The sequence below is a fragment of the Chelatococcus albus genome (assembly GCF_030067675.1).
GTDB lineage: Bacteria > Pseudomonadota > Alphaproteobacteria > Rhizobiales > Beijerinckiaceae > Chelatococcus_A > Chelatococcus_A albus.
Map to the genome: position 1 here is coordinate 595,510 of NZ_JASJEV010000001.1, position 110,208 is coordinate 705,717.

Annotated in this window: 108 protein-coding genes, 1 tRNA gene and 1 pseudogene (2 of these 110 cut by a window edge); 47 read left to right on the forward strand and 63 right to left on the reverse strand. The window is 68.8% G+C overall.

The genetic code is table 11. The features are described 5' to 3' along the window. Positions 1-1,751, reverse strand: the 5' portion of a protein-coding gene (gene argS / locus QNA08_RS02660; protein WP_283739114.1) for an arginine--tRNA ligase. Its footprint begins 10 nt before the window's first position; only the first 1,751 of its 1,761 coding nucleotides appear in the window; the start codon lies at positions 1,749-1,751; its stop codon lies beyond the left edge, outside the window. 78 nt (positions 1,752-1,829) lie between these two features. Next, on the reverse strand, positions 1,830-3,038 hold the full coding sequence (locus QNA08_RS02665; RefSeq protein WP_283739115.1) for a deoxyguanosinetriphosphate triphosphohydrolase: 1,209 nt from the start codon (positions 3,036-3,038) through the stop codon (positions 1,830-1,832). Between the two features lie 95 nt (positions 3,039-3,133). Between QNA08_RS02665 and erpA the strand changes: the two genes are divergently transcribed. Further along, positions 3,134-3,460 carry an iron-sulfur cluster insertion protein ErpA gene (gene erpA, locus QNA08_RS02670; RefSeq protein ID WP_283739313.1) on the forward strand — a complete coding sequence of 109 codons (327 nt, stop codon included), beginning with the start codon at positions 3,134-3,136 and terminating at the stop codon, positions 3,458-3,460. A gap of 111 nt (positions 3,461-3,571) precedes the next feature. After that, on the forward strand, positions 3,572-5,596 hold the full coding sequence (locus QNA08_RS02675; RefSeq protein ID WP_283739116.1) for a hypothetical protein: 2,025 nt from the start codon (positions 3,572-3,574) through the stop codon (positions 5,594-5,596). A 106-nt stretch (positions 5,597-5,702) separates the two neighbouring features. Here the strand turns inward: QNA08_RS02675 and QNA08_RS02680 are convergent, their stop codons facing one another. The 3 genes from QNA08_RS02680 to QNA08_RS02690 all read right to left on the reverse strand — a co-directional run bounded on the left by QNA08_RS02680 (position 5,703) and on the right by QNA08_RS02690 (position 9,828). Next, positions 5,703-7,988: an NADP-dependent malic enzyme gene (locus tag QNA08_RS02680; protein ID WP_283739117.1), complete on the reverse strand. Its 2,286-nt coding sequence runs from the start codon at positions 7,986-7,988 to the stop codon at positions 5,703-5,705. 118 nt (positions 7,989-8,106) lie between these two features. Continuing rightward, positions 8,107-8,751 (reverse strand): class I SAM-dependent methyltransferase, encoded by a 645-nt coding sequence (locus tag QNA08_RS02685; RefSeq protein WP_283739118.1) that lies wholly within the window; start codon positions 8,749-8,751, stop codon positions 8,107-8,109. 165 nt (positions 8,752-8,916) lie between these two features. Further along, positions 8,917-9,828, reverse strand: coding sequence for a glycosyltransferase family 2 protein (locus QNA08_RS02690; RefSeq protein WP_283739119.1), 912 nt, complete (start codon positions 9,826-9,828; stop codon positions 8,917-8,919). A gap of 601 nt (positions 9,829-10,429) precedes the next feature. Here QNA08_RS02690 and QNA08_RS02695 point away from each other — a divergent pair. Further along, on the forward strand, positions 10,430-11,050 hold the full coding sequence (locus QNA08_RS02695; protein WP_283739120.1) for a TetR/AcrR family transcriptional regulator: 621 nt from the start codon (positions 10,430-10,432) through the stop codon (positions 11,048-11,050). Positions 11,051-11,240: 190 nt separating this feature from the next. Here QNA08_RS02695 and aspS read toward each other — a convergent pair whose 3' ends face one another. After that, positions 11,241-13,055, reverse strand: coding sequence for an aspartate--tRNA ligase (gene aspS / locus QNA08_RS02700; protein ID WP_283739121.1), 1,815 nt, complete (start codon positions 13,053-13,055; stop codon positions 11,241-11,243). A gap of 251 nt (positions 13,056-13,306) precedes the next feature. Between aspS and rnd the strand changes: the two genes are divergently transcribed. After that, positions 13,307-14,452 carry a ribonuclease D gene (gene rnd, locus QNA08_RS02705; RefSeq protein ID WP_283739122.1) on the forward strand — a complete coding sequence of 382 codons (1,146 nt, stop codon included), beginning with the start codon at positions 13,307-13,309 and terminating at the stop codon, positions 14,450-14,452. A gap of 20 nt (positions 14,453-14,472) precedes the next feature. Here rnd and QNA08_RS02710 read toward each other — a convergent pair whose 3' ends face one another. The 6 genes from QNA08_RS02710 to QNA08_RS02735 all read right to left on the reverse strand — a co-directional run bounded on the left by QNA08_RS02710 (position 14,473) and on the right by QNA08_RS02735 (position 22,847). Further along, positions 14,473-16,473 (reverse strand): methyl-accepting chemotaxis protein, encoded by a 2,001-nt coding sequence (locus QNA08_RS02710; protein WP_283739123.1) that lies wholly within the window; start codon positions 16,471-16,473, stop codon positions 14,473-14,475. Between the two features lie 116 nt (positions 16,474-16,589). After that, positions 16,590-18,050 carry an exopolyphosphatase gene (gene ppx / locus QNA08_RS02715; protein WP_283739314.1) on the reverse strand — a complete coding sequence of 487 codons (1,461 nt, stop codon included), beginning with the start codon at positions 18,048-18,050 and terminating at the stop codon, positions 16,590-16,592. A 64-nt stretch (positions 18,051-18,114) separates the two neighbouring features. Continuing rightward, on the reverse strand, positions 18,115-20,304 hold the full coding sequence (locus QNA08_RS02720) for an RNA degradosome polyphosphate kinase (RefSeq protein WP_422679848.1): 2,190 nt from the start codon (positions 20,302-20,304) through the stop codon (positions 18,115-18,117). Between the two features lie 124 nt (positions 20,305-20,428). Further along, positions 20,429-21,118: a P-loop NTPase family protein gene (locus QNA08_RS02725; protein WP_283739124.1), complete on the reverse strand. Its 690-nt coding sequence runs from the start codon at positions 21,116-21,118 to the stop codon at positions 20,429-20,431. A 54-nt stretch (positions 21,119-21,172) separates the two neighbouring features. Continuing rightward, complete coding sequence (locus QNA08_RS02730) at positions 21,173-22,267, reverse strand: AI-2E family transporter (RefSeq protein ID WP_283739125.1); 1,095 nt, start codon at positions 22,265-22,267, stop codon at positions 21,173-21,175. Positions 22,268-22,316: 49 nt separating this feature from the next. Further along, positions 22,317-22,847, reverse strand: coding sequence for a CDP-alcohol phosphatidyltransferase family protein (locus tag QNA08_RS02735; protein WP_283739126.1), 531 nt, complete (start codon positions 22,845-22,847; stop codon positions 22,317-22,319). Positions 22,848-23,023: 176 nt separating this feature from the next. Here QNA08_RS02735 and purM point away from each other — a divergent pair, with 176 nt between their 5' ends. Both purM and purN read left to right on the forward strand, forming a co-directional pair. After that, the gene (gene purM / locus QNA08_RS02740; RefSeq protein ID WP_283739127.1) at positions 23,024-24,109 is read left to right on the forward strand and encodes a phosphoribosylformylglycinamidine cyclo-ligase; all 1,086 of its coding nucleotides are present in this window, start codon (positions 23,024-23,026) and stop codon (positions 24,107-24,109) included. Further along, positions 24,106-24,771, forward strand: coding sequence for a phosphoribosylglycinamide formyltransferase (gene purN, locus QNA08_RS02745; protein ID WP_283739128.1), 666 nt, complete (start codon positions 24,106-24,108; stop codon positions 24,769-24,771). Before purM ends, purN begins: the two co-directional genes overlap by 4 nt. Before the next feature lie 297 nt (positions 24,772-25,068). Here purN and QNA08_RS02750 read toward each other — a convergent pair whose 3' ends face one another. Beyond that, positions 25,069-25,788: a helix-turn-helix transcriptional regulator gene (locus QNA08_RS02750; RefSeq protein WP_283739129.1), complete on the reverse strand. Its 720-nt coding sequence runs from the start codon at positions 25,786-25,788 to the stop codon at positions 25,069-25,071. Positions 25,789-26,022: 234 nt separating this feature from the next. Here QNA08_RS02750 and QNA08_RS02755 point away from each other — a divergent pair, with 234 nt between their 5' ends. Beyond that, entirely contained in the window at positions 26,023-26,742 is a 720-nt protein-coding gene (locus tag QNA08_RS02755) for a glutathione S-transferase family protein (protein ID WP_283739130.1), read from the forward strand. A gap of 7 nt (positions 26,743-26,749) precedes the next feature. On the opposite strand, the gene QNA08_RS02760 is transcribed toward QNA08_RS02755, so the two are convergent. From QNA08_RS02760 to ndk, 4 genes are all read right to left on the reverse strand, one after another. Beyond that, entirely contained in the window at positions 26,750-27,121 is a 372-nt protein-coding gene (locus QNA08_RS02760) for a hypothetical protein (protein ID WP_283739131.1), read from the reverse strand. Between the two features lie 203 nt (positions 27,122-27,324). Next, positions 27,325-27,669 carry a hypothetical protein gene (locus QNA08_RS02765; protein WP_283739132.1) on the reverse strand — a complete coding sequence of 115 codons (345 nt, stop codon included), beginning with the start codon at positions 27,667-27,669 and terminating at the stop codon, positions 27,325-27,327. 44 nt (positions 27,670-27,713) lie between these two features. Further along, on the reverse strand, positions 27,714-29,804 hold the full coding sequence (locus QNA08_RS02770; RefSeq protein WP_283739133.1) for a molybdopterin-containing oxidoreductase family protein: 2,091 nt from the start codon (positions 29,802-29,804) through the stop codon (positions 27,714-27,716). 127 nt (positions 29,805-29,931) lie between these two features. Continuing rightward, on the reverse strand, positions 29,932-30,354 hold the full coding sequence (ndk, locus tag QNA08_RS02775) for a nucleoside-diphosphate kinase (RefSeq protein WP_283739134.1): 423 nt from the start codon (positions 30,352-30,354) through the stop codon (positions 29,932-29,934). A gap of 202 nt (positions 30,355-30,556) precedes the next feature. Between ndk and QNA08_RS02780 the strand changes: the two genes are divergently transcribed. Continuing rightward, the gene (locus QNA08_RS02780; protein WP_283739135.1) at positions 30,557-31,048 is read left to right on the forward strand and encodes a DUF2147 domain-containing protein; all 492 of its coding nucleotides are present in this window, start codon (positions 30,557-30,559) and stop codon (positions 31,046-31,048) included. A 74-nt stretch (positions 31,049-31,122) separates the two neighbouring features. Here the strand turns inward: QNA08_RS02780 and QNA08_RS02785 are convergent, their stop codons facing one another. Next, positions 31,123-31,833: a glutathione S-transferase N-terminal domain-containing protein gene (locus tag QNA08_RS02785; RefSeq protein WP_283739136.1), complete on the reverse strand. Its 711-nt coding sequence runs from the start codon at positions 31,831-31,833 to the stop codon at positions 31,123-31,125. Positions 31,834-32,224: 391 nt separating this feature from the next. On the opposite strand from QNA08_RS02785, the gene pobA reads away from it, so the two are divergent. Continuing rightward, complete coding sequence (gene pobA, locus QNA08_RS02790) at positions 32,225-33,403, forward strand: 4-hydroxybenzoate 3-monooxygenase (RefSeq protein ID WP_283739137.1); 1,179 nt, start codon at positions 32,225-32,227, stop codon at positions 33,401-33,403. Between the two features lie 234 nt (positions 33,404-33,637). Further along, entirely contained in the window at positions 33,638-33,949 is a 312-nt protein-coding gene (locus QNA08_RS02795) for a hypothetical protein (RefSeq protein WP_283739138.1), read from the forward strand. A gap of 217 nt (positions 33,950-34,166) precedes the next feature. Here the strand turns inward: QNA08_RS02795 and QNA08_RS02800 are convergent, their stop codons facing one another. Next, positions 34,167-34,844 carry a GNAT family N-acetyltransferase gene (locus QNA08_RS02800; protein WP_283739139.1) on the reverse strand — a complete coding sequence of 226 codons (678 nt, stop codon included), beginning with the start codon at positions 34,842-34,844 and terminating at the stop codon, positions 34,167-34,169. An 80-nt stretch (positions 34,845-34,924) separates the two neighbouring features. Between QNA08_RS02800 and QNA08_RS02805 the strand changes: the two genes are divergently transcribed. Continuing rightward, positions 34,925-35,170 (forward strand): hypothetical protein, encoded by a 246-nt coding sequence (locus QNA08_RS02805; RefSeq protein WP_283739140.1) that lies wholly within the window; start codon positions 34,925-34,927, stop codon positions 35,168-35,170. On the opposite strand, the gene QNA08_RS02810 is transcribed toward QNA08_RS02805, so the two are convergent. From QNA08_RS02810 to QNA08_RS02835, 6 genes are all read right to left on the reverse strand, one after another. Beyond that, positions 35,167-36,147, reverse strand: a complete 981-nt coding sequence (locus tag QNA08_RS02810) for a branched-chain amino acid ABC transporter permease (protein ID WP_283739141.1) — start codon at positions 36,145-36,147, stop codon at positions 35,167-35,169. The two genes, QNA08_RS02805 and QNA08_RS02810, sit on opposite strands and share 4 nt — an antisense overlap. After that, positions 36,147-37,034 (reverse strand): branched-chain amino acid ABC transporter permease, encoded by an 888-nt coding sequence (locus QNA08_RS02815; RefSeq protein WP_283739142.1) that lies wholly within the window; start codon positions 37,032-37,034, stop codon positions 36,147-36,149. Before QNA08_RS02815 ends, QNA08_RS02810 begins: the two co-directional genes overlap by 1 nt. 98 nt (positions 37,035-37,132) lie before the next feature. Continuing rightward, complete coding sequence (locus QNA08_RS02820) at positions 37,133-38,335, reverse strand: ABC transporter substrate-binding protein (protein ID WP_283739143.1); 1,203 nt, start codon at positions 38,333-38,335, stop codon at positions 37,133-37,135. Positions 38,336-38,501: 166 nt separating this feature from the next. Then, on the reverse strand, positions 38,502-39,248 hold the full coding sequence (locus tag QNA08_RS02825; RefSeq protein ID WP_283739144.1) for an ABC transporter ATP-binding protein: 747 nt from the start codon (positions 39,246-39,248) through the stop codon (positions 38,502-38,504). Further along, positions 39,241-39,996: an ABC transporter ATP-binding protein gene (locus QNA08_RS02830; RefSeq protein WP_283739316.1), complete on the reverse strand. Its 756-nt coding sequence runs from the start codon at positions 39,994-39,996 to the stop codon at positions 39,241-39,243. Before QNA08_RS02830 ends, QNA08_RS02825 begins: the two co-directional genes overlap by 8 nt. Positions 39,997-40,181: 185 nt before the next feature. Next, positions 40,182-40,667, reverse strand: coding sequence for a GNAT family N-acetyltransferase (locus tag QNA08_RS02835; protein ID WP_283739145.1), 486 nt, complete (start codon positions 40,665-40,667; stop codon positions 40,182-40,184). A gap of 257 nt (positions 40,668-40,924) precedes the next feature. Between QNA08_RS02835 and QNA08_RS02840 the strand changes: the two genes are divergently transcribed. Beyond that, the gene (locus tag QNA08_RS02840; RefSeq protein WP_283739146.1) at positions 40,925-41,272 is read left to right on the forward strand and encodes an Mpo1-like protein; all 348 of its coding nucleotides are present in this window, start codon (positions 40,925-40,927) and stop codon (positions 41,270-41,272) included. A 34-nt stretch (positions 41,273-41,306) separates the two neighbouring features. On the opposite strand, the gene QNA08_RS02845 is transcribed toward QNA08_RS02840, so the two are convergent. Both QNA08_RS02845 and gatB read right to left on the reverse strand, forming a co-directional pair. After that, positions 41,307-41,804, reverse strand: coding sequence for a GNAT family N-acetyltransferase (locus tag QNA08_RS02845; protein ID WP_283739147.1), 498 nt, complete (start codon positions 41,802-41,804; stop codon positions 41,307-41,309). A 63-nt stretch (positions 41,805-41,867) separates the two neighbouring features. Beyond that, the gene (gene gatB / locus QNA08_RS02850) at positions 41,868-43,340 is read right to left on the reverse strand and encodes an Asp-tRNA(Asn)/Glu-tRNA(Gln) amidotransferase subunit GatB (RefSeq protein ID WP_283739148.1); all 1,473 of its coding nucleotides are present in this window, start codon (positions 43,338-43,340) and stop codon (positions 41,868-41,870) included. Between the two features lie 279 nt (positions 43,341-43,619). Between gatB and QNA08_RS02855 the strand changes: the two genes are divergently transcribed. Beyond that, entirely contained in the window at positions 43,620-43,877 is a 258-nt protein-coding gene (locus QNA08_RS02855) for a YjhX family toxin (RefSeq protein ID WP_283739149.1), read from the forward strand. A 73-nt stretch (positions 43,878-43,950) separates the two neighbouring features. Here QNA08_RS02855 and QNA08_RS02860 read toward each other — a convergent pair whose 3' ends face one another. From QNA08_RS02860 to QNA08_RS02880, 5 genes are all read right to left on the reverse strand, one after another. Next, positions 43,951-44,259: a chorismate mutase gene (locus tag QNA08_RS02860; protein WP_283739150.1), complete on the reverse strand. Its 309-nt coding sequence runs from the start codon at positions 44,257-44,259 to the stop codon at positions 43,951-43,953. After that, positions 44,256-45,737 carry an Asp-tRNA(Asn)/Glu-tRNA(Gln) amidotransferase subunit GatA gene (gene gatA / locus QNA08_RS02865; RefSeq protein WP_283739151.1) on the reverse strand — a complete coding sequence of 494 codons (1,482 nt, stop codon included), beginning with the start codon at positions 45,735-45,737 and terminating at the stop codon, positions 44,256-44,258. Before gatA ends, QNA08_RS02860 begins: the two co-directional genes overlap by 4 nt. Positions 45,738-45,850: 113 nt before the next feature. Next, the gene (gene gatC, locus QNA08_RS02870) at positions 45,851-46,138 is read right to left on the reverse strand and encodes an Asp-tRNA(Asn)/Glu-tRNA(Gln) amidotransferase subunit GatC (protein ID WP_283739152.1); all 288 of its coding nucleotides are present in this window, start codon (positions 46,136-46,138) and stop codon (positions 45,851-45,853) included. A gap of 91 nt (positions 46,139-46,229) precedes the next feature. Continuing rightward, a complete protein-coding gene (locus tag QNA08_RS02875) occupies positions 46,230-46,661 on the reverse strand; it encodes a hypothetical protein (RefSeq protein WP_283739153.1) in 432 nt (143 codons plus the stop codon). A 325-nt stretch (positions 46,662-46,986) separates the two neighbouring features. Next, on the reverse strand, positions 46,987-47,673 hold the full coding sequence (locus tag QNA08_RS02880; protein ID WP_283739154.1) for a metal-dependent hydrolase: 687 nt from the start codon (positions 47,671-47,673) through the stop codon (positions 46,987-46,989). Between the two features lie 107 nt (positions 47,674-47,780). Between QNA08_RS02880 and ruvX the strand changes: the two genes are divergently transcribed. Continuing rightward, a complete protein-coding gene (ruvX, locus tag QNA08_RS02885; protein WP_283739155.1) occupies positions 47,781-48,281 on the forward strand; it encodes a Holliday junction resolvase RuvX in 501 nt (166 codons plus the stop codon). Positions 48,282-48,311: 30 nt separating this feature from the next. Here the strand turns inward: ruvX and QNA08_RS02890 are convergent, their stop codons facing one another. Beyond that, positions 48,312-48,746 carry a hypothetical protein gene (locus tag QNA08_RS02890; protein ID WP_283739156.1) on the reverse strand — a complete coding sequence of 145 codons (435 nt, stop codon included), beginning with the start codon at positions 48,744-48,746 and terminating at the stop codon, positions 48,312-48,314. Between the two features lie 271 nt (positions 48,747-49,017). On the opposite strand from QNA08_RS02890, the gene QNA08_RS02895 reads away from it, so the two are divergent. Together QNA08_RS02895 and QNA08_RS02900 are read left to right on the forward strand one after the other, a co-directional pair. Continuing rightward, positions 49,018-49,944, forward strand: a complete 927-nt coding sequence (locus QNA08_RS02895; protein WP_283739157.1) for an AEC family transporter — start codon at positions 49,018-49,020, stop codon at positions 49,942-49,944. 252 nt (positions 49,945-50,196) lie between these two features. Continuing rightward, positions 50,197-50,397: a hypothetical protein gene (locus tag QNA08_RS02900; protein ID WP_283739158.1), complete on the forward strand. Its 201-nt coding sequence runs from the start codon at positions 50,197-50,199 to the stop codon at positions 50,395-50,397. A 28-nt stretch (positions 50,398-50,425) separates the two neighbouring features. Here QNA08_RS02900 and dprA read toward each other — a convergent pair whose 3' ends face one another. Both dprA and plsY read right to left on the reverse strand, forming a co-directional pair. Next, positions 50,426-51,667 carry a DNA-processing protein DprA gene (gene dprA / locus QNA08_RS02905; RefSeq protein WP_283739317.1) on the reverse strand — a complete coding sequence of 414 codons (1,242 nt, stop codon included), beginning with the start codon at positions 51,665-51,667 and terminating at the stop codon, positions 50,426-50,428. A gap of 16 nt (positions 51,668-51,683) precedes the next feature. Beyond that, a complete protein-coding gene (plsY, locus tag QNA08_RS02910; RefSeq protein WP_422679836.1) occupies positions 51,684-52,298 on the reverse strand; it encodes a glycerol-3-phosphate 1-O-acyltransferase PlsY in 615 nt (204 codons plus the stop codon). 182 nt (positions 52,299-52,480) lie between these two features. On the opposite strand from plsY, the gene QNA08_RS02915 reads away from it, so the two are divergent. After that, complete coding sequence (locus QNA08_RS02915) at positions 52,481-53,626, forward strand: acyltransferase family protein (protein ID WP_283739159.1); 1,146 nt, start codon at positions 52,481-52,483, stop codon at positions 53,624-53,626. On the opposite strand, the gene QNA08_RS02920 is transcribed toward QNA08_RS02915, so the two are convergent. The 3 genes from QNA08_RS02920 to QNA08_RS02930 all read right to left on the reverse strand — a co-directional run bounded on the left by QNA08_RS02920 (position 53,599) and on the right by QNA08_RS02930 (position 56,360). Then, entirely contained in the window at positions 53,599-54,900 is a 1,302-nt protein-coding gene (locus tag QNA08_RS02920) for a dihydroorotase (protein WP_283739160.1), read from the reverse strand. The genes QNA08_RS02915 and QNA08_RS02920 overlap by 28 nt on opposite strands. Positions 54,901-54,917: 17 nt before the next feature. Then, a complete protein-coding gene (locus tag QNA08_RS02925; RefSeq protein WP_283739161.1) occupies positions 54,918-55,868 on the reverse strand; it encodes an aspartate carbamoyltransferase catalytic subunit in 951 nt (316 codons plus the stop codon). Positions 55,869-56,084: 216 nt separating this feature from the next. Continuing rightward, positions 56,085-56,360, reverse strand: coding sequence for a hypothetical protein (locus QNA08_RS02930; protein WP_283739162.1), 276 nt, complete (start codon positions 56,358-56,360; stop codon positions 56,085-56,087). A 267-nt stretch (positions 56,361-56,627) separates the two neighbouring features. Between QNA08_RS02930 and QNA08_RS02935 the strand changes: the two genes are divergently transcribed. After that, a complete protein-coding gene (locus tag QNA08_RS02935) occupies positions 56,628-58,322 on the forward strand; it encodes an isovaleryl-CoA dehydrogenase (protein ID WP_283739163.1) in 1,695 nt (564 codons plus the stop codon). Positions 58,323-58,491: 169 nt separating this feature from the next. After that, on the forward strand, positions 58,492-61,176 hold the full coding sequence (gene topA / locus QNA08_RS02940) for a type I DNA topoisomerase (protein ID WP_283739164.1): 2,685 nt from the start codon (positions 58,492-58,494) through the stop codon (positions 61,174-61,176). Between the two features lie 22 nt (positions 61,177-61,198). Here the strand turns inward: topA and pip are convergent, their stop codons facing one another. Next, complete coding sequence (gene pip, locus QNA08_RS02945) at positions 61,199-62,179, reverse strand: prolyl aminopeptidase (RefSeq protein ID WP_283739165.1); 981 nt, start codon at positions 62,177-62,179, stop codon at positions 61,199-61,201. Positions 62,180-62,548: 369 nt separating this feature from the next. On the opposite strand from pip, the gene rnr reads away from it, so the two are divergent. The 4 genes from rnr (at position 62,549) to rpmG (ending at position 66,302) form a co-directional block, all read left to right on the forward strand. Next, entirely contained in the window at positions 62,549-64,825 is a 2,277-nt protein-coding gene (gene rnr, locus QNA08_RS02950; protein ID WP_283739319.1) for a ribonuclease R, read from the forward strand. Beyond that, positions 64,804-65,265: a DUF983 domain-containing protein gene (locus QNA08_RS02955; RefSeq protein WP_283739166.1), complete on the forward strand. Its 462-nt coding sequence runs from the start codon at positions 64,804-64,806 to the stop codon at positions 65,263-65,265. Before rnr ends, QNA08_RS02955 begins: the two co-directional genes overlap by 22 nt. Continuing rightward, a complete protein-coding gene (locus tag QNA08_RS02960; RefSeq protein WP_283739167.1) occupies positions 65,262-66,014 on the forward strand; it encodes an NUDIX hydrolase in 753 nt (250 codons plus the stop codon). Before QNA08_RS02955 ends, QNA08_RS02960 begins: the two co-directional genes overlap by 4 nt. Before the next feature lie 120 nt (positions 66,015-66,134). Beyond that, the gene (rpmG, locus tag QNA08_RS02965) at positions 66,135-66,302 is read left to right on the forward strand and encodes a 50S ribosomal protein L33 (protein ID WP_283739168.1); all 168 of its coding nucleotides are present in this window, start codon (positions 66,135-66,137) and stop codon (positions 66,300-66,302) included. A gap of 367 nt (positions 66,303-66,669) precedes the next feature. Here rpmG and QNA08_RS02970 read toward each other — a convergent pair whose 3' ends face one another. Together QNA08_RS02970 and QNA08_RS02975 are read right to left on the reverse strand one after the other, a co-directional pair. Continuing rightward, positions 66,670-68,043, reverse strand: a complete 1,374-nt coding sequence (locus QNA08_RS02970; protein ID WP_283739169.1) for a PleD family two-component system response regulator — start codon at positions 68,041-68,043, stop codon at positions 66,670-66,672. A gap of 17 nt (positions 68,044-68,060) precedes the next feature. Further along, complete coding sequence (locus tag QNA08_RS02975; protein WP_283739170.1) at positions 68,061-68,432, reverse strand: response regulator; 372 nt, start codon at positions 68,430-68,432, stop codon at positions 68,061-68,063. Positions 68,433-68,552: 120 nt separating this feature from the next. On the opposite strand from QNA08_RS02975, the gene QNA08_RS02980 reads away from it, so the two are divergent. The 3 genes from QNA08_RS02980 (at position 68,553) to QNA08_RS02990 (ending at position 71,344) form a co-directional block, all read left to right on the forward strand. Next, the gene (locus QNA08_RS02980) at positions 68,553-68,843 is read left to right on the forward strand and encodes a DUF3572 domain-containing protein (protein ID WP_283739171.1); all 291 of its coding nucleotides are present in this window, start codon (positions 68,553-68,555) and stop codon (positions 68,841-68,843) included. Positions 68,844-68,850: 7 nt separating this feature from the next. Then, positions 68,851-70,140, forward strand: a complete 1,290-nt coding sequence (locus tag QNA08_RS02985; protein WP_283739172.1) for a DNA polymerase IV — start codon at positions 68,851-68,853, stop codon at positions 70,138-70,140. A 160-nt stretch (positions 70,141-70,300) separates the two neighbouring features. Beyond that, positions 70,301-71,344: a DUF535 family protein gene (locus tag QNA08_RS02990; RefSeq protein WP_283739173.1), complete on the forward strand. Its 1,044-nt coding sequence runs from the start codon at positions 70,301-70,303 to the stop codon at positions 71,342-71,344. A gap of 79 nt (positions 71,345-71,423) precedes the next feature. Here QNA08_RS02990 and QNA08_RS02995 read toward each other — a convergent pair whose 3' ends face one another. Then, positions 71,424-72,254: a cell envelope integrity EipB family protein gene (locus tag QNA08_RS02995; protein WP_283739174.1), complete on the reverse strand. Its 831-nt coding sequence runs from the start codon at positions 72,252-72,254 to the stop codon at positions 71,424-71,426. Between the two features lie 137 nt (positions 72,255-72,391). Between QNA08_RS02995 and QNA08_RS03000 the strand changes: the two genes are divergently transcribed. From QNA08_RS03000 to QNA08_RS03020, 5 genes are all read left to right on the forward strand, one after another. Continuing rightward, the gene (locus tag QNA08_RS03000; protein ID WP_283739320.1) at positions 72,392-72,862 is read left to right on the forward strand and encodes a RidA family protein; all 471 of its coding nucleotides are present in this window, start codon (positions 72,392-72,394) and stop codon (positions 72,860-72,862) included. Between the two features lie 13 nt (positions 72,863-72,875). Then, a complete protein-coding gene (locus QNA08_RS03005) occupies positions 72,876-73,619 on the forward strand; it encodes a glycerophosphodiester phosphodiesterase family protein (protein WP_283739175.1) in 744 nt (247 codons plus the stop codon). An 85-nt stretch (positions 73,620-73,704) separates the two neighbouring features. Beyond that, the gene (locus QNA08_RS03010; protein WP_283739176.1) at positions 73,705-75,048 is read left to right on the forward strand and encodes a GNAT family N-acetyltransferase; all 1,344 of its coding nucleotides are present in this window, start codon (positions 73,705-73,707) and stop codon (positions 75,046-75,048) included. A gap of 112 nt (positions 75,049-75,160) precedes the next feature. Continuing rightward, on the forward strand, positions 75,161-77,161 hold the full coding sequence (locus tag QNA08_RS03015; protein ID WP_283739177.1) for a methyl-accepting chemotaxis protein: 2,001 nt from the start codon (positions 75,161-75,163) through the stop codon (positions 77,159-77,161). A 301-nt stretch (positions 77,162-77,462) separates the two neighbouring features. After that, positions 77,463-77,906, forward strand: a complete 444-nt coding sequence (locus tag QNA08_RS03020; protein ID WP_422679849.1) for an HIT family protein — start codon at positions 77,463-77,465, stop codon at positions 77,904-77,906. Positions 77,907-77,973: 67 nt separating this feature from the next. On the opposite strand, the gene QNA08_RS03025 is transcribed toward QNA08_RS03020, so the two are convergent. The 6 genes from QNA08_RS03025 to QNA08_RS03050 form a co-directional block, all read right to left on the reverse strand. Continuing rightward, entirely contained in the window at positions 77,974-78,336 is a 363-nt protein-coding gene (locus QNA08_RS03025; RefSeq protein ID WP_283739179.1) for an AzlD domain-containing protein, read from the reverse strand. Further along, positions 78,333-79,097, reverse strand: a complete 765-nt coding sequence (locus tag QNA08_RS03030; RefSeq protein WP_283739180.1) for an AzlC family ABC transporter permease — start codon at positions 79,095-79,097, stop codon at positions 78,333-78,335. Before QNA08_RS03030 ends, QNA08_RS03025 begins: the two co-directional genes overlap by 4 nt. 13 nt (positions 79,098-79,110) lie before the next feature. Then, the gene (locus QNA08_RS03035; RefSeq protein WP_283739181.1) at positions 79,111-79,299 is read right to left on the reverse strand and encodes a hypothetical protein; all 189 of its coding nucleotides are present in this window, start codon (positions 79,297-79,299) and stop codon (positions 79,111-79,113) included. 35 nt (positions 79,300-79,334) lie between these two features. After that, a complete protein-coding gene (clpA, locus tag QNA08_RS03040; RefSeq protein WP_283739182.1) occupies positions 79,335-81,839 on the reverse strand; it encodes an ATP-dependent Clp protease ATP-binding subunit ClpA in 2,505 nt (834 codons plus the stop codon). Positions 81,840-81,852: 13 nt separating this feature from the next. Further along, complete coding sequence (gene clpS / locus QNA08_RS03045; protein WP_283739321.1) at positions 81,853-82,197, reverse strand: ATP-dependent Clp protease adapter ClpS; 345 nt, start codon at positions 82,195-82,197, stop codon at positions 81,853-81,855. Between the two features lie 324 nt (positions 82,198-82,521). Then, positions 82,522-82,866, reverse strand: coding sequence for a phasin family protein (locus tag QNA08_RS03050; RefSeq protein WP_283739183.1), 345 nt, complete (start codon positions 82,864-82,866; stop codon positions 82,522-82,524). 297 nt (positions 82,867-83,163) lie between these two features. Between QNA08_RS03050 and QNA08_RS03055 the strand changes: the two genes are divergently transcribed. After that, positions 83,164-84,744 (forward strand): serine hydrolase, encoded by a 1,581-nt coding sequence (locus QNA08_RS03055; RefSeq protein WP_283739184.1) that lies wholly within the window; start codon positions 83,164-83,166, stop codon positions 84,742-84,744. A gap of 193 nt (positions 84,745-84,937) precedes the next feature. Here QNA08_RS03055 and QNA08_RS03060 read toward each other — a convergent pair whose 3' ends face one another. Together QNA08_RS03060 and QNA08_RS03065 are read right to left on the reverse strand one after the other, a co-directional pair. After that, entirely contained in the window at positions 84,938-85,657 is a 720-nt protein-coding gene (locus tag QNA08_RS03060) for a DnaJ domain-containing protein (RefSeq protein WP_283739185.1), read from the reverse strand. Next, positions 85,654-86,397: a vWA domain-containing protein gene (locus QNA08_RS03065; RefSeq protein ID WP_283739186.1), complete on the reverse strand. Its 744-nt coding sequence runs from the start codon at positions 86,395-86,397 to the stop codon at positions 85,654-85,656. Before QNA08_RS03065 ends, QNA08_RS03060 begins: the two co-directional genes overlap by 4 nt. A 201-nt stretch (positions 86,398-86,598) precedes the next feature. On the opposite strand from QNA08_RS03065, the gene panC reads away from it, so the two are divergent. Continuing rightward, on the forward strand, positions 86,599-87,444 hold the full coding sequence (panC, locus tag QNA08_RS03070) for a pantoate--beta-alanine ligase (RefSeq protein WP_283739187.1): 846 nt from the start codon (positions 86,599-86,601) through the stop codon (positions 87,442-87,444). Positions 87,445-87,483: 39 nt separating this feature from the next. Here panC and QNA08_RS03075 read toward each other — a convergent pair whose 3' ends face one another. Next, the gene (locus QNA08_RS03075; RefSeq protein WP_283739188.1) at positions 87,484-87,840 is read right to left on the reverse strand and encodes a hypothetical protein; all 357 of its coding nucleotides are present in this window, start codon (positions 87,838-87,840) and stop codon (positions 87,484-87,486) included. Between the two features lie 185 nt (positions 87,841-88,025). On the opposite strand from QNA08_RS03075, the gene QNA08_RS03080 reads away from it, so the two are divergent. Continuing rightward, complete coding sequence (locus QNA08_RS03080; RefSeq protein ID WP_283739189.1) at positions 88,026-88,388, forward strand: hypothetical protein; 363 nt, start codon at positions 88,026-88,028, stop codon at positions 88,386-88,388. Positions 88,389-88,406: 18 nt separating this feature from the next. Here QNA08_RS03080 and QNA08_RS03085 read toward each other — a convergent pair whose 3' ends face one another. The 3 genes from QNA08_RS03085 to QNA08_RS03095 form a co-directional block, all read right to left on the reverse strand. After that, positions 88,407-88,757: a VOC family protein gene (locus QNA08_RS03085; protein WP_283739190.1), complete on the reverse strand. Its 351-nt coding sequence runs from the start codon at positions 88,755-88,757 to the stop codon at positions 88,407-88,409. Positions 88,758-89,211: 454 nt separating this feature from the next. Continuing rightward, a complete protein-coding gene (locus tag QNA08_RS03090) occupies positions 89,212-89,649 on the reverse strand; it encodes a DUF1489 family protein (RefSeq protein ID WP_283739191.1) in 438 nt (145 codons plus the stop codon). Between the two features lie 131 nt (positions 89,650-89,780). Next, a complete protein-coding gene (locus QNA08_RS03095) occupies positions 89,781-91,751 on the reverse strand; it encodes an acetyl/propionyl/methylcrotonyl-CoA carboxylase subunit alpha (RefSeq protein WP_283739192.1) in 1,971 nt (656 codons plus the stop codon). 227 nt (positions 91,752-91,978) lie between these two features. On the opposite strand from QNA08_RS03095, the gene QNA08_RS03100 reads away from it, so the two are divergent. After that, positions 91,979-93,304 carry an MFS transporter gene (locus tag QNA08_RS03100; protein ID WP_283739193.1) on the forward strand — a complete coding sequence of 442 codons (1,326 nt, stop codon included), beginning with the start codon at positions 91,979-91,981 and terminating at the stop codon, positions 93,302-93,304. Between the two features lie 100 nt (positions 93,305-93,404). On the opposite strand, the gene QNA08_RS03105 is transcribed toward QNA08_RS03100, so the two are convergent. The 5 genes from QNA08_RS03105 to lipB form a co-directional block, all read right to left on the reverse strand. Continuing rightward, the gene (locus QNA08_RS03105) at positions 93,405-94,250 is read right to left on the reverse strand and encodes a protein-L-isoaspartate O-methyltransferase family protein (protein ID WP_283739194.1); all 846 of its coding nucleotides are present in this window, start codon (positions 94,248-94,250) and stop codon (positions 93,405-93,407) included. Positions 94,251-94,387: 137 nt separating this feature from the next. After that, positions 94,388-94,738: a RidA family protein gene (locus QNA08_RS03110; protein WP_283739195.1), complete on the reverse strand. Its 351-nt coding sequence runs from the start codon at positions 94,736-94,738 to the stop codon at positions 94,388-94,390. 77 nt (positions 94,739-94,815) lie between these two features. Further along, complete coding sequence (locus QNA08_RS03115; RefSeq protein WP_283739196.1) at positions 94,816-95,574, reverse strand: SDR family oxidoreductase; 759 nt, start codon at positions 95,572-95,574, stop codon at positions 94,816-94,818. 180 nt (positions 95,575-95,754) lie between these two features. Then, complete coding sequence (locus QNA08_RS03120) at positions 95,755-97,362, reverse strand: carboxyl transferase domain-containing protein (protein ID WP_283739197.1); 1,608 nt, start codon at positions 97,360-97,362, stop codon at positions 95,755-95,757. Between the two features lie 124 nt (positions 97,363-97,486). Next, on the reverse strand, positions 97,487-98,197 hold the full coding sequence (lipB, locus tag QNA08_RS03125) for a lipoyl(octanoyl) transferase LipB (protein ID WP_283739198.1): 711 nt from the start codon (positions 98,195-98,197) through the stop codon (positions 97,487-97,489). 74 nt (positions 98,198-98,271) lie between these two features. On the opposite strand from lipB, the pseudogene QNA08_RS03130 reads away from it, so the two are divergent. The 4 genes and pseudogenes from QNA08_RS03130 to QNA08_RS03145 all read left to right on the forward strand — a co-directional run. Next, positions 98,272-98,508 (forward strand): annotated as a pseudogene (locus tag QNA08_RS03130) (FliM/FliN family flagellar motor switch protein); the annotation flags it as partial. A 122-nt stretch (positions 98,509-98,630) separates the two neighbouring features. Beyond that, a tRNA-Leu gene (locus QNA08_RS03135) sits at positions 98,631-98,715 on the forward strand. Between the two features lie 190 nt (positions 98,716-98,905). Further along, entirely contained in the window at positions 98,906-99,289 is a 384-nt protein-coding gene (locus tag QNA08_RS03140) for a ComEA family DNA-binding protein (RefSeq protein ID WP_283739199.1), read from the forward strand. Positions 99,290-99,451: 162 nt separating this feature from the next. Continuing rightward, positions 99,452-100,018, forward strand: coding sequence for a CAP domain-containing protein (locus QNA08_RS03145; protein WP_283739200.1), 567 nt, complete (start codon positions 99,452-99,454; stop codon positions 100,016-100,018). A gap of 30 nt (positions 100,019-100,048) precedes the next feature. Here QNA08_RS03145 and QNA08_RS03150 read toward each other — a convergent pair whose 3' ends face one another. Then, entirely contained in the window at positions 100,049-100,864 is an 816-nt protein-coding gene (locus tag QNA08_RS03150; RefSeq protein WP_283739201.1) for a nickel/cobalt efflux transporter, read from the reverse strand. A gap of 22 nt (positions 100,865-100,886) precedes the next feature. Then, positions 100,887-101,147: a metal-sensing transcriptional repressor gene (locus QNA08_RS03155; protein WP_283739202.1), complete on the reverse strand. Its 261-nt coding sequence runs from the start codon at positions 101,145-101,147 to the stop codon at positions 100,887-100,889. A gap of 174 nt (positions 101,148-101,321) precedes the next feature. Between QNA08_RS03155 and mgtE the strand changes: the two genes are divergently transcribed. Beyond that, a complete protein-coding gene (mgtE, locus tag QNA08_RS03160) occupies positions 101,322-102,725 on the forward strand; it encodes a magnesium transporter (protein ID WP_283739203.1) in 1,404 nt (467 codons plus the stop codon). Positions 102,726-102,760: 35 nt separating this feature from the next. Beyond that, the gene (locus QNA08_RS03165; RefSeq protein WP_283739204.1) at positions 102,761-103,624 is read left to right on the forward strand and encodes a glycoside hydrolase family 25 protein; all 864 of its coding nucleotides are present in this window, start codon (positions 102,761-102,763) and stop codon (positions 103,622-103,624) included. Between the two features lie 38 nt (positions 103,625-103,662). Here QNA08_RS03165 and QNA08_RS03170 read toward each other — a convergent pair whose 3' ends face one another. Beyond that, complete coding sequence (locus QNA08_RS03170) at positions 103,663-104,142, reverse strand: methyltransferase family protein (RefSeq protein WP_283739205.1); 480 nt, start codon at positions 104,140-104,142, stop codon at positions 103,663-103,665. A 145-nt stretch (positions 104,143-104,287) separates the two neighbouring features. On the opposite strand from QNA08_RS03170, the gene QNA08_RS03175 reads away from it, so the two are divergent. Beyond that, positions 104,288-105,460: an isovaleryl-CoA dehydrogenase gene (locus QNA08_RS03175; protein WP_283739206.1), complete on the forward strand. Its 1,173-nt coding sequence runs from the start codon at positions 104,288-104,290 to the stop codon at positions 105,458-105,460. A 24-nt stretch (positions 105,461-105,484) separates the two neighbouring features. Here QNA08_RS03175 and QNA08_RS03180 read toward each other — a convergent pair whose 3' ends face one another. Further along, a complete protein-coding gene (locus tag QNA08_RS03180; RefSeq protein ID WP_283739207.1) occupies positions 105,485-106,435 on the reverse strand; it encodes a DUF6454 family protein in 951 nt (316 codons plus the stop codon). Between the two features lie 289 nt (positions 106,436-106,724). Between QNA08_RS03180 and olsC the strand changes: the two genes are divergently transcribed. The 5 genes from olsC to QNA08_RS03205 all read left to right on the forward strand — a co-directional run. Then, positions 106,725-107,567 (forward strand): ornithine lipid ester-linked acyl 2-hydroxylase OlsC, encoded by an 843-nt coding sequence (olsC, locus tag QNA08_RS03185; protein ID WP_283739208.1) that lies wholly within the window; start codon positions 106,725-106,727, stop codon positions 107,565-107,567. A 71-nt stretch (positions 107,568-107,638) separates the two neighbouring features. After that, on the forward strand, positions 107,639-108,475 hold the full coding sequence (locus tag QNA08_RS03190; RefSeq protein WP_422679837.1) for an aldo/keto reductase: 837 nt from the start codon (positions 107,639-107,641) through the stop codon (positions 108,473-108,475). 88 nt (positions 108,476-108,563) lie between these two features. Beyond that, the gene (locus tag QNA08_RS03195) at positions 108,564-109,151 is read left to right on the forward strand and encodes a GNAT family N-acetyltransferase (protein WP_283739209.1); all 588 of its coding nucleotides are present in this window, start codon (positions 108,564-108,566) and stop codon (positions 109,149-109,151) included. A 123-nt stretch (positions 109,152-109,274) separates the two neighbouring features. After that, the gene (locus tag QNA08_RS03200; protein WP_283739210.1) at positions 109,275-109,757 is read left to right on the forward strand and encodes a lysozyme inhibitor LprI family protein; all 483 of its coding nucleotides are present in this window, start codon (positions 109,275-109,277) and stop codon (positions 109,755-109,757) included. Between the two features lie 54 nt (positions 109,758-109,811). Then, positions 109,812-110,208, forward strand: the 5' portion of a protein-coding gene (locus tag QNA08_RS03205) for a YdcF family protein (RefSeq protein ID WP_283739211.1). 398 nt of this gene lie beyond the right edge of the window; 397 of the gene's 795 nt are visible here — the first part of the coding sequence; the start codon lies at positions 109,812-109,814; its stop codon lies off the right edge, out of view.

Genomic DNA, 110,208 nt, shown 5'->3' on the forward strand with positions numbered 1-110,208 from the left:
TCTTCCGGCGCCGCAACCCCGAGGATCGCGAGCCCCGACGCAAGAACCGACCGGACCGCATGGACGAGGGCCAGCCTTGCCAGCGTCGAGTCTCGGTCGGTTTGATTAACAAAGCGTAATTCCGGTGCGTCCTTGCCCTTATTCCATAAACTATGAAAAGCACTTGCAAGATCGTGCAGGAAGAACGCCACCCGATGCGGCTCGCGCGCCGCCGCCGCCGCCTCGAGCGCGCGCGGGTACTGCGCTACGCGCTTGATGATGTCGACCTCCGCCTCGTCGCTTAGACGGTCGAATTGCGCCTTTTCGAGGGCAGCGGGCGCGGTATCGAGATCCGGAAAGACCTCGCGGGCCTGGCGGAACACCGAGGCGCAGCGCGCGTGCGCGTACTGCACATAGAAGACCGGGTTGTCCTTCGACTGCTCCACCACCTTCGCAAGATCGAAGTCCAACGTCGCGTCGTTCTTGCGAAAAAGCATCATGAATCGCACCGCGTCGCGGCCCACTTCGTCGATGACCTCGCGAAGTGTGACGAAGTCGCCGGCGCGCTTCGACATGCGCACCTGTTCGCCGCCGCGCAGCAGGCGGACGAGCTGACAGAGCAGCACCGTGACCTCGAGCTCCGGGCCGCCGATGGCGCGGCCGACCGCCTGCAGCCGCTTGACGTATCCGCCGTGGTCGGCGCCGAGCACGTAGACGAGATGCTCGAACCCGCGCTCATGCTTGTCCCGCAGGTAGGCGACGTCGGCGGCGAAATAGGTGTAGCTGCCGTCGGACTTCATGAGCGGCCGGTCGATGTCGTCGCCGACGTCGGTGGCGCGGAACAGAAGCTGCTCGCGGTCCTCCCAGTCCTCGGGGAGCTGCCCCTTCGGCGGCGGAACGCGGCCGACGTAGACATAGCCGTGCGCCTGGAGGTCGTCGATCGCCGCCTTGATGGCCCCGCCGTTCTCGCCGTGCAGGGTGCGCTCGGAGAAGAAGACGTCGTGATGGATGCCGAGGGCGGCGAGATCGTCGCGGATCATGTCCATCATGGCGTCGATCGCCACGTTGCGCACGATCGGCAGCCATTCGGCCTCAGGGGCGGCGAGCAGGCTTCGGCCGAACCTGTCGGCGAGCATGGTGCCGACGGGCTTCAGATAATCGCCGGGATAGAGCCCCTCCGGGATGGCGCCGATGTCCTCGCCCAGGGCCTCGCGGTAGCGCAGGTAGGCCGAGCGGGCGAGCACGTCGACCTGGGCGCCCGCGTCGTTGATGTAGTACTCGCGCGTCACGTCGTAGCCGGCGGCGGCAAGGAGATTCGCGAGCGCATCGCCGAAGACGGCGCCTCGGCCATGCCCGACGTGCATGGGCCCCGTCGGATTGGCCGAGACATATTCGACGTTGATCTTCTCTCCCTTCCCCGCCGAACTGCGGCCGAAGGCTTCGCCGGCGCGCACGGCGGCGCCGAGCACGTCCTGCAGAAGGGCAGGCGTCAGGGTCAGGTTGATGAAGCCGGGCCCGGCCACCTCGACCCGGGCCACACCGTTCTCGGCACGCAGGGCGCTTGCCAGCGTCTCGGCCAGCGCCCGGGGATTGGTCTTCGCATCCTTCGCCAGCACCATCGCCGCGTTGGTGGCGAGATCCCCGTGGGCCGCGTCGCGCGGCGGCTCCACCACCACGCGCGAGAGGTCGAGCCCCGGTGGAAGCTGGCCTTCAGCCGACAGCCGCTCGATCACGGCGGCGAGGCGGCGCTGGTACGCGTCGAAGATGTTCATGATGCCCCTGAAGACGTCGAAGGCGCGACGAGCCTGAGAAAACGGGCCGGCCACGCGCGCCGGCACGCCGGCGGGCGCCTAACGCAATTCGGGGGTGGCGTCAAACAGCCGCCGGTGCTCGGACAGGGCATAGCGATCCGTCATGCCGGCGATATAGTCGGCCACGCGCCGGGCGCGGCGCCCTTCGTCGGCGCCCGCGAGGCCGCGGTGCCACTCCTCCGGCATGAGATCCGGCTCGGCGCAGAACCGCCCGAAGAGTTCGCGCACGACGCGGTCTGCCTCCGCCCGGACCTGCATGACCCGGGGGGCGCGGTACATGTTGGGATAGAGGAACCCCTTGATCGACTTGTCCGCCTCCATGAAGGCCGGCGAGAAGGCGATGACGGGACCGTCGGCGCGCCGTACCGCATCGGCATCCGCCGGCGCCAGGGCCGCCAGGCGCCGCTCGCTCTCGATCGTCACGTCCTCCACGAAGCGGGTGATGACGCGCCGGATGAGTTCGTGAATGGTGCGGTGGCGCTCGAGGCCCGGGTAGCGTCGCTCGATGTCGCCGAGCAGCTCCGCCAGGAAGGGCACGCGCTTCAGGTCGGCAAGGTCGAAGAGCTCCGCGCGCAGGCCATCGTCGATATCGTGCGCGTCGTAGGCAATGTCGTCGGCAAGCGCCGCCACCTGGGCCTCGGCGCTGGCATAGGTCGCGAGGCCGAGGTCGTGCACGGCGTCGTATTCGAGGATGGCGCCGGGCACGCCGCGCTCGGCGTAGCGGCCGAAGGGCCGCCCCTGCGCGTCCAGGAGCGGGCCGTTGTGCTTGACGAGTCCTTCCAGGGTCTCCCAGGTCAGGTTGAGGCCGTCGTAGGCGGCATAACGCCGTTCCAGCCGCGTCACGATGCGCAGCGCTTGGGCATTGTGGTCGAAGCCGCCGCAGGCCGCCATGCAGGCGTCGAGCGCATCCTCGCCGGTGTGGCCGAAGGGCGTGTGCCCGAGGTCGTGCGAGAGCGCCAGCGCCTCGGCGAGATCCTCGTCGAGGCCGAGCGAACGCGCGATGGCCCGGGCGATCTGGCTCACCTCGATCGTATGAGTCAGCCGTGTGCGGTAATGGTCGCCCTCGTGATAGACGAAGACCTGCGTCTTGTGTTTGAGCCGCCGGAAGGCGCCCGAATGGATGATCCGGTCGCGGTCGCGCTGGTATTCGCTGCGCGTCGGCGAGGCTTCCTCGGGAAAGAGGCGTCCGCGGCTCCTCGCGGGATCGCAGGCGTAGGGGGCACGCCAATGCTCGCCATGGGGACGCACGGCTCGAAGCCTCCACGGTTGAACCAGCCTGTTGCGGCCATTACCTTTCGGGCGAAGGCCGGCGCAAGTCCGCCGGCGAGGATATCATGCCGACCATGACCGGGATCACCCTGACCGAGAACGCCGCGAGGCGGATCAACACCGTTCTTGCATCCGAGCCGAGCGGGTCCATGCTGCGCATCAGCGTCGACGGTGGCGGGTGCTCGGGCTTCCAATACGTCTTCGGCGTCGAGCGGACGCGCCACGACGACGACGTCGTCGTCGAGCGCGACGGTGCCCGTGTCGTCGTCGACGGCCTGTCCATGCAGTACATGGACGGCGCCGTCATCGACTTCGTCGACGACCTCATCGGCCAGTCCTTCAAGATCGAGAATCCGCAGGCCACCGCCTCGTGCGGATGCGGGACCTCGTTCTCCGTGTGAGGTGCGGCGCCACACCGTTCTCGTGAACTCCCCGCAGCCATAGGTGGTGGCATCGCGCCGGCGTCCCGGCGTGCTATGTCTGCCCCAACGGAATCTCTCGAGGAGTGCACGATGGCTGCGGTGAGAAAACTCGTTCTTCTGGCATCGGTCGCAGCCGCCGGGGTCGGCGCCGCAGGCGGCGCCGGCATCCTGGCGGAGCGAGAGGTCGCGCGCTCCCTGGCCGATGCGGGCCTGGCCGTCGCCGATGTCGATGCGAGCGTGACGGGACGCCTCAGCCTTTCCGGACTTCGCGCGTCGCTCGGTGAATCCGGCAGCCTCGGCGTCGCCCGGATGAGTGTGCCCGGCCAGGGCTTTCTCGCCTCGGCTGCGCTCGCGGCAGAGGATGTGACGCTCGAGGGAGTGACCGTCGAGCTTGGCCCCCTCGCCTACCGCCTGCCGCGCATCGAGGTGAAGGGCTCGTCCCTTGGCAGGAGTGACCTTCAGGCCCTTCTCGACAGGAACGCTACCGAACCCCTCGCCGCCCGCCTGATGAAGTTCTCCGCCGGCGAGATCGTGATTCCCGAGGTCACGATCGAGCAGAAGCTCGGCAAGGAGATGCAGACGACGACCTACCGCGACCTGCGCATCCGCGACGTCGCCGCCGGCAAGATCGCTTCCGCCACCGCCGCCGGAGCGACGATGAGGGCGAGCGGGGACGACGACAAGGCCTTCGACGCCACCTTCGGCGCCATGACGGTGAACGACTTCGACGCCGTTCTCGCTGCCCGCCTCTATACCGAGAAGGCCGGCCCGGACGACAGGGAGCCGAGGCTCCTCTACGCCTCCTTCTCCGGCGGCGAGGTGGTGATGAAGAACAAGAAGGGCGTCGAGATGCGCATCGGCCGCATCGCCGGCAGCGACTTCAAGGTGCGCCCCACCCGCGAGCCTCTGCTCGAGCTGATCAAGAGCGTCGGCGCGTCGGGCGACTTCGAGAAGATGCCGCCGGCCGAGCGCGGCCGCCTCGTCGGCCTCGTCATCGACCTTTGCGAGGCCTTCGACGCCGGTTCGATGGAGATCACGGATCTCACGGTCTCCGACCCGACGGACAGGAACAACGCGGCGGGGCGCATCCGGCGCATCGCGCTCGGCGGAGCAGCCGGCTCGGCGCAGGTGACCGTCGAGGGTATCGAGATGGTCTCCAAGGAAGGGAACGTGAAGCTTGGGACCCTGTCCGTGACCGGCTTCTCCCTCAAGCCGACCCTCGACGGGCTCAAGGAACTCATCGCCAAGCCGGAGGACAAGGTCGAGGAAGCGGACTTCCGCAAGCTCGTGCCCGTTCTCGGAACAATGCGCTTCACCGATGTCGACGTCGACATGCCCGACTCCGGCAAGGAAGCCCGCGACACCGGCAAGGCCGGCAAGAACGGCAAGGGGAGCAAGGAGGCGAACGGCAAGGGGCTGGCCAAGAAGGAGCCGGATCGCCTCCGCATGACGATCAGGGCCGTCGAGCTTCAGGCCGGCAAGCCCATCAACGGCATCCCCACCTCGATCCGCACCGCGGTCGAGCGCGCCGCTTTCGCCATTCCCGACAACACCAAGGAGGACGGCCTGAGGGACCTCGCCGACCTCGGCTACAAGACGCTCGACGTGTCCTTCGCGGTCGACGGCGCCTGGGACGAGCCGACGCAGGAGTTCGCCATCAAGGAGGTCTCCTTCGCGGGTACCGACATGGGCCAGGTGGTCCTGCGCGGCGTGCTCGGCAACATCACCAAGGATGTCTTCTCGACCGACATGGCGACGGCCCAGGTCGCCCTCATCGGCGCCACCGCCAAGAACCTGAAGCTCACGGTCGAAAATCAGGGCCTCTTCGAGCGCCTCCTCCAGCGTGAGGCGAAGAAGCAGAAGAAGAAGCCCGAAGACCTGCGCAAGGAATATGGCGTGACCGCCGCCATCGGCATCCCGGCGCTCCTCGGCGCCTCGGAGCCCGCCAAGGTACTCGCCAATGCCGTGGCGAGGTTCGTGGCCAGGCCCGGGCGGCTCGAGATCAACGCCAGGACCAAGGACGGCGCGGGTCTCGGCTTTGCCGACTTCATCGCCGCCGGCGGCGAGGCCTCGGCCCTCGCCGACAAGATCGACCTGACTGCGACCGCCGACTGACGCCGCGCGGGAGCAAAAACAAAAGAAGCCGGGAGATCGGATCTTCCCGGCTTCTCCCGTCGGGTTGCCCCTTCACTTCCGCTCGCCCTCGCCGCGCCGCCGCGGCTCAGGGACAGGTCGCCTGTGCCTCGACCACGGCCACCGCCGTCATGTTGACGATGCCGCGCGCCGTCACCGAGGGGGTGAGCACATGGGCGGGCTTGGCCGTGCCGAGGAGGATCGGGCCGACCGGCAGCGCATCGGCGAGGACCTTGGTGAACTGGAAGGCGATGTTCGCCGCATCGAGGTTCGGCATCACGAGCACGTTCGCCTCGCCCTTCAGGTGGGAGGACGGCAGCTTGCGGTCGCGAATCACCTGCGAGATCGCCGTGTCGGCCTGCATTTCGCCGTCCACCTCGAGCTGCGGCGCCCGCTCGCGGATGAGTGCCAGCGCCTCGCGCATCTTCTGGGCGGAGCGCGTGTCGGCCGAGCCGAAGTCGGAATGCGACAGGAGCGCGATATGCGGCTCGATGCCGAAGCGCTGCACGTGCTCGGCACACATCACCGTCATGTCGGCGAGCTCTTCGGCCGTCGGGTCGGCGCGCACATGCGTGTCGGCGAGGAAGTAGTGGCCCTTCGACGTGATCACGAGGCTCATCGCCGACAGGTCGCGCACGCCGGGCGCAAGCCCGATGATGTCGCGGATGTGCTTCAGGCGGGACTGGAAGCGCCCCTCGAGACCGCAGAGCATGGCGTCCGCATCGCCGCGCACCAGGGCAACCGCGGCGATCACCGTATTGTTGGTGCGGATGAGCGTCCGGGCAGCATCCGGCGTGATGCCCTTGCGGCCGGCCACCTCGAGATAGGTCGCGACATAGTCGCGGTAGCGTGGATCGTCTTCCGGATTGATGAGATCGAGATCCCGCCCGGCCCTGATGGAGAGGCCGAAGCGCTTCAGCCGCGCCTCCACGACTGCCGGCCGGCCGATCAGGATGGGCTTGGCGATTCCATCCTCGATCACGGCCTGGGCCGCCCGCAGGACCCGCTCATCCTCGCCCTCGGCGTAGATGACGCGCTTGGGCGCGAGCTTCGCCTGGGCGAACAGGGGCTTCATGATGAAGCCGGAGCGGAAGACGAAACGCCCGAGCGAATCGGCATAGGCCTCGAAATCCTCGATCGGCCTGCGTGCGACGCCGCTGTCCATGGCCGCGAGCGCGACCGCCGGTGCGATGCGCAGGATGAGGCGCGGGTCGAAGGGGCTCGGAATGAGCGACTCGGGCCCGAACGTGCGCGCCTCCCCGCCGTAGGCGCGCGCGACGACCTCCGACGGCGCCTCGCGCGCGAGGCCGGCGATCGCCTTCACCGCCGCCGCCTTCATGGCCTCGTTGATGGTCGAGGCCTGCACGTCGAGCGCGCCACGGAAGATGTAGGGAAAGCACAGGACGTTGTTGACCTGGTTGGGATAGTCCGACCGGCCGGTGCAGATCATGGCGTCGGGACGGGCCGCGATCGCCTCCTCAGGCATGATTTCGGGGATCGGGTTGGCAAGGGCGAGGATGAGCGGGCGCTCGCCCATGCGCTTCACCATTTCGGGCTTGAGGACCCCGGCCGCCGACAGGCCAAGGAAGACGTCCGCGCCGTCGATCACCTCCGCCAGCGTGCGCGCATCGGTCTTCTGCGCATAGACCGCCTTCCAGCGGTCCATCAGCGCCTCGCGGCCCTCGTAGACGACGCCCTCGAGGTCGGTGACCCAGATGTTCTCGCGCCGGGCTCCGAGCGACACGAGGAGATTGAGGCAGGCGAGCGCGGCGGCGCCGGCGCCCGATGTGACGATCTTCACGTCCTCGATGCGCTTGCCGGCGAGTTCGAGACCGTTCATCACCGCGGCCCCGACGATGATGGCCGTCCCGTGCTGGTCGTCGTGGAAGACGGGGATGGCCATGCGGGCCTTCAGACGCTCCTCGACCTCGAAGCACTCGGGTGCCTTGATGTCCTCGAGATTGATGCCGCCGAAGGTCGGCTCGAGTGCCGCCACCACGTCGACAAGCTTGTCGACCCTGTTCTCGGCGATCTCGATGTCGAAGACGTCGATGCCGGCGAACTTCTTGAAGAGGACTGCCTTGCCCTCCATCACGGGCTTGGAGGCGAGCGGCCCGATGTTGCCGAGGCCGAGCACGGCCGTGCCGTTGGAGATGACCGCCACGAGATTCTGCCTGGCGGTGACGGTCGCAGCCTCCGCCGGATCGTCCACGATGGCCTCGCAGGCCGCGGCGACGCCGGGCGAATAGGCGAGCGCCAGGTCGCGCTGGTTGCCGAGCGGCTTGGTGGGCTGGATCTCGAGCTTACCGGGCCGCGGATTGCGGTGGTAGAACAAGGCGCCCGATTTCAGATCCTGCGAAATGTTACCCGCCATGGCCGACGTCCTCGCTTGCGGTCACCGACTTTCGTCGCAATCGTGAGGCGGCCCTTGTGCGCGGCACGGCGGGCCGCGTCAATGGTGCGTCGGCCGCGGGAAAGCGCCACCGGTCCGCTCAATCCCGCTTCTCGGCGACGATGAGCCATTGCTTGGCGACGAGCTCGTCGGCCGCCCCGAAGGTTGCTGCGGAGAGGAACCATCGCGCATCGGGAAAGCCGGGCCTGCGTGCCGGTTCCGCCGCCACGAGCGTGAGGCCGCCGCAGGTCGCGAGCTCGATCGCCGTCGCACGCACGAAGAAGCGCAGATGCGTCCGGTCGAGGAGGCCGGCGTCGCGATAGCGGAAGTCGCCGCGCGTGGCGAGCCGCCAGATGAATTTCCAGTTGCGCACGTTGGGCACGGAGACGATGAGGCGCCCGCCCGGCCCGATGAGCCCGGAGAGCCGCCGCACCATGGCCCACGGGTCCGCGAGATGTTCCAGGATGTCCATGCACAGCACGAGATCGAGCGAGCCGGGCGCAATGTCCGCCTCGAAAGGCAGTGCTGCCGCATCGCCCTGCCACACTCGGTCGCACATCCGACGGGCGCGCTCGGCAGCGCTCGGCGCGAACTCAACCCCGCCCGCCCACGCGACCTGTCGGGCCTGCCTCACCGCCGCCGTCGTGGCGCCGCCGCCGCAGCCGAGATCGAGCATGCGCTCCACGCGCGCCGGCAGCCAGGGCAGGACTTCCGCACGCGGCGTGTCGTAGTAACGGTCGGTCATGACTGTCGCCTCATCCGTCCTGAAGGTGGGGATCACGTGACGCAGCCCGCATGAAAGGCAGCGCCAGGATGAAACGGCCGTCAGGCCGCTGCTCGTCGGACAGGAAGCACGCGCTGTCAGCCGTCGCAAGCGAAACAGCACAGGGCACCGTGACGGCAGGTCCGCTCATGCTGCCCGTCGCCGTACCTTCCCGGGCGTCGCCAGCCCCTGGCGCGCGAGGGCCGTACGGCCCGTCAGCCACGCCAGCGCGCCGGCGGCCGAGCCGCCGTAACGCTCCAGGCGGCCGCGGTTGAAGACGAGACAGGCTCCGAGCGCCTTCGCCGCATTGACGAGGAACATGGCGGGCGTCGGGTCGGTGAGCCCGTACTTGCGGCTGACATAGCCCTTCGACCACGCCTGGTGCCAGCGTGTCGTGAAGATGCGGCCGCGCTTCGGCGCGCTGGATCGGCCGCGCCCGTGGCGCGCGACCGCGGCGTGGACATGCACGAGTGCATGCCCGGCGTCGGCCACGCGCCGGCACAGGTCGTCATCCTCGTAGAAGAGGAAGATCTGTTCGTCGAACCCGCCGCAGGCAAGGAACAGGTCGCGCCTCATCAGCATCGCCGCACCCGACAGGAACGGCGCGCAGCAGTCCCCCTCAGGCAGGCGCAGCACGCCGCGGGGATTGGGCAGATAGGCGGAGAGCAGCGAGCGCGCCTGGAAGAACAGGCGCCCGTCGGGCTCGACGATACGCGGCGCGAGGATGCCCGCATCGGGATAGCGCGCCGCGGCGGTCAGAAGCTCCGCCACCGCCCCGGGGTCGAGCACCAGGTCCGGGTTGACGAGAAGGACGTAGTCCGTCTCGGCGGCCCGCACGCCGATGTTGTTTGCCCGGCCGAAGCCCTCGTTGCGGCTGTTGCGCACGACGCGCGCGCCCCGCGCCTCGGCGAGCGCGGCCGAGTCGTCCTCGCTGCCGTTGTCGACGACGATCGCGTGCACGCCTTCGCGCGCCAGCGCGTCGAGGCAGGCGGGCAGCGCATGCGCGCTGTCGAAGGCGACGACGACCGCCGTCACGGTCGCGGCTGGCGAGGGGGGCACGGGCAGGACATCTCCGCTCGGCCGCAATCGGTGGGCGGCCGAGCCAGCTTTGCCCCGAGACAGCGGCCTGTGGCAAGCCGCCCTTCGTCATCATGCAGGGCTCCGGATCGGGAAGTTGCGTCCACGACCTAGGGCCTGCCCCGGTTCCACCTGCGGCTCACGGCGAGCGCGATGAAGGACCGGAACGCGGGCGCGCCCGCGTTCCGGGAGGCGGCGATTTCCACCCCCTCAATTCCATCCGATCGCAGGCGCGTCAGAGCGCGCCGCAGCGCCGGGCGATCGGTGCCACGGCATAGACCATCCCGAGCACCATGGGAGGCATGGCAAGCAGTGTCACCGCCCAGGTCGGCCACCCTTGGGGACGGGCTGCAGGAGGTAGAGGAGGACATTGATCAAGGCATAGGCGCCCAACATGAGCGCAGCAAGGAAGCGCAGTTGTGGGATGATCGCAGACTTGGCAGTAAGAGGCCGGTCGGACGTCATTACAGACTCCGTGCACCGGGAGGCGATAATAGGAACGAAACGGCTCGTTCTTATTGCCACATATAAACGAACCGTTCCGTTATGAAAAGCGCCTGTCGACAGTCGGAGGATGGCGTGGATGTCAGAGGACGACGAGGCACCTCGCGGCAGGCGGCGCGGATCGATCGGTGCCCGCCGCAATCCCGAGACCGAGGCCGCCGTGCTGATGGCGGCACAGGCCCTTCTCGCAGAAAAGGGTTACGCGGGCTTTTCCATCGACGAGGTCGCGCGCAGGGCGGGCGCCGGCAAGCCGACGATCTACCGTTGGTGGCCGACGAAAGCCGATCTGTTCGTCGCCGTCTATGAGCAGGACAAGGCGGCCTTCGTCGCCGATCCGCATGCGGGGGACCTGAAGAGCGACCTGATCGCCTACACGCGCGCGCTCTGGACCTTCTGGCGCGACAGCCCCGCGGGCTGCACCTTCCGCGCCCTGGTGGCCGAGGCACAGGGCAGCAAGGCCGCCCTCGCCGCGCTGCGCGACAAGTTCCTGCCCGAGCGGGTCAGGACCTTGCGCAACATCTTCGCCCGCGCCGCCGTGCGCGGCGAGATCGATGCCGCCGACGTCGAGGCGCTGCTCGAGCTCTATGTCGGCTTCAACTGGCTGCGGATGCTCACAGACCGCATCGCGGACGACAAGGCCGCCGTGGATCGCATGGCCCGGCTGATCGCGGGCGCACGAGGCGACAGGAAGGCGGGCTGAGAGGGCGAGTTCCCTCCCGGGCAAGCCCCGCCAGCCCCTTGCGGGACGACGGAGCTGAACGCCCGGCGTTTGCGGGGGCACCCCTGCGTCCCCGCGACGACGGCAGTGGCGTGCATGCGGAAAACCCGGCGGTCATCCCGGGCTCCTCGGCTCACGCTCGGACCCGGATGACGGGGAACACGGCAGCCGTTCAGGCCTTCTTCTCCGGCAGGTTCAGCCGGATGTGCAGCTCGCGGAGCTGCTTTGCCGTCACCTCCGACGGAGCCCCCATCAGGAGGTCCTCGGCGCGCTGGTTCATGGGGAACATGACGACCTCGCGCAGGTTCTGCTCGCCGCACAGCAGCATGACGATGCGGTCGATGCCCGGCGCGATGCCCCCGTGCGGCGGCGCGCCGTAGGTCAGCGCCCGCAGCATGCCGCCGAACTTCGCCTCGAGCACGTTCTTGCCGTAGCCGGCGATGGCGAAGGCCTTCTCCATGATGTCCGGGCGGTGGTTGCGGATCGCCCCCGACGACAGCTCCACGCCGTTGCAGACGATGTCGTACTGGAAGGCCGTGATGCCGAGGATCGTGTGCTTGTCCTGCGGATCGAGCGCCATGAAGGCGTCGTGGTCGTAGTTCGGCATCGAGAAGGGGTTGTGGGAGAAGTCGATTCGCTCCTCCTCCTCGTTCCACTCGTAGGCAGGAAAGTCGGTGACCCAGCAGAACTCGAAGCGCTCGCGATCGCCGAGCGCAAGCTCGTCGCCGATGCGGATGCGCGCGGCGCCAGCGAGCTTCGCCGCCTTCGCCTCCTCGCCCGCCGAGAAGAAGACGGCGTCACCCGCCTTCACGCCGGCTTTCGCCGCGATCGCCGCCTGCACGTCGGCGGGAATGAACTTGGCGATGGGCCCACGGCCGGCGAGTGCTCCGCCCTCCTCCTCGAAGACGATGTAGCCGAGGCCGGGCGCCCCTTCCGAGCGGGCCCAGTCATTGAGCTTGTCGAAGAAGGAGCGCGGCTGGGCGGCTGCGCCGGGCGCCGGGATGGCACGCACGACGCCGCCCGCCTTGATGACGTTCTTGAAGGCGTTGAACGTGACGCTCTCGGCGGAGAATTCCGCCGACACGTCGGCGATGACGATCGGGTTGCGCAGGTCGGGCTTGTCGACGCCGTATTTCAGCATCGACTCGCGATAGGGGATGCGCGGGAAGACGGGCGTGACGGGCTTGCCCTCGCCAAACTCCTCGAAGACGCCGCGCAGCACGGGCTCGACGGCCTGGAAGACGTCCTCCTGCGTGACGAAGCTCATCTCGATGTCGAGCTGGTAGAACTCGCCCGGCGAGCGGTCGGCACGCGCATCCTCGTCGCGGAAACACGGCGCGATCTGGAAGTAGCGATCGAAGCCCGCGATCATCGTGAGCTGCTTGAACTGCTGCGGCGCCTGCGGCAGCGCGTAGAACTTGCCGGGATGAAGGCGCGAAGGCACGAGGAAGTCGCGCGCCCCTTCCGGCGAGGAGGCCGTCAGGATCGGCGTCTGGAACTCGAAGAAGCCCTGCTCCTTCATGCGCCGGCGCAGCGAGTCGATGATCGCCCCGCGCTTCATGATGTTCTGATGGAGTTTCTCGCGGCGCAGGTCGAGGAAGCGGTACTTCAGCCGCGTGTCCTCGGGGAACACCTGGTCGCCGAAGACCTGCATCGGGAGTTCCGCAGCCGGCCCCAGGACCTCGAGGTCGGTGATGTAGATCTCGACTTCGCCGGTCGGCAGGTCGGCGTTCTCGGTGCCGGCGGGGCGCCGGCGCACCTTGCCGTCGATGCGCACGACCCACTCGGAACGCACCTGCTCGGCCGCCCTGAACGCCGGCGAATCCGGATCGGCCACACACTGCGTGATGCCGTAATGGTCGCGCAGGTCGACAAAGAGCACGCCGCCGTGATCGCGGATGCGATGGCACCAGCCGGAGAGGCGGACGGTTTCGTCGACGTGGGACGCGCGCAGGGCGCCGCAGGTGTGGGAGCGGTAGCGATGCATGACCCGAGGACCGAGAGAAGACGACGTGCGGGCACGAGGACGCGCCCGCGGGAAGCGTCGGAGAAGCCCATAGGGCGCCCCGCTTGTCAAGGACGGTGCGCCGGCCGTTACCTTCCGCGATGAGCCGGGCCCTCCGGACGAGCCGAAGGCGCGGCACCGCCGCCACGCCGCCCGCCTGCGCACCCGCGCGCGCCGAATTTCCGCACCTTCGCGCGCGACAGCGCGCATCGTCTCGGCTATAGCGCCGTTTCATGGACCTGATCACGACCACCGACGCCCTGGAAGCCGCGTGCCGGCGGCTCGCCCATCATCCCTTCGTCACCGTGGACACCGAGTTCCTGCGGGAGACGACGTACTATTCCAAGCTCTGCCTCATCCAGATGGCCTGCCCGGCCGAGGCCGTTCTTGTCGACCCGCTGAGCCCGGACATCGACCTCGCCCCCTTCTTCGGCCTCATGGCCGACGAGCGGATCGTCAAGGTCTTCCATTCGGCGCGCCAGGACATCGAGATCATCTGGCAGAAGAGCGGCGCGATCCCCGCGCCGCTGTTCGACACCCAGGTCGCGGCCATGGTCTGCGGCTACGGCGACTCGGTGTCCTACGAACAGCTCGCCAACGACCTCGCCAAGGCGCGCATCGACAAGTCCTCCCGCTTCACGGACTGGTCGCGCCGGCCGCTCACCGAACAGCAGCTTGCCTACGCCCTCTCGGACGTGACGCATCTGCGCACAATCTACGTGGCGCTGCACACGGAGCTGCAGAAAACCGGACGCGAAACCTGGCTCGACGAGGAGATGGCGGTCCTCACCTCGCCGGCGACCTACGAGCTGAAGCCCGAGGAGGCGTGGCTGCGCCTGCGCGGCCGCATCAAGAAGGCGCGCGAGGCCGCCGTCCTCATGGAGGTCGCCGCATGGCGCGAGCGCGAGGCGCAGAGCCGCGACGTGCCGCGATCGCGCGTCATGAAGGATGACGCGCTCGTCGACGTCGCCACGCACGCTCCCCGCAGCGCCGAGGCCCTGGGGCACCTGCGCTCGATACCGAACGGATTCGAGCGGTCGCGCGCCGGCGCCGAGATCCTGCTCGCCGTCGAGCGCGGCCTCGCCCGGGATCCGAAGACCATCGCCCTGCCCGAGCGTTCGCGCGGCAGGAGCGCCAACAGCGCCGTTCTCGAGATGCTCAAGGTGCTGCTCAAGGCCGTGGCCGAGAACGAGGGCGTGGCGCCGAAGATCCTTGCGACCGTCGACGACCTCGAGGCGATCGCCCTCGACGACGAAGCCGATGTGCCGGCGCTCAAGGGTTGGCGCCGCGGCCTCTTCGGCGAGCGCGCCCTCGCCCTCAAGCACGGCCGCCTGGCGCTCACCGTCGAGCGCGGGCGCGTGCACGCAACCGAGCGCTGAGTCGGCCCTTCGTCGCGGGTTCAGGCTGCGCGTGCCAGGAAATCGTCGAGCGCCGCGACGAGCGCCTCGGCCGATTGGGCGAAACCCTCGGCGAGGTGCTCCAGATCCAGCGTGGCCCGGCGGGCCTTGACCACGGTCTCTGCCATGACCGCGAGGCTCTCGCTCATGCGCGTCGCGCCCAGGGCGGCCTCCGACGAACTCGCCGCAATCGCGCTGGTCGCCTGCCCCTGCTCCTCGACTGCGGCGGCGACCAACTGGCTGAATTCGCTGATCTCGCCGAGAAGCCCCTCGATGCGCGCCACCGCGGCAGCACTGTCCTGCGTGTCGCGCTGGATTGCCGCGACATGGGCGGCGATATCGGCGGTCGCGCGTCCGGTCTGAATGGCGAGCGCCTTCACCTCGCTGGCGACCACGCCGAATCCGCGCCCTGCGTCGCCGGCGCGCGCCGCCTCGATGGTGGCGTTGAGGGCGAGCAGATTCGTCTTCTGGGCGATGGTCTCGATCAGCCCGACGATGTCGCCGATCTGCCGCGCCGCCGCGCTCAGTGCCGTCGCCCGGGCGCTCGACTGGTGGCCGGCGACGAGCGCCTCGCCCACCATGCGGCTCGTTTCGCTCGAACGCTCGGCAATGTCGCGGCTCGACGTCGCGAGTTCCTCCGTCGCGGTGGCGACAATCGCCATGCTGGCGGTGGTGTCGGTGGCTGCGCTGCGTGCAACGCTGGCGTGTTCCTCCGAACTCTCGACCTCGGCGCCGAGGTCGCGCGACAGGCTGCGCAGCGCATTCGCCCCCTCGCGCACGACCCCCAGCACGCTGCCGGTGCGCTCCCTCAGATGCGCGATCGCCTCTTCGAGCTGGCGTCGTCGGGCCTCCCGTGCGGCAGCCTCGCGCGAGGCTGCGTCCTCGAGGCGGCGCTTGGCGAGGGCGTCGTCGCGGAAGACGGCGAGGCTGCGCGCCATGGTGCCGACCTCGTCCTGCCGGTCGACACCTGCGATATCGATATCGACATCGCCCGCCGCGAGGCGCTCCATGCTGCCGCCGAGGCCGTCGAGCGGCGCCACGACGCGGCGGTCGAGCCAGATGAGGATGAGCCCGACGATGGCGATCGCACCGCCGGCGGCCAGCGCCAGCCCCAGCGTCAGGTTGTGGGCGAGATCGCCGACATGCCCGGCGGACGCCGCCGACATCCGGCCCGCGGTGCGCCGCATGCCGCGCGCGAGCTGGCCGGCCTCCTCGACGACGGTCGCGAGGTCGCGGGCTGCGCGGTCGGCGCGTTCTCCAGCACCGCCCTTCTGGGTCACGAAGCCATAGAGCCGCGACCGTTCGCTCTCGACGGCGCGGACCAGGTCGCGGGCATTCCCGGTGCGCCCGCGCAGGCGCGCGTGGGCTGTTTCAAGGGAATCCGCGAAGGCGGTCAGGCCGGCGCGCACCGCCTCGAAACCCGCCCCACCCCTGGCCCCAAGGAAGGCGACAGCCCCGCCGACGATCACATCCTTCTCATCGAGGAGGCGTCGGGCGAGGCCGGGGTCGACCCCCTCCACCTCCATCGCCAACCGGCGCACGGCCGCCATGAAATCGCGCACGGTGACCGGATAGGCCTCGTCGAGATCGTCGAGCGCCCACCGGGCGACGACCGCGTTCCGCGCCGCCTGGTCGAGCGTTTCGGTCCGCTGGACGAGAAGACCGACCTCGCCGCTGAAGGACGTGCCGGCCGCAAGCGCGGCCAGCCGAGCGGCCGCGGTCCGCAGGCCATGCATTTCCGCACCGACCAGCGCATCCGGCGACCGGCCGAACTCCCCTTCGGCGGTGCGCACGCGCAAGGTCATGGCCTCAAGGTCGCTCACATAGTCGGCGGCCCCACTGGCGACCGCCAGCATGGCGGAAGTCTCCGCCGCGGAGGCAGCCATGCGCCGCGCCGCCCAGCCGGCACCTCCCAGCACCGATGTCATGCCGGCGACGATCACCACCGCCATCGGCAGCGATACGCGTGCGGTGATGCGCCCGCGGAGCGAAATTCTCGTCACGGCACTACCCTTTTTGCATTGCAACAGGGTTTTCGCGGCCTGCCGTTGCGAAAGCGTTACCTCAGTATGACGTTTCGGTGACGCGGGCGCAGGATCGAAGGTCCGGCCCCTTGGTGTCAGGCCTGGGCGATGTCCGGCCGCAAACCGATCAGGCGCGCGAGTTGCTTGACGCGGTTCTGCAGGCGCTCGTTGGCGAGCGGCGCAAGCTCACGCGGCAGCGTCAGCATCAGCTTGCCGCCGGTTCCCTCGATCGGGACGCGCGGCAGGACGCCGGGCATGGCGGCCGAGACGAGATAGGCCACCCGCATGGCACCGCCGAGGATGCGGGCGCGGTCGAGCATCCGCGGCGAGACGAGTTCGCGCAGCCGCGGGCTCACGTCGTCGACGGACAGGCCCACATGCCGGAAATAGACCGAAAGCGCGAGATAGGCGCGGCCGGGATGGTCGACGCCGACGAAGGCGGCGTGCGCGATGATGTTGAGGCTCTGCTCGCCGCGGTAGTCGGGGTGGGCCCGCCAGCCAATGTCGGCGAGCAGACAGGCCGCATGCCGGAGGCGCCGCTCCTCGACGCTCTCGTCGAGCCCTGCCGTCTCCATCAGGCGATCGGTCCAGGCGATCAGCTCCTCGCCGTGGCGGGGCGAGCGCGAGCGCAGGATGTTCAGGTCGCTCGCCGCCACCAGGAGCGGGTCCTGCCGCCGCGCCTCCTCGTCGAGCTGCTCGTAAAGCAACCCCTCGCGCACACCGAAGGCCGAGACCACCACCGTCTTGGGCTTGCCACGGCGGATGATCTGGTCGAGCACCAGGGCGCCGTAGGCAAGAAGCGGCCGCCGCGCTTCGGAGACGGTGTCGATCGCCTCAAGCGTCTCGGCCTCCACGCGCTCGACGATGCGGGCGAATTCCAGCACGTCGCGCGGGGGCACGCGATAGCCATGCATGACGTGCAGCGGATAGCCCTTCTGCCGCATGTGCAGATTGGCAAGCGCGCGCCACGTGCCGCCCACCGCGTAGAAGGTGCGACCCTTGAGCGCGTCGAGCTGCGGCACCGCGGCCATCGCCTCGCGCACGAGCTTCTGCGCCTTCTTCACCGACCCGCCGGCGAGGTCCTGCAGCGCGAGGCCACCGAGCGGCAGCGTCACGCCCTGCGACACCATCTGCCCGTTGAGCTCGACGAGTTCGAGGCTGCCGCCGCCGAGGTCGCCCACTACCCCATCGGGCTCATGGAAGCCGGAAATGATGCCGTAGGCCGACAGTTCCGCCTCGCGCCGCCCCGACAAGAGCTCGATCGACCGTCCGGTGACCGCGGCCGCCCGCTCGAGAAACTCAGGTCCGTTCGAGGCGTCCCGCGCCGCGGCCGTGGCCAGGACCTGCAGGCGCTCGACCTGCATGGTGTCGCAGAGAACCCGGAAGCGGGCGAGCGCCTTCAACGCCTTGTTGACCGCGTCCTCGGCGAGGCGGCCCGTGGTCGCCACATTGCGCCCGAGGCCGCACAGAACCTTCTCGTTGAAGATCGGCGTCGGCGCGCGCGTCAGCCCCTCATAGGCGACGAGTCGCACCGAGTTGGAACCGATGTCGATGATGGCGACGGGCCTGCCGACCTTGAGGCGGCCGGGCGCCGAATCGAAAGACGCATCCGGCCCGCCGTCAGCGGGATCCCTTGGCGAGAGTGCGGGGGCTCGAATCCTTGAGAGATTTTCCACGTCCCGACAGGCTCGGATTGGTCATGAAGTACTTGTGGGCGTTGAAGGGCTCCTCGCCCTTTGCGCGGATGATGCGTTCGCTCGTCCCGTCGGGCAATACCCTCCAGCTCTGCTCGTTGTCGAGCAGATTGGCGAGCATGATCTGGTCGAGGACCTGCTGATGCACCGTCGGGTTGTGGATCGGCAGCAGCGCCTCGACGCGCCGGTCGAGGTTGCGCGGCATCAGGTCGGCCGAGGAGATGTAGAGATGCGCCTTCGAGGTCGGCAGGCCGTGGCCGTTGCCGAAGGCATAGATGCGCCCGTGCTCCAGGAAGCGGCCGACGATCGACTTCACCCGGATGTGGTCGGAGAGCCCGGGAATGCCGGGCCTCAGGCAGCAGATGCCGCGCACGACGAGATCGATCTGAACCCCAGCCTGCGAGGCTTCATACAGCGCATCGATGACCACGGGGTCGACGAGCGCGTTGCACTTGCCCCAGATCGCGGCCGGCCGCCCCGCCCTGGCATGGCCGATCTCCTCGCGGATGTGCTGCAGGATGCGCGCCTTGAGCGTCACCGGCGAGACGGCCATGCGCACGAGCTCGGCCGGCTCCGCATAGCCGGTGATGAAATTGAAGATACGCGCCACGTCCCCCGCGATCACCGGATCGGCCGTGAAATAGGAGAGATCGGTATAGACGCGCGCGGTGATCGGGTGGTAGTTGCCCGTGCCCACGTGGCAATAGGTGACGAGCTGGCCGCCCTCGCGCCGCACCACCATCGAGAGCTTGGCGTGCGTCTTGAGCTCGATGAAGCCGAAGACGACCTGCGCGCCGGCCCGCTCGAGGTCGCGGGCCCAGCGGATGTTCGCCTCCTCGTCGAAGCGCGCCTTGAGTTCGACGAGCGCAGTCACCGACTTGCCGGCTTCTGCCGCCTCCGACAGCGCCTTGACGATGGGGGAGTCCGAAGACGTGCGGTAGAGCGTCTGCTTGATCGCGACGACGTTCGGGTCGCGCGCCGCCTGCTGCAGGAACTGCACCACCACGTCGAAAGACTCGTAGGGGTGGTGCACCACGATGTCCTTCTGGCGGATGGCGGCGAAGCAGTCGCCGCCGTGCTCGCGGATGCGTTCGGGGAAGCGGGCGTTATAGGCCTTGAACTTGAGGTCCGGCCTGTCGAGGCTGACGAGCTGTGACAATTCGTTGAGCGCCAGCATCCCGTCGACGACGAAGATCTCGTCCGACGAGACGTCGAGTTCGTCCGCCACGAAGGCGCGCAGCGCCTCCGGCATCCCGGCCTCGATCTCGAGGCGGATGACGGTGCCGCGCCGGCGCTGTTTCAGCGCCGACTCGAACAGGCGCACGAGATCCTCCGCCTCCTCCTCGATTTCGAGATCGGAGTCGCGGATGACGCGGAACGAGCCCTGCCCCTTCACCGTGTAACCGGGGAAGAGCTTGCCGGTGAACAGCACGATCGCCTGTTCGAGCGCGATGAAGCGCTGAGCCCCCGTCTCGGCGAAATCCGGCAGGCGGATGAAGCGCTCGATCTTGCTCGGCACGCGGATGAGGGCGCTCAGCGCCCGGTTGTCGCCGGCGCGGAAGAGCGACAGGGCGACCGAGAAGCCGAGATTGGGAATGAAGGGAAACGGATGCGCCGGGTCGATGGCGAGCGGCGTCAGCACGGGAAAGACGTGGTGAAGGAAATAGTCCTCCAGCCACGAGCGTTCCGCCTTGGTGAGATCCGTGCCGTCGGCGAGGACGATGCCGTTCTCCAGCAGTTCGTCGCGCAGCTCGCGCCAGCGTCTCTGCTGGTCGCTGGCGAGAACAGAGACCTCAGCGCTGATCTTGGCGAGTTGCTCGGCCGGCGTCAGCCCGTCCTGCGAGGGGGTGACGACGCCCACGCGCACCTGCCCGCGCAGGCCTGCGACGCGCACCATGAAGAACTCGTCGAGGTTGTTCGCCGAGATCGACAGGAAGCGCAGCTGTTCGAGCAGCGGATGGTTGCGGTTGGACGCTTCCTCCAGCACCCGCCGGTTGAACTGCAGCCAGGAGAGCTCGCGATTGATGAAGCGCTGCGGCGACTGGCGCAGGGCCTCGCCCTCGGGCGCAACGCGCTCGGCGGGTGGTCGGGCTGCCGGCTCCACCTCGGCGCGCACCGCAGGCTCCAGCACCTCGACCGCCCGACGATCCGCCTCGCTCTGCACCGTTGTCTCCCGCCGTCGTTGCCGTTCGTTCTTGTCCTACTTGTACGACATTTCCGCGACGAAGGGCGAAGCTTTGTCAGCCCTCTTCCCCGCGCAGCAGGCTCTGGACGACGTCCGTGGCCATGGCGCGTGTGATGCGGCGGCCGCGGCTCAGCGCCTCGCGGTCGAGAAGCGCCACGACCCGTTGCGCCACGGCGAGCGAGCGCTCGATGCGCACGGCGAGATAATCCACCACGCTCGTGTCGACCACGAGCTGCCGGTCGACGAAGAGCTTGACCAGCACAGCCTTGAGCAGGGCATCGTCCGGCGCGCCGAGCTCGACCGCCGGCGCGAGCCGCAGGCGCGACAGGAGATCGGGTGTGGCGAGGCCCCAGGCATCCGGCGGCGTTCTCGCCGTGAGCAGGGCATGGCCACCGCGCCCGCGCACCGCATTGAGCAGGTGAAAGAAGGCGTGCTCGTCGCGCGGGCCCGCGTCGCAGTCCTCGACGACGACCGTCCCGCCAGGGGCGAGTTCCGCCACGCTCTCTTCCGTCAGTTCCGCCGCCCTGACAGTCCACGCACAGGCACGCGCGGCCCAGATGGCGGCAAGATGCGTCTTGCCCGAGCCGTCCGGCCCAAGGAGTCGCACGACCCGGTCCGGCCATTCCGGCCAACGCTCGATCAGGGCATAGGCCACCTCGTTGCAGGGGCTGACGAGGAAATCCTCGGCCCCGTAGCGCGGCTCGACGGGCAGATCGAGCGGAAGCTGGCGTGGCGGTTGTGGCATGGCACTCGGATATGCTTGGTACTCGTTACGCTGGCCGGCGCGGCACGCGCCGGCTCAGGCATCCGTCTCGGGGCCCGGCGGGGGAGCAGTCAGGGTCCCGTACAACGGGCTCGCCAGATACTGCCGGATGGCGAAGCGGGCCAGCACCCCGAGGGCCGCGGCAAGCGGCACGGCGAGCAGCAGGCCGACGAAGCCGAAGAGCGAGCCGAAGGCGAAGAGCGCGAACATCAGCCACACCGGATGGAGCCCCACCGCCCCGCCGACGAGCTTCGGGGACAGGATGTTGCCCTCGATGAACTGGCCGAAGAAGAAGATGCCGAGAGTGGCGGCGACCATGGTCCAGTCCGGCCAGAACTGGACGAGCGCCACGCCGGCGGACAGGAGAAGGCCGGTCATCGAACCGACGTAGGGAATGAAGGTGAGGAAACCGCTCACCAGGCCGATGAGGGCGCCGAAATTGAGACCGAGGGCGGTGAGCCCCACGGCGTAGAAGGTGCCGAGAATGATGCACACGAGCGCCTGCCCGCGGATGAAGCCGGAGATGGCGCGGTCCATCTCGCTCACCAGCGCCCGCACCGTCTCGCGATGACGGCGCGGCAGCCAGCCGTCGACGGTCGCCACCATGCGGTCCCAGTCGACAAGCAGGTAGAAGGCGACGACCGGGGTCACGACGAGCAGGGCGAAGACATTGACGATCGCCTGCCCGCCCGACCACAGGGACTGCAGGAAGGCGCCGAGCCACTTCGCACCCTGGCTGACCACATCGCCAAGCGACTTCTGCATGTTGGCGAGGGCCTCGCTGCCTCCCAGATGCTCGAGCAGCGGCCCGCCCTGCTCGGCGAAGAGCTGCTGCAGCCGCGCCACCGTCGGCGGCAGCCTGTCGATGAAGGCCGAGAGCTGGCTGGTGGCGATCGGCACGAGGAGGACGAGCGCAAGGATGAAGATGAGGACGAAGAGCCCGAGGATGATGAGCGTCGCCCACAGCCTTCCGATGCGCAGGCGCTCCAGGCGGTCGGCCAGAGGATCGAGGAGATAGGCGAGCGCAAGCCCGGCGACGAAGGGCAGAAGGATGTCGCGCAGGATGAAGAGGAAGGCGACGATGACGAGGAGCGTCGCGACCCAGAAACCGATCTGTCGCTGAATGGTCATGCGTCCTCGGGTCCCTTGCAGCGGGCGATCCTTCGCTCGGCTGCGCGCCTCAGGCCGCCATGTGGCGCAGCCAGACGGCGAGATAGGCGCCAGCCGAGATCAGCGTCAAGACGGCCACCACGGCCATGACGGCATCCTCGACGAGGCCGAGGTCCACGCCGAAGGCGCGGGCGCCAAGGACGAGCGCGGCAAACGAGATCTGCGCCGCCGTATTGGCCTTCGACACGACGAGCGGCTTGATCTCGACCGGCTTGTCCATGAGCCAGGAGACGATGACCGCCATCAGGATCATCAGGTCGCGCGACACGACGAGAATGGCGATCCAGCCCGGCAGAACGCCGACGATCGACAGGCTGACGTAGATCGACACGAGCAGCGCCTTGTCGGCGAGGGCGTCGATATAGGCGCCGAGCTCGCTCTTCATGTTGAAGCGGCGGGCAATGAAGCCGTCGACTGCGTCGGACACGCCTGCGACCACGAAGAGGACGAAGGCGAACTGCCAGCGCCCGGCCCCGATCATGGCCACGATGAGCGGCACCAGGAAGAGCCGGGCTATGGTGATGAGGTTCGGAAGGGTCATTCGCGGAACCGACCGGCAGAGGGGAATACCGAATGTAGGACGTGGCTCACGAAACCGCGAGGGGCCGCGCCGGCGACAGGCCCCTTGCGCGCAAGCCCCTGTCGTCGTACTGCCCGCCGCGACGAATTCGACTGGCGCGGGCGATGGCGCGATCGCCGCGGGAGACCACACGGGCGATGCAGAACGACGAGCCGAAGAACGCGGCGAACGGCCTCACCTATGCTGACGCGGGCGTGGACATCGATGCCGGCAATGCCATGGTCGACGCCATCAAGCCGCTGGTGCGCGCCACGCGCCGCCCCGGGGCCGATGCGGAGATCGGCGGCTTCGGCGGCCTCTTCGACCTGAAGGCGGCCGGCTTCACCGACCCGATCCTGGTCGCAGCCAACGACGGTGTCGGCACCAAGGTCAAGATCGCCATCGAGACCGGCATCCACGACACCGTCGGTATCGACCTCGTGGCCATGTGCGTCAACGACCTCGTCGTGCAGGGCGCCGAACCGCTGTTCTTCCTCGACTATTACGCCACCGGCAAGCTGGAGCCCGCGGCGGGCGTCGCGATCGTCAAGGGCATCGCCGAGGGCTGCCGGCAGGCGGGCTGCGCCCTCATCGGCGGCGAGACGGCGGAAATGCCCGGCCTCTACGCGGCCGGCGACTACGATCTTGCCGGTTTCGCCGTGGGCGCGGCCGAACGCGGCCGCCTTCTGCCGCGCGGCGACGTGAAGCCGGGCGACGTGCTTCTCGGGCTTCCTTCTTCCGGCGTCCACTCGAACGGCTTCTCGCTCGTGCGCAAGGTCGTGGCGAATGCCGGCCTTGCCTGGGATGCGCCTGCCCCCTTCGCGCCGGGCACGGCACTCGGCGCCGCCCTCCTCACGCCGACGCGCATCTACGTGCGCGAGCTCCTCCGCGCGCTGAAGCGCTCGGAGGCAATCAAGGCGCTCGCGCATATCACGGGCGGCGGCTTCCCCGACAACATTCCTCGCGTCCTGCCGGATGGCACCGGCGCCCGCCTCGATCTGTCGGCGATCGCGGTTCCCCCGGTCTTCGGCTGGCTCGCCCGTGCGGGCGGCATCGCCGAGGCCGAGATGCTGCGCACCTTCAACTGCGGCATCGGCATGGTGGTGGTGGCGGATGCCGCGGCGGCGGAGGACGTCGCCGGGGCGCTCGCGGCGGAGGGCGAAGCCCCCGTCCGGCTCGGCACGATCGTCGCGGCCGAGGCCGGCGCGCCGCGCGTGACGACGACGGGGCATCTCGCGCTGTGACCTCATCCGGTCCCAACCGCCGTCGCACGGCCATCCTCATCTCCGGGCGCGGATCGAACATGACCGCGCTCATCGAGGCCGCGCGCGATCCGCAGTACCCGGCCGACATCGTCCTCGTCCTCTCGAACCGCCCCGAGGCGGCGGGCCTCGCCCGCGCGACGGCAGCCGGTATCGCGACGGCTGTCATCGACCACAAGCTTTTCGGCAAGGACCGCGCCGCCTTCGACCAGGCGCTCGATTCCGTGCTGGCCGAGCACGGCATCGAGCTCGTCTGCCTCGCCGGTTTCATGCGCGTGCTGACGCCCTGGTTCGTCGAGCGCTGGACGGGACGGATGCTCAACGTTCACCCTTCCCTCCTGCCTGCCTTCCGCGGACTGGATACGCACCGCCGTGCCCTGGAAGCCGGCGTGCGCGAGCACGGCTGCACGGTGCATTTCGTCGTGCCCGAGCTCGACGCCGGCCCCATCATCCGGCAGGCTGCCCTTCCCGTCCTTCCCGGCGACACGGAGGAAACGCTCGCCGCGCGCGTGCTCGCGCAGGAGCACGTCATCTACCCGGCCGCGCTCGCCCAGGTCGCTTCTGGCAAGGCGCGTCTCGAGGGCGACCACGTGGTCTTCGCGCCGGAGGCTCAGGCAGGCGCGCGCACCGCGGCGCGCTCGTGACCGGGCGCTCGCCCGCGGCAGACGCCGGAACCTCGTCCAGTCGAGCCCCGCCAACAGCTTGGGCGCGACATCGGATTCGACCCGACCAGCGGGACGGCCGGCCCCCGATCTGATTCTCCTTCCACAGATCGGCCGCCAAGCTCTTGAAAATCCGGCTTTTCAGCCCACGCGGGCGCGACCTTGCGCTAGAGCACTTCCCGATTCAATTGAATCGGGAAGTGCATCTATCTTTTTGAGAATAGAGCATTTTCTTCGCCGAACCGGCGACCACCTCGGCGGAAAATGCTCTAGCGCGGCTCAGCCCAGGCCGAGCAGATCGAGGTGCGGCAGGCCGGCCCGGTCGCGCACCTCCTGCTGCCAGGCCTGCAGGAGGACCGCCCGCCGGCCGGGAATGCGCTCCGCCAGCGGTTCGAGCTCGAGGATGCGATCCGTACGGAAATGGCGAAAGCCCTGCCTGAGCTCGCACCAGGCCACGGCGATGCGCTTGCTCTCGTAATAGGTCAGCGCGAGCGGCCACACGATCCGGTCTGTTTCCTGGCCGTCCTCGGCGCGGTAGAGCAGGCGCAGCTTGCGGCCGTCGCGAATGGCGACCCGCAGTTCGCCGAGATCGACGGACGACGGGTTCTCGGTCCATGGCGGCGGAACCAGCAGGCGATTGTCGAGGAACACGGGCCTCAGCCTCTCGGGCACCATCGCCTCGATCTTGGCGACGACATCGAGCGCGGCGCGCGCCAGATCGCGGTCACCCCGGCCGACGACCCAGCGCAGCCCGAGCATGACGGCCTCGAGCTCGTCGGGCGTGAACATCAGGGGCGGCATGTCGAACCCGCGGTCGAGCACGTAGCCGATGCCCGCCTCGCCGCGCACCGGCACGCCCTGCCCGATCAGCGCGGCAACGTCGCGATAGACGGTACGGACCGAGACTTCGAGTTCCGCGGCGATCACGTCGGCCGTCACGGGCCGGCGATGCCGGCGCAGGATCTGGAGCAGGTGCAGCAATCGGTCGGCGCGGCGCATCGGGCGGATCCTGGCCTCGTGTCGTGCCAGCCGCGGCAACAGCGAAACGCTTGGACGGCCGGCTCGGTTGCGACGTTTCACCGATGGCGAGGGCCCTCGCGCGGGCGCAAGGCAGGCGCGGCCGACCCTTGGCATCATCGGTTCCCGGCAACATGGCGGTATGCTGCTGACAGCACGCTGTCAGGAATGTGGCAGTAGACGAGCCATCGGCCAATCTTTCCCTGGGCGGATGCCATGATCACCCTTTACGCGTTCGGGCCGGGTTTCGGTCTCTCCGACCTCAGCCCCTTCGTCATCAAGGCCGAGATTCTCCTGAAGATGGCCGGCCTGCCCTACCGCACCGACAGGGGCGGCTTCTCGAAGGCTCCCAAGGGCAAGCTCCCCTATATCCGCGACGGGGAGCGCGTCGTCTGCGACTCCACCTTCATCAGGCTCCATCTCGAAGAGCGCCACGACATCGACTTCGATGAGGGACTATCGGCGCTCGAACGCGCGACCGGTTGGGCCTTCGAGAAGATGTGCGAGGAGCACCTCTATTGGGCGCTGGTCAGCGAACGCTGGCTGATGGAAGAGAATTTCGCCAAGGTGCGGGCAGCGATCTTCGACCAATTGCCCTGGCCGCTCAGGACCCTCGTGCCCCCGCTCATCCAGAGGAAGGTCCGCAAGGCCCTGGTAGCGCAGGGGTTCGGCCGCCATTCGCGCGAGGAAATGCTGCTGCTGGCGCGCTGCGATATCGAGGCCATCGCGACGCAACTCGGCGACAAGCCCTTCATGATGGGCGCGGCACCGAAGGGCGTGGACGCGACTGTCCACGCCTTCCTGATGACGGTCTCGAGCGCCGATCTCGCCTCGCCACTCGTCGCCTACACGCGCGAGCATGCCAATCTCGCCGCCTACATGCAGCGCATGCAGGATCGCTTCTACGCCGAACCGGCGATGACGGAAGCCGCCTGACCGGCGGTCAGCCGCCTCGGCTCACCTTGCAGGCGAGAAGCGCGTCCTCGGCCTTGGCACGGGCGCTGTCACTGAAGTAGCCCGTCGAGCGGAAGGCGTCGAACTCGTCAGGCGTCATCGCCTTCGCCACGCGGGTGGCGTAGCAGCCGCAGCGCTGGGCGTAGTTGTCGGTCTTCGATTCGGTTTCGCCCCACTGGCGCACGACACAGGCGTCGAGAATCTGTGTGCGGATCTGCTCGTTGCTGAGGCTGGAATAGTCCTTGGGCAGCCCCGCCGGGGCGGCAGAGGCCGGCGGCGGCGCGGCGCCCGCGAAGGCTGCGGCGGATGCGGCCATCGCCCCGGCCAGAACGAGAGAAAACAAGACCCCACGCTTCGTCATCGCTGTCGCCCCGCTCCGCGCTTCCGGCAACGGGCCGCACACCCGTCGCCAGGTCCCGCCCGTGATCAATTCTGATGAGCCAGGGCGGGATGGAACGGAGAACCGGTACCCGCCTTTCATCATCCCGCTCTGGCACGCGCTCGTTGTCGCGCGTGCTGCGGCGCGTCAAGCGCCAAAGATGGCGGAGCAGGTCTGCGGGACGATCAGATCGGACGCTTGAGGTTGCAGGCGTCGAGCGCTGCGAGCGCCTTGGCGCGGGTCACGTCGTTGAAATAGCCGGTTTGGCGGAAGGCAGCGACCTCGTCCTCGCCCATCGCGGCGATCGTCCTGTTGGCGTAACAGCGGCAGGGGCTGCGCAGGGTCTCCTGCGGCGTGCCCTGGAGCTGCGCCTGGGTCACGAGGCAGCCCTTGTAGGCGCGCTCGCCGATCTGCGGCCGGCTCAACCTGGCCGCGGTCGGATCCGGCGGCGGCAGGGCGGCCGTCGATCCGGCGGCGAAAGCCGATGTGGCGACGAACAGACCGATGGCGACCAGAAGCAAACCACGCACGCGCAACCTCCCAGCCTCGTTGCGGACGAGAGTATGTCGCCGGCTCACGCCTTGCTCAACCACACCTTGTTGTCGTGGAAGGCGGCGCCGCCGAAGGGAGCCGGCTGGTCGGCGCCCGTGAGCGTATTGATGCCGCGGCCGTCCTCGAAGGCACTGTTGGGCCAGATCGATTCGGCGATCAGCACACCGCGGCGCACGCCGTCATAGACCCGCGCGTGAAGGCGCACCTCGCCACGGCGGTTGCCGAGGACCACCCTCTCGCCGTCCGCGATGCCGAGGGCGGCCGCGTCGTCCGGATGGACGAAGACCTCCGGGCGCCCGCCCTCCTTGGCCTGCGACGTTGGCGTCTCGGTGAAGGTGGAATTGAGGAAGTTGCGCGCCGGGCTGGTGGAGAGGCGGAAGGGATGTTCGGCGTCCGCCTCCTCGATCACGGGCCAATGATCCGGCAGCGCCGGCATGGCCTGCCACGGCCCCATGGGACCGGCATTCGTCATGGGCACGCGGCTCCAGTCCGGCCTGAAGCGGAACCTGCCGTCCTCGTAGCCGAAGCCGTCGAGGAAATGCGCCTGCCGGAAGGGCGGCTGCACGTCGAGCCAGCGGCTGGCCTGGAGCTCCTCCACCGTGCCCCGGTCGGTATTGCGCAGCGTCCAGTCGATGAGCTCGCGCGCACTCATGGAAAAGCCCGGGTGCTCGGCGCCGAGGCGCCGGGCGAGCGCGCAGATGACCTCGTGGTTCGAGCAGCACTCTCCGGGGGGATCGACGAGCTTCGGCCCGAGGAGCACGTGCTGGTGCCCGCCGCCCTGATAGAGGTCGTCGTGCTCAAGGAACATGGTCGCCGGCAGCACGACGTCGGCCATCTTCGCCGTCTCCGTCATGAACTGCTCGTGGACGCAGACGAAGAGGTCCTCGCGGGCGAAGCCCTGCTTCACCCGCTCCTGCTCCGGCGCGACCGACACGGGATTGGTGTTCTGGATGAGCATGGCCTTGACCGGCGGCCCGTGGCGCAGCGCCTCCGCGTCGCCCGTGAGCACGCGCCCGATCTGCGACTGGTCGAGCTGCCGCACGGAGGCATCGAGCGCGTCGAGCCCCTCGATCATGGTCTTGCGCCAGCGGAAGATGCCGCTGTTCGAGTGCAGCGCGCCGCCGCCCTCGTGGCGCCAGGCCCCGAGCACGGCCGGAATGCTGAGCGCCGCGTGCATGCCAACCGCCCCGTTGCGCTGCCGCGCGAAGCCATAGCCCAGGCGGAAATAGGCGGCCCGACGCTCGCCGAGGAGCGCGGCGAAGGCCTCGATCTCGGCGGCGGGAAGGCCCGTGATGGCGGAGGCCCATTCCGGCGTCCGCGACTTCAGATGCGCCTCGAGCTCGTCCGGACAGTCCGTGTATTGCGCGAGATAGTCGCGATCGGCGTGGCCGTCGCGGAAGAGCACGTGCATGACGGCGCAGGCAAGCGCCGCATCCGTGCCCGGCCGCAGCAGGAGCGCCATGTCCGCCTGCTTCATCGTCGCGTTCATGTAGACGTCGACGGCCACGATCCTGGCGCCGCGCTCCTTGCGCGCCTTGAGGGCGTGGGTCATGACGTTGACCTGTGTGTGCACCGCGTTGGTGCCCCACAGGACGATGCAGTCCGACTTCGCCATCTCGCGCGGGTCGGTGCCGGCGAGCCGGCCGGTGCCGGCGATATAGCCCGCCCAGGATAGAGCCGTGCAGATGGTGGAATACTGGCGGGAGTATTTCTTGACGTGGCGCAGGCGGTTGATGCCGTCGCGCATCACGAGGCCCATCGTGCCCGCGTAGTAGTAGGGCCAGACGCTCTCAGGGCCGAAGTCGCGCTCGGCCGCGAGGAATCGCTCGGCCACGATGTCGAGCGCCTCGTCCCAGGAGATGCGCTCGAACTCCCCCGCCCCCTTCGGGCCGACGCGCTTCAGGGGATGCAGGACACGCCCGGGGCTGTGCACGCGCTCGGCATAGCGCGCCACCTTGGCGCAGATCACGCCCGCCGTGTAGCTGTTGTCGCCCGCCCCGTGGAGGCGCCCGATGGTGCGGCCGTCGATCACCTCGACGTCGAGGGCGCAGGTCGACGGGCAGTCGTGGGGGCAGGCTGAGAAGCCGCGCGTGATCTTGGGCTGAACGGTCATCGTCTTCGGAACGGTTCCAGGTTCGCGGATGATGCCCGCGGGTCCACGTCGCGTCGAGCCCTCCATCCATGAAGAAAGGCGGGCCGAGGCCCGCCTTCCGTTCATGAATGCACCGAGCGGAGCGTGCTCAGCCGACGATCTCGTTGCCGGAGAAGAACTGGGCGATCTCGATCACCGCCGTCTCCGGCGCATCCGAGCCGTGCACCGAGTTCTCGCCGATCGACTTGGCGAAGAGCTTGCGGATCGTGCCGTCGGCGGCCTGGGCGGGGTTCGTCGCCCCCATCACGTCGCGGTACCTGGCGATGGCGTTCTCGCCCTCGAGCACCTGCACCACGACCGGGCCGGAGGTCATGAACTCGACGAGCTCGCCGAAGAAGGGGCGCTCCTTGTGCACCGCGTAGAAGGTCTCGGCCTGCTCGCGCGTCATGCGGATGCGCTTCTGCGCCACGATGCGCAGGCCCGCCTGCTCGATGACGGCGTTGATGGCGCCCGTGAGATTGCGCGCCGTCGCATCGGGCTTGAGGATCGAAAAGGTGCGCTCGAGAACCATGAGCTGCTCGTCTCGTCGTTTTGCGTTGCGGGAAATGTGGCGGGGCTTATAGCCGCCGACGCCGGCCGTCACAAGACACCGCGTGGGCCCGCAACGCGCGAAAATGAACGGCTTCCGGCATTTTGGTTCATGTATGAACTATTTGCTTGGAAGCGCACGCGCCCTCGCCTAGCATCTGCAGCATCGACGGCAGCACGGCCGCATGAGCCGGAGCCTTGAAAGCAGAAGCGTCGAGGAGGAGACCATGGCAGGCAATGTCAATATGCGCGCGGGAATGGTGCGTCTGGGCGCGATGGCGCTGATCGCCGGAAGTCTGGCATCCGCCGGCCAGGCGCGGGCCCAGGCCCAGGATGTGATCGGCACCTGGCTCAGCGAGAGCAAGGAAACCCGCGTGCGCGTGGCCCCCTGCGGCGCGGCGCTCTGCGGCACCATCGTCTGGGTGAAGGGCGACGCCAGGGACGAGAACAATCCCAACGCGGCGCTGCGCACACGCAGCCTCGTGGGCGTGCAGATGATGACGGACATCAGGCCGAGCGGTGCGCCCGGCGAATATGCCGGGTCGCTCTACAACTACAAGGACGGCAAGACCTACAGCGGCAGGATGAAGGTGAAGGGGGGCAATGCCCTCGAGCTCTCGGGCTGCGTGCTCGGCGGCCTCATCTGCCGCGGACAGACCTGGTCGCGCGTCAACTGACGCGCGGTCCCCGCCGGAACGAGAACGGGCGGCCCGAAGGCCGCCCGCCGTTGCCTCGACCCACAACGTACCCCTTACAGGGCACGCTGTCCAAAGAGGATCTTCTGCGCCTCCTTGTCGGTGGCGAGATCAAGTTTACCACGATCCTCGGCATTCACCGCAAGGCCTCGTTGAACGGCCGGGCGCGCGAGCACCGTGTCGAGCCAGCGCTTGAGGTGTGGAAAGTCGCTGATGTCCTGGCCCTGCCGCTCCCACAGCTTCGCCCAGCCCACGCAGGCGATGTCGGCGATCGAATAGTCTCCGGCCAGGAACTCCCGGTCGGCGAGCCGCCGGTTCATGACGCCGTAGAGGCGGTTCGTCTCGTTGGTGTAGCGATCGACGGCATAGGGCAGTCTTTCCGGCGCATAGATGCGGAAATGATGCGTCTGGCCCGCCATCGGCCCGAGGCCCGCCATCTGCCAGAAAAGCCACTGCTCGACTTCGACACGCCGGCGCTCGTCGGCCGGATAGAACTTGCCGGTCTTGCGGCCGAGATATTGCAAGATGGCGCCGGACTCGAAGACGGAGATCGGCTTGCCGTCCGGCCCTTCCGGATCGACGATCGCCGGCATCTTGTTGTTCGGCGAAATGGCGAGGAACTCCGGCTTGAACTGGTCGCCCCGGCCGATGTTCACGGAATGCACCGTGTAGGGAAGGCCGCATTCTTCCAGCATGATCGAGATCTTCCAGCCGTTCGGTGTCGGCCAGTAATAGAGGTCGATGGGCTTCGTCTGCGTAGCGGCCATGCCTGCTGCTCCTCGCCTCGCGGCCATCCGCGATATGAACGGGATGTAATCCGCGCCGCGTGCTCGGACAATGTGCGCCAGCGCACAGTCCGGTTGCATGGGGCTGCGGCAGCCGCGTGCCCCGTCGAGGCGCGGCATCGCGGGCGCGGGAAGGCGAACCGGGAATGTTCCATCGTTTCCGGGTTTCATCCATGGCCCGGCGGCGGTCACCTCCCGAATGTGCGTCGCGGGGATCCGCGGCGACGGCACGGCCCTGATCGATGCCGGCGGCCGCCCGGCACGGATGGGCACGACTGATCGACTTCGCGGATCACCACGGGCCGGCGGACGAGTACCATCTGTCGGAGCTGGCCCACCAGGCGCGAACAAGAAAGCCGAGAGGAAACTGCCAGTGCGCACCCAGGTTGGTATCGTCGGCGCCGGTCCGGCCGGCCTGCTCCTGTCCCATCTCCTGCACCTGCACGGGATCAGCTCCGTCATCCTCGAGAACCGCTGCAGGCATTATGTCGAGGAACGCATTCGCGCCGGCGTCCTCGAACAGGGCACCGTCGACCTCCTGAACGACACCGGCCTCGGCGAGCGCATGCGCCGCGAGGGCCTCGTGCATCACGGCATCGAGCTGTCCTTCTCCCGCCGCCGCCATCGGATCGACCTGAGCGAGCTCACCGGCGGAAAGGCCATCACGGTCTACGGCCAGCACGAGGTGGTGAAGGATCTCATCGCCGCGCGCCTCGCCGCCGGCGGCGAGATCCTCTTCGAGGTCGCCGACGTCGCCGTGCACGACCTCGAGACGGACCGCCCGCGCATCACGTTCTCCCAGGACGGCAAGCCGCAGGAGCTCGTCTGCGACTTCATCGCCGGCTGCGACGGCTTCCACGGCGTCTGCCGGCCAAGCATCCCGGAAGGGGTGCTCACGACTTACGAGCGCGTCTATCCCTTCGGCTGGCTCGGCATCCTCGCCCATGTCGCTCCCTCGTCGGAGGAGCTGATCTACGCGCACCACGAGCGCGGCTTCGCCCTGCACAGCATGCGCTCGCACGAGATCACGCGCCTCTACGTGCAATGCGACCCGCACGACGACATCAAGAACTGGCCGGACGAGCGCATCTGGCAGGAACTGCACCTGCGCCTCGAGAACGACACCAACTGGAAGCTCGCCGAAGGCCCCGTCATGCAGAAGGGCATCACGCCCATGCGCAGCTTCGTCGTCGAGCCGATGCAGTACGGCCGCCTGTTCCTCGCCGGCGATGCGGCGCACATCGTGCCGCCGACGGGCGCCAAGGGCATGAATCTCGCGGTCGCCGACGTACGCCTCCTCTCCCGCGCGCTCGACGCCTTCTACGTCAGGGGAAACCGGGAGCTGCTCGCGGCCTATTCAGCCACCTGCCTGCGGCGCATCTGGAAGGCGCAGCGCTTCTCCTGGTGGATGACGTCGATGCTGCACCGCTTCGACCATCACAGCCCCTTCGAGCAGCGTGTGCAGCTCGCCGAGCTCGACTACGTGACGGGCTCACGGGCGGCGGCGACCTCCCTTGCCGAGAACTACGTCGGCCTGCCTTTCGAGGATTGAACCCGGCCGCAGGCGGCAATGGCCGGCCGGGCGCGCGACAGGCGTTCGGCCCTCCTCCCCGCGGCGCGCCCATGGGTTTGCCCCCTGCGGGGAGCGTCCATTGTCTGCCCCCTCGGGGACTTGCCTCGATCATCTTTTCCGGGCGGAATGCGGCCGCTTGCTGTTCGGGCTTGAAGGGGGGCTGCGTGTTGCGGCGCCGGGCCGGGGACGGCAACGGGTTCAGGAGGGATATCCATGCTGAACAAGGTCCTCGGTGCCGCCGCAGCCGCCGTGCTCGTGGCTTCCCTGACGACGCCCGTCGCGGCGCAGACCGCCCAGCCGGCGAAGCCCGCGCCGACGCAGACCGCGCCCGCAGCCCCGGCACAGCCCGCCGCGCCGGCGACGGAGACAGAGAAGAAGGAAGCGACCCCCGCCCAGCAGGCGGCGCGCAACCGCATGAAGGAATGCGGCGCCGAGTGGCAGAAGATGAAGGCCGAGAACAAGACCGGCGGCAAGACCTGGCGGCAGTTCTCGAGCGAATGCCTCAAGGCCAAGAGAACGAACTGACCGAAGAGGAACGAACTGACCGCGCGGGCGGGACGAGCGAAGCCCATCGACCTGTCCCCGGGCTTCACGGCCTCGTGTCTTACTTCGGCCCGGAAACGGGCCGATCATCAAGACGTCGAGGCAACGACTGCTCCGAAAATCGAGACCCTTCGGGCAGCCCTCACGCCCCGGCCTCACGGCCGGGGCGTTTTTGTGCGGGATGCCGGTCGCCGCCAATTCAAAGGTGCTTGGAAAAGCCCTGGTGGCTCGCCGCATAGCCGTGCCGCGCATGGAAGCGATGGACATCCGGCCTGCTCTTGTTGGAGGTCAGCTTGAGCAAGGTCGCGCCGCGCGCGCGGGCCTCGTCCTCCGCAAAGGCCAGCATGGCGGCGCCGATCCTGCGCGAGCGCAGATCGGGGCGAACCTGAACGGCGCGCAGCAATGCCGTCACCGCGCCGCGTCCGGTGAGGCCCGGCATGATCGTCAGCAGGAAAGTGCCCGCGACGGCGCCGTCGACCTCGGCCACGCAGAGGAGGCTGTCCGGGCTTTCGGCGATGCGGCGTCGGGCCAGCTCGTACAGCGGGCTCGTCTCCTCGCTCCACGCATCGCCGTAGCCGTGGCCGGAGGCGCCGTCCGCTTCGTGCAGGCGCACGATCGCCTCGAGGTCCGATGCCGTTGCCGCACGCAGCACGAGCCCGGCGACGCTCAACCGTCTCATGCCGCGGAACGGCTTTCGACCGGCAGAACGTCTTCCGGTGCGCCGAAGCCCGGCAGGCTCTCGATCCGCGCCCCCGCGCGTCAGGCGGTCGAACTCCCGGAACATCCATTCGCGCGCCGCCAGACGTTCATCGAGCGAGCCGCCGCTGAAGCGGCCGGTCTTGTCGGCGAGATATTCGAGAATGGCGGCCGACTGCACGAACAGGGAAAGCCACCCTCCTGACGGTCTCCCTGGCCGAAGCAGATCTGGGCAAGGCCTGTTTCGACAAGGTCTTCTCCGTGAACGTCAATCTCTTCTGGCTCGACGCGTCCCGTGAACTCTCCGTCATCAGACGCGCACTGGCGCCGCAAGGCATCCTGCTGCTGATCTACGAGCCTCCGGCGGCCGCCGAGGTTCTCACGATCGCTGACAGGCTGGCGCCCATGCTCGCGGCGAACGGCTTCCGCGTCGAGGCCGTCCGCCGCCATACGGAAGGCTCGGCCCCGCTGCTCGCCGTCTCGGCCAGACCGATCCCCACCTCTTAGAGCGGCTTCCTGAGCTTCCTCGCGAGAACGCCGATGATGCCCTCGCGGAACAGAAGCACGCAGACGACGAAGATGGCGCCCTGCACCACCGTCACCCAGGCGCCGAGATGGGCGAGGTAGTTCTGCATGGTGACGATCACCGCCGCTCCGACGATGGGGCCGAAGACCGTGCCCATGCCGCCGACCAGCGTCATCAGCACCACCTCGCCCGACATCGACCAGTGCACGTCGGTCAGCGAGGCGAGCTGGAAGACGATGGCCTTCGTCGCACCGGCAAGGCCCGCGAGTGTCGCCGACAGCACGAAGACCATGAGCTTGTAATGATTGGCCCGGTAGCCGAGCGAAATGGCGCGCGGCTCGTTGTCCCGAATAGCCTTCAGCACCTGCCCGAAGGGCGAGTGGATCATGCGGTAGATGGCGAGGAGACCGAACAGGAAGATGCCCGCCACGATGTAGTAGAGCACGCGGTCGTCGGCGATGCTGACGATGCCGAGGAGACGGCCGCGCGGCACGGCCTGGATGCCGTCCTCGCCGCCCGTGAACTTCGCCTGCAGCGAGAAGAAGAACACCATCTGGGCGAGCGCCAGGGTGATCATGGCGAAATAGATGCCCTGGCGCTTGATGGCGAGCCATCCGAAGACGAGGCCGAGCGCGCCCCCGGTCGCCGTGCCGGCGAGGATGGCGACTTCCGGCGTCAGCCCCCAGACCTTGGCGGCATGGGCGCAGACATAGCTCGCGATGCCGAAATAGGCGGCATGGCCGAAGGACAGGAGGCCGCCATAGCCGAGCAGCAGGTTGAAGGCGCAGGCGAAGAGCGCGAAGCACAGCACCTTCATGAGGAACACGGGGTAGAGCACGAAGGGTGCCACGAGAAGCAGGGCCGCGATCCAGACGAAGACCGCCCGGTGGAAGGCGGCCGTCTCCACCACCTCGCGCCGCGCGCCGCCGACGGAAAGCCGTTCGCTCACGCTCGCCATCACGCATTCCTCCCGAACAGACCGGCCGGCTTCACGAGCAGCACGAGCACCATGATGACGAAGATCACGGTCGAGGCCGCCTCCGGATAGAACACCTTGGTGAGGCCTTCGACGAGGCCGAGCCCGAAGCCGGTGACGATCGAACCGAGGATCGACCCCATGCCGCCGATGACGACGACGGCGAAGACCACGATGATGATGTCGGCCCCCATGTTGGGGTTGACCGAATAGATTGGCGCGGCGAGCACGCCCGCGAGCGCGGCGAGCGCCACCCCGAAGCCGTAGGTGAGCGTGACGAGGCGCGGCACGTTGATGCCGAAGGCCTGCACCAGCGTGGGGTTCTCGGTCGCGGCGCGCAGATAGGCGCCGAGCTTCGTCTTCTCGATGACGAACCAGGTGGCGAGGCAGACGACGAGCGAAGCGACGACCACCCAGCCGCGGTAGTTCGGCAGGAACATGAAGCCGAGGTTGTGCCCGCCGGTCAGCTCAGGCGGAATGCCGTAGGGCAGGCCCGATACACCGTACTGGTTGCGGAACAGGCCCTGGATGATGAGTGCCAGGCCGAAGGTCAGTAGCAGGCCGTAGAGATGGTCGAGCCGGTAGAGCCGCGAGATGAGCAAACGCTCGATCACGACGCCGAAGGCACCGACCACGAGCGGCGCCAGGAGGAGCGCCCACCAGTAGCCGACGCCCGCGTAGTTGAGCAGCATCCACGCCACGAAGGCACCCATCATGTACTGGGCGCCGTGCGTGAAATTGATGATGTTCAGGAGCCCGAAGATGATCGCGAGCCCCAGGCTCAGGATCGCATAGAACGAGCCGTTGATGAGGCCGAGCAAGAGCTGGCCGAACAGCGCCTGTGGCGGAATTCCGAGTAGCTCGAACATCGTGCGAGATCCGCGGGGAGCCTTTGACTGGACGTGGAAGGCTGGAAAACGAGGCAGGCGCCGATCGTTCGGCGCCCGCCGGGTCGGGGAAGGGCCAGTCAGCCCTTGACGAGCGGGCAGCCGCCCTCGTTGAGCGGGCGGAAGGCTTCCGCCGCCGGAATCGTGGCGAGGAGCTTGTAGTAGTCCCAGGCGGCCTTCGACTCCTCGGGCTTCTTCACCTCGAAGAGATACATGTCGTGGATCTTGCGGCCATCGGCCCGCACCTGCCCCTTGCCGAAGAGCGGATCGTCCGTCGGCAGCTCCTTCATCTTGGCCATCACGGGCCCGGCGTCCTTGCTCTTCGCCGCCTCGATGGCCTTGAGATAATGCAGGACGCCCGAGTAGACGCCGGCGTGCACCATGCTCGGCATCTTGCCGCCGCTCTTCTCGGCGAAACGCTTGGAGAAGGCGCGCGAGGCGTCATCCCGATCCCAGTAGAAGGATTCCGTCAGGACGAGCCCCTGCGCCGCCTTGAGGCCGAGCGCGTGCACGTCGGTGATGAAGATGAGGAGGCCCGCGAGATTCTGCCCGCCCTGGGTCACGCCGAACTCGGCCGCCTGCTTGATGGTGTTGATCGTGTCGCCGCCCGCATTCGCAAGGCCGATGACCTTGGCCTTCGACGCCTGGGCCTGCAGCAGGAAGGAGGAGAAGTCGCTGCCGGGGAACGGGTGGCGGATGGTGCCGAGCACCTTGCCGCCGGCCTTCTTCACCACGTCGGCTGTGTTCTGCTCGAGCGAGTGGCCGAAGGCGTAGTCCGCCGTGATGAAGAACCAGCTGTCGCCGCCCTTCTTCACCATGGCGCCGCCGGTGCCCTTGGCAAGCGCATAGGTGTCGTAGGTCCAGTGGATGGTGTTGGGCGAGCACTGCGGCCCGGTGAGGTCGGTGGAGCCGGCACCCGAGTCGATGAAGATCTTGTTCTTCTCGCGCGTGACCTGGTTCACGGCGAGTGCGACGGAGGAGGTCGGCACGTCGAAGATGGCGTCGACGCCGTCCTGGTCGTACCACTTGCGGGCGATGCTCGCGCCGATGTCGGGCTTGTTCTGGTGGTCGGCCGAAACGACCTCGACCTTCAGCCCCCTGTCGGCGGCCTTGAAGTCCTCGATCGCCATGCGCGCGGCGATCACCGACCCCTCGCCCGACAGGTCGGCGTAGACGCCCGAGCGGTCGTTCAGCACGCCGATCTTCACGGCGGTCTGCGCCTCGGCCATGCCGGCGAGCGCCCCGACGAGCGCGGTTGCGAGCAGCATCGTCTTGAGTTTCATGACTTCCTCCCAATGGACCCGTGGGCGCGGGCCGTGTTCAAGGCGTCTTCAGGCAAAGCAGCTACCGATTGGCCAGGGCCGGCTTCAGCCGACCCCGGATGACTGCACGCGGCCTGCGGACGGATCCGACGGGCCGCGCACAAACGAACGACACGTGCACCAGGCGCTACACGCCGAGATAGGCGTGCAGCTTGTCGATATTGGCGTCGAGCTCGGCATTGGGGATCATGTCGACCACCTTGCCCTGCTCGACGACATAGTGGCGGTCGGCCACGGTCGAGGCGAAGCGGAAGTTCTGCTCCACGAGGATGATCGTGAAGCCTTCCTGCTTCAGCCGCGCGATGGTGCGGCCGATCTGCTCGACGATGACGGGCGCGAGGCCCTCGGTCGGCTCGTCGAGCAGGAGAAGACGTGCGCCAGTGCGCAGGATGCGGCCGATGGCGAGCATCTGCTGCTCGCCGCCGGAAAGCTTCGTCCCCTGGCTGGCGAGGCGCTCCTTGAGGTTGGGGAACAGCTCGAAGATCTGCTCCACGGAGAGGCCGCCGGGCTTCACCTGCGGCGGCAGGAGGAGGTTCTCGTGCACGGACAGGCTCGAGAAGATGCCGCGCTCCTCCGGGCAGTAGCCGATGCCGAGCCTGGCGATGGCGCGCGACGGCAGGCGGATGGTCTCCACCCCGTCGAAGGCGATCGAGCCCCTGCGCTTCTGCATGATGCCGATGATCGAGCGCAGCGTCGTCGTCTTGCCGGCGCCGTTGCGGCCGAGGAGCGTCACCACCTCGCCGGGCGCCACGTCGAAGTCGATGCCGTGCAGGACATGCGATTCGCCGTACCAGGCCTCGAGCCCTCGGACCTTGAGAAGCGGCGCATCCGCGGCGACGGCGGACGGCGTTGCGGCGAGCTGCGCCTCAGCCATGACCAACCCCGATGTAGGATTCGAGAACGCGCGGGTCCTTCGACACCGTGGCGTAGTCGCCCTCGGCGAGGATGCGCCCGCGCGCGAGCACGGTGATGCGGTCGGACAGCGACGCGACGACCGACAGGTTGTGCTCGACCATCAGGATGGTGCGGTCGGCCGCGACGCGGCGGATGAGCTCGGCCGTGCGGTCCACGTCCTCGTGGCCCATGCCCGCCATCGGCTCGTCGAGCAGCATCATCTCGGGATCGAGCGCGAGCGTCGTGGCGATTTCGAGCGCGCGCTTGCGCCCGTAGGAGAGTTCGACGGCCGGAATGTCGGCGAAATCGGCGAGACCCACCGCCTCCACGAGCGCCATGGCCTCCCCGTCGAGCGCCTTCAGGAGCCGCTCGGAGCGCCAGAAATCGAAGGAGGAGCCGCGCTTGCGCTGCAGCGCGATGCGCACATTCTCGAGCACAGTCAGGTGCGGGAAGACGGCGGAGATCTGGAACGAGCGCACGAGCCCCAGGCGCGCCACATCCGCCGGCTTCATCGCCGTGATGTCGCGGCCGTTGTAGACGATCGCGCCCTTCGTCGGCGTGAGAAATTTCGTCAACAGATTGAAGCAGGTTGTCTTGCCGGCGCCGTTCGGGCCGATGAGCGCATGGATCGTGCCACGCTTGACGTGCAGATCGACGCCGTTGACCGCGACGAATCCTTTGAATTCGATCGTCAGATCTTTGGTCGCGAGAATGGTGTCGGCATCCATCAGGCCGCATTCCTCCCGGCTGCCGTTGTTGTTGGAGATGAACTCTCTTAGCAAGATTTGTGCACCGCCGCGAACGGCGGTGTCAATGAGCGTGGAGGCCAGTTGCGACTTTGGTCTAGTGCAAAAGTAGCAATTTGAAACGATGTAAAGCCGGCTCGCGACGGAAACACCGCTCGGCCTTCACCTCAGACCAGCGCCTTCTCGAAGAAAAACTCGCGCGAATTGGAGATGTCGCCGAGGTCGCGGATCTCGCGGCCGCGAACGTAGCCGAGCTTCTCGTAGAGCCGGTGCGCATCGTTGAAACGCGTGTCCGACCAGAAGAACATCCGCTCGGCTCCGCATCCGCGCGCATGATCCTCGACGAGGCCCACGAGGCGCCCCCCGAGCCCCTGCCGACGCATGTCCGAGCGCACGTAGAGCCGGTGCAGCTCGGCCGCCCCCGCCTGCGGGAAATCGACCGCCACGCAGGCCCCGGCCCGTCCGCGCCGGTCCTCCACGACCCAGAACGCCCCCCTGCGCTCGGCAAAGGCTGTCGCCGGCCTGACGAGATCCGGCAGGTCGCCGTGCGGATCGACGAAACAGCCCGGATATTCCGCAAAACACAGCGCAAGGAGGCCGAAGAGATCCTGGGCGTCCTCGTCGCGCACGGCCCGAACAAGCAAGTTGCTCACGCTACCCTCACCCATACTCCTCCGCCCCTGCCCTCCGGCTCTCCACGTCCGAGACCGGCGATTGCCGGACGAGAACGTCGCCGAATGGGCATATTCCCGATGCTCGCCGCCTGTCCACCGCCGGCCGGACGGCTCACCATGCCCGAGCGCGCATGCGAAGGGCCTGCGAATGCGCTAGAATTGCGCCGTTGGCTGCGCAGGGGAGGCTTCGCACGAGCGGAGGAGAGCAGAACGCGGGAACAACCCAGGAGGAACCTATGAGCGAGCAAAGGCAAGGCCAGGCAGGTTCCGACGGATCAGAAGCACCGACCTTCTCTTCCTTCAAGGAATTCTATCCCTTCTATTTGCGGGAGCACGCCAACCGCACGTCGCGCCGGCTGCACGTCGTGGGTACGGTTCTCGGTCTCGCCCTGGTGATCATCGGCCTCGGCACGGGGCGGCTGGCCTACGTGTTGCTCGGTCTCGTCGTCGCCTATGGGCTGGCCTGGATCGGGCACTTCTTCTTCGAGCACAATCGGCCGGCGACCTTTCGCCATCCGGTCTACAGCCTGATGGGCGACCTCGCGATGGCGAGCGATATCCTGCGCGGGCGGATTCCCTGGTGAGGGGTGAACCTTCGCCTCATCCGGACGGCAGGGGTCATGAGCCCGGGGGAGTAAGCTGCCGCTCCATCACCACGGCCGGAATGTCCGCGCGCCCGCCGCAACCGACGGTTCCGCAGAGGCGGGTGAAGCCGCACGCCTCGTAGAAGCGGATGGCGGGAGCATTCTGCGGTTCCACCTCCAGTCGCACGACCTTCGCGCCCGGAAAGCGCGCGAGCGTCGCGTCAAGGAGGAGCCGGCCGATGCCCCGGCCCTGCGCCTCCGGCAGTACGTAGAGCCGGGAGAGGGACAGGCCCTCGTCCTCGGTCGACCGCGCGGCCAAGGTGGCGACGATCCGACCGCCGAGCTCCGCCAGCAGGACGACCGCCCGCGGCTCGCTGATCTCGCGCGTCAGCCTGGCGAAGGAATGCCAATCATCGGTGATCGCCGTCACCTTCTCGGCGCCGAAGACGGCATCGTAGGTGGCGTGCCACGTCTCGACGAGGAGCGCGCGGACGGCGGCGACATCCGCCGGCTCCACATTACGGATCGTCACCGCGCCGCCCATCGCGCTCCCCAGTGGTTCCTCCCCGCGCCATCGAGCGCGAGGCTGCCGTGATCATTCGAGGCCAAGCTTGGCCTTGAGCAGCTCGTTCACCGCCTGCGGGTTGGCCTTGCCGCCGGTCGCCTTCATCACCTGGCCGACGAACCAGCCGAGCATGGTGGGCTTGGCCCTGACCTGCTCCACCTTGTCGGGATTGGCGGCGATGACCGCCTCGATGGCCGTCTCGATGGCGCCGGTGTCGGTGACCTGCTTCATGCCGCGCGCCTCGACGATGGCGCGCGGATCGCCGCCCTCGGTCCACACGATCTCGAAGAGGTCCTTGGCGATCTTGCCGGAGATCACGCCCTCGCCGATGAGGTCGACAATGGCGCCGAGCTGGGCCGCCGAGACAGGAGAGGTGGTGACGTCCCTGCCCTCCTTGTTGAGGCGGCCGAAGAGCTCGTTGATCACCCAGTTCGCCGCCGTCTTGCCGTCGCGGCCCTTCGCGACCGCCTCGAAGAAATCGGCCGTCTCGCGCTCGGCGACGAGCACCGTCGCGTCATAGGCCGACAGCCCGTAGTCCTTGATGAAACGCGCCTTCTTCTCGTCTGGCAGCTCCGGCAGGTGCCGCGCCAGATCCTCGATGAAGGCCTCGTCCAGGGTGAGCGGCAGCAGGTCGGGATCGGGGAAGTAGCGGTAGTCGTGCGCCTCCTCCTTGGAGCGCATGGAGCGCGTTTCGCCCTTGTTGGCATCGAAAAGGCGCGTCTCCTGCTCGATGACGCCGCCGTCCTCCAGGATGCCGATCTGGCGCCGGGCCTCGTATTCGATGGCCTGGCCGATGAAGCGGATCGAATTGACGTTCTTGATCTCGCAGCGTGTGCCGAAGGGCTCGCCCGGCCGGCGCACGGAGACGTTCACGTCGGCGCGCAGGTTGCCCTTCTCCATGTCGCCGTCGCAGGTGCCGAGGTAGCGCAGGATGGTGCGCAGCTTCGTGACATAGGCCTTGGCCTCCTCCGACGAGCGCAGATCCGGCTTCGACACGATCTCCATCAGCGCGACGCCCGAGCGGTTGAGATCGACGAAGCTCATGCTCGGGTGCTGGTCGTGCAGCGACTTGCCGGCGTCCTGCTCGAGATGCAGGCGCTCGATGCCGACCTTGATGGTCTCGCCGTCGGCGAGGTCCACCGTCACCTCGCCCTCGCCCACGATCGGGCTCTTGTACTGGCTGATCTGATAGCCCTGCGGCAGGTCCGGATAGAAGTAGTTCTTCCGGTCGAACACCGAGACGCGGTTGATCTGCGCCTTCAGGCCGAGGCCCGTGCGCACCGCCTGGCGCACGCATTCCTCGTTGATCACCGGCAGCATGCCGGGCATGGCCGCATCGACGAGCGAGACATGGTCGTTCGGCTCGCCGCCGAAGACCGTCGAGGCGCCGGAGAACAGCTTGGCGTTGGAGGTGACCTGGGCATGGATCTCCATGCCGATGATCACCTCCCAATCGCCGGTGGCGCCCTTGATCAGCTTCTTCGGATTGACGGTTGCGTGCATGATCGATCTCCGTTGGCCCCGGCTTGGCGCGACCATGGCGCTTCCGTCAAGACCTTCGTGCGGCGACCGTCCGGACATGGAGCGATTTTGCCCGACGGCATGGGCTTGACGCCCCGAATGCGGCGCCGCTATCAGAATACCCGTCGTTCACGCGGAGTGTTGATGCGCAGAAACGCCGAGTCCCGGTGAAGGCCCGCCGCCGCTGGCGGGCCGAGGTCGCAACGACCGAGCGCGCGGCTGCGCGCCTTTCTGGCATCTTACATTCCAGGGTTTCTCCCCGTGAACGTCTCACGAGACGAGCAGCGTGTGCTGCATGTGCTCGCCCAGGGCGGGCGTATTCTCCATTTCAAGGACGACGGCGGCCGGCTGGTCGAGGTCCAGTGCGTGACGCACGAAGGCTGGCGCCTGTCCTCCTGCACGCTGGACCTCTTCAAGCGGCTGCGCAAGCGCGGCCTGATCGCCTCTGCCGGCGGCGGCCCCTACCGGATCACCCGCAGCGGGCTCGCGGCCGTGCGCAGCCGGCCCGACAACCGCTGAGGCAGGGCAAAAGCCCCAGCCGGCCCTGGCTTGCCGTGGGCGGAGGTACCCCCGGGCCAAGGGACCGGCGGCCTCACGCCTCCGGCGAGCCGAGCCGCGCCTCCTCGTAGGCGATGGTCCAGTCCATCATGACGCGCCACACCGCCTCGACGAAGTCCGGCGGCACGCCGGCGGCTTCCGCCTCGCGCCGCACCTTGGCCGCCACCTCCTCCACGCGGTCGGCCAGAAGCGCGGGAATCGCGTTCCGGCGCTTCACCGCGATGACGCGCTCGACAATCGCCATCCGCCGCGCGAGAAGGCGGACGATGTCGGCGTCGAGCGCGTCGATCTCCGCCCTCAGCCCGGCGAGCGGGGCGGTATCCGGCGCCCCGGCGGCCATCATGCCCACCAGGTCTCGGGGGGCGTCAGCCGGCCGGCGGCCTCCTCGATCACCTGCCCCGCCGCAAACAGCGTTTCCTCGTCGAAGGGGCGGCCGATGAGCTGCAAACCGAGCGGCAGGCCCTGCGAATCGAGCCCCGCCGGCACCGAGATGCCGGGCAGGCCCGCCATGTTCACCGTCACCGTGAAAACGTCGTTGAGGTACATCTCGACGGGCGAGGCCGTGGCCATCTCGGCGAGGCCGAAGGCCGCCGAGGGCGTCGCCGGCGTCAGGATCGCGTCGACACCGCCGCAATAGACGGTTTCGAAGTCGCGCTTGATGAGGGTGCGGATCTTCTGCGCCCGCAGATAGTAGGCGTCGTAGTAGCCTGCCGAGAGCACGTAGGTGCCGATCATGACGCGACGCTTCACCTCGCGGCCGAAACCGGCGGCGCGGGTGTTCTCGTACATCTCCACGATGTCCCTGCCCGGCACGCGCAGCCCGTAGCGCACCCCGTCGTAGCGGGCGAGGTTGGACGATGCCTCGGCCGGCGCCACGATATAATAGGCCGGCAGCGCGTACTTCGTGTGCGGCAGGGAGACGTCGACGATCTCGGCACCCGCCGCCTTCAGCCATTCGGCGCCCTTCTGCCACAGCGCCTCGATCTCGGCCGGCATGCCCTCGACACGGTATTCCTTCGGAATGCCGATCCTGAGCCCCTTGACGCCGCGCGTGACGGCCGCCTCGAAGTCCGGCACGGGAACATCCACGGACGTGGTGTCCTTGGGATCGTGGCCGGACATGGAGGCGAGCAGCACGGCGCAGTCGCGCACCGTCTTGGCGATGGGCCCGGCCTGGTCGAGCGAGGAGGCGAAGGCGACCGTCCCCCAGCGCGAGCAGCGTCCGTAGGTGGGCTTGATGCCGACCGTGCCGGTGAAGGCCGCCGGCTGGCGGATGGAGCCGCCGGTGTCGGTGGCCGTCGCGCCGAGGCAGAGCCGCGCGGCGACCGCCGCCGCCGAGCCGCCGGAGGAGCCGCCCGGCACCAGCGCCGCGTTCGAGCCCTTGCGACGCCAGGGGTTGACCACCGGGCCGAAGGCGGACGTCTCGTTCGACGAGCCCATGGCGAACTCGTCGTTGTTGAGCTTGCCGAGCATCACCGCCCCGTCCCGCCAGAGCTGGGCCGTCACGGTCGATTCGTATGGCGGCACGAAATCGTCGAGGATGCGGCTGCAGGCGGTGGTGCGCACGCCCTCGGTGCAGAAGAGGTCCTTGACGCCGAGCGGAATGCCTTCGAGCGGCCGCGCCTCGCCCCGGGCGATGCGGGCGTCGCTCTCGGCGGCCATGGCGAGCGCGCGCTCGGGCGTCTCCAGCACATAAGCGTTGAGCGACCGCGCCTTCTCCATGGCGTCGAGATGCGCCTTGGCGAGTTCGGTGGCGGAGAAGTCCCTGGCCTTCAAGCCGTCGCGTGCGTCGGTCAGGGTGAGGTCGAGAAGGTCGGTCACGAGATTGCTCTTTCAATCGTCACGGCCGCATTCCGCCGGCCACTCGCGATCTTCGTACTTGCGGGATTGGGTGGCTTCGTGCGGCGCGGGTGCCGAGCGATGCCGTCGAGCGCCTATTCGACCACCTTCGGTACGACGAAGAAATGATCTTCCGTCACGGGAGCGTTCATCACGATCTTGTCCGGATAGCCCCCGTCGGTCACGACGTCCTCGCGCTTCTTCATGACCATCGGCGTGACCGACGTCATGGGCTCGACACCATCGACGTTCACCTCGCCGAGTTGCTCGACGAAGGCGAGAATGGCGTTGAGCTCGCCCTGCAGATGGGGCACCTCCTCGTCCGTGACCGCGATGCGCGCGAGATGCGCGATGCGGCGGACGGTCTTTTCGTCGACGGACATGGACTTGACCCGCTAGCGCCTGAGGCTGGGATGGACTGTGGCGGGCTATATCACCCGCTCCTTCGGCGCCGCAACCCGCTGCCGACCGTGCTCAATAGGCGATCTTGCGCTGCACCGCGCTTTCGCGCACGAGCCCGCCCTCCGCGCCGGACGACCGCAAGACGAGGTAGAGCGCGGCGCCGGCGAGAACGATCAGGACAGCGCCCACCGCGGCCCAGAGACGCGCAGACGGCGAGCGGCCGATGGACGAGCGGACACCCGCCGCGCCTTGTTCCGCCGCGACGTCCTCGGTGGCGGGCGCGGCCTGCAGCGGCCGGCTCGCCTCGTCCGCCCTCGCCCCGTCCTGCCCATGAGCTGCGCGAGCCGGAATTGGCCGCCCGTATTCCATGAGAGAGAGAGGCACGCGCACGACCCGATCCGCCGGGACTGCCGGCCGGCGCAGCGGCACGCGCACAACGGCGGGCGCTCGCGCCGCGGCCTCTGGCGGCGTCTCCGCCTCTGGGAGGTCCATCGCTTGCGCCATGGCCGACTTGCGGATCTGGACCGAGGCGAGGAATGGCACAGTCGGGCATGCGAGCGCGCCGACACGCCCCCGCGGCCGGCCGCCGATCGACGGCGGCTGCGCGTCGAGGGCCACCCACCCCCCGGCAATCGCCGATTCCTCGACGACGATGCCCCGGGCAGGAGCCCCGTCCTGCCCGGCCTCATCGCGTTCCGACGGAGGCTCTCTGTCCCTGACGCCCATGCGGCGCGACCGCCACAGTGAATAAATCGTGAACAAATTATGCCACCTCCGGCGGCGCAAGGCGACAGGTGCCGCGCGGCAGCGTTAATCGCAAGGTCCGCGCTCACACGACGAAGGGCACACCGGCCTTCGCCACCACCACCCGGGTCTCGTGGCCGTGCATGGCGGCGACGAACTTGTCGGCATTCGGCTCGATGATCGGGAAGGAGCCGTAATGGCAGGGAATCACGGTCTTGAGCTTGAAGAAGCGCCGGACGGCGAGCGCGGCGGTGACGGGGCTCATGGTGAAGCGGTCGCCGATTGGCACCATGGCGACCTGCGGCTCGTGGATCTCGGCGATGAGCTGCATGTCGCCGAAAATGTCGGTGTCGCCCATGTGGTAGACGGTCGGCTCGCCCGGGGCCTTGACGATGATGCCGCCCGGATTGCCGAGGGGCACGTTCTCGTCGGACGAGGAATGGTCTGCGCGCACGAGCGTCACCGTGAAGCCGCCCTGGTCCGTGGTGCCGCCGATGTTCATCGGATCGTAGGCGGCGACGCCCTTGCCGGCGAGCCACATGCAGATCTCGAAATTGGCGACGACCTTCGCCCCCGTCTCCGCGGCGATGGAGAGCGTGTCGCCCACATGGTCGCCATGCCCGTGCGTGAGCAGGATGTGCGACACGCCCTTGATCGCCGCCGCCTTGTCGCCGGCAAAGCCCGGATTGCCGGTGAAGAAAGGGTCGATCAGCACGGCGCACGCGCCGAAGTCGAGCCGGAAGGCTGAATGTCCGAACCAGGTGATCTGCATCGCGGGCTCCGTGGTGGATGATCGAGCGCGCAAGATAGCAGCGCCGCGAGGACGAGATGAAGCCGCCCCCGCGTGACGGGGCGCGGGCGGCGTGCTAAGCGCCGGTGATGACGACGACAATCGTGGCGCTCGAGGCCTTCCTGCACCTGCCCGCCGGGGCGCGGCTCCTCGGGCTCGATCTGGGGACGAAGACCATCGGGCTTGCCCTCTCGGACGTACAGCGCCGCATCGCGACGCCGCTCGAGACCATCCGGCGCACCAAGTTCACCGCGGATGCGGAGAAGCTCAAGGCACTCGTCGAGAAGCACGGCGTCGCGGGCCTCGTCATGGGCCTGCCGCTCAACATGGACGGCAGCGAGGGACCGCGCTCGCAGGCGACGCGCGCCTTCGTGCGCAACCTGGCGGCGATCCTGCCCCTGCCGGTCGTGCTGTGGGACGAGCGCCTGACGACGGCGGCCGTCACCCGTACCCTGATCGAGGCCGATGCCTCGCGCGCGCGGCGTGCCGACCTCGTCGACAAGATGGCGGCCGCCTACATCCTGCAGGGAGCGCTCGACCGCTTGTCGGATCTCGCCTTCCATGGCGACGACGACGAGCAGGATGCCTGATGGATACCGCCTGGCCCGCGCACGGCGCCTTCACCACTCGCGGAAATGGCCTTCCTCCCGGTCGGCCTCGTAGCCGTAGGGCGCCGGTTGTCGATTGTCGCGATAGGCGCGCCGGCGATAGACCGGCGAGGGCTCTCCATCGTCCTCGTCGATGACCCGCGGCTCGCCATAGCGATGCACCCGCACCCGGCCGTAGAGGCGATCATGCTCGTCGTCGTCATCCGCCGCGGCTGCGGCTGCCGCCGCACCGAGGAGGCCGAGGGCGATGCCGGCGGCGATCGCCGCTCCCTTGCGCCCGCCGCGCACCTCGACAATCGGCGCTTCGCCGGCGATCGCCGCGCCCCGCACGACCGGCAAGGATGCAGCCTGCGCGCCGCCGGCCGATCCCGCCGCGAGGGCCGAGGCGGTCGCCAGTATCGCAAGTCGCCTGGAGATGGGCCGCAGGGACAACGTCGACATGATCATTCCGCCCCTCCTTGGGTCAGTACGACCGCGAGGGGCCGCTTGCCGGAGGGGCGCGCCCGGCCCCTCGCCGGCCTGCCCGCTCCGTCACCGATCGAACATCGGCTCGCGTGAACCGGGGCTGAACCGGCCGGGCGGCCTCCAGTCACGCGTCGAACGCGGCCACGGGGCGAAAGCCCTGCGGCCGGTGGCATGGCGAAGCCCGCCGCCGCATGCTTGATTGCCGAACAGCCGACCGTCCCTGCCCCCTCGCCTCCCTCCCTGCCGGATCGCCATGCTCGCCGTCCTCGACAGCCTCGTGCCCGTCTTCCTCGTCATCATCACGGGCTGGGGGACACGCGTCGCACGCGTCATCGACGATCGTCAGTGGGCCGGCTTCGAGCGCGTCACCTACTACGTCTTCTTTCCGGCAGTCGTCATCGAGACCCTGGCCAAGGCCAATCTGCGCGACGTGCCCTTCCTGGGTCTCGGCGGCTCGCTCGTCGCCGGCATTCTCACGATGACGCTGCTGCTGCTCGTCCTGCGCAGGCCGCTCGAGGCGGCCGTAAAACTCGATGGACCAGCCTTCACATCCGTCTTCCAGGGCGCGACCCGCTGGAACACCTTCGTCGCGCTCGCGGTTGCGGGCAGCCTCTTCGGGCCGGCCGGCGTGACCCTGATCGCCGTCGCCATCGCGGCGATGATCCCGCTTCTCAACGTGGTCGCCGTGCTCGTGCTCGTGCGCTTTGCCGGAGGCCCCGCCCAGAGCCCGCGCATGATCCTGCGCACGCTGGCGACCAATCCCTTCATCTGGTCCTGCGCCATCGGCATTGCGCTCAACTGGCTGGCGCCGCCCGTTCCCAAGGCCCTGATGGCCTATGCCGAGATGCTCGGCCGTGCCTCGCTCGCCGCGGGGCTGCTCGTCGTCGGCGCGGGGCTCGATCTCGCGCGGCTCGCCCGGCCGCGCATCCCCCATCTCGTCTCGGCCGGCCTCAAGCTCGCGCTGATGCCACTTCTGGTCGTGAGCTTTGCCCGTCTCCTCGGCGTGACGGGAACGGGCCTCGCCGTAGCCGTGATCGCCGCCTCCGTACCGACCGCGAGCGGCTCCTACATCCTCGCTCGGCAGCTCGGCGGCGACGCGCCCCTGATGGCCGAGATCGTGACGTTGCAGACACTGCTCGCGGCCGCCTCCATGCCGCTCGCGATCACGCTGCTCGCCTGAATCCGTCCTCGCGCCGGGCGTACCGCGGCACAAGACGACCTGGCCGGAGACGGCAAGGGGCGCGATATCGCTGTTGCCAAAAACCTGTCGCCAAGTTGGTCTCCTCATGGTAGATAAGCAAGTATTAGTTGATCGTGGAAATTATGAACAATTTGAGGTTGCATTTTACACATGAATAAGCGCCCCGATCGTCGTGGCTCACCACCGGTCCGCACGCTGGAGGCCACACGCACGAAGCGTGCAGGTCAGGCATTGATCGAGCTTCCCCGACGGACGATCGCGCTCGCACCCACGCCCGAGCACGCGGCCGAGGTTGCGCGATATGTCGAGCAACTCACGACGGAACTCGCGGCCATGGCGCGGTCGACCAGGCTCGACGTGCTCGCCTACATCCTCGAAATGGCCCGGCATGAAGCCCATGGCCACGCCATTCAGCACAAGACGGATGCCTGACCACCCCTCCCGAGCAGGGCGGGCGGCGCTACAGGAGCGAGACGGCGTTGCCGCCGTGCCGTTCGAGGCGCCCGGCAAGTTCCAGCTCCAGGAGGACGCGCTGCACGGCCCGGACCGCGAGGCCCGATTGGCGGACCAGCTCGTCGACGGTCACCGGCGCGGGCCCCATCAGCACGAGCAGGCGCAGGCGCTCGTCGTCCGGCCGCTCCTCGTCCTCCGCGCCGTCGTCGCTACCCGGCGGGCGCGCTGACCCGTGATCCATGGCCTCGCCGAGGCCGTTGGCCTCCCGGGCATACCAAGGCGCCGGCTCGACCTCGGGCAGGTCGAGCTCGTCCCACAGGCGCTCGCCGCCGACGGTCACGGCCGCCTCCTGATCGACCGCATCCTCCATGGCTCGAGGCAGGCCACCGCCGGCGACGAGCGGCGTCAGCACCGAGATGACGTGCTCGGCCGCGCCGCAGAGCGTGGCGCCCTCGCGAATGAGGTCGTTGGTGCCCTCGGCGCGCGGGTCGAGCGGCGAGCCGGGCACGGCAAAGACCTCCCGCCCCTGCTCCAGGGCGAAGCGGGCGGTGATGAGCGAGCCGGACTTGCGCGCCGCCTCGACCACCACGACCCCGAGCGACAGCCCGGAGATGATGCGATTGCGCCGCGGGAAATCGCGCCCGCGCGGCTCCCAGCCCATCGGCATCTCGGAGAGAACGGCGCCCCGCTCCAGGATGCGGGCGAGAAGCGACTCGTTCTCGGGCGGATAGACGCGATCCTGCCCGCCGGCGAGCACGGCGACGGTGCCCGTCAGCAGGCTGGCGCCGTGGGCCCGGGCATCGATGCCGCGGGCCAGCCCGGAGACAATGGTGAAGCCTGCCTCGCCGAGATCGCGCGCGAGCCGCTCCGTGAACTTCAGGCCGTTGGCGGAGGCATTGCGCGAGCCGACGATGGCCACCGCCGGCCCGGCGAGGATGGATGCGTCGCCCCGCAGGCCGATGAGCGGTGGCGCGGACGCCGCGGCGCGCAGCGGCGCCGGATAGTCCGGTTCGCCGAGCGCCACGAACCGCACGCCGAATCGCATCGCGCGCTCCATTTCGCGCTCGGCTTCCGCCCGGCTCACGAGGCGGATCGTCCGCCCCTCGCGCCGCGCCAGCTCCGGCAGGGCATCCAGCGCGGCGGCGGCCGTGCCGAAACGGGCGATGAGCGTGCGGAATGTGCTCGGCCCGACACCCTCGCAGCGACTGAGTTGAAGCCAGGCGAGGCGCTGCTCTTCGGTCAGTCTCACCCCGCTCGACATGGCTTCACCCCTTCTGACCGATCTTGCCTTCGGTCCCGGTCGCCAGGCGCTTGATGTTGGCCCGGTGCATCCACCACAGCAGCAGCGCCAGCAAGATGAAAAGCTCGGCCATCTGCCGCTCGCCGAGAGCCCACAGGGCGGCGGGCGTGACGAGACTGGCGACGAGCGCGGCAAGCGACGAGTAGCGTGTGCCGAAGGCCACCGCGAGCCAGACGGCGGCGAAACCAAGCGCCGCGAGCGGCTTCAGGCCGAGGAGGCAGCCGAGGAAGGTCGCCACGCCCTTGCCGCCCTTGAAGCGCAGCCAGACGGGAAAGAGGTGGCCGAGAAAGGCGCCAAGAGCGGCGATGAGGGCTGTGTTCGGCCCCCATTGCGCGGCAACGATGACGGCGGCCGTCCCCTTGAGCATGTCGCCGGCGAGCGTCGCCGCCGCGAGGCCCTTGCGCCCCGTGCGGAGCACGTTGGTGGCGCCGATGTTGCCTGACCCGATGGCCCGCAGGTCACCCGCACCGGTGAGCTTCGTCAGGATGATGCCGAAGGGAATCGACCCGAAGAGGTAGCCGAGGACGAACGCCGCCAGAAAATACGGCCACGCCAACGACCAGCTCATCGCTTCCGGCATCGACAGATTCCCCCTTCCCCATCCGCAGCCCAAACTAGGCGGAGCGGATGGCGACCGCAATCCGCCCCGCCGTGCGACACGGGGGCAATGCCGCGCTAACCCTGGCCGCGGCTCGCCCTTGCACGACAGGCGGAACGCGCCGAATTTGCGCCGACTTTTTGGCCCCTCCCCAACGAGCCGCCATGACGCTCCCCAGTGCCCCCGGCCGGTTGCAGCCGCTCCGACAGCCTCTCCTCCTCGTGCAGGGCCTGCGGGCGCTCGCCGCCATGCTCGTGCTCGTTGGGCACAGCGGCCACGACGCCGCGACCATCGCCGAGCGCCTCGGCGTGCAGGCACCGCGGATCGACGGCATCGACTGGGGATTCGGCGTTCACCTGTTCTTCGTCATCAGCGGCTTCATCATGGTGCTCACCGCTGCCGACGACTTCGGCCGCCCGGGCGCAGCGCGCACCTTCCTGCTGCGGCGAATCGTGCGGGTGGTGCCGCTCTACTGGGCCGTGACGACGGCGCTGCTCGCGGGCACGCTCGTGCTGCCGCGGCTTCTCAACGTGTCCATAGAGGATTGGCGAAGCATCCTCGCATCCTACCTGTTCATCCCCTATCCGCGGGGCAACGGCGAGATCCGGCCCGTGATGGCGCTCGGCTGGACGCTCAACTACGAGATGTTCTTCTACGCCGTCTTCGCGCTCGCCATGCTGCTGCCGGTCCGGCGTGGCATCGCAGCGCTCGTCGGCTTCTTCGTGGGGCTCGTCGCCCTCGGCCAGCTCGTGTCCTTGCCGGCGGGAGCCCTCGGCTTCTGGAGCTCGCCGATCGTGCTCGAGTTCGTCCTCGGCGTGCTTGTCGGCCTCGCCTACCGGCGCGGCTGGCGTCTCGGGCTCCTCGGCGCGGGCTCCTGCCTGCTCCTCGGCATCAGCCTTGCCGCCACACTCACCCCCGGGCTGGGCGACGCCGGAGGCCTCGGCGCGACCGCCGCAACGGGCCTGCCCGCATCGCTGCTGGTTCTTGCAGCGGCACTCGGACCGCAGCCGACGGGCGACAACCGGCTCGTGCGGATGCTCGCCTTCCTGGGCGATGCCTCCTACAGCCTCTATCTCGTCCATCCCTTTGTCATCAGGCCCCTGCGCGACCTGTGGATCGCCGTCGTCGGGGAGCGCCTGCCGCTCGCGCTCTACGTCGTCGCCTGCTTCGCAGCGGCCATCGCCGGCGCGGTCCTCTGCTATGTGCTCTTCGAGCGGCCGCTGACGCGCTTCTTCCGTCGCCACCGGTCCCAGGGACGAACGGCGCCTGCCGCCCGCCTCGCTCAGGCCGACGCGTCAGACGCCTCGTAGACCTGCCGCCCCCCGACGAAGGTGCGCAGGACGCGCCCCTGCAGCCGTGCCTCGTCGAAGGGTGTGTTCTTCGAGCGGGAATGCAGTTCCGCCTTGTCGAGCACGTAGGGCGCGTCGGGATCGAGGACGATGATATCCGCCGGCGCTCCCGCGGCCAGGCGCCCGCCCGGCAGGCCGAGCAGTTCCGCCGGCTTCGTCGACAGGGCGTGGAGGAGCCGCGGCAGACCGATCTGGCCCGCGTGCACGGCCCTGAGGCCCGCCGACAGGAGCGTCTCGAGGCCGATCGCCCCATCCGCCGCCTCGGCGAAGGGCAGGCGCTTCGTCTCCACGTCCTGCGGGTTGTGGTCGGAGACGACGACGTCGATGACGCCGCGTGCCAGCGCCTCCACCACCGCCAGCCGGTCGTCCTCCGAACGCAGGGGCGGCGAGAGCTTGAGGAAGGTGCGGTAATCGCCGATGTCGGTTTCGTTGAGGGTCAGGTTGTTGATCGACACGCCGCAGGTGACGGGCAGGCCATCGGCCTTGGCGCGCTCGACGAGCCCCACCGAGTCGGCGCAGGAGATCATGGCCGCGTGGTAGCGCGCTCCGGTGAGCCGCACGAGGCGCAGGTCGCGCTCCAGCATGATGGTCTCGGCCTCGCGCGGGATGCCCAGGAGACCGAGGCGGCTCGCGCGCTCACCCTCGTTCATCACCCCGTCGCCGACGAGATCAGGGTCCTCCACGTGGTGCAGGATAAGCACGCCGAAGTCGCGCGCATAGGTGAGCGCCCGGCGCATCACCTGCGCATTGGTGACGGACCTGGCTCCGTCGGTGAAGGCGACGGCGCCGGCCTCCGTGAGGAGCCCGAATTCCGTCATCTCGCGGCCTTCGAGCCCCTTGGTCAGGGCCGCGGCCGGGTGAACGTTCACGATGGCCGTGTCGCGTGCCCGACGCAGGACGAAATCGACGATGGCCGGCTCGTCGATGACCGGGTCGGTGTCCGGCATGCAGACGATGGTGGTGACGCCGCCGGCCGCCGCCGCCTCGCTCGCCGTCTTCAGCGTCTCGCGGTGCTCGGCCCCCGGCTCGCCGACGAAGGCGCGCATGTCGACGAGCCCCGGCGCGAGCACCTGCCCGCGGCAATCGATGATCTCGGCCCCCTCGGGGGCGGCGGGCACCGTCAGATGCGCTCCGCGGTCGCGGATGACGCCCTCCGCCACGAGAAGGCCACCGCGTTCCTCGCGCCCGGCCGCAGGGTCGACCAGGCGCGCATTGATGAACAGTGTGGGATGCATCGCGGACGTCGCCATGGTCAGCTGTTCGGCAGGTTGCGCGCCAGGGCCTCGAGCACCGCCATGCGCACGGCGACGCCCATCTCGACCTGCTCGCGGATGAGCGACTGCGCCCCGTCGGCGACGTCGGACGCGATCTCGACGCCGCGGTTCATGGGGCCGGGATGCATGACGAGCGCGTCCGGCCGGGCGAGCGCGAGCTTCTCGCGGTCGAGGCCGAAGTAGCGGAAGTACTCACGCACGGACGGCACGAAGGAGCCGTTCATGCGCTCGCGCTGCAGGCGCAGCATCATGACGATGTCCGCATCGACGAGCCCCTTGCGCATATCGGTGAAGACCTCGACGCCGAAGCGCTCGATGCCGGCCGGCAGCAGCGTCGAGGGGCCGATGCAGCGCACGCGCGCGCCGAGCGCCTGCAGGAGCAGGATGTTGGAGCGGGCCACCCGCGAATGCAGGATGTCGCCGCAGATGGCGACGGTGAGCCCCTCGATCCGCCCCTTGTTGCGGCGGATGGTCTGCGCGTCGAGAAGGGCCTGGGTCGGGTGCTCGTGCGCCCCGTCGCCGGCATTCACCACCGAGCAGTCGACCTTGCGTGCGAGCAGATGCACCGCGCCGGCCGCATGGTGGCGCACAACGATGATGTCCGGCCGCATGGCGTTGAGCGTCGCCGCGGTGTCGATGAGGGTCTCGCCCTTCTTCACCGAGGAGGAGGCGACCGACATGTTCATGACGTCGGCGCCGAGCCGCTTGCCCGCGAGCTCGAAGGACGACTGCGTGCGCGTCGACGGCTCGAAGAAGAGGTTGATCTGCGTGCGGCCCCGCAGGGTCGCCCGCTTCTTCTCGACCTGGCGGCTCACCTCCACGGCCTCGTCGGCCATGTCGAGGAGTGCGGTGATGTCGAACGGGGAAAGGCCTTCGATCCCGAGCAGATGGCGCTGGGAGAAGACGTGTCTGGGAGCGGCGGCTGTCATCTTGAAGCCACCGCTATAGGTGGACTCGCGAGACGCGGCAAGCTTCCAGCCGGCGCGCGCCACCTGCACCGCGGCCTCGAGGCCACGCCTGACCCCAACTCCGGTCGATCGCGCCCCGCAGGCTGGGGCCGCTCGGCGGAAGCGCGCCCGGCGCGCGTTACGCAAACACGATGCGCGCCGGGCTCCGCTCCCCCGCCCGTGGCGGCCGGCAGCGGCTCAGTGGCCGCCGCCCGCACCGCCTCCGCCGCCATCGAATCCGTCGGCGAAGCCCCCCAGGTCTCCCTTCGTCCCGCCGCCCCGGGCGAGGACCATCTTCGACGCGTCGCAGACGCTGCCCACGCCGCGGACGGTCGATTTCGCCGCACCGGCTCCGACGGCAGCCCAGCCGGCAAAGCCCATCGTGGCGGCGAGAATTGCGCCGGCGAGCATCATGGCGAGCACCGGCCCGGACATCCGGCCGGCGACGAACGAGATCGCGCTCTGCCTGGTCATGCCCCTCTCCCGCCCTTTCGCAATCGTCATCCCGAGTGCCGGCGCGCGAGCAACCCAACGCTGGAAAGTCTAGCCATAAGCAGATACAAATGCACAGCAGCCAGATTAATTCACATCGATTACGGACGGATCAGACGAATAGTTGGTGACCAAGTTGTTTTCCATCGCCCGCTTCTGGCGGACCGCATCCGCAAGGTCGAAAGGCGGCACTCGCGGCGGCTGGCGGGCCGCCGCCGCCCTGCCCATTTCGCCGAGGAGGTGTGTAGGATGACGCGAATCGTTGCGACAGCGAGGCGCCGACCGACCGTGCCGACGAGCTTCGATACCCACGAGGTGTTCAACCAGACGCCCCCCTTCGCGGACGTGAACCTCGCCGCGCTCGACGCTCCCCTCCTCGACGCGCTCGCCGCAAACGGCATCGACCCGATCTCCGGCGGGCTCCTGTCGTTCGGCGAAACATGGGGCACGGGCGAGCAGCTGGACCTCGGCCGCATCGCCAACGAGAACCCGCCCAGGCTCAGGACCTTCGATCCGCGCGGCTTTCGCGCCGATGTGGTCGAGTTCCATCCCGCCTACCACGCCCTGATGCAGGCGAGCGTGGAGGCGGGCCTCCACGCCTCCACGTGGGACGGCGAGAGCGGCGAGCATGCGGCCGGCCATGGCCGGTCGCACGTGGCGAGATCCGCCCGCCATTTCATCGTCGCCCAGGTGGAGAGCGGCCATCTGTGCCCCATCACCATGACGCACGCCTCGGTCGCGGCGCTCGCCGCCGCCCCCGAACGCCTGCGCGACTGGCTGCCGCTCGTGCGCTCGCGCCAATACGACCCGCGCTTCCTGCCCTTCTGGGAAAAGCGCGGCGTCACGCTCGGCATGGGCATGACGGAAAAGCAGGGCGGCACGGACGTCCGCGCCAATACGACGCGCGCTGAGGCGACCGGCAGCGACGAATACGAGATCACCGGCCACAAGTGGTTCATGTCGGCGCCGATGTGCGACGCCTTCCTGGTGCTGGCGCAGGCGGCGGGCGGGCTGACCTGCTTCCTGGTGCCGCGCTTCCGCCCGGACGGCAACGTCAACGCCCTCCGGTTCCAGCGGCTCAAGGACAAGCTCGGCAATCGCTCGAACGCCTCCTCGGAGGTGGAGTTCACGGGTGCCTTCGCCTGGCGCGTCGGCGAGGAGGGCAAGGGCGTGCGCACCATCATCGAGATGGTGCAGCTCACCCGGCTCGACTGCGTCTCCGGCTCCGCCGGCCTCGCGCGCATGGCGCTGGCCCTCGCCGTGCACAACGCCCGGCACCGTTCCGTCTTCCGGAGGAAGCTCGTCGACCAGCCCGCCATGCGGGCGGTGCTCGCGGATCTCGCCCTGGAGGTCGAGGCGACGACGGCGCTGACCCTGCGCCTCGCCCGCAGCTTCGACCTCGCGGGGACCGACAGGAGCGAGGCGGCGCGCGCCCGCGTGCTCACCCCGGCGGCCAAGTTCATCGTCTGCAAGGCCGCCCCAGGGCTCGTCTACGAGGCCATGGAGTGCCTCGGCGGCAACGGCTACGTGGAGGAAAGCCCCCTGCCGCGGATATTCCGCGAGGCGCCCGTCAACGCCATCTGGGAAGGCTCCGGCAATGTCATGGCGCTCGACGTGCTGCGCGCCGCGAGCCGGGAACCGGAGGCCATCGCCTCCGTCCTCGTCACCCTCGCAGAGGAGACGCGCGACCTGCCTGGCGCAACGGAGGCCGTGCAGGACGTCGAGACGGTACTTGCGAGTGGCAACGCGGAGGCGCACGCCCGCATGGCCACCGAGCGTCTCGCCCTCCTCGCCGCCACTGCGGCGCTCGCGCGCAGCGCCCCCGGGGGCATCGCCGAAGCCTATGCGCGCAGCCGCCTTCTGGCGCCGCGGCGCATGATCGGCGCAAACGCGCTCGGCAAGCTCGCCGACGGGCTGATCGGGCGGGCGCTGCCGTTCCTGTAGGGGCCCTTCACCCGGCCGTCATGCATGCCGGGCATTTGACTTGGGGCGGGCCTTGCCCCATTTGTGCCCGTCCGCGGCGAGGGTTCGGGCGCCCCTCGGCGGCGCACATGCTCGACATTTGTGGCTCTCAGACGCGCGACCCGGACGGGGGTCGCCGAAGGATCGTTGGATGAAAGTCGTTGTCGTCGAATCCCCGGCAAAGGCCAAGACGATCAACAAGTACCTCGGCAAGGACTACGAGGTCCTGGCCTCGTTCGGCCACATCCGCGATCTGCCCGCCAAGGACGGCTCCGTCGATCCCGACGCCGACTTTTCCATGGTCTGGGAGCTGGAGGGCAGCGGCGCCAAGCGCGTCTCCGAGATCGTCAAGGCGGTGAAGGGGGCCGAGAAGCTCATCCTCGCCACCGACCCGGACCGCGAGGGAGAGGCGATCTCCTGGCACGTCGTCGAGGCGCTCAACCAGAAGAAGGCGCTGAAGGGCGTGCCGATCGAGCGCGTGACCTTCAACGCCATCACCAAGGATGCCGTCAGCGAGGCCCTGCGCAATCCGCGCGAGATCGACCAGGCGCTCGTCGACGCTTACCTTGCCCGCCGCGCGCTCGACTATCTCGTCGGTTTCACCCTCTCGCCCGTTCTCTGGCGCAAGCTGCCGGGCGCCCGCTCGGCGGGCCGCGTGCAGTCGGTGGCGCTGCGGCTCATCTGCGACCGCGAGCGCGAGATCGAGACCTTCGTGCCGCGCGAATACTGGTCGCTCGTCGCCCTCCTTGCGACGCAGGAGGGCGCCACCTTCGAGGCGCGGCTCATCGGCGCCGACGGCAGGAAGATCACCCGCCTCGACATCGGCAAGGGCGAGGAGGCCGAGGCCTTCAGGAAGGCGTTGGAGACGGCCGCCTTCACCGTGGCGAATGTCGAGGCCAGGCCCGCCAGGCGCCACCCGCAGCCGCCCTTCACCACCTCCACCCTGCAGCAGGAGGCCTCGCGCAAGCTCGGCCTCGCGCCGGCGCGCACCATGCGGATCGCCCAGCGCCTCTACGAGGGGGTGGACATCGGCGGCGAGACGATCGGCCTCATCACCTACATGCGTACCGACGGCGTCGACATGGCGCCCGAGGCCGTGGCGGCTGCGCGCCGCGTCATCGGCCGTGAGTTCGGGGACCGCTATGTGCCGGACGCCCCCCGCAAATACACGACGAAGGCGAAGAACGCGCAGGAGGCGCACGAGGCCATCCGCCCGACGGATCTCGGCCGCCTGCCGCGCGAGGTGGCGCGCCACCTCGACGCCGACCAGGCACGGCTCTACGAGCTCATCTGGACGCGCACCATCGCGAGCCAGATGGAATCGGCCGAGTTCGAGCGCACGACCGTCGACATCACCGCCCGGGCCGGCACCCGTACGCTCGACCTGCGTGCCACCGGCCAGGTCGTCGTCTTCGACGGCTTCCTGAAGCTCTACCAGGAGGGCCGGGACGACGAGGAGGACGAGGACGGCGGCCACCTGCCGGCGATGAAGGCGGGCGAGGGGCTGACGAAGCGCGAGATCCGGGCGACGCAGCATTTCACCGAGCCGCCGCCGCGCTTCACCGAGGCGAGCCTCGTCAAGCGCATGGAGGAGCTCGGCATCGGCCGGCCCTCGACCTATGACACCGTGCCCGCCGTGCTGAAGGACCGGGACTACGTCACGCTCGACAAGAAGCGTCTCGTGCCTCAGGACAAGGGCCGCATCGTCACCGCCTTCCTCGAGAGCTTCTTCCGCCGCTACGTCGAATACGACTTCACCGCCGATCTCGAGGAGAAGCTCGACCGGGTCTCGAACCACGAGATCGACTGGAAGGCGGTGCTGCGCGACTTCTGGCGCGACTTCATCGCCGCCGTCGAGGAGACGAAGGGCCTGCGCATGAGCGAGGTCCTCGACGCCCTCAACGAGGAGCTCGGGCCGCACATATTCCCGGCCAGGGCCGACGGGGCCGATCCGCGCACCTGCCCGAGCTGCAGCACGGGTCAGCTCTCCCTCAAGCTCGGCAAGTTCGGCGCCTTCGTCGGCTGCTCGAACTATCCCGAATGCCGCTACACGCGCCAGCTCGCAACGCCCGGCAACGGCGAGGGCGAGGCCGCCGGCGAGAACGGCGGCAACGGCACGCGCGTCCTCGGCACCGATCCAGAGACGGGCCTCGACGTCACGCTGCGTGACGGCCGCTTCGGCCCCTACGTGCAGCTTGGCGACGGCGACAAGCCGAAGCGCCAGACCCTGCCGAAGGGCCTCGCCCCGGGTCACGTCGATCTCGAGAAGGCGCTGAAGCTCCTGTCCCTGCCGCGGCAGGTTGCCGTCCATCCCGAGACGGGCAAGCCGATCCTTGCCGGCATCGGTCGCTTCGGCCCCTACGTGCAGCACGAGAAGACCTACGCCAATATCGGCCGCGACGACGATGTGCTCGACATCGGGGCGAACCGGGCGATCGACCTCATCGTCGCCAAGGAACAGGGTGGCGGGCGCCGCGGCGGCGCTGATGCCGGTCGCGTTCTGGGCGAGGATCCCGAAAGCGGCAAGCCGATCGCCGTGAAGGCGGGCCGCTACGGCCCCTACGTTACGGACGGCACAACCCACGCCACCTTGCCGAAGAGCATGGAGGCGGAGGCCGTGACCTTCGAGGAGGCACTGGCGCTCGTGCGGGCCAAGCGCGCCTCCGGCGTGGCCAGGAAGGGCGCGCGCAAGCCGGCGCCGAAGAAGGCGGAAGCGGCCGAGACGAAGCCGGCCGCCAAGAAGGCATCGGCCGGCAGGGGGGCTGCGGCGAAGACGCCCGCCAAGAAGGCAACGACCAGGAAGACGACGACCAGGAAGACGGCCGGGGGCGCGTAGCCCCCCGTCATCCGCCCTCCCCTCACCGGCAGGCGAAGGCGTCCGTCGCGCTCACGAGGTGCTGCAGGATGCCAGGCTCGTTGTAGGCATGGCCGGCATCGGGCACGAGATGGAAGGCGGCCTCCGGCCAGGCCTTGTGCAGGTCCCAGGCCGTCTTCGCCGGCGTCGCCACGTCGTAGCGCCCCTGCACGATGACGCCCGGGATGCCGCGCAGCCTGTGGGCGTCGCGGATGAGCTGCCCCTCCTCCATGAAGCCTTCATGGATGAAATAGTGGTTCTCGATGCTGGCGAAGGCGAGCGCGTAGTGGTCCTCGCCGTATTGGGCCTTGAGCCCGACATCCGGCAGGAGCGTGATCGTCTGGCCCTCCCAGAGGGTCCAGGCGCGTGCCGCAGCCATGCGCACTGCCGGGTCGGGATCGGTCAGACGGCGCGCATAGGCGCCCATCAGGTCGCCGCGCTCCTCCGGCGGGATCGGTGCCAGGAAATCCTCCCACAGGTCGGGGAAGAGCCAGGACGCGCCCTCCTGGTAGTACCAGCGGAGCTCGGCGCGTCTCAGCGTGAAGATGCCGCGCAGCACGAGTTCGCTGACGCGCCCGGGATGTGTCTCGGCATAGGCAAGCGCCAGCGCCGAGCCCCAGGAGCCGCCGAAGACGAGCCATTTCTCCGCGCCGGCGAGCGCACGCAGCCGCTCGATATCGGCGACGAGATGCCAGGTCGTATTCGCGTCGATATGCGCATGCGGCTGCGAGCGGCCGCAGCCGCGCTGATCGAAGAGGAGCACGTTGTAGCGCTCCGGGTCGAACAGGCGGCGATGGTCGGGCGAGGCGCCCGCACCCGGGCCGCCATGCAGGAAGACGGCGGGCTTGCCCTTGGGATTGCCGCACAGCTCCCAATAGACGCGATGGCCGTCCCCGGCATCGAGGAAGCCGCGCTCGTAGGGCTCGATCGGCGGATAGAGGCCGCGCTGGCCGCCTGGGCCGGGCAGCGGAAGGGACGTGTCCATGGCGCTCCTCGCCTTCGTCCGGCGGGAGCCGAGGCCCGGCCGCCAACCGCGCGAGCCGCGCGTGCAAGCCTCGTCCCGGCAGGACGACGCGGAGCACGCTACCATGCGCCGGCCGCCGCGGCGATGACGATCCCCCCCCTCGCGAGCACGCCTAATCATTGGCGTTTCGCCGCCCCTCGTGCGAGAACAGCATGAGTTTCGCACCCGGATTCGAAAACGTTGTCCAGATCCCCGAAGGCCGGTGGCCGGTGGCCGACGGCCAAGGCCGCAGCGCCGAAGGCGGCCGAGCGGGCCGCGAGCGGCGGCAAGCCACGCAAGACGAAGCGCGACGAGACCAATCTCCCGTCGAAGGAGGAGCTCGTCTCCTTCATCGCCGAGGCCAAGGGCAAGGTCGGCAAGCGTGAGATCGCGCGCGCCTTCGGCATCGGCGGCGGCCAGCGCATCTGGCTCAAGCGCATGCTGAAGGACCTGGAGGAAGAGGGCGTCGTCGACCGGCGTCGGAAGGGCCTGCACCGGCCCGGCACCCTGCCCCCGGTCGTGCTCGCGGACGTGACGGGCCGCGACGCGGACGGCGAACTCATCGCCGAGCCGACGGAATGGGACACGGAGGAGCACGGCGAGGCGCCGAAGATCCTCGTGACGACTCCGCGCAAGGCACGGCCCGGCCAGCCCGTGCCCGGCGTCGGCGACCGCGCCCTGCTGCGTGTCGAACCGAGCGACGAGGAGCGCGGGCCCGCCTATATCGGCCGCGTCATCCGCGTCATCGCCAAGGCGAAGGCACAGGTGCTCGGCGTCTTCCGGGCGCTGCCCGAGGGCGGCGGGCGCCTCGTGCCGGTGGACAAGAAGAACCTCGGCCGCGAGCTGATCATCCCGCCGGGCGACGAGGGTGAGGCCAGGGACGGCGACCTCGTGGCCGTCTCGGTGGCGCGCGAAGGCCGCTTCGGCCGGCCGAAGGCGAAGGTGCGCGAGCGGCTGGGCTCGCTCAAGTCCGAGCGGGCGGTCAGCCTCGTCGCCATCCACACCCACGGCATCCCTTACGTCTTCTCTTCCGCCGCCCTGCGCGAGGCGGAGGAGGCGCCGCCCGCCGTACTCGCCGGACGCGAGGACTGGCGCGCCCTGCCCCTCGTCACCATCGACCCGGCGGATGCGAAGGACCATGACGACGCCGTCCACGCAGCAGCCGACGACGATCCGGCGAACGAAGGCGGCTTCGTGCTCACCGTCGCCATCGCCGACGTCGCGGCCTATGTGCGGCCGGGCTCCGCCCTCGACCGCGAGGCGCTGGAGCGCGGCAATTCGGTCTACTTCCCCGACCGCGTCGTGCCGATGCTGCCGGAGCGCATCTCGAACGACCTGTGCTCGCTCAGGCCGAACGAGGACCGCCCCGCGCTCGCGGTGCGCATCGTCATCGGCGCCGACGGGCGCAAGAAGCACCATTCGTTCCATCGGGTGCTGATGCGCTCGGCGGCGAAGCTCGCCTATCCGCAGGCGCAGGCGGCCATCGACGGCCGGCCGGACGAGATCACCGGCCCGCTTCTCGAACCGGTGCTGAGGCCCCTGTGGGCGGCCTATGCGGCGCTCGCCCGCGCGCGCGACGCGCGCGGGCCGCTGGCGCTCGACCTGCCGGAGCGGAAGCTCCTCCTCAAGGAGGACGGCACGCTCGACCGCGTGATCGTGCCAGAGCGGCTCGAGGCGCATCGGCTGATCGAGGAGTTCATGATCCTCGCCAATGTCTGCGCCGCGGAGACGCTGGAGAAGGCGCGCAGCCCCCTCATCTACCGCGTGCACGACGAGCCTTCGCTCGAGAAGATGCGCAGCCTCGGCGAGGTGCTCGCCTCCATCGGCCTCAAGCTGCCGAAGGCCGGCGCCCTGCGGCCTACCCTCTTCAACCGCATCCTCGCCGCCGTCGGCGGCTCGCCGCATCAGACCTTCGTCAACGAGGTGGTGCTGCGCACGCAGGCCCAGGCCGAATACGCGCACGAGAACTACGGGCACTTCGGCCTCAACCTGCGGCGCTACGCCCATTTCACCTCGCCGATCCGGCGTTATGCCGATCTCATCGTGCACCGGGCCCTGGTGCGCGCCTGCAAGCTCGGCACGGACGGCTTGCCGGCGAACATGTCGCTCGAGGAGCTTGCGGAGATCGCCGCGCGCATCTCCGCCGCCGAGCGGCGCGCCATGGCGGCCGAGCGTGAGACCGTCGACCGTCTCGTGGCGCATTTCCTTGCGGACCAGATCGGCGCGACCTTCACGGGCCAGATCTCCGGCACGACGCGGGCGGGCCTCTTCATCAAGCTCGACGACACCGGGGCTGACGGCTTTGTGCCGGCCGCCACGATCGGCGACGACTTCTTCCGCTACGACGAGGGGCGGCATGCGCTCGTCGGCAGCCGCAGCGGAGAGACCTACCGGCTGGGCGACAAGGTGACCGTGCGCCTCGTCGAGGCCGCGCCCGTCGCCGGGGCGCTGCGCTTCGAGCTCCTGTCGCAGGGGCGACGCGGTGTGCCATTGCGCGGCCGGGACAGGAATGCCAAACCCGCCCGCGAGGCACGCAGCCGCGGCGGCGGCGAGCGTGCGCCCGGCGGCAAGCGGGGCGCCGCGCGTGGAACTTCGCGGAGCACATCATGGGACCCACTGGACGACTGAGCGTGACGGCAGGCGCGGGCACCGAGGCGCCGCGCGACTGGTGGACCGCGGTCAGGCGCGGCCTCGCCTGCCGCTGCCCCGCCTGCGGCCGGGGCCGCGTCTTCGGTCGCTTCCTCAAGGTGGAGCCGCAATGCGCCGCCTGCGGCGAGGAACTGCACCATCACCGCGCCGACGACCTGCCGCCCTACCTCGTCATCACCATCGTCGGCCACATCGTCGCAGGCGGCATCCTGGCCGTCGAGACGGCCGTGGAACTCCCCATCTGGCAGCACATGGTCGTCTGGCCGCTTCTGACGCTCGCCCTGTGTTTCGGCCTGATGCAGCCGGTCAAGGGCGCCGTTGTCGCCCATCAGTGGGCATTCAGGATGCATGGCTTCGGCGGCGCGGACGACGAGGAAGCGACATTGCGCCCCCGCACGCTGCAGGAGGTGGCGCGATGAGCGCAACGGGCGATCAGCGGACCGCGGCCGAGCGGCTGAGCGAGGCGCCGCGCGAGCGGCGCTGGCCGAACCAGCGGCCGAAGGACGCCGCCACTTTGGTGGTCATCGACCGCCGTGGCGCCGAGCCCAGGGTGCTCATGGGCCGCCGCCACGACGGCCACAAGTTCATGCCGGGGAAATTCGTCTTCCCCGGCGGACGCATCGAGGCCGGCGACAGGCAGATGGTGGTCGCAGGCTCCCTCCATCCGGCCTGCGAGGCACGGCTCATGAGCCGCGTCGTCCGGCCCAGCCTGTCGCGCGCGCGTGCCCTTGCGCTCGCGGCCATCCGTGAAACCTTCGAGGAGACCGGCCTGCTCCTCGGCTCGCGCGACTACGGCGCGCCGGAATTCGTGCCCGAAGGCCCCTGGGCGACATTCCGCCGGGAGGGCGTGTTCCCCGAACTCGACATGCTCCAGTTCGTCGCGCGTGCCATCACGCCGCCGCGTCGGCCCAAGCGCTTCGACACGCGATTCTTCGCGATCGACGCCGAAGCCATTGCCGGCGAGGTGGCGGGCGTCATCGGCCCCGAGGCCGAGCTCGTCGAGCTCAAATGGGTGAGCCTGCCGGAGGCTCGCGGGCTCGACCTGCCCGCCATCACCCACGTCATCCTCGAGGAGCTGGAGGCGCGCATCGCCAAGGGCTTCCTGCCCGAGCTGCCGGTGCCCTTCTACTATGAGAAGAACGGCCGCTTCGTGCGCGAGGAGCTGTGACGCGGCTTGACTTCGCCGGCGAGATGCTGCATCTCCCGCCCACGAACGGCCGGGCTTCCCGGCCCTTTTGCATTCTTCCGCGCGACGGGCTGACGACGCCCGGGCCGACGAGGTTCCACGATGGCCAAGGCTACCACGATCAAGATCAAGCTCGTCTCGACCGCCGACACGGGCTATTTCTACGTGACGAAGAAGAACTCGCGCACGATGACCGAGAAGCTCGCGCTCAAGAAGTACGACCCGGTCGCCAAGAAGCACGTCGAGTTCAAGGAAGCCAAGATCAAGTGACGGCTTCCGCCGCTTGAACGGCGAAAGGCGCCGCAAGGCGCCTTTTTCAGTTTCAGCGACGGTATCAGTGAGGCAAGGCCGCGAATGGTGGCCGGCTGGGAGCAGCCTCGAGGAGGCCACGTTGGCCGCTCCCAAGCCGGCCGAACCCCACGGGACCCAGGAGATGCGGCGGACCTGAGCATTCCGTAGGGTGGTTCCGAGGGGGGGCCGGCGCTGGCCGGACCCGCCCTTTCCCCAAAATTATCGCCCTTTGCCGCAAATGCAATCGCATCAGCGGCGGCACGGACGTTAGCACCTCGTAAAGGTTAAGGACTAGACGAGTCGCACGCAGTGCGGCAGGGCTGCGCGGGCTTGTGAAGCAGGCCGTTCAGGCCGCGAGCGCCACGACGCGATTGCGCCCCTCCTCCTTCGCCCGGTAGAGGGCGAGGTCCGCACGCTTCAGGAGATCGACGGGCCCGGCATCGGCACCTTGCAGGCTGGCGACGCCGATCGAAACCGTGACGGGAACGGTGCGTGTGCCGCTGTGGACGGCGAAGGGCTGCGACTCGATGCGCTCGCGAATGCGTTCGGCAATGGCGCGCGCGCCGTCCAGCGACGCGTCCGGCACGACGACGACGAGCTCCTCCCCTCCGAATCGGGCGACGACGTCGATGCCACGGGTATGCAGGCGGACGCGCGTCGCGAATTCGCGCAAGACCTCGTCGCCTGCGTCGTGGCCGTAGGTGTCGTTGATCCGCTTGAAGCGATCGAGGTCGAGCACGAGCAGCGACAGGGGCCGTGCCCTGCGGGCCGCGTCGGCGAAGAGCGAGGCGAGGTGGGCGTCGAGATAGCGCCGGTTGTGCAGCCCTGTGAGCGGATCGGTGATGGCGAGCGCCATGGAGGCCTCGACACTGTCGCGCAACCGGTCCGCAAAGCGTTTGCGCCGCACCTGCGAGCGCACGCGCGCCACGAGTTCGTTCCGATCCACCGGCCGCATCAGATAGTCGTGCACGCCGATGTCGAGGCCGCGCAGGATGCGGCCCTTGTCGTCGGCCTCGGCGAGCATGAGCACGGCGGCATTGCGGGTGCGGTCGAGGGAGCGCAGCTGGCTGCACAGGCGCAGGCCGTCGAAGCCGGCAAGGTTGAGGCTGACGAGGATGACGTCGTAGTTCTCCTCCGGAGCCCGCTGCAACGCCTGCCCGGGGTCGGGCTCGACATCGACGCGGTGGTAGGGCGCGAGCGCCGCCGCGAGCCGGTCGGCCGTGATCGCGCGGTCCTCCACCAGCAGGATGCGCGCGTTCTGCCCCGTCTCGGCGGTCGCCAGCGCCAGGGGATCGCCGAAGCCGTAATCGCGCGAGGCCATGGCGCGCATGCGCAGCTCGTCGGTGATGGATTTCAGCCGCACGAGGCTGCGCACACGGCTGATGAGCGCCACGTCGTCGACAGGCTTCGTCAGGAAATCGTCGGCCCCGGCGTCGAGTCCGCGCAGACGATCGCGCGGCTGGTCCAGCGCCGTGACCATGACGACGGGGATATGCGCCGTCATCGGCTCGGTCTTGAGCCGCCGGCACACCTCGAACCCGTCCATGCCCGGCATCATGACGTCGAGGAGAACGATGTCGCACGCGTTGCGGGCACAGATGTCGAGGGCCTCGGGGCCACTCTCGGCCGTCAGCACATCGAAATATTCTGCCGACAACCGCGTTTCGAGCAGCTTGACGTTCGTGCGGGTGTCGTCGACGACGAGTACTCGCGCGGTCATGGGCTGAAGACCCGCTGTCAGGCCGCTTCCAGATAGTTGCGGACGGTTTCCAGGAACTTGGAGACGGAAATGGGCTTGGAGAGATAGGCCTCGCAACCTCCCTCGCGGATGCGCTCCTCGTCCCCCTTCATGGCGAAGGCCGTGACGGCGATGACGGGAATGGCCTTGAGATCCTCATCCTCCTTGATCCACTTGGTGACCTCGAGCCCCGACACCTCGGGAAGCTGGATGTCCATGAGGATGAGGTCGGGATGATTCGCCCGGGCGAGCTCGATGGCCTCGATGCCGTTGCCGGTCTTCAGCGTCCTGTAGCCGTGCGCTTCGAGAAGGTCGCTGAACAGCTTCATGTTCAGCTCGTTGTCCTCGACGATCAGAACAGTCTTGGCCATTGACGTGCTCCCCGGCCGTTCGCCGCGTGCCGCCGCGGCGAACCGGCTTCACGTCCCCTCGGCTTCGGTGGATCATTGGTAGCAACGACCCGTTGACGAAAGGCAAATCCAATCTTCGACATGCACACCCACCGCAATCTCGACAAGGCCGTGGCCGAAGAGGTCGCCGTCGCGGCACTCGCCTTTCTCGCCGCCGATACCGAGCGTCTGGGCGGCTTTCTCGCCGCAACGGGGCTCGGCCCGGAGACCATTCGCCGAGCCGCCCGCGAGCCGGGCTTCCTCGGAGCGGTCCTCGACTACCTGGCAGCCGACGAATCGCTGCTGCTGATGTTCGCCGCGAATCGTGGCCTCGATCCGGCCCTGGTCGCGCGGGCTCATGCGCTGCTCGGAAGCGGCCATCCCGCAGGCTGAAGATGTCATGACCGAAGGGCCGCATCGTTTCCTGTGCCGCGACTGCCTCACGGACCATGTCCGCGAGCATGGGGCGCTCGATCGTTGCCCGGCCTGCGGCAGCCCGCGCCTCATCAGCCACCCGGAGCGCGACAGCCTCTCCATCGCCCATGTCGACTGCGACGCCTTCTACGCCTCGATCGAGAAGCGGGACGATCCGTCGCTCGCCGACAAGCCGGTCATTGTCGGCGGCGGCAGGCGCGGCGTCGTCTCGACCGCCTGCTACGTCGCCCGCACCTACGGCGTGAGATCGGCCATGCCGATGTTCAAGGCGCTCAAGGCCTGCCCGGACGCGGTCGTCATTCGCCCGAACATGGAGAAGTACGTCCGCGTCGGCCGAGAGGTCCGCCGGATGATGCTGGAGCTGACGCCTCTCGTCGAACCGCTGTCGATCGACGAAGCCTTCCTCGACCTCTCCGGCACCGAGCGCCTGCACCACGCGAGCCCGGCAGCCACGCTCGCGGCATTTGCCCGGCGCGTGGAGACGGAAATCGGCATCACGGTCTCGATCGGTCTCGCGCCCAACAAGTTCCTCGCCAAGATCGCCTCGGATCTCGACAAGCCCCGCGGCTTCTCCATCATCGGGCGCCGGGAGGCGGCCGATTTTCTCGCCGACAAGCCCGTCTCCCTCATCCACGGCGTCGGCAAGGTGGCCGAGGAGCGCCTGGCGAAGGCCGGCTTCCGGCGCATTCGCGATCTCAGGGACGCCTGGCCGGAGCGCCTCACCGCCTTGCTCGGCCGCGAGGGCCCGCGCCTGCATCGCCTCGCCCACGGCATCGACGACCGCATGGTCGACCCTGAACGCGAGACGAAGAGCATTTCGGCCGAAACGACCTTCGAGCACGACATCGCCGATCCCGCGGTCCTCGTCCCGATCCTCTGGCGCCTGTCGGAGAAGCTGTCCGCCCGCCTGAAGCACGCGGGGCTCGCCGGGCGCACCGTGACGCTCAAGCTGAAGACGGCCGATTTCAGGCTGCGCACGCGTTCGCGCACCCTGCCGGCGACGCAGCTCGCGTCCCGCCTCTTCGAAGCCGGGCGCGATCTCCTGCAGGCGGAATGCGACGGCACCGCCTTCCGCCTCCTCGGCATCGGCGCGACCGAGATCTGCGCCGCTGAGGAAGCGGACCTCGGTGATCTCGCCGATCAGGACGTGCGCCGCGCCAGGGACATGGAGCGCGCCGTCGATACCCTGCGCGAACGCTTCGGTGCGGCTGCCGTGGTCAAGGGCATCGTCTTCAAGAACCGCGAGCCGGACTGAGCGGCTGCGCATCGGCATGGCCGCAGGTTCCCCGGGGCCGTCGATCAGGCGCCACCGGCATGCTGCCCGTAATGGTACAGTAATGTTGCCGATCGAGCGTCGCCCGCTCCTGGGGCGACGGGGCGAGGCGCTGCGTCGCCGCACGCCAACTGGTGCAGACATGCCATCGGTCCCCCAATCGTCCGCCGCGGCCGCCGCGCCGCGGGAGTGTTCCGCCGCGCCGTCACGCCGCTCCCGCTCCCTCCTGCTCGCAGAGCGCAGGCTGGAGCGGTCGCCCGGCTTCCTCGCCGCCGCAGGGCTCGTCTGGGCGCACGCTCGCGCGGTGTTCGCCTCGCAGGGCTGGCGACATGCCCGCTTCTTCCTGTTGCGATCGCTCTTCGCCCCGCGGACGGTCGCCGCCTGGCTCAGGTTTCTCGACACCTTCGCACGTGCCGAGGGACTAGGCCCACCCCCATCGGACCTGCCACCGAAACCGTTGCGCAACTACGCACGCCACGGGCTGCGCCCGGCCGCGCGCGTCGCCCTCCTGTGCGCCCACCACCGCATCGCGGCCGAGGTGCTGCCCGGGTTGGTGATGGCGTCCCTCTGGAGGGGCCAAGACGTGGAGCTCGGCGCGCTTGCCGGCAAGCGCGGGTGCTACCGCCTGGTCCTCACGCGGGCCCTGTTCACCCGCCAGGAAGGCGAGCTGACGATCTCACTGCAGGATGCAGTGGACGATCTCCTCCTCGCCAAGATCACCTTCGTCATGGCGCCTCTGCCGAACGGGCAGGCTTGCCTCGTGATCGGGGGACTGCAGGGGGCGCCACCCGGCGCGCACAAGCACCGGATCGTACAGGCGACGCGTGATCTCTCGGGACTCCGGCCCAAGGCCGCGGTTCTCCTCGCCGTTCAGGCGTTCGCCGCCGCGGCGGAACTCACCGAAATCCATGCGGTCTCGAACGCCCGGCACATCATCGCCGGCAAGAGCCGCGGCTACCGTGCCGCCAAGATGCACGCCGACTACGACGCCTTCTGGCTGGAGCGCGGGGGTACGGCCTGCCCGTTCTTCGGCTTCAGGCTTCCGGTCCTCGATCCAGTGCTCCTGTCGGCAGGCCGGACGGATGCGACCCCTTCCCTCTCCGCGAAGGACAGGCAGCGCCACAGCATTGTCGCCGCCGTCGCCCGCGCCCTGTCCGCGCCGGCGCTTGCGGGCCCGCGGGGCTGACGCCGGCGGCGGCGGGCCGGGAGGAGGCGGCGCGCGGGGCGGCCCCGCCGCCAGGCCGGAGCGGCCGTGCCGGCATTCGTCAGCGCTTGCAGGAGGAAGCGGGCAGCACGTCGAGCTGCTTCATCTCGCCCTTGAGGGTGAAGTCACCGTAATCGAGCGTCAGATCCCGGCTGATGCCATTGTCAAACAGCTCGAAGGACATGACGTAGAGCGGCGTGCGCTCGCCCTCGCCGGGCGTGAAGTAGCTGATCTTCACGGGCCAGCGCGCCAGCTTGTCGAGGTCGGACTTGCGCGCCACCTGCTCGAGAAGGTCGGTCTTGCCCTCGATCCTTCGGCCGATGACGGCGAGCGTGTCGAAGACCTTCCTGCCGTCGTCCGAGCCATCGTAGACACGCGCCGTCAAGAGGGTCTCGCCTGCCCGCGCCGCCTCGATCAGCTTGCGCATATGCGCCGTCGGAAACAGGACGTCGGAGGCGACCGACAGGCGGTCGCGCTTGGGCTTGGCGAGGCGCACGCCGACGGTGCCGTCGCTCCGGCGGTCCGCCTCGCCGTCGATCTGCTTGGTCGCCCCGGTGCCGAAGCGCGATTCGGACTTGAACTTGTAGGAGCTTCCAGACCCGTCCTCGAAACTCGTCGTGCGCAGGTCCGATACCCGTTCGCCAATCTCCCCGCTCTGCAACACGGTGACCTGCCGGAAGCTCAGCGCATAACCCTCGCAGGCGTCGCCGGTGAAGTCGAAGGCAATGCGGCCCTTGGCCGAATCGACGCCGCGCGAGCCGGAGCTCGACAGCAGCGTCAGATCGTAGACGGCCCGGTGCGGAGCAAGCTTCACCGGCGTGGCGGCCGCCGCCGCGCCAGCGGCGAGGGAAGCGGCGAACAGAGCAAATCCACCGGCGATCGTTGTCTTCACGTGCGCATCTCCCTGCCCCCCGGGGCGCAAGATAGAAAGAAAGTCCCCTGCGCCGCAACGCCGCCGCGGCGCCCCACCCTTGCGTGGCGCGGATCGATGGGCGACAACCTCGCCTGACTCATCGAGAGGAGATGATGATGAACGCCATCGAGGCGAAGCTCGTCGAGCTCGGCATCGCCCTGCCCCCTGCCGCCGCTCCCGTCGCCAACTACGTCCCTGCGGTCATCACCGGCAATCTCCTCGTCATTTCCGGCCAATTGTGCCTCGGGCCCGACGGCAAGCTCTCCGACGGGCACAAGGGCAAGCTCGGCGCCGAGGTATCGGGGGAAGACGGCAAGGAGGCAGCCAAGCTCTGCGCCATCAACGTCCTGGCGCAGGCGAAGGCCGCCCTCGGGGACCTTGGCCGCATCAAGCGCTGCGTCCGCCTCGGCGGCTTCATCAACGCCGTGCCGACCTTCGCGGCGCTCGCGCCCGTCATGAACGGCGCCTCCGATCTCATGGTCGCCGTCCTCGGCGATGCCGGCCGGCACGCGCGCTCGACCATCGGCGTTGCGGAGCTGCCGCTGGACGCGGCCGTCGAGGTCGAAGCCATGTTCGAAATCGTCTGAGGACGACATCGACATGGCCGTGCCGAACTGGCTGACCGCGCGCCCCGTGGCGCATCGCGGGCTGCACGACCTCGCCGACGGGGTCCTCGAGAACACGCCCACGGCCGCCCGCGCGGCCGCCGAGGCGGGCTTTCCCATCGAATGCGACGTGCAGCTCACCGCCGACGGCGAGGCGGTCGTCTTCCACGACTTCACGCTCGACCGGCTGACGGCAGCGGCGGGCCGGCTCGACGAGCGCACCGCTGCCGAACTGGCGACCGTGCCGTTCAAGGCCACGACGGACCGCATCCCGACGCTCGACGCCTACCTCGACCTCATCGGCGGGCGCGTGCCGCTGATCATCGAGATCAAGAGCCGTTTCGACGGTGACCTGCGTCTGACGCGCCGGGTCGCGGAGATCGTCAACCGCCGCCCCGAGCCCGTGGCGCTCATGTCCTTCGACCCGGCCATCGTCGAGGCATTGATCGACCTCGCCCCGGGCAAGGTGCGCGGCGTCGTCGCCGAAGCGCACTATGTCGAGGGCGAGTGGACGAAGCTCGACGGCGACGCGAAGCGCTCCCTCGGACATCTGCTGCATGTCGGTCGCTCCAGGCCCGATTTCCTCGCCTGGCACGTCAAGGACCTGCCGCACGCGGTGCCGAACATGGCACGGCATTTCGGCATGCCGGTCCTCACCTGGACGGTGCGCACGCCGGATGACCGGGCGCGGGCCGCGGAATTCGCCGACCAGATGATCTTCGAGGGCTTCCGCCCCTGAGCGCGGAAGGGGCGGAGCCTTCACCTTCGCCCCTCGCATGCCTACCTTGACGCGCGGGAGCCAACCCGATCCCGCGCGAGGCCGCATGCCCAGATCGACCCCCCTCACCGAGGCCGAGGGCGACTTCGTCGTCCGCGTGGCAACGTCGCTCGCCGCCGTCCCTGCCCGGGCGTGGGACGCCTGCGCCGTCGGGACATCGGAATCGCTTATGCAGGATGCGGCGACAAGCGGTTCGCACGGTTCGCGAAATGGCATCGCCGCGCCATCTGCACCGGCGTCGCCGCGAGACCGGCAAGCAATTGAATCAATATCTGAAGAAGCGGATTCGGATCATCAGCAGGACGCCGACAACCCCTTCGTCCGCCACGCCTTTCTCAATGCGCTGGAGCAGTCCGGCTCCGCCGTGCGGCGAGCCGGCTGGCAGCCGGCGCATGTGCTGGTGGAGGATCGCGCGGGCGGCCTCGTCGCCGCCGCGCCCTGCTACGTGAAGTCCCATTCGCAGGGCGAATATGTCTTCGATCACGGTTGGGCGGACGCCTACGAGCGAGCCGGCGGGCGGTACTATCCGAAGCTGCAGGTGAGCGTGCCGTTCACGCCGGCCACCGGCCCGCGCCTGCTCGTGAGGCCGGGACCGCGCTCGGATGAGGCGCGCGACACCCTGATCGCGGGACTGCGCGCCCTGCGCGCCGGAATGGGTGCCTCCTCGATCCACCTGACCTTCCTGCCGCGCCGGGATTGGCTGGATCTCGGCGAGCGCGGCTTCCTGCAGCGCACCGACCGGCAGTTCCATTGGACGAACGACGGCTATGCATCCTTCGACGACTTCCTTGCCGCCCTCGCCTCGCGCAAGCGCAAGGTCCTCCGCCGCGAGCGGCGCGAGGCGCTCGCCCCGGGCATCGACATCGAATGGCTCACGGGGCGCGACATCACCGAGGCGCATTGGGATGCCTTCTTCGCCTTCTACCAGCACACCGGATCGCGCAAATGGGGCCGCCCCTACCTGACGCGCGCCTTCTTCTCGCTGGTCGGCGAGACGATGGGCGAGCGCATCCTGCTCGTCATGGGCAGGCGCGGCGGACGCTACATCGCCGGCGCGCTCAACTTCATCGGTGCCGATACGCTCTATGGCCGGCATTGGGGCGCCATCGAGGATCACCCCTTCCTGCATTTCGAGGTCTGCTACTATCAGGCGATCGACTTCGCCGTCGCCCGCGGCCTTGCCCGCGTCGAGGCGGGCGCGCAGGGCGAGCACAAGCTCCTGCGCGGCTACAGACCCGTGCTCACCTATTCGGCGCACGACATCGCGGATCCCGCGCTGCGCCGCGCCATTGCCGACTATCTCACGCGCGAGCGCCACTATGTCGCCGAGGAGGCGAGGGCGCTCGACGCCCTCGCCCCCTTCCGTCACACGCCGGCTCGCGACGCCTGAAGCGGGTCTTTGCCGCCGAAAGGCTTTACGGTGCAGTAAGGCGGCCGCGTGCATGCTCGCCCGCGGGGCCGTTCGGGCGGCTCCCCTCCCGCTGCGAATGAGCCCTGTTGCGATGCTGCGCTCGCCGACCATCGGCCAAAGGTTGGCCTGTGTCTTCCTGATCTTCCTCGGGCCGGTCCTCCTCCTGCTGCACGACCTGGCGGAGACTCACCAGCGCGACATACGCAAGATGGAGCTGGAGCGCGCGGGCCTGCATGCCGCGGGCGCACTCATCGAGGCTGAGGCCGGCGCGCATATCCGGAGCCGGCCGGCACCGGACAGGCAACATGCGCTCGCCGACGCGCTCGCGTCGCTCGAGCGCACGGTCGCAGGGCTCGGCACGACAGAGACCCGCTCGGCTGCGGGCGAACGCCTGCGCAAGACGCTTGCCGAACTGCGCGGGAAGCCGGCGTCCGATGCGGCCGCGCCTGCCCTCCCCGCCGCCACTTTCAAGGAACTCGTCGACGACACGGCGGCGGCCTCGGGGCTCGCGCTCGACCCCGGCGTCGCAAGCCGCAACACGCTCGACCTTCTCCTGTCGCGCATCCCGAAGCTCATCAGGAAGATCCCGTCCCTCGCAGAGGCGGCGAGCAGGGCCACGCCGGAGGAGGCCGCCGCACTGAAGCGCCGGCTCCGCACGCTCGGCAGGCATCGCGGAAAGCTCGCCGCCACCGCGGATCTGGCGCAGGAGTTCGACGAGGACAGCGATGGCGGCTTCGCCCCGGCGATCGAGGCAGCGAGCCGGAACGTCGACAGGGCGACGGGCCGTTTCGAGGAAGCGGTCGGCGCCGTTCTAGCCGCGCGGGCGCTCGATGCCCGCGAACTGTGGAACAGCCACGACGCCCTGCTCGGGGAACTCGCCAGCCTGGCCGGAACCGCCCGGATGGAGCTCGGCCGCCAACTCGACGAGCGGATCAGCGCACTCATCGCCGCGCGCAATCGGCGCGTCGCTTTTGCCGGAAGCCTGTTTGCCGCCGCCCTCGTCCTGGCGGGCCTTGCGCTTCGACGCACGGTCACTCAGCCCCTTGGGGCGCTCACCTCCGTCGTGGCGGATTTCGCCGAGGGCCGCCTCGACGCCGGCGTGCCCGGCACCGAGCGGCGAGACGAGCTCGGCGCGATGGCTCGCGCGATGCTCGTACTGCGCGACAACACCCTGCGTCGCCAGGAGCTCGAGGCGGAAATCGGCCGCGAGAGCGATGAGCGTCGCCGGCGGGCCGAGCTCGACGCGCTGCTCGTGGATTTCCGCGCCTCCATCACCACGCTGCTCGAGGCGGTAGGTCAGGCAACGGGCGCCATGGACGCCGCCGCGCGCTCCATGCAGGACGCGGCCGCGGAGACGACCATGCGCACGTCCTCGGCGACCACCTCGGCGGAAGCGACCGCCCAATGCCTCGTGGAGGTGCGCGATGCCGCCGGGAATCTGGCCCGTACCATCACCGAAATCGCCACCCATGCGGAACAGTCGGTCGGGGTCGCATCCGCCGCGCTCGCCGAGGCGCAGGCGGCAGAGGATGCGACCCGCATGCTGCTCCAGTTCGCCGACAGGATCGGCAATGTCGTCGAGCTCATCGGCTCGATCGCCGAACGCACGAATCTGCTTGCACTGAACGCCACCATCGAGGCCGCCCGTGCCGGCGAGGCGGGCCGCGGCTTCGCCGTCGTCGCCGGCGAGGTCAAGGCTCTCGCCGGCCAGACCCAGCGCGCGACGCACGAGGTGCAGGAGGAAATCGCCACGATCCAGGCGGCGGTACAGACACTGGCATCGCGGATCGAAGGGATCGTCGACACCATCTCGACGATCCACGGCAGCGCGAACCACATCGAGGAGCGCGTCCGGGACCAGAGACGGGCGACCGGCGGCATCGCCACTGCCGTATCCGACGCGGCCCGCAGCGCCGATGCCGTGCGTGGCACCATGACCGAAATGAAGGCCGCGACCGATGTCGCCCACGAGGTCAGCTCTTCCGTGCTGATGGCCTCGCGCGAGCTGACCAACGAGGCCGCCCTGCTGAAGCAGGAGATCGCAGCCTATTTCGCCAAGATCGGAGACCTGGCGCTCTCCCGTCACGCATAGGGCCGCGTCCTCCGGCAGCCGCCTCCGAAGGGAAGACGGCGACGATAAATCTATTCAATATCAATATATTGCGAACATTTCCCGATTCAGGAATTTCGGAATGCGCCTGGACGGTGTGAGCTGGGGCGCGTCGCCCCCGGCCGCAGCGACCCGGCGCTGAAAGGTCGGCGACGCGCGGCAAGCGGAGCGGTGGTACCGGACCGGCCGCCCGCCGCGACGACGGGGCTCGGAGCCGGCGGCGCTTGACGCCCCTTCCGCCCCTTGCCACACCTCACATCTCGATTTGCGAGCGGGAGCGATGATGAGCGCCTACGATCCGAACAACATCTTCGCCAAGATCCTGCGGGGCGAGATCCCGAGCCACAAGATCTACGAGGACGCGCGCACCCTCGCCTTCCTCGACATCATGCCCCGCTCGCCGGGCCATACGCTCGTGGTACCCAAGGTCGAGGCAACCAATCTGCTCGACATCGCTCTCGACGATCTCACCTATCTCATGAGCGTCGTGCGCAAGCTCGCGCCGGAGATCGTGGCGACGCTCGGGGCCGAGGGCTTCATGCTGCAGCAGTTCAACGGTGCGGGCGCCGGGCAGACGGTCTTCCATCTGCACATGCACATCGTGCCGCGCTGGGCTTCCCTGCCGCTCAAGCCGCACGCCGGACAGATGGAGGACCCGCAGGTGCTCGCCGAAACGGCCGAGAAGCTGCGCGCCGCGCTCGCGGCAAAGGGCATGGGCAACGGCTGACCCTGCAGCCGCCGGCCGCCGGGAAGCGCCCGAGGACAGGCGCCCCCCCGCCACGGCGCAGACCCTTTCAGGACGCGCCGTAGGCCCAGGCCGCCGCAACGAGCAGGACTTCCCCCGCGAAGATGCCGGCGAACACCGAGCGCCGGCCGAGCCAGAAGGCGGCGAGCCCGCCGGCGAGCGCGGCACAGCGCAGGGCAAGGGGCACGGCTGCGAGCGCGCCGGAGGGGGAGAAGACGAGCCGCGCCACCACCCCGGCGAGCAGGGCCGTCGCCACCGCCCGCACCCAGACGAGTATCTGCGACCCCTCGTGCAGACCGCGCGAGAGGAAGACGGCGAGCCAGCGCCAGATCTCGCTCGGCAGGAAGCCGACGAGGATGAGCAGGGCATAGGGCCACAGGTCCCCCTGCAGGGCCGACAGATCGAACGTCATGCGCTGCCCCGCCGACTGCGCAGGTGCCCGGCGAGATAGGCCGCCGTCCCGCCGACGAGGCCGGTCGCCATCAGATCGAAACCGCCCGCGATCCAGCGCGCGGCGACAGGCGCCACGAGCAACCCGAAGCCGAAGGCGAGCCAATCGGCGGGCAGACGTGCGCCGGCGATGATGGAAACCGAGAAATAGAGTGGCGACAGGAAGAGGAGCCCCGCCACCAGCGGCAGCGGCAGCGCGCCGGCAAGAACATAGCCCACGCCCGTCATGACCGCGCTCACCGCCAGGCAGGCATTGGCGAAACCGAGGAAATAGGGCAGGCGCGCATGCGCCGGCAGCCGCGGCAGGCGTCGCTGGCTCTCCATCCACACCGTCACGGCGACGTAGTGGGCGAGGAAGAACTGCTGGCCGAGCCCCTGGCCGGATCGGCGCAGGAGCGGCAGGAGCGACACCGTCATGGGCAGGAGGCGTGTCGAAGACAGGCTGACCGCGAGCGCGAGCGCCGGAAGTGTGGCCCCGGCCGCGAGGCCACCGTAGAAGATGACCTGCCCCGGCCCGGCCCACACGAGGATGGTGGACAGGACCGCCGCCGCCAGGGGATGGCCGACATCGTGCGCAAGGCTCCCGACGCCGACGAGGCTGAAGCCAACGACCCAGGCGGGGTAGCCGAGGGCGTGCCGTACGCCGCGCCCGAACTCGGCAAGCGGGGAGTGTGAGGCGGACGCTTCCGTCACCTCGGCCGTCGTCTCGTCGCTGGAGATCATGGAGCGCCGAGCATCAACGCGCCGCCTCGTGGGTCTCGACGCTGCGCAGGAAGGCGGCGGCCGGCTCGCGCACGACGGCGTAGATCTGCGCGCCGATCCACCAACCGGCGACGGTGATCGCCGGCACCAGGATCCAGCCGAGGATCTCCTCCTGCCGATGGCGCCTGCGGCGGCGCTCCCGACGGCGTTCGAGCCAAGACATCACGCCCTCAATGACATCACGCCGTCAATGCGCCGTCAGCTCTTGACGAGCGGCACCTTCGGCACCGTACGCACGACCGAAGGAAGCCCGCTGCGGGGACCGCCCGTCCCGCCCTGTCCGCCGCCCGTCGCCTTCGGCCGGCGGCCCTTCGCCGCCGCCGGGCGTTTCGCGGCACGCTTCGCCGCCCCGCCGCGCTTCTTCGCGGCATCGGCGACATCCTTCTCGGGCTTCGGCGTCACCGGCCCTTCCGGATAATCGAAGCCAAGGGTGCGCTTGCCGTCCTCGCCGGTGAGAACGATGACGCGTACGGCGCCGCCGCCCTTGAGACGGCCGAAGAGCACTTCGTCGGCGAGAGGCGTCTTGATGGTCGTCTGGATGAGACGCGCCATGGGCCGCGCGCCCATGGTCTCGTCGTAACCGTGCTCGACCAGCCACTCCCGCGCCTCGTCCGAGAGTTCGATCGTGACGTTGCGGTCGGCGAGCTGGGCCTCGAGCTGCAGCACGAACTTGTCGACCACCTTCGCCACGACCTCCCTGGGCAGGTGGCCGAAGGAGATGATGGCGTCGAGGCGATTGCGGAACTCTGGCGCGAACAGCTTGTTCACTGCCTCCTGGTCGTCGCCCTCCCGCTTCGTGCGGGTGAAGCCGTAGGCCGGCCGCGCCAGGTCGGCCGCGCCCGCATTCGTCGTCATGATCAGGATGACGTTGCGGAAATCGACCTGCTTGCCGTTGTGGTCGGTCAGCTTCCCGTGGTCCATGACCTGCAGCAGGATGTTGAACAGGTCGGGATGCGCCTTCTCGATCTCGTCGAGCAGCAGCACGCAGTGCGGATGCTGGTCGACGCCATCGGTGAGGAGCCCGCCCTGGTCGAAGCCGACATAGCCGGGCGGCGCGCCGATGAGCCGCGAGACGGTGTGGCGCTCCATGTACTCCGACATGTCGAAGCGCAGAAGCTCGACGCCGAGCGCATTGGCGAGCTGGCGCGCCACCTCGGTCTTGCCGACGCCCGTCGGTCCGGCAAACAGGTAGTTGCCGATGGGCTTCTCGGGGTCACGCAGGCCCGCCCGGGCGAGCTTGATCGCCGCGGACAGCGCCTCGATGGCGCTGTCCTGGCCGTAGACGACGCGCTTCAGCGTATCCTGCAGGTGCTGCAGCACCTCCGCGTCGTCCTTCGACACGGTCTTGGGCGGGATGCGAGCCATGGTGGCGATGGTCGTCTCGATCTCCTTGACGCCGATCGTCTTCTTGCGACGACTCTCCGGCAGCAGCATCTGCGAGGCGCCCGTCTCGTCGATGACGTCGATCGCCTTGTCCGGCAGCTTGCGGTCGTGGATGTAGCGGGCCGACAGCTCGACCGCCGCCTTGATGGCCTCGTTGGTGTAGCGCAGGCGATGGAAATCCTCGAAATAGGGCTTCAGCCCCTTCAGGATCTCGATGGTGTCCGGCACAGACGGCTCGTTGATGTCGATCTTCTGGAAGCGACGGACGAGCGCCCGGTCCTTCTCGAAATACTGCCGGTACTCCTTGTAGGTCGTCGAGCCGATGCAGCGCAGCGTGCCGGAGGCGAGCGCCGGCTTCAGCAGGTTGGAGGCGTCCATCGCCCCGCCGGAGGTGGCCCCGGCGCCGATCACGGTGTGGATCTCGTCGATGAACATGATGGCGTTGGGATGCGCCTCGATCTCCTTCATCACCTGCTTCAGGCGTTCCTCGAAATCGCCGCGGTAGCGGGTGCCGGCGAGCAGCGTCCCCATGTCGAGGGCGAAGACGGTGGCATCCGCCAGCACGTCCGGCACCTCACCCGTCACGATCTTGCGTGCCAGCCCCTCGGCGATGGCCGTCTTGCCCACGCCAGGGTCGCCCACGAGCAGGGGGTTGTTCTTCTGCCGGCGGCAGAGAACCTGGATGGTGCGCTGGATCTCGGCGTCGCGGCCGATCAGCGGGTCGATGCGCCCTTCCCTCGCCTTCTTGTTGAGGTTCACGCAATAAGCATCGAGCGCGTCGCCCTTTTTTTTGCGCTGACCGTCGCCCTCATCGCCGCCCGGGGAACGGCTCTCGCTCTCGTCATCGGCGCCGCGGGGCACCCTGTTCTCCGACAGGCCGGGCCGCTTGGCGATGCCGTGGCTGATGTAGTTGACCGCGTCGTAGCGGGTCATGTCCTGCTCTTGCAGGAAATAGGCGGCGTGGCTCTCACGCTCGGCGAAGATGGCGACCAGCACATTGGCGCCGTTGACCTCCTCGCGCCCGGACGACTGGACGTGGATGACCGCGCGCTGGATCACGCGCTGGAAACCTGCCGTCGGCTTTGAATCCTCGTGCCCGTCGGTGATGAGGTTCGTCAGCTCCGTATCGACGTAGTCGGAGAGATTGCGCCGCAACGCCTCGAGGTCGACATTGCACGCCCGCATCACGGCGGCCGCGTCGGCGTCGTCGATCAGCGCCAGGAGAAGGTGCTCGAGCGTGGCATACTCGTGCCTCCGCTCGTTGGCGAAGGCGAGCGCGCGGTGCAGGGCCTGCTCGAGACTGCGGGAGAATGTGGGCAACGATCGATCTCCCTCACTTCTTTTCCATCACGCACTGCAGAGGGTGCTGATGTTTGCGCGCGAAGTCCATGACCTGGGTCACCTTGGTCTCAGCGACCTCGTAGGTGAAAACGCCGCACTCGCCGACGCCGTTCTGGTGGACGTGGAGCATGATGCGGGTCGCCTCCTCGCGATCCTTGTTGAAGAAGCGCTCGAGCACGTGAACCACGAAGTCCATCGGCGTGTAGTCATCGTTCAGCAGGAGCACCCGATACATGTTGGGGCGCTTGGTCCGCGGCCGGGTCTTCGTCAGAAGAGCCGTCCCCGGGGCGCCCGTCCCCTCGCCGGCCCCGCCGCCGCGCCGCCTCTCCGCCATCATGGTCGGCGCCGCGCCGGGGCTCTGCTCGTCAATCGCTGGCGTCGTCTTGAACATCGCGCTCTGGGATCACCCGTCAGACCTCGGGAACCGTGGCGAGGCCCACGAAGCGATGCCCCTCGCCGGCGCACCGCGAAGCACCTCGCCGAATAATCTAATGGCGGCGATAGTGCCGCGCCAGTGCGTCAGCAGCGGGGCACGGCCGCCCGCGGTTCAAAACCTGCGGCGCGACACGCCGCGCCACCGTCGCCAAAAAAAAGCCCGGCACCAGGCCGGGCTTGTCGTCGGCGGCCACAGCCGCCGATCGTCAGGTCGTGCGCCGCGCGTTCACTTCGTCGCGGCAGCCTGCGCCTTGGTGTAGAGCCCTTCGACCGGCTTGAAGGCCTCCTTGGCGAGATTGGCATAGAGCTCGCCGATCTTGCCCGCCTGGGCGACGAAGCCCTCGTAGGCGCTCTTGATGTAGTCGGTCTGGATCTCGACGGCCTTGTCGAGCGTCTTGGCGCCGACGAGCTTCTCGAGAGCGGCCGTGCCGTCCTCGAAGGACTTCTTGGAGAAATCCGCAACCTCGACGGCAATCGCCTGAGCACCCTTGGACACCGAGCCGAAGGTCTTCAGCGTGGCGTCCATCTGCTCCTTGCCAAGCTTCTGAAAGTTCTCGAACTGAGCGAACATTGTCCCTCGGCGCCGCGGGCGCCGCCTCTCGCTTGCCGCATCCGGCGTTTCAACCACCGGCTCCGGCGAGGAACGCATACTTGGAGCCCGGCAAGCGAGTTATATGTGCACCGCACAACGAATGTCAAGAAATGCGCTGCACTGCAAAATTGAGCCGCCTCCCCAACCTGCCCTTAACCCATCCGTAACCCCGTCCTCCTACCGTCGTTGACTGTGCCGCGGGTGCTACGGGTCCAGGGGAGGACCTCCGCGGCCGTTCTCGGCCTTCCGGGCCGTCGACAGTCGGGGACGGACAGTATGGTTTGGGGTTGCGTTGCGGCCCGGCGGTGGCATGGCTCGCTCGCCGGGATCGTGGGAGTTGTGGCGACCGTCGTCGTCGCCACGTCGTCGCCGGCCGAGGCGGCACGCAGACGCCACCGCGCGCCTGCCTACAGTCCGCCCTACGCGGCCATGGTCGTCGACGCCAAGACCGGCAGGACGCTGCACGCCGAGAACGAGGACGCGCCGCGCATCCCCGCCTCCCTGACCAAGGTCATGACGCTCTACCTGCTCTTCGAGCAGCTCGAGCGCGGGCGCATGCAGCTCGACACGAACCTGAAGGTGTCGGCCTATGCGGCGTCCCAGGCGCCCTCCAAGCTCGGGCTGCGCCCTGGCTCGACCATCGAGGTCGAGGACGCGATCAAGGCGCTCGTGACGAAGTCGGCGAACGACGTCGCCGTGGCGGTAGCCGAGAACATCGCCGGCTCGGAGAGCGAGTTCGCGCAGATGATGACGGCGAAGGCGCGGGCGCTCGGCATGAGCCGCACGACCTTCCACAACGCCAACGGCCTTCCCTCGAGCCCGCCGAACATCACCACCGCCCGCGACCTCACCATTCTCGGCCGGGCCATCCAGGACCGCTTCCCGCGCTACTATTCCTATTTCTCGACCCGCGTGTTCCACTACGCCGGCCGCGCGATGCCCAACCACAACAAGCTCCTCGGCCGCGTCGAGGGCGTCGACGGCATCAAGACCGGCTACACGCGCGCTTCGGGCTTCAACCTGATCACCTCGGCGAAAAGCGAGGGCCGCCACGTGGTCGCCGTGGTGCTCGGCGGCCGCTCCGGCGCCTCGCGCGACCAGATCATGGCCTCGCTCGTTCGCGAGCAGCTGCCGCGCGCCTATGCCGGTGCGCGCACCGCGCCCGTCGTTGCCGAGGCACCCTCGCAGGACCGGCCGAAGCCCGCCGTCGTCGCGGAGGCACCGCGCTCCCGCCCGAGCGACGAGGCCCCGGTCGAGACCACGGCCGCGATCCCGCGCGTCACTCCGGCCAAGGCCGAGGTGGCGCAGGCCGCTCCGACCGCCCCGATCGCCAAGCCCCTCGACCTGTCGAACATCCGCCCGGTGGTCGCCTCGGCCTCCGGCTCCACCGCCACGCCCTCGAACCTGCGTTGGGTGCAGGGCCCGCAGCCGACCCAGCGGGCGGAGACCGCGCCGCGTGAGGTCGTCGCCTCCATCGCCCCCGTGCCCGTGCGAGCGACGGTCGAGTCCGCCGTCGATGCCAGGACGGACGGCAAGAACGCCAGGGCGGGCCGGACGGTCGTCGCCAAGGCCGATGCGAAGGCCGAGCCTGAGGCCAAGAGCATCGCCCGCCCCTCGGGCTGGATCATCCAGCTCGGCGCGACGGAGGATGAAGGCAAGGCCAAGGATATCCTTGCCGAGGCCAAGGCGAAGTCGCGCGGCGTGCTCGCCAAGGCCGAGCCCTTCACCGAAAAGGTGACGAAGGGCAACGCCACCCTCTACCGCGCCCGCTTCTCGGGCTTCGAGGCGGATAGCGCGCAGGCCGCCTGCAAGGCGCTGAAGCGCAGCGGCTTTTCCTGCTTCGCCACCCGCGGCTGACCGCGGGCTGGCCTTTCCCGAGCCGACAACGAGAAGCGGCGCGCCCCCGGGTGACGCTGTCGGTCGGGCCCGACGCGCGGAAGCGGCCGCCGGGTCTGCGACCGGATCTGGCTCAAACAACGGAGGCGGCGACGGCGCCGGCTCCCGAGGCGACAAGACGAGTGAAGCATTCGACCGGAACGCGCGTGGAGTATCAGCGATGCCGGTGCAAGAGAGTCTCCTTGGCCTGGTTCACCCGGGTCGCGAGATAGGTCGAGCCCCCCTGGTCGGGGTGCAGTTTCTTCATGAGCGCGCGGTGCGCACGACGGATCTCGTCCTCGCCCGCCCCCGGGCTAAGGCCGAGAATTTCGTAAGCCTCCTTTTCCGACATCGCGCCCGACTGCGCCTCGCGGCCCGCCCCCGCGTGCACATACGCGTCAGCGTCTTCACGCCAGCGGGGAAACCGGCGGTCCAGATAAGCCTCTAGGAGGCGGGCCCCGTCCGGATCCATGCGCGCGCAATCGCGGTAGAGCGTCGCAAGCGTTTCGATACCGAGGTCGTCGAGCGCCACGCCGGCATGCGGACCGGCGATGACCCGGCCCCGCATCGTGCCGCTGTCGTGGTCGAGTTCCATCTCGATCGTCGCCGAGCGTACGCGCGAGGCCGCCCCTCTCGCCTTGCGGGTCCGTGCACCGCCGCCGAAGTTCGGCAGGCCGAAGCCGTTGCCCGTCAGAAGCCACCAGCCGAAGCCGGCGACGGGCAGCGCCACGTCCCAGCGCCCGCGCACGAGAAGGAAGGTCGCGAGCGCAAGGCCCGCGATGCCGCCCGCCTTCCGCAGGGCAAGCGCGAGCTTCTTCGGGTCGGCCTGGGCATAGACGCGGCTCAGCCACCACAGAATGGCGACGGCGAGCACACCGTAGAGCAGCGTGATCATCGGGCCTGGCTCATCGCGGCGAGGAGCTTGCGCGCCTCACCCGCCTCATGGTCAGCGATCCGGCGCAATGCGTCGAGGCCTCCGCTCGCATAGGCCGCCGCCGCGCGCAACAGCGCCGCGAGCGACTGTGGCGCGCGCGCGTCGAACCGCGCATAGGCGCCGCCGGTCAGCTGGGCGATCTGGCGGAAGGCCTCGCCGGCGACAGGGTCCTGCCCCTCGTGGAACACGAACGCCTTGACGCCGAGAAGGCCGAGTTCCCCCGCGACGGCGCAGAGATCGTCGAGGGGCTCCTCCATGGCGTCGCCCACGTAGACGAGCGCGCGCACGCCCGAGCGCCCGGCCTCCTTGCGCACATGCCGCAGCACGCGCCCGATCTGCGTGTGCCCGCCACGGCAGGCGATGCGGTCCATGAGCCCGGTCAGCGCCCGGGCGTCCGTCACCCAGCTGGAGGCGCGGCATTCATCATAGCCGCGGAAATAGACGAGCTGCACCGCAAGCCCGCCGACGGCGCCCGCAGCCTCGAACATCTCCGCCTGCACCGAACAGGCGAGGTCCCAGGTCGGCTGGCGGCTCATGGTGGCGTCGAGGGCGAAGACCAGGCGCCCGGCGCAGGCATCAGGCGACAGCCCAGCCACCGCGCGCGCCTCGCTCAGGAACGCATCGATCGCCTCTCCGCTCGACGCCACAACGTCGCTCGTCGCACCCTTCGCGGGCGGCTTCGGCTGTTCGCCGCGAGCCATCGGCGTTTCCGCTCCTCGTGATTCTCGCCACTGGAATCTGGTGTGGCTCCGCGCGGCTGCCAAGCGTGCGCATCGCTCTCGCACACAGGTTCACCATAGTTCCATTGGACGGCGACGCGGGCTTTGCTAGATATGCTGCAACGCAGCAATAACGCCTCCGGGGCCTCGGTCCTCGCGGGCGGCGACGGGAGGACATCGCAGATGCACATGACGCCGGTTGCGCCGACGGTCGAGGCCCTGCGGCGGGCAGTGGGGAATTGGCGTCGGGAAGGTGCACGCATCGCTCTCGTGCCGACGATGGGCGCCCTGCATGAAGGCCACCTGTCGCTTGTGGAAATCGCCCGCCGGCAGGCCGAGCGCGTGGTCGTTTCGATTTTCGTCAATCCGACCCAGTTCGGCCCGAACGAGGACTTCGCCAAATATCCGCGCACGCTCGACGACGATCGCCGCAGGCTCGGAACGCTCGCCGATCTCGTCTTCGCGCCAAGCGTCGAGGAGATGTATCCGGCGGGCTTCGCCACGACCGTGTCGCTCGAGGGGCCAGCGACAGCAGGACTCGAAGACGCCTTCAGGCCCACCCATTTCGCCGGCGTGGCGACGGTGGTCTCCAAGCTCTTCATCCAGACGACACCGGACTTCGCCGTCTTCGGCGAGAAGGACTACCAGCAGCTCAAGGTCGTGACCCGCATGACGCGCGACCTTGATCTGCCGGTCACGATCGTGCCCGGCGAGACGGTGCGGGAGGCGGATGGCCTCGCCATGTCGTCGCGCAACCGCTACCTCTCGGCCGAGGCGCGGGCGAAGGCCCCCGCCATCCATGCGACGCTGTCCACTTGCGCTGCGCGTCTGCGCACCGGGGAAGCGCCGGCGACCGTGCTCCCCGATGGGCGCCGGCGTCTGACGGATGCCGGTTTCACCATCGACTATCTCGAAGCCCGGAACGCGGAAACGCTTGCGCCGGTGGAGAGCGTGCAGGCGGAGCCGGTGCGCCTGCTCGTGGCCGCCCGCCTCGACGGAACACGTCTCATCGACAATCTCGCCGTGTGAGCCTCGCCGGCGACCACGAGACCCCGCTCCGGGCAACGCTCAATGGAGCCGCCGGCGCTCGGCCGCCGCGGCCGCCTTCTCCCAGGCGACGATCATCTGCGCGGCCATGCCGTCATCCGCCAGGCTGCGGCTGATCTCGCTGTAGAGCCGCTGCGTCGCGGCCAGTTCGGCCGTCAGACCCGCGGCGTCCTCGCCGGCGACCCGCGCCGCCGCGCAGCGGTCGGAGGCTGCCGCCATCTCGGCATAGGCGAATGCTGCTGCTGCCGTTCGGAACACCTTGCCGTCGGCCCCGTCAACGGCACCGGTGTCGCGATCGCGCATGAGCACGAGATAGCCTTCGCTGCTCTCGAAGACCTCGTAGCGCCATCCCTGGCCTTCCGACGAACCGATCAACATGGAAGCCTCCATCGGCTTCGCTACCCGCTTCCGATGGGGAAAGTGTCGTCCACAGGCCCGTCGCCGGCTGTGCGCTGCGGCACGTGACAGGGGCAGGCGCGTCCCGCATGGTCTTGGGCGCGAACCGACTCGCCGCAAGCCCGAGGCCGCGCGGCCGAGGCGGCGCCTCCCCGCCAGAGACAGACATGCCCCTCCGCCCGCTCCGGCTCGCCGCCGTCATCCTCGCGCTCGCGGCCTGGCCGAACGTCCCGCGTGCGTCCGCCCAGGACATCACCGCCGAGGGCGTCGCCCGCTCCTACAGCCTCTTCGCCGTCCTCGGCGAGGTCTGTGCCCGGTTCTACCCCGTCGATCCCAAGCGCGTGGAAGCCTACAAGGCCACCTTCAAGGCCATCGGCGCCGATGCCTTCGGCGCCGAGGCCTATTCCCGGGCGCTGGCCAGCGAGCTGCCACGGCGGCACGAGGAGGTGACGGCGACGGGCGAGGAACGATGGTGCATGCACCAGAAGCGTGATCTCGCCGCGCGGGGGGCGAAGGACCTCTTCCTCTAGGCGCCGGGACCGCCCATCCTACCGATGGGCCAGGATGTTGACGAGCTTGCCGAAGGGATCGCGCACGTAGAAGCGGCGAACGCCCCACGGCTCCTCGGCCGGTCCGTATTCGACAGCGAAGCCCGCTCCTCGAATGCGCGCGAGCGCAGCGTCGAGGTCGTCGACCTCGATCGGCAGATCGGGCGTGGGCGTGCCGGAGCCGCCTTCGGCGGCGATGCTGATCTGGACGCCCATGTCCTCCCGCGTGCCGTAGGTCACGATCCAGCCGTGATCCATCAGCAGCTCGAGACCGGGCGCGTCCCCGTAGAAGCTCTTCGCCCGCGCGAGGTCGCGGGCATCGATATTGGCGACAATGCGTTTGACCTTCACGACCGTCCCCGTCGCTCCGCAGTCCCTCAAACGAACCTTCCGGACGTGAACGCCGAGCCTGTCTGGATGGCGCGTGCGGGGCTGCCGGGTTAGCGGCTGCGCACCGCCGCCTCACCGCGGATGCTGCCGCCGACCTGCACCTTCACCCCGCCGAGATCGAAATGGCCGGGCATCTTGGCGCTCCCCCGCACCGCCTCGCGTGCGGGCTTGGCTGCCGCGCGGCACGCGGGGTCGGGAACCGCGACACCCGGCGCAGTCTCGACGGTCTTGCAAGGCGCCGCCGCAAGCGACGCGCGGGCAAGACGGCCGTCATGAGGAGGGCGATTGGCGCGAAGGCGCGAGTCCGCGCGCCGGCCTATCCATCCGCCCGTGAGTCCCTGCGCATACGCATGCTCCGCCCCCTCGTGAACCCCACAGCCGGCACTGTGCCACCACCGGACGCGGCAGTGAAAGGTCAGATCAGCCCGAGGCCCGCAAGTTCGCGGCGCAGCGCCTCCGGCATGTCGGCAAGGTCGCCGGCGGTGCGGCCGATGTCCTTCGGCGCGTCCCTGGCGTCGAGATAGCGCCAGCCCTGGAAGGGCCGGCTCGGGCGCGGCTCGACCGGCATCACGACGGGCTCCAGCACGAGATGACAACGGTGGATGCCCCCGCCATCCGTGAAGGGGCGTATGTCGAGGAGCCGCTGGCGGCAGGCCACCTGCCCCTTGATCACCCAGTAGAGCGAACCGCCGTCGAGCAACTCGTCGATGCGCTTGGGCACCATGCGCGTCGTATGCGTCTGCTCCTCGGGCTGCCCCAGGCGGCGCTTCTGCAGCATCGTCTCCTCGATCCACTCCTCGAGATCACGGATCGACTCGGCACCGACGCACAGCTTGATGAGGTGAAGGGGCATGGCCTCCTCTTAGGGCATCACGCCGCCGACGCGAAGCAGCCCTTGCGCCGGCGAGGCCGCGTGACTGTGCATAAGACGGCTCACCAACGAGGCGCCGATGGGGCGCGTCGCAGGCGCCCCATCGGCGCCTTCTATTCCGCCGCCCTGATCAGCACGACGCGCGCGCCTTCCGCCACCTGCGCCCCGGCTTCGGCCGCGATCTCGGCGACGACGCCGTCACAGGGCGCGACGAGCGCATGCTCCATCTTCATCGCCTCGACCACGGCGAGCCTCTGGCCCTTCTCCACCGTCTGCCCCGCCTCGACGAAAACGGCGACGAGCTTGCCGTGCATCGGCGCCTTGACAAGGCCGTCCCCATCCATGTGCTCAAGATCGACGGTGAAGGGATCGTAGAGCTTCACGCTGGTCTGCCGCCCCTCGCGCAGCACGAGGACGCCACCGTCCCCCTCCACCACCATGAGGCCGTGCTCGCCGGGCGCGACCGGGTGACCGGGGATCTCGATCGAGGGCCCGTTGCGGTCGAACGACAGATCCACGTCGAGCCGCGCGCCCTCGACGAGGAGCGGCAATCCCGTATGTCGGCGACCGAGGAGCTGGAAGCCGTCATCCTCCCACCAACCGCCGGCCGCCACAAGGTCGCTATGCGGCGCACGACCGAGCGCCGTGCGTTCCTCCTCCTGTTGCACGAGCATCAAGGCGCCGGCGGCGACGGCGGCCGCGTCGAGGCCGCGCGGCACGGCGCCGAGCGCCTCGATGTTGCGGTCGATGAAGCCCGTGTCGAACCGGCCGGCGCGGAAGTCCTCCGCCTCGCAGAGCTTCCTGAGGAAGGCGACGTTGGTCTTCGGCCCGGCAACGATCGTGTCGCGGAGGACCGCTGCAAGCTTGTCGAGCGCCTCCTCGCGCGTCGGCGCATGGGCGATCACCTTGGCGATCATCGGATCGTAGAAGGGCGTCACCTCGTCGCCGGCCTCCACCCCCGTGTCGATGCGGATGCCCTCGCCTTCCGCAAACTGCAGCGCCCACAGCCGCCCGGTCGAAGGCAGGAAGCCCTTCTCGGGATCCTCGGCGTAGAGGCGGGCCTCCACGGCGTGGCCGTCCGGCGCGAGATCGGCCTGGACGAAGGGAAGAGCCTCGCCGGAAGCGACGCGGAACTGCAGCTCCACGAGGTCGAGCCCGGTGATCGCCTCCGTCACCGGATGCTCGACCTGCAGGCGCGTGTTCATTTCCATGAAGTAGAAGCGGTCCGGCCTGAGCCCCTCGCGCCCGTCGGCAATGAACTCGACGGTGCCGGCCCCGACGTAGCCGACAGCGCGGGCCGCCTCCGTCGCCGCGCGCCCCATGGCCTCGCGCATCTCGGGCGTCATGCCGGGTGCCGGCGCCTCCTCGATCACCTTCTGGTGGCGGCGCTGCAGCGAGCAGTCGCGCTCGAACAGATGCACCACATTGCCGTGCGTGTCGGCGAAGATCTGGATCTCGACGTGCCGCGGCGACAGCACGTATTTCTCGATGAGCACGCGCGGGTCGCCGAAGGCGCTTGCCGCCTCGCGCTGCGCACTTGCCAGCGCCTCCTCGAATTCGGCGAGCTTGTCGACCCGCTTCATGCCCTTGCCGCCACCGCCCGCCACCGCCTTGATGAGCACGGGAAAGCCGATCTCGTAGGCCTTCTGGCGCAGGAAGTCGGCCTGCTGGCGGTCGCCGTGGTAGCCGGGCACGACCGGCACGCCCGCCTTTTCGACGAGGGCCTTGGCCGCGTCCTTGAGCCCCATTGCGCGGATGGCGCTGGCCGGCGGACCGACGAAGGCGATACCGTTCGCCGCGCAGGCCTCGGCGAATTCCGCCCGCTCGGACAGGAAGCCGTAGCCGGGGTGGATCGAGGCCGCCCCGGACTTCCTGGCGACGTCCATGATCTTGTCGATGACGAGGTAGCTGTCGCGCGCCGGGGCCGGGCCGATGAGATGGGCCTCGTCGGCCATGTCGACGAACAGCGCGTCCGCGTCCGCCTCCGAATGGACGGCGATGGTCCTCATGCCGAGCCGCCGCGCCGTGCGGATGATGCGGCAGGCGATCTCGCCACGATTGGCGATGAGGACGCTGTCGAGCATGACGGTTCCACCCTTGGCTTGAGTGCTCTTTGCCCCGGGTCTAGCCCGCCCGGTTGCGATGCGAAAGTAGACCTGTTGCCCACCCCCGTCACCGCCCGGGACATGGGCGGCGGCGGCAAAAATCGTGCAGCCCTGCGCATTTTCCCCTTTGCCCTGCGCACGGAATGGTCCATGGAGGCGCCAACAATCAGGGAGGGCCCGAGGAGCAACGCTGCAAGGAGCTCCGAATGCCTGTTCAGAAAAGGGCGGCAGCCGCGGAAGTCGGCGCGCCGCCGGCCGACACTCGCCATCGCCTCAAGTCCATATTCGGCGGGTCTATCGGCAATCTGGTCGAGTGGTATGACTGGTACGTCTACGCGGCCTTTTCGCTTTATTTTGCCAAATCGTTCTTCCCGAACGGAGATGCTACAGCCCAACTGCTCAATACGGCCGCGGTCTTCGCTGTCGGTTTCCTCATGCGCCCGATCGGCGGCTGGCTCATGGGCCTCTATGCCGACCGCTACGGCCGCAAGGCGGCGCTCACCGCCTCGGTCGTGCTGATGTGCTTCGGCTCACTGATCATCGCGATGACACCGGCCTACGCCACGATCGGCATCCTCGCGCCGATCCTCCTCGTCGTGGCGCGCCTCCTCCAGGGTCTGAGCGTCGGCGGCGAGTACGGGACCAGCGCCACCTACCTGAGCGAGATGGCGACGAAGGAACGCCGCGGATTCTATTCGAGCTTCCAGTACGTGACGCTGATCATGGGTCAGCTTCTGGCGCTCGCTGTGCTGCTCCTCCTGCAGAAGGCATTCCTGACCCCGGCCGAGCTCGAAAGCTGGGGCTGGCGCATCCCCTTCTTCATCGGCGCGCTCTGCGCCGTCTGCGCCCTCTACCTGCGCCGCAACATCGAGGAAACGGAGGCCTTCACCGTCAAGAAGGCGCGGCAACCCAAGGAAAACCTCCTCAAGGCGCTGCTCAGGCACCCGCGCGAGATCCTGACGGTCATCGGGCTCACCCTCGGCGGCACGGTCGCGTTCTACACCTACACGACCTACATGCAGAAATTCCTGGTCAACACCGTGGGTCTGACCAAGGACCAGTCGACGCTGATCTCAGCCGCCGCCCTCTTCATCTTCATGCTGCTGCAGCCCGTCGTCGGCGCCCTCTCCGACCGCATCGGCCGCCGGCCGCTGCTCATCGCCTTCGGCGTGCTCGGCTCGCTCGCGACCGTGCCGCTGCTCACGACGCTGAGCCAGACCAAGGATGCCTGGACGGCGTTCTTCCTCATCATGGCGGCGCTCGTCATCGTTTCGGGCTACACCTCCATCAACGCCGTGGTGAAGGCGGAGCTGTTCCCGACCAACATCCGCGCGCTCGGCGTCGGCCTGCCCTACGCGCTCACGGTCTCCATCTTCGGCGGAACGGCGGAGTATTTCGCCCTCCTGTTCAAGGACATGGGTCACGAGAGCGGGTTCTACTGGTACGTCACCGGCTGCATCGCCTTCTCGCTCGCGGTCTATGCCCTGATGCCCGACACGCGGAAGACGTCGCGCATCGACGCAGGCCACTGACGGGCCCGCCGCATCACATGGAGGCGCGCGCCACGGCCCCGGCGCGTGCCTCCTTGCGCCCGGCCCCGCCGCCAGGCGCATGCATGGCGCGGGCGCCGGCTCAGGTCCGTATGACCGGGTCGGGCGACAGCCACCAGCCTTTCCCGGCAACGAGGCAGGTGTCCTCCACTCCAGGCTCGCCGCGATGCAGCGACCGGGCCTTGCGCAGCGCTGCCCGCGCCAGCGCGATGGCGACGGCCTCACCCTCCGCACGATCCGTCCCGCCGACGAGCGGAATGAAGGAGACGGGCTCCAGCACCTGCACCCTGAAGGCCGCGCCACAGCGCTCAAGCCCCATGAGCACGCCCCGCCCGCGCGTGTCGGTCAGCGGAAAGACGAGGCGCCCGCCCTCCGTGAGGGCATCGAGCCAGGCCGGCAGCGGGCCGGTGGCGCCGGCGCAGACGTAGATCGCCTCGACCGGCGGCAGCAGCCCGAGGCAGTCCTCCGGACCGTGCACCGTGACGTTGTCGCGATCGGCGAGGCAGATACGCGCCCGGGCCGCGAGATCGGCTTCGATCTCATAGGCGTCGATCCAACCGCGCGGCCCGACGATCTCGGCGATGATGGCGGTGTAGTAGCCCGTGCCGCAGCCGATGTGGGCGACGCGGTCGCCCCTGCGCAGCTTCAGGGCGTCGATGCCCCCGGCATGCAGGGACGGCTCGCCATTGTTGATGCCGCGCATGGGGTCGAGCGCCACCAGCACGTCCTCGTAGATGTGCCGGGGATCGGCGTCGGCCGTACGCCAGTAGCCGAAGGCGCCGAGGACGATCCATGGCCCCGGCCCGAGAAAATCCTCGCGCGGCACCGAGGCGAAGGCGGCGACGATGCGCCGGTCGACCACGCGCTGCCGCGCCGCTATACGCTCGGCATAGCGCCGGCGCGCCTCCTCGACGGTCTCGGAGGGCATGGGCCCCTCCCCGGGAGCAGCGGCCCGCTGCGAGGGGAGAAGTCTACATCCCCTCGCGGGAATGATCAGCGGCCCCTTCCGCATGGCGCGCAAGACGAAGGGCCGCCCTCCGGCCATCGCCGGAAGGCGGGCCGTCCTCAGCGCGCCGCCACCACCATGATCTCGACGAGATACTGCGGGGCGGCGAGCTTCGCCTCGACCGTGGCGCGCGCCGGCGTATGGCCCTGCGGCACCCAGGCGTCCCACACCGAGTTCATGGCGGCGAAGTCCTTGATGTCAGCGAGCCAGATATTGGCCTTGAGGATCTTCGTCTTGTCGGTCCCGGCCTTCTTCAGGGTCTCGTCGATCGAGGCGAGGATCTGCCGGGTCTGGCCGGCGGCGTCCTGCGTCGTGTCCTCGGCCACCTCGCCCGACAGGAAGACGAGATTGCCATAGGCGACCGCCTCGCTCATGCGCGGGCCGACGCCGATGCGTTCGATGGAAGACATGCGCTTCTCCTTGTGCTGGAACGGCCCGCCGGAGGGCGCGCCGGGTATGAAGGGGATGGAAGGGAAGGAACGACCGGTCAACCGCGGCCGATATAGGGCATCTTGGTCGCCATCACCGTCATGAACTGGACATTCGCCTCGAGCGGCAGGCTCGCCATGTGCAACACGGCATTGGCCACATGCGCCGCGTCCATGAGCGGCTCGGCGCGGATGGAGCCGTCGGCCTGCGGCACGCCCTCGGCCATCTTCATGGCCATGTCGGTCGCGGCATTGCCGATGTCGATCTGCCCGCAGGCGATGTCATACTTGCGGCCGTCGAGGGAGGTCGAGCGCGTGAGGCCCGTGATGGCGTGCTTGGTCGCCGTGTAGGGCGCCGAGTTCGGCCGCGGCACCTGCGCCGAGACGGAGCCGTTGTTGATGATGCGCCCACCGCGAGGCGTCTGCTCCTTCATCAGCCTGAAGGCCTCCTGCGTGCACAGGAAGGGACCGGTGAGGTTGGTGTCGACCACGGTCTTCCACTGCTCGAAGGAAAGATCCTCGAGCGGCAGGCCGGGGGCGCTGACGCCGGCATTGTTGAAGAGCACGTCGAGGCGGCCGAACCGCTCCCGGCAGGCGGCGAAGAGGGCCTTGACCGACGCCGGGTCGGTGACGTCGGCCGACACCGCGAGCGCCCGCTCCCCTGGCGCGCCCGACAGCCTGATGGTCTCGTCGAGCGCATCCTTGCGCCGCCCGGCGAGAACCACCGAATAGCCGTCCTTCAGGAAGGCGATGGCCACCGCCCGTCCCACGCCGGAGCCCGCCCCCGTGATCAGCGCCACCTTGCCCTGCGATGCCATGCCGTTTCGCTCCCTGCACGTCGTTGGTGCGTCGATTCATGGAGAGATTAGCAGGGGGCTGCCCGGCGAATAGCCAAGCCGCCGCAACGCCTGCGCCCGGACCATGCCCCGCCGGCATGGGTGAGATCGCGATGCGCCGCCCCTGTCTGGCCGCCCCGGTGGCAGGCGGGACGGCGGCGCCTACATCCTGAACACGCCGAAGCGCGTCTCCTCCACCGGTGCGTTGAGGCAGGCGGAGAAGGCGAGGCCGAGCACCCGGCGCGTCTCGGAGGGCAGGATGATGCCGTCGTCCCAGAGCCGCGCGGTCGCGTAGTAGGGGCTGCCCTCTTCCTCGTAGCGCGCCCGGATGGGCGCCTTGAAATGCTCCTCCTCCTCGGCGCTCCAGGCTTTGCCCTCGGCCTCGAGGTTGTCGCGCTTGACCGTGGCCAGCACGCTCGCCGCCTGCTCGCCGCCCATGACGGAGATGCGACTGTTTGGCCAGGTGAAGAGGAAGCGGGGCGAATAGGCACGCCCGCACATGCCGTAGTTGCCGGCGCCGAAGGAGCCGCCGACGAGGACCGTGATCTTCGGCACGCGCGCGCAGGCGACCGCGGTGACGAGCTTCGCCCCGTCCTTGGCGATGCCTCCGGCCTCGTACTGCCGGCCGACCATGAAGCCCGAGATGTTCTGCAGGAAGAGCAGCGGAATGCGCCGCTGGCAGCACAGCTCGATGAAATGCGCGCCCTTGAGGGCCGATTCGGAAAAGAGGATGCCGTTGTTGGCGATGATGCCGACGGGCACGCCCCAGATGCGTGCGAAGCCCGTGACGAGCGTCGTTCCATAGAGGCGCTTGAACTCGTCGAATTCGGAGCCGTCGACAATGCGGGCGATCACCTCCCGGATGTCGTACTGCTTCTTCAGGTCGGTGGGCACGAGCCCTTCGAGCTCGGCGACGTCGAGCTTCGGCTCCACCGGATCGGCGAGCGCGATGTCGGTGGCCTTCGTCGTATTGAGGTTGGCCACGATGCGCCGGGCGAGCGCGAGCGCATGCACGTCATCGGTGGCGTAATGGTCCGCGACGCCCGACTGGCGGGCGTGCACGTCCGCCCCGCCAAGATCTTCGGCCGAAACGACCTCGCCCGTCGCCGCCTTCACCAGCGGCGGCCCCCCGAGGAAGATCGTGCCCTGACGCCGCACGATGATGGTCTCGTCCGACATCGCCGGCACATAGGCGCCGCCGGCCGTGCACGAGCCCATGACGACGGCGATCTGCGGAATGCCAAGCGAGGAGAGCGTCGCCTGGTTGTAGAAGATGCGGCCGAAATGCTCCCGGTCCGGGAAGACCTCGGTCTGATGCGGCAGGTTCGCCCCGCCGGAATCGACGAGATAGACGCAGGGCAGCCGGTTCTCGCGCGCGATTTCCTGCGCGCGCAGGTGCTTCTTGACGGTGAGCGGGTAGTAGGTGCCACCCTTGATGGTCGAGTCGTTGCACACGACCATGACCTCGCGGCCCTCGACGCGACCGATGCCGGTGATGAGGCCCGCGCCGTGGATGGCGTCGCCGTACATCCCGTGCGCGGCAAGCGGCGCGACTTCGAGGAAGGGCGAGCCGGGATCGATGAGCCGCATGACACGCTCGCGCGGCAGGAGCTTGCCGCGGGCAAGATGGCGCTCGCGCGCCTTCGGCGGGCCGCCGGCGGCTACCTCGGCCCTGCGCGCCTGCAGCTCCTCGCGTAGCACCGCCCAGGCTTCGCGGTTGGCCCGGAACTCGTCGGAATGCGGATCGACCGTGGTGGTGAGCGCCGGCACGTCGCCTCCCATCGCGCAAATCAGGGTTTCCCGTTGCGGCGGACTATGACGTGCGGGCGCCCGGGCGGCAACGTGCGGCGATGCGAAGACGCTGTGCGCCGCCAGCGGCGCGCCGCCTCGCCGACTAGCCGCCGACCGCCACCGTTTCGCCGAAGATGCGCTCGAAGGAGGCGCGCATCACCGAATCGACCTCCGGCATGGTCACCGGAATGCCGAGATCGACGAGGCTCGTGACGCCGTGCTGGCGCACGCCGCAGGGCACGATCCCGCAGAAATGCGTGAGATCCGGCTCGATGTTGAGCGCGATGCCGTGGAAGGTCACCCACTGCCGCACCCGGATTCCGATGGCGGCGATCTTGTCCTCGGCGAGCGCCCCCTTCTCCGGCCGGCGCACCCACACGCCGACCCGGTCCTCGCGCCGTTCGCCGCGCACGTTGTAGGCGGCGAGCGTGTCGATGAGCCAGGCTTCGAGCGCCGCCACGTAGCGGCGCAGGTCAGGCGCCCGGCGCTTGAGGTCAAGCATGACATAGGCCACACGCTGGCCCGGCCCGTGATAGGTGAACTGGCCGCCGCGGCCGGAGCGGTAGACCGGGAAGCGGTCGGGCTCGACGAGGTCTTCGTCCCGCGCCGAGGTGCCGGCGGTATAGAGCGGCGGATGTTCGAGGAGCCAGACGCGCTCGGCCGCCCGGCCGGCCGCGATCAGGGCGACCCGCTCCTCCATGGCGGCGACGGCGGTCTCGTAGTCGACGAGCCCGTCGCTCACCAGCCATTCCACCGGACGCCCGCCGTCTCGGGGAAGCAATGCCGCAGTGAGCCCGTCGCGCGCGTTAACCAATGGTTCACCCTGTTTTGATGTTGTGCTCGACGAGCACCGGCCGCCCCTGCGGCTGCAGGCTGGAGGTGGGTTTCGTGGCTTCTCTCGACAAGATCGATCTCGACGTCACCGTGGTCCTCGGCACGGCGCGCATGCCCATCCACAAGCTCCTGCGCATGGGCCGCGGTGCCATCATCGAGCTCGAGACGCCCGAGAACGATGCGGTTGAAATCCTTGCCAACGGCCATCCCATCGCCCGTGGCGAGGTTGTCGTCAACGGCACGCACATTGCCGTCGAGGTCAAGGAACTCATCCGCAAGCCCGAGGTCATCGCCCGCTGAGGACGACGTTGCCCACAGGCCGCGCGAGAGCCCTTTCGACGCACTTGTGGACCCGACATCGATCTGTTACACCCCCGCTCGCTTCGGCGGGACAGCCTGAACGAAGCGCTCCCGCGGCCGTGGCGGAATTGGTAGACGCGCTAGCTTGAGGTGCTAGTTGGGCAACCAGTGGAGGTTCGAGTCCTCTCGGCCGCACCAAAGTTTCTCCCGAGCCTCGCGGCTCCGAACGGCGGCTCTTACGGCCGCCGTTTCGTTTTCCGCGCCGCGCACACGCGCGCCCGAGCCCGAACGGTTGCATGCGAAACCGTTCATCGCGAGTTCAAGCGGGTGCTCCTAGCCTCCTGCGCATGTCGGCCCATCCGACACCATCTCCACGAGGAGAATCACCATGCGCAAGCTCAGTCTCGGAACGCTCGCCACGCTCGGCCTGCTGATCGCCTCGCCGGCCTTAGCCCAGACGACGGCACCGGCCACCCCGGCGACGCCGGCCAAGCCGCCGGCGGGCACCATGGCTCCGGCTGCGCCCGCGACGGCGCCCAAGCCCGCGACGGCCCCGGCCACCACGGCGAAGCCGGCCGAAACCCTCCTCGACATCAACTCCGCATCGCTCGCCGAACTCGAGGCCCTGCCCGGCATCGGCAAGGTGCGGGCCGAGGCGATCATCAAGGGCCGGCCCTACAAGGGCAAGGACGAACTCGTGCAGAAGAAGATCGTGCCCGAGAGCGTCTACAAGGAGATCAAGGACAAGATCATCGCCAAGCAGAAGTCCTGATCGGGTGCTTCCGATGCGACACAGATGGGAAACGGCAGCCCCACGGCCGCCGTTTCCCTGCCGGCGCCCCGTGCCCGCCCGTCGCCGGGGACGCTGGACATAATCGTGCCACAAGCGTGGTGTCTTGCGCGCCCTCCCGCCAGGACCAGCCGCAAGCCCACGATGCGCCGCACGAAACTCCTCGCCGCCCCCCTCTTCCTCTCCCTCGCGGCCTGCTCCGGCCTGGTCGACGGCACGCGGCTGAAGGTCGAATCGGTCGATTCGCGCGATGCACCGGCAGCAGCGGCCACGATCTCGCGCTTCCGCGCCTCCCAGGGACTCGGCGCCGTGAAGGTCGACGACGTCCTGAACGCGGCGGCCAGGCAGCAGGCCGAGGCGATGGCCGCGAACGGCAAGCTGTCGCACAACGTCGCCGGGAGCTTCGACAGCCGCATGCAGGCGATGGGCTTCAAGTGGGGCTACAGCGCCGAGAACCTCGGCATGGGCTACGACGACCTCGCCGAGGCGGTCGCGGGCTGGCAGGCGTCCCCCGGCCACCGCAAGAACCTGCTCATGCCGCAGGCGACGCGCATCGGCCTCGCCCGCGCCCGTTCCGGCCGCACCAACTACTGGGCGCTCGTGCTGGCGAGCCCCGACATGACGCCCGACGGTCGCCCCAAGGTCGCCGAAGCCGGCAACCCTCGATCCGCGCCGTTCTCCTGGGGCAGCGGCTTCGTCGCCCACCGCTGACGACGCGGCGGCCGCGCGCCGCCGCCCGCCTCAGACGAGGCCGAGATCGGCAAGCCCCTTGCCGGCCATGACGACGCCGACGAGGAAGACGATCGCCGCCGACACGAACGGCAGGCGCCCGGCCCAGGCGTCGAAGCCGCGCCAGCGCCGCGTGACGGTCTGCGCGCCGACCGCCGCGGCGACGCCAACGCCGACGAGCGTCACGGCAAGGCCGGTGCTGAAGGCGGCGACCATGGCGACGCCGAGCGCGAAGGCCTTGAGGTGCAGGCAGACAAGCAGCACCGCGATGGCCGAGGGACAGGGCAGGAGACCGCCCGTGAAGCCGAACCAGGCGATGTCGAAGGGCCCCACCGGCCGTCCCGCATAACGGCGGCCGATGTTCGCGACCTCGCCATGATGGTGGTCGTGATGCCGCCGGTCAGTGGAGACGGCATCACCCTCGCCGGCCGCCATGCCCCCCGCATGATGATGATGGGGATGATGGTGATGGCCGTGATGATCGTCCCCGCTCCACAGCGGCCAGAAGAGCCGCAGGGCAAGGGCGATGACGAGCAGGCCGGAGGCGAGCATGAGCCACGGTTCGGCCTGTTCCATCACGAGCTTCTCGCCGAGGCTCAATCCGAGCAGCGCCAGACCCCAGACGATGATGGTATGGCCGACGGCCGCCGCAAGGCCGAGCAGGATCGCCTGCCCCGGCGTGCCGCGGATCGCGACGATGAAGGCCGCCATCAGCGATTTGGCGTGCCCCGGCTCCAGCGCGTGCAGCGCCCCGAGCAAGAGCGCGGCCGGCAGGAAGAGCCACGGGTTGCCCGCTCCCGAAGAGATGATGCTGGCGATATCCGGCACGCCGACCTCTCGCGTCCTGCTGTCACAGATATTTGGCGAGCGCCCGCAGGTCGGCGAGGCGCGTCCGTGCCTCGCCGCCGCCTGCGGCATCGTCGAGCCAGTGCTCGATGTGGTGGTGGATCAGCTCGCGTTTGGCGTTGGCGACCGCGCTCTCGACGGCGTGGAGCTGCTGGCTGAGGGCGACGCAATCCCGCCCTTCCTCGATCATGGCGATGACCGAGCGCAGATGCCCTTCCGCCCGTTTCAGGCGCGCGACAATGCCTGGATAGTCCGCATGGCTCATGACCATATCCTATCCTGGGGGATAGGATATGCAAGCCTCCGGTCACCGCTGTCCGATGCCGCCGAACCGCCGTCCGGCCGGTCGCCCGCCCCGCTCTTGCACGTGGCGTGATTGTCATCGCCGTCCGACCTCCCTACAAAGCCGGTCCGTTCCTCATCCGACGCGGGCAGGGCCATGCAGGACGTCGAAAACCAGACGGCGCCGGAGGTGCCCGCATTCCGCGACGACGGCGGCAATGTCAGCGGCGCCTTCGCGGCCCTGGTCTCGCAAGCCGTCACGACAGGGGACGCCGCGTCGCTGCGCGCGCTCGTCTCCGACCTGCACGAGGCGGATGTCGGCGCCCTCATCGAGGCGCTCGACAGCGGCGAGCGTCCGCGCTTCATCGAACTGCTCGGCGAGGACTTCGACTTCACGGCGCTGACCGAGGTCGACGATGCCGTGCGCGAGGAAATCCTCGAGGAAATCCCGAACGAGGAGATCGCCGAGGGGGTGCGCGACCTCGAGGTGGACGACGCCGTCTACATCCTTGAGGACCTCGACGAGGAGGACAAGGCGGAGGTCCTCGACCGGCTTCCGGCCCTGGAGCGCGTCGCGCTGCAGCGCTCCCTCGAATATCCGGAGGATTCCGCCGGGCGGCGGATGCAGACGCAGTTCATCGCCGTGCCGCCGTTCTGGAGCGTCGGCCAGACCATCGATTACATGCGCGAGACGGAGGATCTGCCCGACACCTTCTACGAGATCTTCGTCATCGATCCGGGCTACCACCTCATCGGCACGGTGCCGCTCGACAAGCTCCTGCGCTCCAAGCGGCCGATGAAGATCGGCGACATCATGAGCGAGGATCAGCACCTGATCCGCGCAACCGACGACCAGGAGGAAGCCGCGCGCCTCTTCCAGCGCTACAACCTCGTCTCCTGCGCCGTCGTCGACGTTTCCAACCGCCTCGTCGGCGTGATGATGGTCGACGACATCGTCGACGTCATCGAGGAGGAGGCGGACGAGGACCTGAAGGCGCTCGGTGGCGTCAAGGGCGACGAGGAATTGTCCGATACCGTGCTCTACACCGTGAAGAGCCGCTTTCCCTGGCTCTTCGCCAATCTGATCACGGCCGTTCTCGCCGCCACCGTCATCGCGTTCTTCGAACATTCCATCGAGAGGATGGTGGCGCTCGCCGTGCTCATGCCCATCGTCGCCTCCATGGGCGGCAATGCCGGCACACAGACCATGACGGTGACCGTTCGCGCCCTGGCGACGAAGGAACTGCACCGGTCCAACGCCTGGCGCGTCATCCGTCGCGAGCTCGCGGTCGGCGCGACGAATGGCCTTGCCTTCGCGCTCATCCTCGGCAGCGTCGCCGTCGGCTGGTTCGGCATCCGCGACCTCGGCATTGTCATCGGTATGGCGATCCTCACGGTTTTGACGACGGCCGCGCTCGGAGGCATTCTGATCCCGTTGCTGTTGAGCAGGTTCGGCGTCGATCCGGCGGTCTCTTCGGGCCCCTTCGTCACCACCATCACGGATGTCGTGGGCTTCTTCTCCTTCCTGGGGATCGCGACCCTGTGGTTCGGGCTGTCGTAAACAGATCCTCAAGGATTTCGGTCGAATCGTCGGCCATGCGCCGACGTCTTCACTCAGTCCCCATCCTTCGCCCGTCTCTCGCGCGCCTGCCTGCGCTCCCGCGCGGTACGCTCGCTCCGGTGCGGGCGCTTCTCGCGCTTGCGGCGCTGACCTTCGTCGGCGGCTGCGCCATGATGGAGACCTACTATCCGGCCAAGGGCGACAGCCGCCCGCACCCGGGCGTGGCGCGGGCGCATCGCCTGCCGATCCACGGTATCGACATCTCCAAATGGCAGGGCGACATCGACTGGAAGGCGGTGCGCGACGCCGGCACGCAGTTCGTCTTCATCAAGGCCACCGAAGGTGGCGACCACGTCGACGAGCGCTTCCTCACGAACTGGTACGGCGCGAAGGCCGCCGGCATCCCGCGCGGCGCCTATCACTTCGTCTACTGGTGCCGCCCGGCGCACGAGCAGGCGCAGTGGTTCAAGCAGCACATCCCGAACGATCCGGACGCGCTGCCGCCCGTGCTCGACGTGGAGTGGAACGGCCATTCCAAGACCTGCCCGCAGAAGGTGCCGCGCGAGGACGCCCTGGAGAAGATCAAGCTCATGCTGGCCGAGCTCGAGGCGCATACGGGCAAGCGGCCGATCATCTACACCGACATCCCCTTCCATCGCGACGTGCTGGAGGGCGAGCTCAAGGGCTATGCCTTCTGGATCCGCAGCACGGCGGCCGAGCCGCATGAACGCTACGCCGGCCGCGAGGACTGGACCTTCTGGCAGTTTACCACCACCGGCCGCGTGCCCGGCATCCGCGGCAACGTCGACCGCAACGCCTTCTTCTCCACCGCCGAGGTGTGGGAGAAGTTCAAGAACGGCGAGTGGTACGGCGGCACGGAGACGGCAAGCCTCGACTGACAGAAGGCTCCCGTCGAAGGGCCCGCTCGCCCCTGCCGCTAGAAGGGGCCGAACCAGCGCGGCACCCGTTCGCGATAGGCGCGATAGCTTGCGCCGAAACGCGCCTCGAGATGGCGCTCCTCGCGCTCGATGGCGAGCTTCTGCAGACCGATGGCCATGGCGGGCGCAAGCAGCAGGAGCCACGGCCAGTTGGACGCCAGGCCGAGGCCCGCGAAGGCGATCGAGATGCCGAGATACATCGGATTGCGGGTGACGGCGTAGATCCCGCCGGTCGCGAGCACCTCGGCTCGCGCCGTCGGATCGACCGGCGTTCCGAGGCGCCGGAAGGTGTTGAAGCCCGACACGGCCAACGCGAGTCCCATGACGAGCAGGCCGGCTCCCGCCAGCCGCAGGCCCCACCAGACGCCGTTCGGGGCCAGCGGGTAGAGCCATTCGAGAAGCCCCGCCGCAACGAGCGTGCCCGCATAGAGGATGGGCGGCCAGTGCAGGCGGTTCGGGCGATCGCTGATGTCGCTCATGCGCAACTCCCAACCTGCATGTGGGATGCCTCGCCAGTGACTTTGCACAAGCGTGATCCTAAAACGAAAAACAAGACAGCAGGACTGACCTGCATATCCGACGGGCTTCCAGGCCCCAGCGGACCGACGATTTGGGAGGATCGCCATGCTCGCCAACGCCCAGCGCGACTTCAACTTCGATCTCGGCGAAACCGCCGACGCGATCCGCGCCACGGTGCGCGACTTCGCCCAGAGCGAAATCGCCCCGCGCGCCGACGAGATCGATCGCACGAACACCTTCCCGCGCGATCTCTGGCCCAGGATGGGCGCCCTCGGCCTGCACGGCATCACCGTGGAGGAGGAATACGGCGGTGCCGGCCTCGGCTATCTCGAGCACTGCATCGCCATGGAGGAGGTGTCGCGCGCCTCGGCCTCCGTCGGCCTCTCCTACGGCGCCCATTCCAACCTCTGCGTCAACCAGATCCGCCGCAACGGCAACGACGCGCAGAAGCGCAAATATCTGCCCAAGCTCATCTCCGGCGAGCATGTCGGGGCGCTCGCCATGTCCGAGCCCGGCTCCGGCTCGGACGTCGTGTCGATGAAGACGCGTGCCGACAGGAAGGGCGACCGCTACGTCCTCAACGGCTCGAAGATGTGGATCACCAACGGCCCCGTGGCCGAGACGCTGGTGGTCTACGCCAAGACCGATGCCAATGCGGGTCCCCGGGGCATCACCGCCTTCATCATCGAGAAGGGGATGAAGGGCTTCTCGACCGCCCAGAAGCTCGACAAGCTCGGCATGCGCGGCTCCGACACCTGCGAGCTCGTCTTCACCGACTGCGAGGTGCCGGAGGAGAACGTGCTCGGCACGGTCGGCAAGGGCGTCAACGTGCTCATGTCCGGGCTCGACTACGAGCGCGTCGTGCTCTCGGCCGGCCCCCTCGGGATCATGCAGGCCTGCCTCGACATCGTCCTGCCCTATGTGCACGAGCGTCGCCAGTTCGAACGGCCGATCGGCGAGTTCCAGCTCGTACAGGGCAAGATCGCCGACATGTACGTGACGATGAACGCCTGCAAGGCCTACGTCTATGCCGTGGCGAAGGCCTGCGACCGCGGCGAGACGACCCGCGAGGACGCCGCCGGCGCCATCCTCATCGCCGCCGAGAAGGCGACGCAATGCGCTCTCGACGCCATCCAGCTCCTCGGCGGCAACGGCTACATCAACGACTACGCCACCGGCCGCCTGCTGCGCGACGCCAAGCTCTACGAGATCGGCGCCGGCACGAGCGAGATCCGCCGCATGCTGATCGGCCGCGAGCTCTTCGAGAAGACGCGCTGACGCCGGAGGGCGGGAGCCACCGGGCTACTTCCCCTCCGTCTCGTAGACGTAGATCGTCGACTTGTCGTCCTCGGGCATGAAATAGGCCCTCAGGCCCGAGGCCGTCGGCTCGACCCAGAAGGGGTTCTGCGTCATCGGCAGTCCCGCCGATGTCCACAGCTGCACCGGCACCTGGTAGATCGCCTGGTTGGCGGCGAGATCGACGATCTCGAACCCGCCGAGGCTGAACTTCGGCCCGTCCTTGACCGGCTGATAGGCGGTAAGCCCCCCGCAGAGCATCTCCTGCCGGCCGAGATATTTGCAGTCCTGGTAGTCGACGTAGTGCGAGCGGTTCGCCTCGGCGAGCGTCTCGCGCGGCGTCCGCGCGTTGGTGACGCGCCCCCTGTCGTCGAGCGTGAAGCGGTAGAAGCGCCGCGAGCCCCAGCTCACCGCATTGAGCGTCTTCTCGTCGGTGTTGTGCACGATGCCGCCGAGATGGTCGGTGTAGCGGAAGACCTCCGCCGCCTTCATCGTCTCGGGGTCGACGCGATAGACGATGGAACGGCTGTTCGGCCGGTATTCCGCCACCGGCACGAAGATCGACTGCCCGTCGTAGTCGATGCCGCCCGGATGGTAGATGCTGCCCTCGCCGAGCGTGATGTCGGCGACGAGATTGCCCTTGGCATCGATCTTGAAGAGATGCCCGGTGCCATCCCCCGTGTCGCGGTCGTAGCCGTCCTGCGGCTGGTCGAAGCGCTTGGTCGCAGTCCTGATCTCGACCGAGGAGACGTAAAAATGCTCGCCGACCTTCACCATGCCTTGCGGGTGGTGGGTGGTGAAACTGATCGGGATCTGTGCCACGGGCTTCCATGGGCTGGAACGCGTCAGCGTCTTCACGCGCTCGCTGACCACGGCGCCGATGTCCCCGGGCTCGGCGGCTGCCGCCGAGGTTGCAATCAAAACCGTGCTTAACACGAGGGGCACCACCGTCCTCATCGCCTCCTCCCTCCTGTCTCGCCTGTGATCGTGCCGGCCGTAATCAGGGCTAGCGGCATCTTCTGTCTGGACTGTGACGCAGACCTGCCGCGCGGTGGAGGCACCGCTCCTCGCTGGTCGGCCCGCCGCCAGGTCGGCTATCATTTCCTGTGGTACGGACGGGACGATCGTGGCAGGCGCCCGCGCAGGGGCTGCGCGACGCGTCGCCGCCGGATGATGTCAAGGTTGCAAAGCGCCGATTTCGGACGACCTATTCATTGACCTTACCCCCTCTGACAGGAGCGCGAGCTTGGCCAGCGTCCCCCACGATACCGCGCCACAGCAGGAAACCGCGAAGGCGAGCAGGCAGACCTTCGGCACCGCCGGCATCACTCCCATGTCGCGGCCGAGCCTCACCACCCGCCTGTTCATGGCCATCGTCGCCTGGGCGGAGCGGCTCAACCTTGCCTATTCCAAGGTCGGCAATCCGCCAGTCTACGACAATGCCACCTTCCCCTGGGTCGCGGAGATCGAGCGGGAGTGGCCGCTCATCCGTGCTGAACTCGATCGCATCCTCCTGCGCCAGAGCGAGCTTCCGAGCTTCCAGGACATCTCCACCGACGTGAAGACGATCAGCACGGATCAGCGCTGGAAGACGTTCTTCCTCATCGGCTTCGGCGTGAAGTCGGAGCAGAACATCCGGCAATGCCCGGAAACCTGGCGCATCGTGCAGAAGATTCCCGGTCTCAAGACGGCGATGTTCTCGATCTTCGAGCCGGGCAAGCACCTTCCCGCCCATCGCGGCCCCTACAACGGGGTGCTGCGCCTGCACCTCGGCCTCGTCGTGCCGGAGCCGCGCGACAAGCTCGCGATCCGGGTCGACCGCCAGATCTGCCACTGGCAGGAGGGCAAGGCGCTCGTCTTCGACGATGCCTACGAGCACGAAGCCTGGAACCACACGGACAAGACGCGCGTGGTGCTGTTCGTGGACTTCGTCAAGCCGCTGCGCTTCCCGGCGCGGCTGGTCAACTGGCTGCTCATGAACCTCGCCATCTTCACCCCCTTCATCCGCGAGGGCCTCGACAACCACAAGGAGTGGGAGAAGCGCTTCTACGCCGAGGCGGAAGCCCTGCGGAACCGGCCGCGCCATTAGTTTGTCCCCGGCGGCGCAGCTGCGCCGCCGTCTTCCCCGCCTTCCCGCCCTGCTTCCTGGAGAAACGCCGGATGACCATCCCCTTCGTTCACGCCAACGGCGCCGCCATCCCCGCCATCGGCCTCGGCACCTGGGCAGCGCGGGACGAGGACTGCATCCAGGCGGTCTCCTGGGCGCTCGAAGCCGGATACCGCCATATCGACACGGCGGCCGCCTACGAGAACGAGCACGCCGTCGGCCAAGCGCTGCGGGCGTCGGGCCTGCCGCGCAGCGACCTCTTCGTGACCACCAAGGTCTGGTACACGGACATCGCCGACGGCTCCCTGCAGAAATCCGCCGAGGCAAGCCTGAGGCGGCTTGGGCTCGATCATGTGGACCTCCTGCTGATCCACTGGCCGAACCAGGCCATCCCGTTGCGGGACTCGATGCGCGCCCTGTGCGATGCCAAGCGCAAGGGGCTCACGCGCCACATCGGCGTCTCCAACTTCCCGGTTGCCCTCTTGGAAGAGGCCGTGGCCGTCGCCGACGAGCCGCTGGTCGCCAACCAGTGCGAATACCAGCCGCGGCTCGACCAGTCGAAGGTTCTCGAAGCCTGCCGCCGGCACGGCCTCGCCTTCACCTCCTACAGCCCCATCGGCCGGGGCGAGCTGCTCGGCGAACCTGCGATTCGCCGCATCGCTGAGCAGCACGGCAGGACGCCGGCGCAGATCGTCCTGCGCTGGCACGTGCAACAGCCGGGCGTCATCGCCATCCCGAAGTCGGCGAACCGCCGGCGCATCGCCGAGAACATCGCCCTCTTCGACTTCGCGCTCAGCGACGAGGAGATGGCGGCGATCTCTTCCCTCGCCCGCCCGGACGGGCGCATGATCGACCCGGCCTGGGCGCCGCGGTGGGATGCGGTGGCCTGACGGCGGCCGGCGGGGCCTGCTCCCCAAGGGTCGAACCGCACGGTTCGGCCCATCTCTGTTGAAGCACGACGCTCACCGGGATTTCGCCATGGTGGATCCAGCAGGTATCGAGATCGTGCCGCTGACGCCCGAGCGCTGGGCCGACATCGAGGACCTGTTCGGGCCGGAGCGCGGCGCCCAGTCCGGCTGCTGGTGTCTCTGGCCGCTGCTGCCGCGCAAGGACTTTCGCGCCCTTGCGCCGGCCGAGCGCAAGGCGCAGTTCCGCGCCCGCGTCGAGTCCGGCCCGCCCCTCGGCCTCCTCGCCTATGCCGATCGCAAGGCGGTCGGCTGGTGCGCCGTCGCCCCGCGCACGCGCGCGCTGGGCTTCGACGCCAGCCGTCTGAGCCGTGCGGAGCTGGGCGACGCCCCTTCCGATGTCTTCGCGATCACCTGCTTCCATGTCCGCGCCGGCCATCGGCGGAAGGGCCTGACGCCTCTCCTCGCCAAGGCGGCAATAGCCGATGCCCGTGCGCAGGGCGCAAGGGCCGTCGAGGCCTGCCCGATCGACACCGGCCGCGAGCTTGCCTCGGGCGAGGGGTTCGTCGGCCTTGCCTCCGTATTTCACCGCCTCGGTTTCCGGGAGATCGCCCGGCGCTCGCCGCAACGGCCGCTCATGCGGCTCGATCTTCATCCATGACGGCCGGACCTGCCCGCCAACGGCCGTCGCCCCCAAAGGCACGATCGTCGTTGTAGCCGTGGGCGGACGCAACTCTTTTGCCTTGATCCCGCCACCGGCGGCCAGCACAAGAGGCCGATGCGCATGCACGGGCTCTGCTTCCTCCTCGTCCTCCTGCCAGCGCTGCCGTTTCCCGGCCTCGCAGCGGCGCAGGGGCGTGCTGTCGACCCCGCCGACCGCGCGGCGATCTCCACCTGTCTTGATGAGGGCAAGGATTCGCCGCAGGCCTGCATCGGCTCCATCGCGGTCGTATGCAGCCGCCGCGACGCCAGCAACACGCTCGAGGCGGAAGTCACCTGCGCCCGCCGTGAAGCAGCCGTCTGGCGCGAACGGCTCGACAGCATGACCGTGACGCTCGCGCGGACCCTGGAGCCCGGGGCCCGCAACCGCTTCGCCGCCGTGCAGCGCGCGTGGGAGGACTACGCCGGCCTCAAGTGCTCGTTCATCGGCGAGCAGGCGCCAGCGGCGCGCGCCGCCGTCTTCCAGTCCGGCTGCGAGCTGCGCGAGGTCGCGAACCGCGCCATCGAGGTGGAGCGCTTCATGCGCCATAACGCCCGCCGCCGTTAGCCGCGCATCAGGCATTTCCTGCGACAAGGCGGCAGCGCGAAACGGGCTCCGCCGATGTTCTTCCACCTCTCCAAGATCATCTGGTACGTTACATCACCCTCCAATTTCCTCACGCTGCTGCTCGTCGGCGGCACGGCCCTGCTGTTCACGCGCTACCCCCGCGCCGGCCGCGCGCTGGTCGCGGTGGCGGGGGTGAGCCTCGCCCTTCTCGGCGCGACCAGCCTGCCGCGCATCCTGCTCCGACCGCTCGAGGATCGATTCCCGATCTTCGCGGAGGATGGTCGCCCGGTGGACGGCATCATCGTCCTCGGCGGCGCCATCGGCCTCGCGCGCGACCAGGTCAGGTTCACCGACGCCGCCTCGCGCATGACGAGCGCCATCGAGCTCGCGCGGCGCTACCCCGAGGCGAGGGTGGTCTTCACCGGAGGCCACACCAATGTCGTCACCCGCG

Excerpts from the sequence above, each read along its gene's own strand:
- erpA (WP_283739313.1), top strand. The coding sequence starts at position 3,134 with ATGACCGGGATCACCCTGACCGAGAACGCCGCGAGGCGGATCAACACC.
- QNA08_RS02675 (WP_283739116.1), top strand. The coding sequence starts at position 3,572 with ATGGCTGCGGTGAGAAAACTCGTTCTTCTGGCATCGGTCGCAGCCGCC.
- QNA08_RS02680 (WP_283739117.1), bottom strand. The coding sequence starts at position 7,988 with ATGGCGGGTAACATTTCGCAGGATCTGAAATCGGGCGCCTTGTTCTAC.
- QNA08_RS02685 (WP_283739118.1), bottom strand. The coding sequence starts at position 8,751 with ATGACCGACCGTTACTACGACACGCCGCGTGCGGAAGTCCTGCCCTGG.
- QNA08_RS02695 (WP_283739120.1), top strand. The coding sequence starts at position 10,430 with ATGTCAGAGGACGACGAGGCACCTCGCGGCAGGCGGCGCGGATCGATC.
- aspS (WP_283739121.1), bottom strand. The coding sequence starts at position 13,055 with ATGCATCGCTACCGCTCCCACACCTGCGGCGCCCTGCGCGCGTCCCAC.
- rnd (WP_283739122.1), top strand. The coding sequence starts at position 13,307 with ATGGACCTGATCACGACCACCGACGCCCTGGAAGCCGCGTGCCGGCGG.
- QNA08_RS02725 (WP_283739124.1), bottom strand. The coding sequence starts at position 21,118 with ATGCCACAACCGCCACGCCAGCTTCCGCTCGATCTGCCCGTCGAGCCG.
- QNA08_RS02730 (WP_283739125.1), bottom strand. The coding sequence starts at position 22,267 with ATGACCATTCAGCGACAGATCGGTTTCTGGGTCGCGACGCTCCTCGTC.
- QNA08_RS02735 (WP_283739126.1), bottom strand. The coding sequence starts at position 22,847 with ATGACCCTTCCGAACCTCATCACCATAGCCCGGCTCTTCCTGGTGCCG.
- purM (WP_283739127.1), top strand. The coding sequence starts at position 23,024 with ATGCAGAACGACGAGCCGAAGAACGCGGCGAACGGCCTCACCTATGCT.
- QNA08_RS02750 (WP_283739129.1), bottom strand. The coding sequence starts at position 25,788 with ATGCGCCGCGCCGACCGATTGCTGCACCTGCTCCAGATCCTGCGCCGG.
- QNA08_RS02755 (WP_283739130.1), top strand. The coding sequence starts at position 26,023 with ATGATCACCCTTTACGCGTTCGGGCCGGGTTTCGGTCTCTCCGACCTC.
- QNA08_RS02760 (WP_283739131.1), bottom strand. The coding sequence starts at position 27,121 with ATGACGAAGCGTGGGGTCTTGTTTTCTCTCGTTCTGGCCGGGGCGATG.
- QNA08_RS02770 (WP_283739133.1), bottom strand. The coding sequence starts at position 29,804 with ATGACCGTTCAGCCCAAGATCACGCGCGGCTTCTCAGCCTGCCCCCAC.
- ndk (WP_283739134.1), bottom strand. The coding sequence starts at position 30,354 with ATGGTTCTCGAGCGCACCTTTTCGATCCTCAAGCCCGATGCGACGGCG.
- QNA08_RS02780 (WP_283739135.1), top strand. The coding sequence starts at position 30,557 with ATGAGCCGGAGCCTTGAAAGCAGAAGCGTCGAGGAGGAGACCATGGCA.
- QNA08_RS02785 (WP_283739136.1), bottom strand. The coding sequence starts at position 31,833 with ATGGCCGCTACGCAGACGAAGCCCATCGACCTCTATTACTGGCCGACA.
- QNA08_RS02795 (WP_283739138.1), top strand. The coding sequence starts at position 33,638 with ATGCTGAACAAGGTCCTCGGTGCCGCCGCAGCCGCCGTGCTCGTGGCT.
- QNA08_RS02810 (WP_283739141.1), bottom strand. The coding sequence starts at position 36,147 with ATGGCGAGCGTGAGCGAACGGCTTTCCGTCGGCGGCGCGCGGCGCGAG.
- QNA08_RS02815 (WP_283739142.1), bottom strand. The coding sequence starts at position 37,034 with ATGTTCGAGCTACTCGGAATTCCGCCACAGGCGCTGTTCGGCCAGCTC.
- QNA08_RS02820 (WP_283739143.1), bottom strand. The coding sequence starts at position 38,335 with ATGAAACTCAAGACGATGCTGCTCGCAACCGCGCTCGTCGGGGCGCTC.
- QNA08_RS02825 (WP_283739144.1), bottom strand. The coding sequence starts at position 39,248 with ATGGCTGAGGCGCAGCTCGCCGCAACGCCGTCCGCCGTCGCCGCGGAT.
- QNA08_RS02830 (WP_283739316.1), bottom strand. The coding sequence starts at position 39,996 with ATGGATGCCGACACCATTCTCGCGACCAAAGATCTGACGATCGAATTC.
- QNA08_RS02840 (WP_283739146.1), top strand. The coding sequence starts at position 40,925 with ATGAGCGAGCAAAGGCAAGGCCAGGCAGGTTCCGACGGATCAGAAGCA.
- gatB (WP_283739148.1), bottom strand. The coding sequence starts at position 43,340 with ATGCACGCAACCGTCAATCCGAAGAAGCTGATCAAGGGCGCCACCGGC.
- QNA08_RS02860 (WP_283739150.1), bottom strand. The coding sequence starts at position 44,259 with ATGATGGCCGCCGGGGCGCCGGATACCGCCCCGCTCGCCGGGCTGAGG.
- gatC (WP_283739152.1), bottom strand. The coding sequence starts at position 46,138 with ATGTCCGTCGACGAAAAGACCGTCCGCCGCATCGCGCATCTCGCGCGC.
- QNA08_RS02875 (WP_283739153.1), bottom strand. The coding sequence starts at position 46,661 with ATGGCGCAAGCGATGGACCTCCCAGAGGCGGAGACGCCGCCAGAGGCC.
- QNA08_RS02880 (WP_283739154.1), bottom strand. The coding sequence starts at position 47,673 with ATGCAGATCACCTGGTTCGGACATTCAGCCTTCCGGCTCGACTTCGGC.
- ruvX (WP_283739155.1), top strand. The coding sequence starts at position 47,781 with ATGACGACGACAATCGTGGCGCTCGAGGCCTTCCTGCACCTGCCCGCC.
- QNA08_RS02890 (WP_283739156.1), bottom strand. The coding sequence starts at position 48,746 with ATGATCATGTCGACGTTGTCCCTGCGGCCCATCTCCAGGCGACTTGCG.
- QNA08_RS02895 (WP_283739157.1), top strand. The coding sequence starts at position 49,018 with ATGCTCGCCGTCCTCGACAGCCTCGTGCCCGTCTTCCTCGTCATCATC.
- plsY (WP_422679836.1), bottom strand. The coding sequence starts at position 52,298 with ATGCCGGAAGCGATGAGCTGGTCGTTGGCGTGGCCGTATTTTCTGGCG.
- QNA08_RS02915 (WP_283739159.1), top strand. The coding sequence starts at position 52,481 with ATGACGCTCCCCAGTGCCCCCGGCCGGTTGCAGCCGCTCCGACAGCCT.
- QNA08_RS02920 (WP_283739160.1), bottom strand. The coding sequence starts at position 54,900 with ATGCATCCCACACTGTTCATCAATGCGCGCCTGGTCGACCCTGCGGCC.
- QNA08_RS02925 (WP_283739161.1), bottom strand. The coding sequence starts at position 55,868 with ATGACAGCCGCCGCTCCCAGACACGTCTTCTCCCAGCGCCATCTGCTC.
- QNA08_RS02930 (WP_283739162.1), bottom strand. The coding sequence starts at position 56,360 with ATGACCAGGCAGAGCGCGATCTCGTTCGTCGCCGGCCGGATGTCCGGG.
- QNA08_RS02935 (WP_283739163.1), top strand. The coding sequence starts at position 56,628 with ATGACGCGAATCGTTGCGACAGCGAGGCGCCGACCGACCGTGCCGACG.
- topA (WP_283739164.1), top strand. The coding sequence starts at position 58,492 with ATGAAAGTCGTTGTCGTCGAATCCCCGGCAAAGGCCAAGACGATCAAC.
- pip (WP_283739165.1), bottom strand. The coding sequence starts at position 62,179 with ATGGACACGTCCCTTCCGCTGCCCGGCCCAGGCGGCCAGCGCGGCCTC.
- QNA08_RS02955 (WP_283739166.1), top strand. The coding sequence starts at position 64,804 with ATGGGACCCACTGGACGACTGAGCGTGACGGCAGGCGCGGGCACCGAG.
- QNA08_RS02960 (WP_283739167.1), top strand. The coding sequence starts at position 65,262 with ATGAGCGCAACGGGCGATCAGCGGACCGCGGCCGAGCGGCTGAGCGAG.
- rpmG (WP_283739168.1), top strand. The coding sequence starts at position 66,135 with ATGGCCAAGGCTACCACGATCAAGATCAAGCTCGTCTCGACCGCCGAC.
- QNA08_RS02970 (WP_283739169.1), bottom strand. The coding sequence starts at position 68,043 with ATGACCGCGCGAGTACTCGTCGTCGACGACACCCGCACGAACGTCAAG.
- QNA08_RS02975 (WP_283739170.1), bottom strand. The coding sequence starts at position 68,432 with ATGGCCAAGACTGTTCTGATCGTCGAGGACAACGAGCTGAACATGAAG.
- QNA08_RS02980 (WP_283739171.1), top strand. The coding sequence starts at position 68,553 with ATGCACACCCACCGCAATCTCGACAAGGCCGTGGCCGAAGAGGTCGCC.
- QNA08_RS02985 (WP_283739172.1), top strand. The coding sequence starts at position 68,851 with ATGACCGAAGGGCCGCATCGTTTCCTGTGCCGCGACTGCCTCACGGAC.
- QNA08_RS02990 (WP_283739173.1), top strand. The coding sequence starts at position 70,301 with ATGCCATCGGTCCCCCAATCGTCCGCCGCGGCCGCCGCGCCGCGGGAG.
- QNA08_RS03000 (WP_283739320.1), top strand. The coding sequence starts at position 72,392 with ATGAACGCCATCGAGGCGAAGCTCGTCGAGCTCGGCATCGCCCTGCCC.
- QNA08_RS03005 (WP_283739175.1), top strand. The coding sequence starts at position 72,876 with ATGGCCGTGCCGAACTGGCTGACCGCGCGCCCCGTGGCGCATCGCGGG.
- QNA08_RS03010 (WP_283739176.1), top strand. The coding sequence starts at position 73,705 with ATGCCCAGATCGACCCCCCTCACCGAGGCCGAGGGCGACTTCGTCGTC.
- QNA08_RS03015 (WP_283739177.1), top strand. The coding sequence starts at position 75,161 with ATGCTGCGCTCGCCGACCATCGGCCAAAGGTTGGCCTGTGTCTTCCTG.
- QNA08_RS03020 (WP_422679849.1), top strand. The coding sequence starts at position 77,463 with ATGAGCGCCTACGATCCGAACAACATCTTCGCCAAGATCCTGCGGGGC.
- QNA08_RS03025 (WP_283739179.1), bottom strand. The coding sequence starts at position 78,336 with ATGACGTTCGATCTGTCGGCCCTGCAGGGGGACCTGTGGCCCTATGCC.
- QNA08_RS03030 (WP_283739180.1), bottom strand. The coding sequence starts at position 79,097 with ATGATCTCCAGCGACGAGACGACGGCCGAGGTGACGGAAGCGTCCGCC.
- QNA08_RS03035 (WP_283739181.1), bottom strand. The coding sequence starts at position 79,299 with ATGTCTTGGCTCGAACGCCGTCGGGAGCGCCGCCGCAGGCGCCATCGG.
- clpS (WP_283739321.1), bottom strand. The coding sequence starts at position 82,197 with ATGATGGCGGAGAGGCGGCGCGGCGGCGGGGCCGGCGAGGGGACGGGC.
- QNA08_RS03050 (WP_283739183.1), bottom strand. The coding sequence starts at position 82,866 with ATGTTCGCTCAGTTCGAGAACTTTCAGAAGCTTGGCAAGGAGCAGATG.
- QNA08_RS03055 (WP_283739184.1), top strand. The coding sequence starts at position 83,164 with ATGGTTTGGGGTTGCGTTGCGGCCCGGCGGTGGCATGGCTCGCTCGCC.
- QNA08_RS03060 (WP_283739185.1), bottom strand. The coding sequence starts at position 85,657 with ATGATCACGCTGCTCTACGGTGTGCTCGCCGTCGCCATTCTGTGGTGG.
- QNA08_RS03065 (WP_283739186.1), bottom strand. The coding sequence starts at position 86,397 with ATGGCTCGCGGCGAACAGCCGAAGCCGCCCGCGAAGGGTGCGACGAGC.
- panC (WP_283739187.1), top strand. The coding sequence starts at position 86,599 with ATGCACATGACGCCGGTTGCGCCGACGGTCGAGGCCCTGCGGCGGGCA.
- QNA08_RS03075 (WP_283739188.1), bottom strand. The coding sequence starts at position 87,840 with ATGTTGATCGGTTCGTCGGAAGGCCAGGGATGGCGCTACGAGGTCTTC.
- QNA08_RS03080 (WP_283739189.1), top strand. The coding sequence starts at position 88,026 with ATGCCCCTCCGCCCGCTCCGGCTCGCCGCCGTCATCCTCGCGCTCGCG.
- QNA08_RS03090 (WP_283739191.1), bottom strand. The coding sequence starts at position 89,649 with ATGCCCCTTCACCTCATCAAGCTGTGCGTCGGTGCCGAGTCGATCCGT.
- QNA08_RS03095 (WP_283739192.1), bottom strand. The coding sequence starts at position 91,751 with ATGCTCGACAGCGTCCTCATCGCCAATCGTGGCGAGATCGCCTGCCGC.
- QNA08_RS03100 (WP_283739193.1), top strand. The coding sequence starts at position 91,979 with ATGCCTGTTCAGAAAAGGGCGGCAGCCGCGGAAGTCGGCGCGCCGCCG.
- QNA08_RS03105 (WP_283739194.1), bottom strand. The coding sequence starts at position 94,250 with ATGCCCTCCGAGACCGTCGAGGAGGCGCGCCGGCGCTATGCCGAGCGT.
- QNA08_RS03110 (WP_283739195.1), bottom strand. The coding sequence starts at position 94,738 with ATGTCTTCCATCGAACGCATCGGCGTCGGCCCGCGCATGAGCGAGGCG.
- QNA08_RS03115 (WP_283739196.1), bottom strand. The coding sequence starts at position 95,574 with ATGGCATCGCAGGGCAAGGTGGCGCTGATCACGGGGGCGGGCTCCGGC.
- QNA08_RS03140 (WP_283739199.1), top strand. The coding sequence starts at position 98,906 with ATGCGCAAGCTCAGTCTCGGAACGCTCGCCACGCTCGGCCTGCTGATC.
- QNA08_RS03145 (WP_283739200.1), top strand. The coding sequence starts at position 99,452 with ATGCGCCGCACGAAACTCCTCGCCGCCCCCCTCTTCCTCTCCCTCGCG.
- QNA08_RS03155 (WP_283739202.1), bottom strand. The coding sequence starts at position 101,147 with ATGAGCCATGCGGACTATCCAGGCATTGTCGCGCGCCTGAAACGGGCG.
- mgtE (WP_283739203.1), top strand. The coding sequence starts at position 101,322 with ATGCAGGACGTCGAAAACCAGACGGCGCCGGAGGTGCCCGCATTCCGC.
- QNA08_RS03165 (WP_283739204.1), top strand. The coding sequence starts at position 102,761 with ATGCGCCGACGTCTTCACTCAGTCCCCATCCTTCGCCCGTCTCTCGCG.
- QNA08_RS03170 (WP_283739205.1), bottom strand. The coding sequence starts at position 104,142 with ATGAGCGACATCAGCGATCGCCCGAACCGCCTGCACTGGCCGCCCATC.
- QNA08_RS03175 (WP_283739206.1), top strand. The coding sequence starts at position 104,288 with ATGCTCGCCAACGCCCAGCGCGACTTCAACTTCGATCTCGGCGAAACC.
- QNA08_RS03180 (WP_283739207.1), bottom strand. The coding sequence starts at position 106,435 with ATGAGGACGGTGGTGCCCCTCGTGTTAAGCACGGTTTTGATTGCAACC.
- QNA08_RS03190 (WP_422679837.1), top strand. The coding sequence starts at position 107,639 with ATGACCATCCCCTTCGTTCACGCCAACGGCGCCGCCATCCCCGCCATC.
- QNA08_RS03195 (WP_283739209.1), top strand. The coding sequence starts at position 108,564 with ATGGTGGATCCAGCAGGTATCGAGATCGTGCCGCTGACGCCCGAGCGC.
- QNA08_RS03200 (WP_283739210.1), top strand. The coding sequence starts at position 109,275 with ATGCACGGGCTCTGCTTCCTCCTCGTCCTCCTGCCAGCGCTGCCGTTT.